The following is a 115343-nucleotide window of genomic DNA, read 5'->3' on the forward strand; positions in this document are numbered from 1 at the left end:
CTCGTGCAGCTGCTTCACCGGGCGATCGGCCCATGCCGTCGGGCTCATCGCGAGCGCGCATACCGGCGCGCAAAAACGCCCGACGCGCAGCACGAGGCGGGCGAGAAAACAAACAGGCGAGGTGGCGCGAATCGCGGGCATCGCACGATCATGCCCGTCGCCGCGGTGTCGCCCAAGCCGACCTGGGTCGAGCCCGGGCGACGACGCCCTCATGCGCCCTTGTACAAGGTGCCCTTGGCCTTGGCGGTGTGCGTGGCGATCGCGTCCATCAGCGCTGGCGAGAGGCAGTCGTAGGGCGGCAGGCCCAGGTCGTTGAGGCGACCGCGCACCGCGTCCATGCCGGCCGGGTTGTACCCGGACTCGATGATCGAGGAGACGAACGCGGCGAAGCCCGGCGCGGCCCAGCCGTCCTCTTTCGACAGCTCGGTATGCACGAAATCGAGGCCGTAGAACGGATGCTCCTTGTTCTCGATGCGACCGATCATGTGCGTGCCGCAGACCTTGCAGGCGTGGCGCTGGATGGTCGCGCTGGGGTCGACGATGGCCAGCTTGTCGCCGTTCTCCAGCACCTCCACCTTGTCGCGACCGACCACGGCGATCTGCGCGAACACCGCTCCCTTGGGTTTCCAGCATCGGGAGCAGCCGCAGACGTGGTTGTGCGCGGTCTGCGCGCCTACCTTCACCTTCACCGGCTTGTCGGCGCACAGGCAGGTGAGCGTGCCGCCGGCGAAGTTGTCCTTGCCCGGTTTGACGCCGTGATCGACGGCGGGATGGATCGAGACGCTAGCCATGGTGTGACCTCCAGTGAACGTGGGTGGCGGTGGATCGCTGCCGCGCGGTTAACGCGGCGCAAAGGCTCGGGTGGGGCGGCGGATCAGGGCGTGAGGGTGACTCCCGTGGTGCGGTCGAGCAGCTGGGCGGCGCCGGCCTGCCAGGTGGCGTCGGTGTCGCCGCGCAGGTCGATCGAGCCGCCGGCAGCGGGACGATCCGGGTGCGCCAGGTCGATCAGCGCCATGTTGATCATCACGATCAGCCGGCTCTCCTTCTGCACCCAGGTCACCAGCGCGACGTCGGCGCCCTGCCCGCGCGCCCAGTCGGCGAGGCAGGCCTTGCAGTCGGTGTAGCGGTACGGCGGCGTGGCGGCTTTTTCCACCACGCGATAGCGGCCGGAACGGGCGAGCGCCGCGTGCAGCTGCTGCCCGAGCGCGGCGGCGCGGGCGGCATCCTCGCGCTGGTCGTAGCGCTGGTCCGGCGGAGCCAGGTCGACCAGCTCCACCGGCGTCACCAAAAGCCGTGGCGTCGCTGCTGCTGCTGACCGCGCGCAGGGCGCGATCAGCAGCATCACGGCGAGGGCGGCGAGGCCACGCATCGGCTCAGTACTTGATCACCGAGCGGATCACCTTGCCTTCGTGCATCAGGTCGAAGGCGCGGTTGATGTCCTCCAGCGGCATCACCTCGGTGATCATCTCGTCGATCTTGATCTCGCCATGCAGGTAGCGCTCCACATACCCCGGCAGCTGGCTGCGGCCCTTCACGCCGCCGAACGCCGAGCCGCGCCACACGCGGCCGGTGACCAGCTGGAACGGCCGCGTGCTGATCTCCTGCCCCGCGCCGGCCACGCCGATGATGGTCGATTCGCCCCAGCCCTTGTGGCAGCACTCCAGCGCCGAGCGCATCACGTGCACGTTGCCGATGCACTCGAACGAGAAGTCCACGCCGCCGTTGGTCATGTCGATGATGACCTGCTGGATCGGCGTGTCCGGGTAGTCCTTCGGATTGACGAAGTCGGTGGCACCCAGCGCCTTGGCCATCTCCCACTTGGACGGGTTCAGGTCCACGCAGATGATCCGCGAGGCCTTGGCCATCACCGCGCCCTGCACCACCGACAGGCCGATGCCGCCCATGCCGAACACCGCCACGGTGGAGCCCGGCGTCACCTTGGCGGTGTTGAGCACCGCACCGATGCCGGTGGTGATGCCGCAGCCGAGCAGGCACACCTTGTCCAGCGGCGCGGCGGGGTTGATCTTGGCCAGCGAGATCTCTGGCAGCACGGTGTACTCGGAGAACGTGCTGGTGCCCATGTAGTGCAGGATGGTCTTGCCGTCCTTGGAGAAGCGCGAGGTGCCGTCCGGCATCAGGCCCTTGCCCTGGGTGGCGCGGATCTTCTGGCACAGGTTGGTCTTGCCCGACAGGCAGTACTCGCACTCGCCGCATTCGGGCGTGTACAGCGGGATGACGTGGTCACCGACCTTGAGCGAGGTGACGCCCTCGCCCACTTCCTCGACGATGCCGCCGCCCTCGTGGCCGAGGATCACCGGGAACGCGCCCTCGGGATCATCGCCGGACAGCGTGTAGGCGTCGGTGTGGCACACGCCGGTGGCGACGATGCGCACCAGCACCTCGCCTTTCTGCGGGCCCTGCACGTCGACCTGCTCGATGCTCAGCGGCTTGCCTGCTTCCCAGGCGACGGCGGCTCTGGATTTCATGGGTGCAACTCCTGGACTAAGTGAAGACGAAAAAGGGAGACCGAAAAGAGGTGGCGGCGGTCCGCGCCACCGCCCAGCGTAGCAACCCGGCTCATTCCTGCGCGCTGGGTGGGCGACCGGGCGCGATCAGGTCGAGCTGGCGCGCCTTGATGTAGTCGTAGATGGCGCGAATGTCCTTCTCCTCGAAGAAGCCCGCCCAGGAAGGCATGCCCTTGTCCTGGCGGCCGGCCATCGCAGTGCTGAGGAACTGCTGCCACGTCATGCCTCCGGCCAGCGACTTGCGCAGGTCCGGCGCGTACTCGCCGCCGATCGCGTCGCCGCCGTGGCAGCGGAAGCAGTACGAGTTGTACTGCTCGAAGCCGTGGAACACCGCGTCGGTAACCTGCTTCTGGTCCGGCCCGGTGAACACGTTCACGTCGGTCTGCACGCTCTTGCCGTCGGTCGTCTTGTAGGTGTGCATCTGCGCTGTCGGTGCGTTGCCCGTGGTGGCCGCCGAAGCCGGCGCGGCCTGCCCGTGCAGCGAGAGGATCCAGTGCACCATGTCGGTGAGGTCCGCATCGCTCAGCTCGGGATGCGCGGTCATCGGAACATCGCCCCAGTTGCCGGCGCCGCCCATCTTGATCTTCTTCACCAGCATCGCGACGGTGGCGTCGCCCTTGCCCGCGTAGCGGTCGGCCACGGCCTGGTAGGCCGGGCCGACCAGCTTGTGGTCGACCGCATGGCAGGCGAAGCAGTTGCTGGCGCGCGCCTTGGTTTCGCCGGTGGACATGCCTCCCTCGCCCGCGTTCGCCGCCAGCGGCGCCGCGATGCCGGCAGCGATCAGCGCGAGCATGGCCAGACGCGACAGGAAGAAGACGGGCGTGAACGAATGACGCATGCGCAGGAACTCCATCGGGCGGAATCGGGCGGTGGGAAGGATCAGAGGCCGGCCATGCCGTCCATCGCGGCATCGGTGCCGGCCGGCGTGGCCACGCCGTGGCGGTGCAGGATCGCGCGCAGGTCGGCGTCGTGCGCCTTGATCAGCGCATCGAGCTTCTGCTTGAGCGCGGTATCGCCCTGGCGCACGGCCATCGACATCGGGAAGGTGTACATCTCCGGCGAGCCGGTGGCGCGCGAGTTGGGCAACGTCACCGTGGTGAGGTCGGGGTAGTCCTTGAGGAACGCGCCGATCGCCGGTTGCCAGGTGATCATCACGTCGATCTTGCCGCTCTCCAGGTCGTCCAGCACGTTGCGCGGCGAGCTGCCGCTCTCGCCGCCCACGTCGTAGGCCTTGGCCGTGGTGACCATGCCGCGCAGCTGCAGGCCCGCCTCCACCGGCGTGTCGGACTCGAAGCCCACCTTGAGCTTGCGCAGGTCCGGCGAATTGAGGTCGGCCAGGTCGTAGCCCTTGTCCTTCTTGAACACGAACACGTACGAGGACACGTAGTACGGATCGGTGGTGAGCTCCTCCTGGTTGCCGTAGGGCATGTTCATCACCACGTCGCAGTGCCCGTTGTCGAGGTTGCGAGAGAGGTATTCGGCAAAGCCGCCGTGGCCGCGCGAGTCGGCCCAGGTGTAGTCGACGGTGGCGCCGAGCTGCCTGGCCACATACTGGGCCACGTCGTTCTCGAAGCCCTGGCCGTCGCGGTTGGAGTACGGCAGGTAATTGGGGTCGGCACACACTTTCAGCGTGCCGGCCGCATGCGCCGGCGGCGGTGCCGCCAGTGCGGCCAGCGCCAGCAGGCTGGCGGCCAGCGCGGCGGTGGATTTGGTGTCGATCATGGCGTTCTCCCTGCGCGAAGCGTGGACACGATGGCGCCACGCCTCCCGCGGGAGGCATGGCGCCGGGGCTGCTTGTCAGTCGAGGGCGAACACCATCAGGGTGCCGCCGAGGTTGGTGTAGTCGCCGAGCGTGGCGGTGGCGCCCACTGCGCCGAGGCCTTCGCTGGCCTTGGTGAGGTTGTTGGACAGGCCGATCGCCGCCCAGCCGCCCACGCCGCTCAGGATCGCCACGTACTGCTTGCCGTCATGCGTGTAGGTGATCGGGTTGCCGATGATTCCCGACGGCGTCTTGAACTGCCACAGCACCTTGCCGGTGTTGATGTCGACCGCGCGGAACCAACCGGTGAGCGTGCCGTAGAAGGCGATTCCGCCCTTGGTGGTGAGCACGCCGGACCAGTCCTGGAAGCGGTCGTTCACAGCCCACTTGGTCTGCCCGCTGATCGGGTCGAAGGCGATGAAGCGCCCGCCCACTTCGCCGTGGTCGGCCGGATACATGTTCACCAGCGCGCCGACGTAGGGGAAGCCGGCCTTGTACTTCACGTTGAACGCCTGGTAGTCCATGCAGACGTGGTTGGTGGAGACATAGAACAGGCCGGTGTTGGGGTCGTACGAGGCCGGCTGCTGGTCCTTCGAGCCCTGCGAGGACGGGCATATGTCCTTCACGTTGAGACCTTCCTTGGTCATCTTGTCGGCGACCACCATCGGGCGGCCGGTCTTCATGTCGATGCCGCTGGCCCAGTTCACCGCCGGGTCGAACTTGTGCGCGGCGATCAGCTTGCCGTTGGCGCGGTTCCACACGTAGGCAAAGCCGTTGCGGTCGAAGTGGGTCAGCGTGGGGATGGTTTTTCCATCCACCTTGGAGTCGCTGAGGATGCTTTCGTTGACGCCATCGTAGTCCCAGCCGTCGTGCGGGGTCATCTGGAACACCCACTTGGCTTCGCCGGTATCGGCATCGCGCGCGATCACCGACATCGAGTACTTGTTGTCGCCGGGGCGCTGGGTCGGGTTCCAGGTGCCGGGGTTGCCGGTGCCGTAGTAGAGGAGGTTGAGCTTGGGATCGTAGGTGTACCAGCCCCAGGTGGTGCCGCCGCCGAGTTTCCACTGGTCGCCCTGCCAGGATTTCAGGCTGGAGTCCTTGCCGACCGGCTTCTGGGTGGCGCCGTCGATGGTCTTGCGCGGATCGAACATGATCTGGTCGTCCGGCCCGGTGCTGAAAGCACGCCACGCCTGCTTGCCGGTGTCGATGTCGTAGGCGGTGATGTAGCCGTGCACGCCGTACTCGGCGCCGGACACGCCGGTGATCACCTTGTCCTTCACCACCAGCGGAGCCATGGTCATGGTCTGGCCGAGCATCGGGTCGGCGTTCTGCGCCTTCCATTTCACCGCGCCGGTCTTGGCGTCGAGGGCGTACATCACGCCGTCGAGCGCGTTGGCGAAGATCATCCCCTTGCCGTAGGCCGGACCGCGGTTGACCACGTCGCAGCACGCCACCGACGGCGCGAACTTGTTCTGGTCGGGGGTGAAGCTCCACACGATCTTGCCCGGGTCATCGAGCGACACGGCATAGACGTGGTTGGGGTAGGAGCTTTCGAAATACATCATGTTGCCGATCACCAGCGGCTGCCCCTCGTGGCCGCGCAGCGAGCCGGAGGACATGGTCCAGGCCACGTGCAGGTTCTTCACGTTGTCGGCGGTGATCTGGTCCAGCGAGCTGTAGCGCTGGGCGGTGTAGTCGCCCGATGGCATCACCCACTGGTTGTGGTCCTTGGCCATCTGCATCAGCTCGTCGTTGGCCATCGCGCCGGTCGCGGCCAGGCCCAGTCCCAGCCCGAGCACGATCGACCATGGGCGGGAACGTACGGATGTGTTTCGCATGGTGGATTCCCTTGTGTCTGCCGTGGAACGAAAGCGGGCCGCAACGAACGCCCGCCGTCGGAGTGCGTGCCGAGTCTTCTGCAGGCGCCGTGCCAGCGCGGCGGCCACCGCGAATACGCAACACATTCATCTACTTGGCATTTTTGTGGCGGCGCAGCAGAACCGGGGCGCGACACACCGGGTGTGCTCATTCCGCAACAGTGCCTGCTGCACTTTTGGCTCAGCGAAAGAACGCGCGGCCGCGGTCGTTCCGACCGCAGGTCCGGAGAGCTCGGCGTAGGTCGCCCGAGCGATCCGTCAGTGGCTCGTCCGTGTCGGTCCGGCGGATCGCTGGTCCGGCCCCTGTGCAGCGGGCGGTTCGCGGGGCGCCGCCTTCAGTCAGGCGGCGAAATCGGCCGGTTCGGGCAACTGGCGGCAGTAGCTGTCCGCCTCGGCGAGCAGCCATTCGCGGAACGTGGCGAAGCCGCGATGCTCGAGCGAGCGCGGCGGATACACCAGCCAATAGGCGTCCAGCACCGGCAGGTAGCGTTCGCCCAGCACCACCAGACGACCGGCATCGATCAGCGACTTGGACATCACCATGCGCCCCATGGCGACGCCCAACCCCTCCAGCGCCGCGTGACGCTGCGCCTCGAAGCTGTCGAAATGCGCAACGTAGCGATGCGGCAGCTCGCCGCCATAGCGGGCGAACCAGTCCCGCCAGCGATTGGCCGGATTCGGATCGCCGAGCAGCGGCCAGCGCGAGAGATCGTTCGCGTCGGCGCCGGCCATCCTCGCCACCAGCTCGGGCGCGGCCACGGGCGCGATCCACTCGCCGAACAGGCGCTCGCTGTGCAGTCCAGCCCATTCGCCGCGGCCGTAGCGCAGGGCGGCATCGACTGGTTCGCGCTCGAAGTCCACCAGGGCCGAGCCGGACTGCAGGCTGAGCTCCAGTTCCGGATGCGCCGCCACCAGCCGCGGCAGTCGCGGTACCAGCCAGCTCGACATGATGCCCGGGCTGGCGCTGAGCCGCAGGGTGTGATCGCGGGGCGTGCGCAAGCGCGAAAGCGCGCGCTCGATGGCGTCGAAATGCTCGCCCACCGCTTCGAGCAGGCGGCGGCCGTCCACCGTCAGCGCTACGCCGCGCGGCCCGCGGACGAGCAGGCGGCGTTCCAGCCGTTCCTCCAGCTGACGCATCTGGTGGCTGAGGGCACTCACCGTGAGATTCGCCTGCTCGGCGGCGCGCGACAGATTGCCCAGCCTGGCGACCAGCACGAACTGTTGCAGCAGACCCAGCGGCAGCTTGCCCATCTTGAATATCTCTCAAGCCTTTCTTGCCAATTTATCGCTTTTGCGGCGCATATGCCGCTCTTATCTTGAGCGCTCCCCAAGTCAACGCCCCCACGGGAGGCGCCATGAATTCGCTCTGGAAAGACCTGCTGATCCTGCACGGCCACCTCGTGCAGAAGGAGGAGTTGCTCTGGAAGGCCGGCACCGGCAGCGAGGCGGATCAGGACGAAAGCCGCGCAAAGAAAGCCAGATCCGCCGCGGTGAAGTGCTGCATGGCGGTCGCCTGGCCGCGGCTGGCTGCGCCGCGCTGACCGGTGCCCGCTGCGCGTCCGCTCGGTGATCGCTGCGGATGCATCACGCATCCTTGCGCGGACGCGTGCATGCTTGTCGCTTTCTGACCGTCCGGGGTGTTCCGCCGTGCACAAGCGTCCACTTGGCAAATCGTCGTTCTCCATCGCTCCGCTCGCCTTCGGCGGCAACGTGTTCGGCTGGAGCGTCGACGAGGCGCGCTCGTTCGAACTGCTCGACGCCTTCGTCGACGCCGGCTTCAACCTGATCGACACCGCCGACATGTACTCCTCGTGGGCGCCGGGCAACCGCGGCGGCGAGTCGGAGACGATCATCGGCAAGTGGCTCAAGCAGAGCGGCAAGCGCGAGCAGGTGGTGATCGCCACCAAGGTGGCGAAGTGGAACGAGCAGCCGGGGCTGTCGCCGGTGAACATCCAGCAGGCGGTGGAGGGTTCGCTCAAGCGCCTGCAGGTGGACTGCATCGACCTGTACCAGGCGCACGAGGACGACGCCAGCGTGCCGCTGGCCGAGACGCTGGGCGCGTTCGCGCGGCTGATCGAGCAGGGCAAGGTGCGCGCGATCGGCGCCTCCAACTATTCCGCCGACCGCTTCGCCGAGGCGCTGGCGACGTCACGCGAGCACGGCCTGCCGCGCTATGAAAGCGTGCAGCCGGAGTATCACCTGGCCAACCGCGCCGGCTACGAGGCGGAGTTGGAGCCGCTGGTGCGCCGCGAGCAGATCGGCGTGATCAGCTACTACTCGCTGGCCAGCGGCTTTCTCAGCGGCAAGTACCGCAGCGAGGCAGACCTGGCCAAGAGCGCGGCGCGCAGCGGTGCGGTGAAGAAGTACCTCAACCCTCGCGGCATGCAGATCCTCGCCGCGCTCGATGCGGTCGCCGCTGCCCACGGCGCCACGCCGGCGCAGGTCGCGCTGGCCTGGCTGATGGCCCGCCCCGGCATCACCGCACCGATCGCCAGCGCCACCAGCGTGGCGCAGCTGCACGAGTTGATGGGCGCCGCGCAGCTCACGCTGGCGTGGGAAGAGATCGCCGCGCTGGACCTCGCCAGCGCGTAACCGCCCGAGTCAGCGCGACGAGGTCGTGGCGGCGGCCGGCACGGCGGCCTCGGGCGCGTCGTCGGCCGGCACTTCGTCGGGCGCGGTGATGGTGTAGCCGCGCGCACGCAGCTGCCCCAGCGTGCTGTCCGGCCCGATCAGCGCCTCCAGCGGCAGCATGGCGAAGCTCTGCGGGTGTTCGGCCAGCGCCTTGTCGGCGGCGGCGAGCCAGGTGTCGCGCACGCGTGCGGGCAGATCGTTCAAGCCCAGCTGGCGGGCGAAGCCGGCTTCGGTGATGGCGTTGAGGCAGGCCTGCCGGGCGCCGTCCGGCGGCAGCGTGCGCAGCGCGTCGATGTCGCCGGTGGCCCAGGCGTTGGCGCGGGCGCGGATCAGCGGCAGCTCGATCTCCAGCCCGGTGACCGCGCGGTGGAAGCATTCCAGGTCGTTCGGGCCGCTGCGGGTGAACGCCTTGATCGCCCCGCGCAGATCGTCCATCTCCACGTGATAGGCCACCTTGGTCAGCTGCATGTTGTGCCGCTTGGCCAGCCCGCGCACGGTGTCGGTGACGCTGGTCTTGCTGTCCAGGTCGCTTTTCTTCAGCGCCTTGCGGTACAGCTCCAGCGCAGCGAACAGCGGGCGCCAGCGTTCGACGCCGCCGTCGCGGCCGATGTACTTCGCCTTCAAGGCCTGCCACTTCGCGTAGTCGTCGGCGTTGACCAGGTCGACCAGCCTGGCGCCGTCCGGATTCTTGCGCGCACTGAACAGCGAGGGCAGCAGGAAGAGCTTGCCGAAGAAGCCGACCTTGGTGTCGATCTTCGCCGTCGGCGCGCCGAGCACCACCTGCGACGCGGCGATGGCCCGCTCCACGTCGGCGGTCTGCCACTGCATCTTCTCCGGCAGTGGTGAGAGCGTGGCGAGGATCCACAGCACGTGGTCGCCGCGCCGCACCTGCCACAGGCCTGGCCCCGGCTGCACACCGCTCACCGTGACGGCTTCGAGCTGGGTCACGCTGCCGGCCGGCGCCGGCGCGACCGCCTGTGCCGCAGCGAGGAAGGGAGTGAGCAGCAATGCGGCGAGGGCCAGCAGGCGCAGGGGCATGAGACGTCCTTGAATCATCGCGGGGGCAGGTAGGACCATCGCACGACAGCGCGGGTTCCACGCGTGCCAATAGGCAGAACGACCGCGGTCGCCATGCGAAAAAAAGAGCGCCCGATGGGCGCTCCCTGGTTCGAGCCATCGCGCGCGGATCAGTGCAGCGTGGCCAGCGCCTGGTTGAAGGTGGCGCTGGGACGCATCGCCTGGCTCACCCGCGCCAGGTCCGGGTGGTAGTAGCCGCCGATGTCCACCGGCTTGCCCTGCGCGCCGTTGAGCTCGGCCATGATCGCCGCCTCCTGCTCCAGCAGCGCCTTGGCCAGCGGGGCGAAGGTGGCCTTGAGCGCGCCGTCCTCGTTCTGGTCAGCCAGCGCCTGCGCCCAGTATTGGGCGAGGTAGAAGTGGGTGCCGCGGTTGTCGAGCTGGCCGACCTTGCGCGCTGGCGAGCGGTTGTTGTCCAGGATGCGGCCGTTGGCCTCGTCCAGCGCCTTGGCGAGCACCTTGGCTCGGGCGTTGCCGGTCTTGTCGCCGATGAATTCCAGCGAGGCCTGCAGCGCAAGGAACTCGCCCAGTGAATCCCAGCGCAGGTAGCCCTCTTCCACGAACTGCTGCACGTGCTTGGGCGCCGAACCGCCGGCGCCGGTCTCGAACAGACCGCCGCCGGCCATCAGCGGCACGATGGAGAGCATCTTGGCGCTGGTGCCCAGCTCCATGATCGGGAACAGGTCGGTGAGGTAGTCGCGCAGCACGTTGCCGGTGACCGAGATGGTGTCCTGACCCTGGCGAATGCGCGAAAGCGACAGTGCCATCGCGTCCACCGGCGACAGGATGCGGATATCCAGCCCGACGGTGTCGTGGTCCTTCAGGTAGCGCTGGACCTTGGCGATCACCTGCGCGTCGTGCGCGCGCTTCGCGTCGAGCCAGAACACCGCCGGCGTGTTCGACAGCCGCGCGCGGCTGACCGCGAGCTTCACCCAGTCCTGGATCGGCGCGTCCTTGGTCTGGCACATGCGCCAGATGTCGCCAGCCTCCACCGCGTGCTCGAACACCACCCGGCCATCCTGGTCGGTGACGCGCACGGTGCCAGCAGCGGCGATCTGGAAGGTCTTGTCGTGCGAGCCGTATTCCTCGGCCTGCTGCGCCATCAGGCCCACGTTGGGCACCGAGCCCATGGTGGCCGGATCGAACGCGCCGTGGGCGCGGCAGTCGTCCAGCACCGCCTGGTAGATGCCGGCATAGCTGCGGTCGGGGATCAGCGCCACGGTGTCCTGCAGCTGCCCCTGCGCGTCCCACATCTTGCCGGAGTCGCGGATCATCGCCGGCATCGAGGCGTCGACGATCACGTCCGACGGCACGTGCAGGTTGGTGATGCCCTTGTCGGAGTTGACCATCGCCAGCGCGGGGCGCTTGGCGTACTCGGCGGCGAGGTCGGCCTTGATCGCCGCCTGCCGGTCTTCCGGCAGCGACCCCAGCCGCGCGTACAGGTCACCGATGCCGTTGTTGGGATTGAAGCCGATCGTCTGGAGCGCGGCGGCGTGCTTGGCCAGCACATCCTTGTAGAACTCCTCCACCACCACGCCGAACATGATCGGGTCGGACACCTTCATCATGGTGGCCTTCAGGTGCAGCGAGAACAGCACGCCCTCGTCCTTCACACGGGCGATCTCGGCCTGGACGAAGCGCGCCAGCGCGGCGCGACTCATCACGGCGGCGTCGACGATCTCGCCCGCCTTCACCGCGACCTTCTCCTTCAGCACGCTGACCGCGCCGTCGGTGCCGTGCAGCTCGATCTTCAGCACGCCCGCCTTGTCCAGCGTGGCGGACTTTTCGCTGTCGTAGAAATCGCCGCCGTCCATGTGCGCCACGCGGCTCTTCGAGGCGCCGCTCCACGCGCCCATCTTGTGCGGGTGCTTGCGCGCGTAGCTCTTCACCGACGGCGGCGCGCGACGGTCGGAGTTGCCCTCGCGCAGCACCGGGTTCACCGCACTGCCCTTCACCTTGTCGTAGCGGGCGCGGATGTTCCACAGCTCGACGTCGCTGCGCGGCTCGTCCGGATACTCCGGCAGCGCGTAACCCTGCGACTGCAGCTCCTTGATCGCGGCCTTCAGCTGCGGCACCGAGGCGCTGATGTTGGGCAGCTTGATGATGTTGGCCTCGGGCGTGGTGGCCAGCTCGCCCAGCTCGGCCAGGTCGTCGGCGATGCGCTGGTCGTCGCGCAGCGATTCGGGAAACTGGGCCAGCAGGCGCCCGGCCAGCGAGATGTCGCGCGTTTCCACCGCGATGCCCGCCGTTCCGGCGAAGGCCTGCACGATCGGCAGCAGCGACTGCGTGGCCAGGAACGGCGCTTCGTCGGTAAGCGTGTAGATGATCTTGGGGGTGTCGGACATGAGGAAACTCTTTCCTGGACAGGGGGCGGATATCGGTCAGCCGCAAACCATGGTGGCTTGCCCGGTGATACGCAAGACCGGGCGGAACGAACGACCATTTTGACGCCAGCGACGCGCATTGGACACCGGCCGCATCGACCCAGGCCCGCGACGCAGGCGCCGCCTGCTGCATCGCAGCGCCCGCCAACGCCCAGGCATGCCACCGCGCCGCCCCGGCATGCTGGTGGCACCGCGTCATCTCTCTGCAGCGTTTTGATGCGACCTATGTCGAGTAGCCGCCCCGCTCAGGCGGGCGGCATGATCAAAAGCGCTGTGCCACTCGCGGCGGAGTAGCGAAGGCACGCGTCCGTTTTTCCACTTTCACAGGGGGAGAGGCTTTATGGCCAGTGTGCCGGCGGCAAACAGCAACGCAGGATTCTTCGCGCGGGAGGGCACCATTGCAGGCCCGGCCTATAACCGATGGTGGGTGGTGCCGGCGGCACTGGCGATCCACTTGTGCATCGGCATGGCCTACGGCTTCTCGGTGTTCTGGTTGCCGATGACCAAGCTGGTCGCCACCGCCGATCCGGCGATGTGCACCAACCTGAGCTTCATGGCCGCGCTGACCACCACCAGCTGCAACTGGACGGTGCCGCAGGTCACCCACATCTTCGAGACCTTCATTGCCATGCTCGGCATCTCGGCTGCCCTTTGGGGCGGCTGGCTGGAGCATGCGGGCCCGCGCAAGGCCGGCTTCATCGCCGCGCTGTGCTGGGGCGGCGGCCTGGTGCTGGGCGGCATCGGCGTATCGATGCACCAGCTGTGGCTGGTCTACCTCGGCTGCGGCGTGCTCGGCGGCGTCGGCCAGGGCCTGGGCTACATCACGCCCGTGTCGACCCTGATCAAGTGGTTCCCCGATCGCCGCGGCATGGCCACCGGCTTCGCCATCATGGGCTACGGCGGCGGCGCGATGGTGGGTGCCCCGCTCGCGGTGGCGCTGATGAAGCACTTCTCCGCCACCAGCCCGCAGGGCGTGGCCACCACCTTGATGGTGATGGGCGTGATCTACCTGCTGGTGATGTCCGCCGGTGCGTTCGGTTTCCGCGTGGCGCCGGTGGGCTGGAAGCCGGTTGGCTGGACGCCGAAGGCTGCCGACAGCAGCGCCATGATCACCAAGCGCCACGTGCACCTGAACCGCGCGTGGAAGACCCCGCAGTTCTGGCTGGTGTGGGGCGTGCTGTTCCTCAACGTGACGGCCGGCATCGCGGTGATCTCGATGGCCAGCCCGATGCTGCAGGACGTGTTCGGCGGCAAGCTCGCCGGCCTCACCGAAGCGGCGGCAGACCTCACCCCGGCGCAGAAAGCCGCGGTGGTGGCGGCAGCGGCCGGCCTGGTCGGCCTGATCAGCCTGTTCAACAGCCTGGGCCGTCTGTTCTGGGCATCGCTGTCGGACAAGATCGGCCGCAAGAACACCTACTACGCGTTCTTCATCCTCGGCATCGTGCTGTATTGCCTGCTGCCGACCTGGGGCCACATGGGTGTCGCGGGTCTGTTCGTGATCACCGTGTGCGTGATCCTGAGCATGTACGGCGGCGGCTTCTCCACGGTGCCTGCCTACCTGGCCGACCTGTTCGGCACGCAGATGGTGGGTGCGATCCACGGTCGCCTGCTGACCGCCTGGTCGGCGGCCGGCATCTTCGGTCCGTTCGTCATCGCGGCGATCCGCGAAGGCCAGCTTGCCGCCGGCGTGGCCAAGAACCTGGTCTATGACCGCACGCTGTACATCATGGCCGCGCTGCTGTTCGTGGGCCTGATCTGCAACCTGCTGGTGAAGCCGGTCAAGGAATCGGCGTTCATGACCGACGAGGAGCTGGCCCGTGAGCGTTCGCTGCAGCACGACACGGGCGGCAGCGCCGGTGCTGAGACCGCTGCGCGCGGCAACTTCGGTGTCGCAGGCGTGATCTTCTGGCTGGCCGTGGGTGTACCGTTCCTGATCGGTTTGTACATCGCGCTGGCCAAGGCTGCTGCACTGTTCTGAACGTTTTGCTCCGAGAAGGTTTGAAGCAATGAATCACCCGGCACGGGCGGGCTCCGGCCCGCAGGAAAACTCCAAGTGGCTCTCCCCGGAGAGCCACGCCGCGGTGCTCGAGGTCACGGCCCGGCTGAAGGATCAGCCGGGCGCCCTGCTGCCGATCCTGCACGGTGTGCAGGAGGCGCTCGGTTACGTGCCTGAAGGCGCCATTCCGCTGATCGCGCGCGAGCTCAACCTGTCGCGTGCCGACGTGCACGGCGTGGTCAGCTTCTATCACTTCTTCCGCACCCGCCCGTCGGGCAAGCGGATCGTCTACCTGTGCCGCGCCGAGTCCTGCCAGGCGATGGGCGCGGCGGCGCTGGAGCAGCACGTCAAGCAGCGGCTGGGCGTGGATTTCCACGAAACCACCGATGACGGGCTGTTTACGCTCGAACCGGTCTACTGTCTGGGCAATTGCGCCTGTTCGCCGGCCATGTTGGTCGACGAGGAATTGCACGGACGCGTCACGCCGGAGCGCTTCGATGCCTGGCTGAAGACCGCCCGGGAGGCTTCATGAGTTTCACTGTCTACGTTCCCCGCGATGCCGGCGCCCTCTCGCTGGGCGCGGAGGCTACCGCCGCCGCGATCGCCGCCGAGGCCGCACGCCGCGGCGTGGATGTCACCGTGGTGCGCAACGGCTCGCGCGGCCTGTACTGGCTGGAGCCGATGGTCGAGGTGGCCACCGACGCCGGGCGCGTGGCCTACGGGCCGGTGCTGGCCGATGACATCGCCAGCCTGTTCGACGCCGATTTCCTGCACGGTGCCCAGCACGCGCTGGGCCACGGGCTCACCGAGAAGATTCCCTATCTGGCGAAGCAGGAGCGGTTGACCTTCGCCCGCGTCGGCATCGTCGATCCGCGCAGCCTGGATGACTACCGCGCGCACGGCGGCTACCGCGGCCTGGACAACGCGCTGAAGCTTGCGCCGGCCGAGATCGTGCAGACGGTCACCGACTCCGGCCTGCGCGGCCGCGGTGGCGCCGCCTTTCCCGCCGGCATCAAGTGGAAGACCTGTCACGACGCGCCTGCCGACCAGAAGTACATCGTCGCCAACGCCGACGAAGGCGACTCGGGCACCTACGCCGACCGCATGGTGATGGAAGGCGATCCCTTCGTGCTGATCGAAGGCATGACCATCGCCGGCCTCGCGGTGGGCGCCACGCAGGGCTACATCTACCTGCGCTGCGAATACCCGCACGCACGCGACGCGCTGAACGCGGCGATCGCCGCGGCCGCGGCCGAGGGCTACCTCGGCGACAACGTGCGCGGCAGCGGCAAGGCCTTCCACCTGGAAGTGCGCATGGCCGCCGGCGCCTACATCTGCGGCGAGGAAACCTCGCTGCTGGAATCGCTGGAAGGCAAGCGCGGCCAGGTGCGCTTCAAGCCGCCGCTGCCGGCGATCGAAGGTCTGTTCGGCAAGCCCACGGTGATCAACAACGTGGTGACGCTGGCCTCGGTGCCGATCATCCTGGACAAGGGCTCGGCGCATTACCGCGACTTCGGCATGGGCCGTTCGCGCGGCACGCTGCCGTTCCAGCTGGCCGGCAACCTCAGGCACACCGGGCTGGTCGAGAAGGCCTTCGGCGTAACCATGCAGGAACTGCTCGAGGATTTCGGCGGCGGCACTGCCACCGGCCGACCGATGAAGACCGTGCAACTCGGCGGCCCGCTCGGTGCCTACATCCCGCCGTCGCGCTTCGACACGCCGATGGATTACGAGGCGTTCGCGGCGATCGGCGGCATGATCGGCCACGGCGGCCTGGTCGCCTTCGACGACAGCGTCGACATGGCGGCGCAGGCGCGCTACGCGATGGAGTTCTGCGCCATCGAGTCGTGCGGCAAATGCACGCCGTGCCGCATCGGCTCGACCCGCGGCGTGGAGGTCATCGACCGCATGCTGGCCAGCAAGGATCGCGACAAAGACGAAGCGCTGCTGCGCGACCTGTGCCAGACCATGCTGCACGGCTCGCTGTGCGCACTGGGCGGCATGGCGCCGTTCCCGGTGCTCAGCGCACTGGATCACTACCCTGAAGATTTCGCGCGCACCGCCTGACGGCACACGCGCGCCGGAGGTTCCACCATGCTTTCCATCGTCGAAATCGATCGCGGCACGCCGGCGGTCACGTCCGCCAAGACCGTCTCGCTGGAGATCGACGGCCGCACCATCGCCGTGCCGGAAGGCACCTCGGTGATGCGCGCGGCCTCGCTGGCCGGCATCGCCATTCCCAAACTGTGCGCCACCGAGATGCTCGATGCCTTTGGCTCGTGCCGCCTGTGCCTGGTGGAAGTGGAGGGCCGCCGGGGCTATCCGGCGTCGTGCACCACGCCGGTGGCCGAAGGCATGAAGGTCGCCACGCAGACGCCGAAGCTGGCCGAGATCCGCCGCGGCGTGATGGAGCTGTACATCTCCGACCATCCGCTGGACTGCCTCACCTGCCCCGCCAACGGTCACTGCGAGCTGCAGGACATGGCCGGCGTGGTCGGCCTGCGCGAGGTGCGTTACGGCTACGACGGCGCCAACCACGTCCACGCCAAGCAGTCCGATGGCAGCGCGAACCCGCTGTTCGTGGCCAAGGACACCTCCACCCCGTACTTCACCTTCGACCCGTCCAAGTGCATCGTCTGCTCGCGCTGCGTGCGCGCCTGCGACGAGGTGCAGGGCACGTTCGCGCTGACCATCCAGGGCCGCGGCTTCGACTCCAAGGTGTCGCCCAGCCAGAACGAGGATTTCCTCGGCTCCGAGTGCGTTTCGTGCGGCGCCTGCGTGCAGGCCTGCCCCACCGCCACGCTGAGCGAAACCACGCTGATCGAGCGCGGCCAGGCCGAGCACAGCGTCACCACCACCTGCGCCTATTGCGGCGTGGGCTGCAGCTTCCGCGCCGAGATGAAGGGCGAGGAGATCGTGCGCATGGTGCCCAACGTGGACGGCCAGGCGAACCACGGCCACTCCTGCGTCAAGGGCCGCTTCGCGATCGGCTACGCCAGCCATCCGGACCGCATCACCACGCCGATGATCCGCAAGAAGATCTCCGACCCGTGGCAGGTGGTGAGCTGGGACGAGGCCTTTGCCTACACCGCCAGCGAGTTCAAGCGCATCCAGGAAAAGCACGGCAAGCACGCGGTGGGCGGCATCACCTCTTCGCGCTGCACCAACGAAGAAACCTACCTCGTGCAGAAGCTGGTGCGCGCCGGCTTCGGCAACAACAACGTCGACACCTGTGCCCGCGTCTGCCACTCGCCCACCGGCTACGGCCTCAAGGCCACGCTGGGCGAATCGGCCGGCACGCAGGATTTCGACTCGATCCGCTCCACCGACGTGGTGCTGGTGATCGGCGCCAACCCCACCGACGCGCATCCGGTGTTCGGTTCGCAGATGAAGCAGCGCCTGCGCCAGGGCGCCAAACTGATCGTGGTCGACCCGCGCCGCATCGACCTGGTGCGCTCGCCGCACATCCAGGCCGACTACCACCTCAAGCTCAAGCCCGGCACCAACGTGGCCGTGCTCAACACGCTGGCCCACGTGATCGTCACCGAGGGGCTGGTGAAGGACGACTTCGTCGCCGCGCGCTGCGAGCCGGAAGCGTTCGAGCGCTGGAAAACCTTCGTCGCGCAGGACAAGTACAGCCCCGAGGCGATGGAAGCGACCACCGGCGTGCCTGCCGAGATGGTGCGTGATGCCGCCCGGCTGTACGCCACCGGCGGCAACGGTGCGATCTACTACGGCCTGGGTGTCACCGAGCACGCGCAGGGTTCCACCGCAGTGATGGGCATTGCCAACCTCGCCATGGCCACCGGCAACATCGGCCGCGAGGGCGTGGGCGTGAACCCGCTGCGCGGCCAGAACAACGTGCAGGGTTCGTGCGACATGGGCTCGTTCCCACACGAGTTCCCGGGCTACCGCCACGTCAGCGACGTCGCCACCCGCGAGCTGTTCGAGAAAGCGTGGGGCGTGCCGCTGCTGGACGAGCCGGGCCTGCGCATCCCCAACATGTTCGAGTCCGCGCTGGACGGCACCTTCCTCGGCCTGTACGTCGAGGGCGAGGACATCGCCCAGTCCGACCCGGATACCCAGCACGTCACCGCCGCGCTCAGCGCGATGGAGTGCGTGGTGGTGCAGGACCTGTTCCTCAACGAGACGGCCAAGTACGCGCACGTGTTCCTGCCAGGCAGCTCGTTCCTGGAGAAGGACGGCACCTTCACCAACGCCGAGCGCCGCATCTCGCGCGTGCGCAAGGTGATGAAGCCGCAGTCCGGCCTGGCCGACTGGGAGATCACCCAGAAGCTGGCCCAGGCGATGGGCTATCCGATGAACTACGCGCACCCGTCCGAGATCATGGACGAGATCGCCGCGCTCACGCCCACCTTCCACGGCGTCAGCTTCGACAAGATCGACCAGCTCGGCTCGATCCAGTGGCCGTGCAACGATGAGCACCCGGAAGGCACCCCGGTGATGCACGTGGACGAGTTCGTGCGCGGCAAGGGCCGCTTCATGCTCACCGAGTACGTGCCCACCCGCGAGAAGGTCAACGCGGAGCATCCGCTGATCCTCACCACCGGTCGCATCCTCAGCCAGTACAACGTGGGCGCGCAGACCCGCCGCACCGAAAACTCCATGTGGCACGAGGAGGACCGGCTGGAGATCCATCCGCACGACGCGGAAGAACGCGGCATCAACGACGGCGACTGGGTGGGCATTTCCAGCCGCAGCGGCGAGACCGTGCTGCGCGCCAAGGTGGCCGAGCGCATGCAGCCGGGCGTGGTCTACACCACGTTCCACTTCCCCGGCTCCGGCGCCAACGTGATCACCACCGACAACTCCGACTGGGCCACCAACTGCCCCGAGTACAAGGTCACCGCGGTGCAGGTGCTCAAGGTGAGCCAGCCCTCGGCCTGGCAGAAGCGCTTCCAGAGCTTCGACCAGCAGCAGCAGGGCCTGCTCAAGGCCGCCGAGCCCGTCACGCGCTGAAGGCACCGAACCCCGCGGGCTCACGCTCGCGAGGCTCGCTTCGACACGCGCCCCGCTCAACCCGCATCACGAAACGGCCCGCCATGAACATCGAACACCTCTCCCAGATGGTCAACGACATCGCCAACTATTTCGCGGCCGAGCCCGACCACGCGGCCGGCGTGAACAGCGTCGCCGACCACCTGCGCAAGTTCTGGGACCCGGTGATGCGCAAGCAGATCATCGAGCACCTGCACGCGGGCGGCGAAGGGCTTGAACCGATGGCGAAAGAGGCCGTGCGCGAGCTGGAACGTCGCCAGACGGCAGCAGCCTGACTCGACGGAAGTCTTGGCAATGCCACTCGCTGTGACGGCGTTCCGATCCTGGCCGCATCCTTCCAAGTTTCGTATCGGAAAGCGCGCACGTCTGCCGTAACATCGCCAGCCACCACACCACGGATGGCATGGCATGAACAAGGCAAAGGCAATCGCCGCCGCGGCGCTGGGTATGGCGGCGGTCGCAGGCGGCAACTACGGCGCAGGCTGGCTCACGCTGAGCTTCCTCCGGCTCGATACCTCAGCGCTGCGCTGGAACACCTATCTCCAATACGTGCGCGCGCTGCACGACCCGCAGGTGCACGCATACGCCGGCCGCATCAGCGCGGCCGGCTACCTCGGTTTCGGCATCCCGCTGCTGCTGTGGCTGCTGATCGTCTATTTCCTCTACCGCAGGAAGGCCGCCGCGCTCCACGGCGATGCACGCTTCGCCCGCGCGAGTGACCTCAGCAAGCACGGCCTGTTCAAGCCGTCCGGCAACGGCATCCTGGTGGGCAAGTTCCGCGGCCGGCTGGTGCGGCTGAGCGGCCAGCAGTTCGCGATACTGGCCGCGCCCACCCGCTCGGGCAAGGGCGTGGGCGTGGTGATTCCCAACCTGCTCGAATACGCCGAGTCGATGGTGGTGCTGGACATCAAGCAGGAGAACTTCGACCTCACCAGCGGCTGGCGCGCCAGCCAGGGGCATGAGGTGTTCCTGTTCAATCCGTTCGCCGAGGATCGCCGCACGCATCGCTGGAATCCGCTGAGCTACGTATCGAGCGATCCGGCGTTCCGCGTGTCGGACCTGATGAGCATCGCCGCCATGCTGTACCCGGACGGCGCGGACGAGCAGAAGTTCTGGGTCAGCCAGGCACGCAATGCGTTCATGGCCTTCACGCTGTTCCTGTTCGAAGCCTGGGATGACGCGGCCAAGCGCGGCGTGCCGATCTCTTTGCGCACACGGCCCACGCTGGGCGAGGTGTACCGGCTTTCCTCCGGTGACGGCACCGAGCTCAAGGCGTTCTATCAGCTGCTGTCGCAGCAGCCGTTCCTGAGCACCAACGCCAGGTCCGCCTTCGCCAACCTGCTCTCGCAGGCGGCCGAGACGTTCGCCTCGATCCTGGGCACCTTCAAGGAGCCGCTCAACGCGTGGATCAATCCGGTGCTGGACGCGGCCACCAGCGCGGACGACTTCCTGCTCACCGACGTGCGCAAGAAGAAGATGACCATCTACATCGGCATCCAGCCGAACAAGCTGGCCGAGAGCCGGCTGATCGTGAACCTGTTCTTCAGCCAGTTGATCAACCTCAACACGCGCGAACTGCCCCAGAACAACCCGGCGCTGAAGTATCAGTGCCTGCTGCTGATGGACGAGTTCACCTCGATCGGACGAGTGGAGATCATCGCCTCGGCGGTGTCGTACATGGCCGGCTACAACGTGCGCCTGCTGCCGATCATCCAGAGCATGGCCCAGCTGGACGCCACGTACGGCAAGGACGTCTCGCGCACCATGATCACCAACCACGCGCTGCAGATCGTCTACGCGCCGCGCGAGCAGCAGGATGCCAACGACTACTCCGACATGCTTGGCTACACCACGGTGCGCAAGCAGAACATCACGCGCGGCAAGAGCCGCGGTGATGTCTCGCGCAGCCAGTCGGAGGAACGGCGTGCACTGATGCTGCCGCAGGAGCTCAAAGCAATGGGTGCGGACAAGGAGGTGTTCTTCTACGAGGGCATCCCACATCCGGTGATGTGCCACAAGATTCGCTACTACCAGGACAAGCACTTCACCTCGCGCCTGCTGCCGAAGCTGACCATTCCGCCCCTCTCCGTGTAGTCCGACGCCGACAATGTTTCAGCGATTGCTTCCATGTGACACGTCGTCGAAGTGATCGAGGGCCCAATCAGTGCGTGATCGCGATCGCAGAATCGGCTGATGAATTTCGGCGCGATTCTCATGCGGCATTTTGTTCACGCACGACGCGGGCGCCGATTGGATCCGCGGACATTCCGCGACTGAAAACTTCCGTGAAGTCAAAAGGCTCCAGTGCGGCAAACCCATATTCCACGCGGCTTGCGCACGGTTTTCCTCGCGTAATGCAGACCCGCTTCGGGTCGACTGAAACGCGTGTGGCGAAGGCGCCAACGGCACGTCCGGGACTACCATCGAGCGGCGCCGTTAGGAAAATTTCCTAATGGACATGGCCTCTGGCGGCCGAACAATCTTTGGGCAAGACTTCGCGTCCGGGTGATCACGGTCACCCACAGGGGGACGTTCTTCGACCAGCCACCGAGTGGCTACGCCAGCCATCGAGATGGCCACGTCGAAGGCGTCGGGCAACAGGCTCGATCGAGCCACGGCAAGGACTGCTGATGATCACGCATATCGTCAATCACCCACGAAACCCTAGCTCCCCCGGCGTTCTCCCGGGCCGCTCCGTTTCGCGCAACTGACATGTTCGCGCGCCATAAAGCGCGGCGGGTCATCGGCAAGTGATCTCGACACAGGCGACCAGGCACGGGTCACCAGCAAGGCACACAGGCAGGACGCACGTGAAAGCTTCAGCAGCAGAGCGCATCGGCTCGCCCCCCTCTCGCGAACCATCGTCAGCGTGCGCTGCGTCGACGCGGCGCGCTTCTTTTCTTCCATCCGGGGTTGACGTGAACTCAGTGCTATTCAAACGAATGCTCGTCGGACCGGTGCTGCTTGCATCACTGGCGATGACTGCCTGCGGCACGCCGCCGGCGAAGGATTTCCGCGGCAGCTGGAAGCCGGTCAACCGCTTCCAGGATGCGCCCGTAGAGATCCCACTGGATCAGCCCTACACCTTCTACGCCGCACCGATGGACGAGACGCTGAAATCCATGCTGGACCGTTGGGCGAAGGACACCGGGCGCACGCTCACCTACGAGCTCGGTTTCGACGTGACGCTGTACAAGCCGGTGGCCGACATCCACACCACGAACCTGGAAGATGCGGCCTCCCGGCTCAACGAGATCTATGGTGCGCAGGGCGTGTTGGTAATCGCCCATCCGCGCGAGATCGTCGTGCGGGCTCCGGCTGCCGCCGCGGCCCCCACTGCTGCGCAAACGACACCGCGCGCTGCGGGGGTGCAGCCATGAATCTCGGGAAATCGTCCACGCCCGCGATCGAGCGTGCTGTCGCCAAGTCGGTGAACTTCGAGCTCAGCATCGCCGACCTCGCCCGTCGCAGCGAGCGGCGCGCCTGGTGGGTGGCCTTCTCGGCAATCGGCATGTCGCTGATCCTCGCCGGCGGCTACTTCTACATGCTGCCGCTGAAGCAGAAGGTGCCTTATCTGGTGATGGCCGACGCCTATACGGGTACCGCCACCGTGGCGCACCTCACCGGCAATTTCGGCCCGCGCGGAATCACCACCAGCGAAGCGATCAATCGCAGCAATGTCGCCCACTTCGTGCTCGCGCGCGAGTCCTACGACCTGGCCATGCTCAACCTGCGCGACTGGAAGACGGTGCAGACCATGGCCGCGGCCGGGGTCAAGGCCGAGTACACCAGCCTGTATTCGGCGCAGAACGAAAACAGCCTCTACAAGCAATACGGCAAGGACCGCGCGATCCGCATTCGGCTGCTGAGCATCGTGCTGCTCGGCGGCGGTCCGGGCATCACGCCGAAGGGAGCGACCGTGCGCTTCCAGCGCAGCCTCTACAACAAGTCCACCGGCGCCACCCAGCCAATGGACAGCAAGATCGCCACCCTCGAATTCACCTACAAGCCGAACCTGGACATGGACGATCAGAGCCGTATCGAGAACCCGCTCGGGTTCTGGGTCACCAGCTATCGCGTGGACAACGACTATGCAGCCGCACCGCCGCAGGAGATCGTCGACACCACGGCCGTTGCTCCGGCCTTGCCGGAACCGGCCGCCGTGGGCACGCCTGGCCAGGAAGGCAGCCCAGCGACCGCAGCTCCGGCAACGGCCGGTACGGTGAGCGGAGCGGAGCGCCCATGAATCGATCGACGTCCTGGCGCCTGATCGCCCCGGCGCTGCTCGCTGCCGCCTGTATCCCGCCAATGGCGCGCGCACAGGCGCTGGAGCAGTACGACTACCAGCCCGATCGCATCTATCCGGTGCGTACGGGCCTGGGCATCACCACGCAGATCGAGCTTAGTCCGAACGAGAAGATCCTCGACTACAGCACCGGCTTCAGCGCGGGCTGGGAGCTCACCCGTCGCGGCAACGTGTTCTACCTCAAGCCGAAGAACGTCGACGTGGACACCAACATGATGGTGCGCACGGAAACGCACTCGTACATCTTCGAGCTGAAGGTGGTGGCTACCGACTGGAAGACGCTCGACCAGGCCCGCCGCGCCGGCGTGCAGTACAAGATCGGCTTCAAGTACCCCGCCGATGCCAGCTTTGCCCAGGCCAAGAAGGCGCAGGAAAAGGTCGCCATGCAGAGCGCCGCACTGGTGCCCGGGCGCAGTTACAACTTCGACTACGACTACGCCACCCGCAACGGCAAGAAGGCGCCGTGGCTGGTGCCGGTGAACGTCTACGACGACGGCCGCTTCACCTATATCCGCATGAGCGACCTCAAGGCGTTCCCCACCGGCGACTTCCCGGCGGTGTTCATGCGCGAGCGTGAGCACGGCGAGGATTCGCTGGTGAACACCACGGTGGAAGGCAACACCATCATCGTCCACGGCACCTATGCCTATCTGGTGATCCGGCACGGCGACTATGTCGTGGGTCTGCGAAGGAACGCGAAAAAGTGAGCGCTCAAACTCCCCAAACGCCCGGTGACGCGCACGGCGCAGGCAGTGCTCCTGCAGCGACCGAACATGCCGAAGCGCTGGCCGGCAATCCGTACGCCAGCCAGTACCAGCAGCGCGCCGAAGAACCCGACCTCGATGCCGGATCGCCGCAGCTACGGGCGAGCGAACTGCGCCGCATGAACCATCGTGCCCTGCTGTTGCTCGGCACCGTGGTGCTGCTGCTGTTGTTCGTCGCCTACTGGATGATCCAGAGCGCAACGGCATCACGCGACAAGCCCAAGCCGCGCGAAGAGAAGGTGACCGTCGCCGAAGCCCCGACCGCCGTGGCGCTGCCGCAACTGCCGCGCCCGACACCGCCCCCGGCACAACCCATCCCGCTGATGCCGGCACCCGTGCGTACGCCGCCGCTGCCGCGCGAGCAGGCACAGGGACCGCGCGAACCCAGCCTGGTGCAGCGTCGCATCCTCGCCGCGGAAGCGGGTGGTGCCGAGGCGCCGCCGTCGGTCCCGATGCCGGCCGCTGCGGGCAATGGCCTGCCGGGCAGCGCGGATTCGGACATTACCAGTGCGCAGCCGCTGACCAAGCCGGACACGCTGATGCAGCGCGGCACGTACATCCGCTGCGTGCTGGAGACCCGCATCATTTCCGACGTACCGGGCTACAGCACCTGCCTGGTGACCGAGCCGGTGTATTCGTTCAACGGCCACACGCTGCTGCTGCCCAAGGGCTCCAAGGTGCTCGGCAGCTACCAGAAGCAGCAGAACCAGCGCCGCGTCGAGGTGATCTGGGACCGCATCATCACACCCACCGGCATCGACGTGAACATGAAGAGCCCCGGCATCGACAACCTCGGTGGCGCCGGCCTGCCCGGCCACTACGACGCGCACTGGGGCGAGCGGATCGGCGCGGCGCTGCTGATCAGCATGCTCAGCGATGCCTTCAAGTACGAGGCGGCCAAGCACGGTCCGACCACCACCACCATCAGCAACGGCTACGTCACGCAGGAGCCGTTCGAGAGCAACACCGCGCGCACCGTGCAGGATCTGGCCAACCAGGCCGTGCGTGAAGCCGCCAACCGCCCGCCGACGGTGACCATCAACCAGGGCACGGTGATCTACGTCTACGTCGCCAAGGACGTGGACTTCAGCGGCGTGGTCGCGCGGTTCTGACGGGCAAGGCCATGGACGATATCGCAGCCGAGATCTCCAACGACTTCCTCGACTACCAGTACCAGGTGCTGGGGGTGCGGGAGTTCATGGCCTCGCCCGACGTTACCGAGATCTGCATCAACCGCCCCGGCGAGATCTACCTTGAGAGTCGCGGCGGCTGGCAGCGCGTCGAGGTGCCCTCGCTGACGTTCGAACGCGCACGGCAGTTCTGCACGGCGGTGATCAACGAGAGCAACACCGGCCAGCGCATCACCGACGTCGACCCGGTGGTGTCGCTCACCTTTCCCACCGGCCAGCGCGCCCAGTTCGTGATCCCGCCGGCCTGCGAAGCGGGCAGCGTGTCCATCACGATCCGCCTGCCGTCCAAGCAGCTCAAGACGCTGGAGCAGTACCAGCGCGACGGCTTCTTCGACGAGATCGTGGAAGTGAACCACGGCCTCGGCGAGCACGACAGCGAGCTGCTAGAGCTGCGCGCCGCACGCCAATACGCCGACTTCTTCCGCCAGGCGGTGCTCAACAAGAAGAACATCGTGGTGTCCGGCGCCACCGGCAGCGGCAAGACCACCTTCATGAAGTCGCTGGTCAACCACATCCCGGCCGACGAGCGACTGGTGACCATCGAGGATGCCCGCGAGCTCTTCATCGAACAGCCCAACGTGGTGCACCTGCTGTACTCCAAGGGCGGCCAGAGCGCGAGCAATGTGACGGCCAAGAGCTGCATGGAAGCCTGTCTGCGCATGAAGCCCGACCGCATCATCCTGGCCGAGCTGCGCGGTGACGAGTCGTTCTATTTCATCCGCAACTGCGCCTCCGGCCACCCCGGCTCGATCACCAGCTGCCACGCCGGCAGCACCGAGCAGACCTGGGACCAGCTGGCGCTGATGGTGAAAGCCTCCACCGAAGGCGCCGGCCTCGAGTTCGCCACGATCAAGCGCCTTCTGCGCATGACGATCGACATCGTCGTGCACATCAAGGCGCACGCCGGAAGGCGTTGCATCACGGGGATCGACTTCGATCCGGGACGCACGTTCCCCGAGCACTGAGAGTTCGCAACCACCCGTTCGCTGCAGCAAGGAATGATTCCGATGTTTACCGCCATGGACATGACGATGTGCCCCAACCTCGCCGTACCGGCCGAAGTGATGCACCACGTCGTGCAGGTGGAATCCGGGTCCAACCCGTTTGCAATCGGCGTGGTCGGGGGCCAGCTGGTGCGCCAGCCCACTTCGCTCGACGAGGCGCTGGCGACCGTGCAGATGCTCGATGCGAAGGGCTACGACTATTCGCTTGGAGTGGCCCAGGTGAATCGACGCAACCTTGGGCGCTACGGGCTGAATAGCTATGCGAAGGCCTTTGATGCCTGTGCCAACGTGGCCGCTGGCGCACAGATCCTCGCCGAGTGCTACGACCGCTCCGGCAACGACTGGGGCAAGGCCTTCAGCTGCTACTACTCGGGCAACTTCGTCACCGGCTATCGCGACGGCTACGTGCGGAAGGTCTACGCGTCGATGCAGGAGGATGCATCGGCCGGCACATCCCTCGCGGCGGCACCGATTCCTTTGAGGCCGGCAAACACCGTACGGCAAGACGCCGTCGCCCGGCTGCGGCACACCGCGGGGACGCCGGGCTACCGCATCGCGATCCGCAGCGTGGCGCTCGACGCGGCGGCGAATGCGGCGGTGTCAGCTGTTGCCAATACGGTCAACGTGCACGCTGCCATCGCGCCAGAGCCCGCAGCGGAAGCGTCGAATGTGGCATCGGGCACCCTGCCCCCGTCGAGTTCCGCGCCAGGAATATTCAGGCCGGTGGTACACGGCCCCAACGATCCGGTTGCAGCACCTGCGCAGGGCGCGTCTCCTGCTCTTGCGGCAGCGCCTGTGGCAACCGATCGGGCCGACCTGCGTCAGGAGCAGCGCGATGCCGCATTCGTCTTTTGATCCGGGCCGGCGTCCGCGCCGTTCTGTGCCCTCTCGTGGCTGTGCGAGCAGCCGCTGTCTTTGGCCATCTGGCCACCTCACCGTCCGGGCCTCGCTCCGGACACATCGCAACGAATCGACTGTATCCATCGCAGTCGCGAACCCAAGTGGCCATCGCCCGATAGCCGCCGCCATCTTCAACACCTGATAGGGAACTTCACCATGGCACCGACCTCGTCCAGCAACCACAGCATCCTCCACTCGCAGCGCACGCGGCTGTTCCTTTTCATGTGCCTCGCGGCCCTGCTCGTGTTCGTGTTGCCCGGCACGGCCTTCGCTCAGGACGCCACCGACACGATCGACACCACCTGCAAGTTCGCCAGCAACATCAACAAGATCCTCAACGCCGTGTCAATCGTGGTGGTGACGATCGCGGTGATTTTCTCCGGCTACCAGATCGCCTTTGCCCACAAGCGCATCAGCGACGTTGCCCCCGTGATGATCGGCGCGATCCTGATCGGCGCGGCCGGCCAGATTGCCAAGATGTTCCTGGCTGGCAGCACGTCGGCATCCGGTGCCACCGCGTGCACCGCGCAAGTGATCACGCACCTGCTGAATCACTATGCATAAAAACGCGCTGTTCAGAGGCTGCACCCGTCCGCCCATGTTCATGGGCGTCCCCTACGTGCCGTTCTTCATGGGCGCGGGTGGGTGCTTTCTCCTGGCCGTGTACACCAACTTCTTCTACCTGCTGCTGCTGCCGGTGGTGATCTTCGTGATGCGCCAGATGGCGCGGCGCGACGAGATGATCTTCCGGCTGCTGGGATTGCGCCTGCAGTTCCGCACTCGCGTGCGCAATCTCGGCGACAACGACGGCATGTGGGTGTTCACGCCCAACAGCTATCGCGATCCGTCCAAATCGAAACCGTGAGTCCATCAAGGCTCCCCGGCCGCCAGGCGGGGAGTCGCCTCGGATCCAAATCATGCCCAAGCCCGCCTTCCTGCCCGACGCCCCGATCAGCGAGTTCCTGCCGCTGTCCACGCATGTATCGCCTACCGTGCTCAAGACCACGGGCGGGGATTTCCTGCTGGTCTGGCGACTGGGTGGCCTGCCGTTCGTCGGCCGTGAAGAGTGGGAGATCGAGCACCGCCACAACACCTTCAACCGCATGCTACAGACGCTGCGTGCGCCGGACTTCGTCAACGTGGCGTTCTGGGTACACGACGTGCGCCGGCGGCGCCGGCTCAGCGATCACAGCAAATTCTCCCAGACCTTCAACCAGTCACTGTCGGACAGCTACTACGAGGCGCTGTCCAGCCAGAAGCTGATGCAGAACGAGCTCTACCTCACGCTGATCTATCGGCCGGTGGTGAGCGGCAAGCGCTTCGCCGAAAAGTCGGCCGACCTGGCACGGCTCGAAGCTGAACAGCTGGAGGCCGTCAACACCATCCTCGAACTGGCTGGCAACGTGGAGGCGGTGCTGAAGGACTACGCCCCCTACCGGCTTGGCATGTACGAGGCCGCCAACGGCGTGGTGTTCTCCGAGGCGCTGGAGTTCTATGGCTACCTGCTCAACCGCATCGACGAGCCGGTGCCCGTACTGCCGGCGCCGGTGCCCGAGTACCTACCGATCAGCAAGCAGCGCTTCTCCGCCAAGACCGGCGATTTCGTGCTGACCGCCCCGGATGGCAAGAACCATTTTGGCGCCATCCTCAACATCAAGGAATACACCGACGGCACCTATCCAGGCATCCTCAACGGACTGAAGTACCTGGACTTCGAATACGTCGTCACTCACTCCTTCAGCCCGATGGGGCGACAGGATGCGCTGAAGGCGCTGGACCGCACCAAGGGCATGATGATCTCCTCCGGCGACAAGGCCTTCAGCCAGATCGCCGAACTCGATCACGCGATGGACCAGCTCGCCTCGGGCAACTTCGTGCTGGGCGAATATCACTTCACCCTCGCCATCTATGCCGCCAGCCAGGAAGCTCTGTCACAGCAGATCGCCACGACGCGCGCCGAGCTTTCCAACGCCGGCTTCGTCTCGGTAAAGGAGGATCTCGCCGTCACCGCGGCGTTCTATGCGCAGTTTCCCGGCAACTGGAAGTACCGCACGCGACTGGCCAACGTCAGCTCGCTGAACTTCCTGGGCCTGTCGCCGCTGCACAACTTCGCCACGGGCAAGAAGAGCAACAACCCCTGGGGCGACTGCGTCACCACTCTGCAGACCACCAACGGCCAGCCCTACTACTTCAACTTCCACGCCACCCATCCGGCGGAGAACTCGCTGGGCGAGAAGGCCATCGCCAACACCATGGTCATCGGCAAGTCCGGCACGGGCAAAACCGCGCTGATCAACTTCCTGCTCAGCCAGGTGCAGAAGCTCAAGCCCTCGCCGACGATCTTCTTCTTCGACAAGGACCGTGGCGCCGAGATCTTCGTGCGCGCCTGCGGCGGCAACTACCTTGCACTGGAGAACGGCCAGCCGACCGGCTTCAATCCTTTCCAGTGCGAGCGCAATGAGGCGAACGTGCAGTTCCTCGCCGAGCTGATCAAGGTGCTGGCGGGCAAGAGCGTGTACAGCTCGCGCGAGGAAGAGGACATCTTCCGCGCCGTCGAGAACATCCTCGACACGCCCATGCACCTGCGCACCATGACCAACTTCCAGAAGAGCCTCCCCAACATGGGCGACGACGGGCTCTACATCCGCATGCGCAAATGGACGGCCGGCAGCTCGCTGGGGTGGGTGTTCGACAACCCGGTCGACACCATCGACCTGGAAAAGGCCAACATCATCGGCTTCGATTACACCGACATCATCGACAACCCCGAAGTGCGTGCGCCGGTGATCAACTACCTGCTGCACCGGCTAGAGGCGCTGATCGACGGACGGCCGCTGATCTACGTAATGGACGAGTTCTGGAAGATCCTCGACGGCAAGGGTGGCCTCAAGGAGTTTGCCAAGAACAAGCAGAAGACCATCCGCAAGCAGAACGGTCTGGGCATTTTCGCCACCCAGAGCCCGGAGGACGCGCTGGCCAGCGACATCGCCGCTGCGCTCATCGAGCAGACCGCCACCATGATCCTGCTGCCCAACCCCAACGCCAGCCGCGAGGACTACGTCGGCGGCCTCAAGCTCACCGACGCCGAATACCAAGTCGTCGTGAGCCTGGACGAGCGCTCGCGCTGCTTCCTGGTCAAGCAAGGCCACGCCAGCGCCGTTTGCCAGCTCAACCTGCGCGGGCTGGACGACCACCTCGCGGTCATCTCCGCCTCGACCGACAACATCGAGATCATGCATGAGGTGCTTCAAGCACGCGCCGAGGCCGAAGGCCGCAGCCCTGAAGATCTTCGGCCAGAACATTGGCTGGCCGCGTTCTACGAAAATCGCAAGGGCAGCGGAAAAGCCAAGACCACGCCCGCGCTACGCATTAGATCTTCCACCCAGCAGGCCGGCGCCTAACCCCGCACTTATTCGAGGGAGACACACCATGATCCAGGCATCCGACAAGTACGATCACGGCAAGCTCGCGCGCAAAACCGCATGGTCGCTGGTGACCGCGATCGCGGTGTGTCTTTTGAGTCCGAGCACGCGAGCTCAATGGGTCGTTATCGATCCCACGCAAATCACACAGGACGCCACGAACTTTGCAGAAACAATCGCCCAGTACGGCAAGGAAATCGCTCAGTACCAGGCCGTGCTGGAACACTATCGGCAGCAGCTCGTCAGCCTGACGCAAATGAATTTTAGCCTGCCTACGATGCAGAACTCATATCAGGAAATCTCCCAGAGCGACATGCAGAAACTGGCTGCCGACGCCTGCCCGAGCGCAACCGGGAACAGCCTGAGCGGCACAGTGACCGGCCTGCTCCAGATCTTCACGCCAGATGCAAACAAATCGATTCTCGAGAACCAGCAGAAGATCTGCTTCCAGATCCAGTTTCGCCAGATGGATAAGTACAACCTCACTGTGAAGATGCTCACTCGGATCCATGACTATTCGTCGAAGATGCAGTCCATCTCGGGGCAGCTCGGCCAAGTGGGCACCAGTCAGGGCGCCATGGACGGGGTCAAGGCAAACATCGCCGCCAACAATCTCGCCATGAACACCGAAATGCAGCTCTGGGACAAGCAGGTTCAGGCCGACGATCAAATGATCAGCTATCTCCAGAATCAGCAGGCCGTGCAGGCGAGGACGATGCTCAATGGAAGCAGCACTTTGCTTGGCAACGTCATCCAGGCAGCAACCTTCGCGACGGCTTTCCATTGATTCCCAGATATTGTTGGCCTGCGGACATCCAATCGCCGGCACCATGACAGGAAGTTAGCGATATGGGTTTTGTCTACTACGTTCTCATCTACAACTGGCTGAGCGACAAGATCAACTCGTTCGGCATGGACCTCATGCACAGCCTCATGTCGTGGGCCAGCGCGGTGGCGCTGGTCCTCGTGACTTTATGGATCATGATCCAGGGCTACCGGATGATCACCGGTCAGTCGCGAGAATCATTGATGGCCATGGTGACGAACATGACTCGCATCGTGGTGATCGTAACCGCTGCAACGACTATGGGCATTCTCGGAAGCGACCTCCATACACTGCTGACGACCGAGCTGAGCACAGACATCAACCAGCTCTTTACCGGTAACGATCAAACCGCTGCGCAGACGATTGACGAAAATCTTGCGTGGACTCAGCTTGCCCTGGCCTCCATCGATGCGGTGCAGATCGAACCGGGCAACGAGGATCTTGCCACCACGAAATCCCGTGCCCTGCTCATGGCCGGATTTGGCACGGCCAGCCCCCCAATGGCAGCCGGTGCGATGCTGCTGCTTTACCAGTTCACGCTCGCACTCTTCATCGGGCTTGGACCCTTGTTCATTCTTTGCCTGATCTTCGATCAGACCAAGGATCTCTTCCGACGATGGCTTCTTTACGGAATAGGCACTGTTTTCTCGATGGCAGCCTTGTCGTTCGTCAGCTCGATCGTGCTCCAACTCACGCTACGTGTATCGGCGGCGTTGTGGACGTCGAACGCAATCAACAATTTGACCGGTCAGGGCGCAGAAGGCCTGTCGAGCCAGGCCCTACAGCAAGGCGGCCTGGGGCTACTCCTGACCGTGCTCATCATTTCGGTCCCACCTCTGGCAGCCAACTTCTTCCAAGGAACCATGGGCGCGTTCTATTTCAATTCCGCATTCGGGCAGCCTGGTGCAGCACGACAGGGACCGAACGGACAGCTTCAATCTGGGCTGTCCCCCAGATCCGACTATCCGCCCTCTGAAACAGCAACGGGCCATACCAATCCAAGAATGCAAGCCGGAGGAGGGCCGCTGAGCGGGAATGCCTCTGCGGTGCGCACTTCACCCTCTTCTGGCCAGCCTCTACATGATGTGGTGAAAAGGCAACTCACATGAATCCAAATAATTCTATTAAGCGGCCATTCGCACTGCTCGCCTCTGGCGTCCTCCTTTTGCTGGTCATTCCGAACTCGGCGGCCGCTCAAGCTGCGTGTCCGCCCGGCATGATTCCTTATGGAACTGGCACCGATGTTTCTAGTTGCGGCCCTGACGGCAGTCAGAATCAGGGGACCAATGCAAGCACAAGTATTGCACCCGCTCCAATTTGGCAGTCACGCTGGGGAGCAATTGCGACTTACGCTCCAACAGGAGTTCTTGGCGTTTCCACCTATCTGCCTACCCGCGATCAGGCCATTCAATCTGCTATCGCAGATTGCAAGGCAAAAGGCGGTCCAACTTGCAAGCTTGAGGTGGCTTACGACAATGAATGCGCTGCAGTGGTGGTGGGCAGTACCGGCTATAACGTTGCTGCCGACCCAACTTTAGGAGGAGCAATTGACTCTGGCATGGAAACATGTCGCAGCTCCGGCGCCGAGGGGTGCCATACGTATTACTCAGCCTGCAGCCTGCCGGTAAGAGTCAGATAACGATGCGAAGCGGCTTCCCACTTTTTCTGCTCTTCGACTTGGCGTTGCTCACATCGGCAGCTGCCCAAGGCCAAAATGTCTGCCCCAAGGATCAGTACCAAGCACTGCCCCTTGGCATGAGCGGTCCCGGTCGATGTGTGCCGATACCACGCAACCTGCGTGGCGAGGCACTCCAACCACCGCCGGCTGCTACGCACTGGGGTGCCATCGTAGTGGATGAAACTAGCGGCAAATTTAGTTCTGCGGGTGACTTACCGACCAAACGTGTGGCAACTGAGACCGCACTGACCGAGTGCAACCGGGATGGCGGGGCGCGCTGCGTGGTGGTGGCGACATACGGCAATGGCTGCGGCGTAATAGTCATGGGTGACAAGACACGGCACCAAGGGTTTGCTGATGTCTCAGCCGATCATGCAAAGCAGACAGCAATGGCCACCTGCAAGAAGGATGGCAATCAAAGCTGCACGGTCGTCTATTCGGAGTGCAGCCTCGGGCAGTGAATTCGAATAACACATGGAGGGATTCGCGTGAAGAAGCTTACTGTGGTCAGGAATTTGGCCTTTGCCTGCATGCTCGCTTGCAGCGGTGGAGTGGTGGCGCAGGGCTACTACGAGCCTATACCGTACTATGGAGACGATCCCTTTTTGTTCTGTACATTCGGCGTTCCCGCCGACTGCTGGGTTCCTCTCAATCCAGCCACCGGTACATTCGTGGTCTGGGACGATGAGTGCTTCAATCCGGTATCAGCTGCGCAGTACGCGCGCGTTTGTCCACATGCTTTCGTCCCGTTAGGCAAAGCAGAAGACGAAGAGCGCGCTTACGATGAAGAAACAAGCCATTCGAGGCCCAGTTTGTCGTAAGCCTTCGAAAGGCTATTTACTTCTGCTCCTACATACCACCACCAATTCTCGCTCGTCCTCCTGCAGCCACCGGTAAGGTGGCTTACAAGAAGCCGGCGTATGCGTCCGTTGGACGCGGAGCCGGTGCACCCGATGACATCAATACTCCTTTACAAGGATGCCGGTAAGGAGGATTTACCTGGACGCTCTTCGACACCCCGTTACCGCGATGCACTGAATTTTTCCTACGTGAGCGAGCTCACAAAGCGGCGTGGATCTCAGTTCGCATTGTTGAATCCCTGCAGGCTACGCGCGTCCAGCGCTGGCACGTGTGAGCGAGAAGTACATACCGACCAAGCATGCTGACATTGCCAGCGCGAGTTTTGTGTGGACCTTACCGTAGCCAGTGTTGGAGCTTGTGGTCTCCGCGGTGATGCAACGGCAACGGCAACCTCACCCGACATGGAAGATGTTTGAAATTGCTTTGGAGTAATACCCATGAAGGTCCCCCTTCTCCCCTTCTCCCTGCTGCTTTCTCTCAGCTTGAACGCCTGCCATGCCGGTCCAGCGCCGACTCAGGCGTCTGCTTACAAACAGGCATCGATGGCGAGCGCTGCCGCGTCGACCGAACGATCTCGCGCGCGAGGCCGCCAGCCAGATCCGACTGCGCTGCTCAGCGACAAACTCCGCAGCGGCATGACTTACAACGAATTCCGGAAGGTCGTGCTAGACCAAGGCTGGCTGCCGAAGGGCGACGCTCAGTGCATGGCTAATGTAGTCGGCGGCAATTACGAAAAACTGTGTTCGGCACATCCGGAGCTGGCCTCGTGCAGGGCCTGCGCGGAAGTCCCCGAGCTCAGCGCCTGCAGCGGTGACGGACATTGCCAGGTGCACTTCGCGCAAGAGAGTTCTGGCGCTGTGCTGGAAGCGAACACCTACGGGCCGATCAGCGACTGGAACGCGCCGGGTGAGCGCTCGCGGCTGACCGTGACCGAATGGCAGGTTGATGCCAAGCCTGCGCATTGACCGTTATCGCGCCGCTGTGCAGCTTCGGGCGTATCCAGAGGACCGGTCAGCCCTTAGTGCAGCGAAGACGTGAAGCCACTGGCGTAATAGAGATGGCCGAGCAGTGAGGTGCGGCGCGACTTGATCCTCAAACGAACAGAAGGAAGGGACTCCATGAGTAACCAGCCACTTCGCGATCTGATCCACCGCGGTGAGTCGCAGAACCGCGGCTACGACGACTACAACAGCGGCACGTACACCGGCAGTGACGGCCGGCAGCACATCCGCGAATCGAGCCAGTCGATCGATTTTTCCAGCATGACGCTGGGCGAAGTGCAGGCGAGGCAGCATCGTGGCGAGTTTTTCGCCGTCGGCCTTTATCAGGTGATCCCTGACACGATGGACAGCGCGGTGGCGAGCCTCAATCTCGATCCGAGGCAGCGCTTCACGCCCGAGCTGCAGGACCGGATCTTTTACGAGTACCTCGTCACCGACAAACGCCCCGAAGTGCGCGACTACATCACCGGCAAACCAGGCGCGAGCCTGCACGCGGCCAAAGTGGCGATGTCGCTGGAATGGGCGAGCTTCGGCGATCCGAACAAGGGTGGCGCCAGCCATTACGGCGGTGCCAACGCGGCCAGCATTTCCGTGCGCGAATGCGGCGAGGCGCTGCAGCAGATGCGGGCCGATTACCAGGCGGACCTGGCGAAGGGGCTCTCGCCAGCTGCCGCCTTCAAGGATGTGACGATCGGCGACGCGCCGCTGCGGACGCAATCGCAGGGCCGCGGCGGTGTCGAAACCGGCGTGCTGATCGCAGGCGGCCGCGGTGCGCAGGTGACTGAGCTGCAGACCGAACTGCATCGTCTCGGGTACACCGACGGCGCCGGACACCCGCTCGGTGTGGACGGCGATTTCGGGCGCGACACGCAACATGCGGTGGAAGCGTTCCAGCGCGACCACCGCCTCACTGTGGACGGCAAGGTCGGCCCGCAGACGCAGGCGGCGATCGACCAGGCGCTGAAGACGCTGGGCGTACGAACCCTGCAGACCGAGCTGGATTCGCTCGGTTACACCGATGCCCAGGGCCATCGCCTGAAGGTGGATGGTGAGTTTGGCGCGAACACGCGCCATGCGGTGGAAGCGGTCCAGCGCGACCACCATCTCGCCGTCGATGGCCGCGTAGGACCGCAGACGCAGGGCGCGCTGGACCAAGCGGTGAATGCACGCGGTGGCGGTGAACGCGCGCAGGGTGTGCTGCCGATCAGCGATCCGAAGTCGCCGGACTACACGCTCTATCAGCAGGCGCTGGCCGGTGTGCAGAAGATCGATGCCGATATGGGACGCGCGTCCGACCAGCTCAGCAGTAACCTCGCCGCTTCGCTGGCCGCGGCTGCGAAGGCCCTGGGGCTGACGCGCATCGACGCGGTCGCGATCAGCGAGGATGGCGCGCGCACGTTCGCGGTGCAGAACGACAGCGGCGTCCGGCGCTACGCCGATGTGACCACTGCGCAGGCGGTGCGGACGTCGATAGAGCAGAGCAGCGCCCGTGCCGCCAATGCACACGCCGACCAGCCACCGATGGAGCGCGCGGCCTTGATGTCGCAGATAGCCGGCCACGCCACGCCATCGCCAGACCTCAACGCGCCGCGCGTCGCCTAGCCGGCCTCGCCCCCTCGCGCGGCCGGTGCCGCGTGAGGGGACGCGCCACGCGCCCTGACCTCCAGTTCGGACCGACACCCATGCGCACGTTTTTCATCACCCTGACGATCGCCCTGCTTGCCACCGGCTGCAGCCGTGCGGACTCCGCGTCGACCGACACGCGTGCGGGCACACCGTCGATCAAAGAAGCCCGAAGTCCCACGCTACCCGCGTCCTACAGCGCGCTGCGCAAACGCCTTCTGCTCGATGGCTGGCTGCCGCTGCAGAACGCCGGCTGCGCGGAGGATGCCGGGCGGCCGCTAGCCTGCAACCGCTGGCTGGAACTGCAGCGCTGCGACGCCGACGGCCGCTGCAGCATGGCCTGGGGCGACGCCGCCGGCCGGCTGGTGATGGAAGTGCAGGTGAGCGGCATGCCGACGAGGGACGGTGGCGAGGTACGCACGGCCGACCTGAAGCTGATCGGCTCGCAGCAGGCACCGGTGGCCGACGCGCCAAGCGACGCGCCGACCTGCCCGGGTACCGACTTCGCCACCTTCCTGCCGGCGTTCGCCGCCCAAAGCGCGGTGCGCCAGGCATTCACGGCCCCTCTGGTGCGCGCGAAGGTGCTGATCTCCGACGGCGACGGCGATCGCACGGAAACGGTCTACGTGCGCGGCAACCGACCGGACGTGTTCGACGTGGTCTACCGTGGCGGCGCATTCCATCACGTGGGCGTGGACGGCATCGATCCGGCGCCGCTGCCGCTGGACATCCGCCAGCCGTCGGCCAATCTGCGCGAAGTGAGCTACCTCTACGGCTCGTCGGAAGGGCGCGGCTTCCGCTTCAGACTGCGCGACGGCTGCTGGTACCTCACGGGCAATCCCCAGCCGACCGGGCCCTGATCGCTCGGGGCATGTAACCCATCATCGACTACTACATGGAGGTAGACGATATGTCCCGCTACACCATCACCGAAAACGTCGGCTCCAGCGTTCTGCCGGTCCACTCCTACGAGGATCTGCACAAGCATCATCCCAGCGCCGGCCGCCAGCCGAACCGCGAATACGGCACGATCCACGGCGAGTTCGAGGAGATCCGTCACGCCGACGGACGCACCTTCGTCAAGAAGGATTTCATCCTCTCGCAGGATGGTCGCGGGCCGGTGGAGATCCCCGCACCGGTGTCCGGCTACGCCCACTTCCTGCACGACGACTACAACACCGTGCAGATCTACGACAAGCCCTACGGCACGCCCGGCGCGAAGCGCGAGGGCCAGGTGCTTCACATGGTCCGCGGCAGCTCGCCGTTCGGCGAGGGCGCGCACGTGAGCTACGGCCAGCCGCTGGGCGAGATGGGACAGACCGGCAGCCCTGGCTCGATCCACGCGCACGTCGAGCTGGAAGTGGGCCAGTTCCAGCGCTACATCCGCGACATCAACGACGGCACGATCCGCCCGGGCGTCACCCCACGCGGCGTCGGGGCGGACCAACCGGCGTCGATCGGCGGTGAGGTGCTGGCCAACGGCAGCCGCGGCCCTGCGGTCACCGCGTTGCAGCAGCACCTGTCGACGTTGGGCTACACCGACGCGCAGGGTCACGCGCTGAAGGTGGACGGCGCGTTCGGTCCGGCCACGCAGCATGCGGTGGAAGCATTCCAGCGCGACCATCGGCTCACCGTCGACGGCAAGGCGGGCCCGCAGACCGATGCCGCGATCGAGCAGGCGCTGGCGAAGCAGAGCGTCACCCGTTTGCAGACCGAGCTCAATGCGCTGGGCTACAGGGATGCCCGCGGCCAGGCGCTGCAGGTCGACGGCGACTTCGGCGCCAACACGCGCTTTGCCGTGGAAGCGTTCCAGCGCGACCACCGGCTGACGGTGGACGGCAAGGTGGGGCCGCAGACGCAGGGAGCGCTGGAGCAGGCGCTGAAATCCCAGCCGGCGCAGGCGGCGCAGGCGGCGCAGGCGGCGACAGCGACCGTGGTGCTGCTCAGCGATCCGAAAAATCCGGACCATGCGCTGTACGAGCAGGCCCTCGCGCAGGTGAAGCACATCGACGAGCAGATGGGTCGCCCGTCCGACGAGCACACCCAGCACCTCGCCGCCGCGGCAGTGCCCGTGGCCAAGGCACACGGCCTGACCCGCATCGACGCGATTGCGCTCAGCGACGACGGTTCGCGCACCTTCGTGGCGCAGAACGACTCGCCGGTGAAGCGGATCGTGGAGCTGCCCACCGCGCAGGCCGTGGCCACGCCGATCGAGCAGAGCAGCGCGGCCGCCCAGCGCATGAAGGCACCCCCGGCGCAGCCACCGATCCAGCCGCACGGAAACGAGCTGCCGGCGCCGACGCAGGGTCAAGCGCGCGGGGCGACCCTCGTGGCGTGAGTCGGGTGAGCGTGCGCTCCGGCGCGCGCTCCGGTCCTGGATGGCCACGGTGCGGGAGGCGGCGCGACGCCGCTTCTCCACGATGAACCAGGGCGGAGCGAGCACGGCCGCATCGCGGCCGTAAGGCAATCAGGCGTTCGCCAGCTTCTGTCGCCGGCGCGCCGCACGACGCTCGCGGCGCGCCTGGCGTCGCACCCGCACGCGCTCGGACAGGCACGAGAAGATCACGTACAGCGCCGGCGTGCTGAGCAGGGTCAGTGTCTGCGAAATGAGCAGGCCGCCGATCAGCGCGATGCCGAGCGGGCGGCGCAGCTCGGAGCCTTCGCCCAGGCCGATGGCGATCGGCAGCGCGGCGAGGATCGCCACCATCGAGGTCATCATGATCGGGCGGAAGCGCACGATGCAGGCCTCGCGTGCGGCCTCCAGCGGGCTCTTGCCGTGCTCGCGCTGCGCCACCAGCGCGAAGTCGATCATCATGATCGCGTTCTTCTTGACGATGCCGATCAGCAGCACCAGCGCGATCATCGCCACCACCGACAGCTCGGTGCCGGTCACCACCAGCGCGGCCAGCGCACCGACGCCCGCCGCCGGCAGCGTGGAGAGGATGGTGATGGGGTGGATCAGGCTCTCGTAGAGCATGCCCAGCACGATGTAGACGGTGACGATGGCGGCGAGGATCAGCCACAGCATGTCGCCCTGCGACTGCTGGAAGCGGCGGAAATCGTCGCCCAGCGAGAGGCGGATGTCGCCCGGCACGCGGATGTCCTGCACGGTTTTCTGGATTGCCGGCAGCGCCTCGCCCATGCTCGCGCCCGGCGCGAGGTTGAAGCTGAGGTCCATCGTGGTCTGCTGGCCGGAATGGTGGATCTGCGAGGGCGCCAGCCCGGCTTCCTGATGCGCCACCGCGCTGATCGGCACCATCTTGCCGCTGTTCGAGCGCACGTAGATGCGATTGAGCGCCTCGGGCGTGGCGGTCTGGTCGGGCAGCGCGTTGACCACCACCTTGTACTGGTTGATGTCCGAGTAGATGGTGGACACCTGGCGCTGGCCGAAGGCGTCGTACAGCGCGCCGTCGATGGTGCCGACCGACACACCCAGGCGCGCGGCCTTGTCGCGGTCGATCACGATGTTCTGGCGCAGGCCGCCCTCTTCCACGTCGGAGCCGACGTCGCGGAACATCGGGTTTTTCGCCAGCGCCTTCACCAGCCGCGGCAGCCACAGCTGCAGCTCGTCCAGGTCGTCGCCCTGCAGCGACACCTGGTATTGCGCGCCCTGGTTGCCGCCCCCGCCGCCGCTGGGCAGATCCTGGATCGGACGCAGCCGCAGGTTGAGGTCCGGATAGGTCGCCGCCTTGGCGCTGAGCCGGTCGAGCACGGCGAAGGTGTCGTCCTTGCGGCCGGCGGCGCGGGTCTTCAGCTCGATGTCGAACGAGCCACTGGCGCCCAGCCGGCTGGTGCCCAGCCGCGAACCCACGCGGGCCACGTCCGGATCGGCCAGCAGCATGTCCACCAGCCGGTGCTGGCGCTTGACCATGTCGTTGAACGACACCGTGGCGCCGGAGTTGGCGAAGCCGTGGATGAGGCCGGTGTCCTGCGGCGGAAACAGGCCGCCCTTCACCTGCCCGGCCAGCACGAAGGTCAGCGCGATCAACGCCAGTGGCGTGAGCGACAGCGCCAGCGCGTGGCGCAGCGAGAAATCCAGCGCCCGCGTGTAGAGGCGCAGCATGCCGCCGTGCATGCGGTCGATCGCGGCATTGAGGCGGGCGAAGCGCGCCGGCCGGTTCGCCGGTGCGGCGTGGCCGAGCAGGAAGCGTCCGCACAATGCCGGCGTGAGCGTGAGCGAGACCACCGCCGACACGGCGATCGCCGCGATCAGCGTCATGGTGAACTCCTTGAAGAACATGCCCACGATGCCGCTGGCGAACAGCAGTGGAATGAACACCGCGATCAGCGAGGCGGTGATCGAGACGATGGTGAAGCCGATCTCGCGCCCACCCTTGAGCGCGGCCTCCATCCGCGGCATGCCCTCGTCGATGTGGCGGATGATGTTCTCGATGACCACGATCGCGTCGTCCACCACGAAGCCGATCGCGATCACCAGCGCCAGCAGGGTGAGGTTGTTGAGCGTGTAGCCGAGCAGGTACATCGCCGTCGCCGCACCGGCCAGCGACAGCGGCACGGCGGCCGCGGCGATCATCGTGGGCGCCAGCCGGCGCAGGAACAGCGCCATGGTGAGCACCACCATCGCCAGGCTGATCAGCAGCGTCATCTGCACCTCGCGCAGCGAGGCGCGGATGGTCGGCGTGCCGTCGAAATACGGGGTGAGCGTGGTGGCCGGCTGCAGGAAATTTCGCAGCTCGGGAATCGCGGCGCGCACGCGGTCGACCGTTGCGATGACGTTGGCGTCGGCCTTCTTGTAGACGTACAGCAGCACCGCCGGCTTGCCGTCGAAGGTGGCCGCCTGGTACGCGTCCTGCTGGCCGGCGTAGACGTGGGCGACGTCGGACAGGCGCACCGGCGTGCCGTCCTTCACCGAGACGATCAGCCGGGCGAAGTCGTCGGCGGTCTTCAGCTGGTCGGTGGCGGTGACGAACATGTTGGTGATGCCGTTGCTCAACGTGCCCAGCGGCGAGCTGACGTTGGCCGCGGTGAGCGCGTTGCGCAGCTGGTCGGGCGACAGGCCCATCGCGTTGAGCTTGCGCAGGTTCACGTCGACGCGGATCGCCGGCGTGGCCGCGCCGGCGATGTCCACCGAGGAGACGCCGTCGAGCTGGCGCAGGCGCGGCATCAGCAGGGTGTCGGCGACGTTGTACAGATCCGCGGCGGACTGCGTCTGCGAGGTGAGCGCGAACACGATCACCGCATCGTCGTTGGGGTTGGCCTTTTCCAGGCTGGGCGCGTTGGTGAGGCCGCTGGGCAGGTCCGGTGCGGCCGCGCTGATGGCCGACTGCACGTCGCGGGCGGCGGCGTCCAGGTTGCGGTCGCTGTTGAAGATCATGAAGACGAACGCGCGCCCTTCGGAGCTGTTCGAGCGCAACGTGTCGATGCCGGGCACCTGGCCCAGGTGGCGCTCCAGCGGCGCGGCCACGGTGGCGGCCATGGTGCTGGCGTCGGCACCGGGCTGGCTGGCCTGCACGAAGATCACCGGAAACTGGATCGCCGGCAGCGCCGAGACGCCAAGCAGGCCGTAGCAGAGCGTACCGACCGCGAACAGCCCGATGGCCAGCAGCGAGATGCCGATGGGGCGGCGCACGAAGAGAGCGGAGAGGTTCATGCGGAAAGCGGGGCCTGGTCGCGGGGGAGGACGCGGCGCGCGTGGCGTTCGCGAATCATCGCACTCCCAACGCATGAGGGCGAGAACGGTTGAACCGCGGCGCGCATCCGAACCCTGCGTCGATGGACGTCCAAACGACGACGGCCCGCCATGAGGCGGGCCGTCGGGATGAATCGCTGCCGGCGTCGGCCGGCGAGCCGCGGCATTACGCCGCGTGAGCCGCCAGCGCGCGCTGCTCGCGGCGGTAGCGCAGCCAGTCGGAGAACCGCTCCATGTAGAGGTAGATCACCGGCGTGGTGTACAGCGTTACCAGCTGCGACAGCAGCAGGCCGCCGACGATCGACACGCCCAGCGGCCGGCGCAGCTCCGCGCCGATACCGTTGCCCAGCGCCAGCGGCAGGGCACCGAGCATGGCCGCGGCGGTGGTCATCATGATCGGGCGGAAGCGCAGCAGGCAGGCGCGGCGGATCGCCTCGCGCGGGCTCATGCCCTCGCGCTGCGCCTCGATCGCGAAGTCGATCATCATGATCGCGTTCTTCTTCACGATGCCGATCAGCAGCACGATGCCGACGATGCCGTCCACCGACAGGCTCATGCCGCACAGGATCAGCGCCAGCAGCGCGCCCACGCCGGCCGGCGGCAGGGTGGAGATGATCGTGATCGGGTGGATGTAGCTCTCGTACAGCACGCCCAGCACGATGTAGATCACAATCACCGAGGCGAGCAGCAGCAGCACCTCGTCGCCCAGCGAGGAGGAGAACTCCGCCGCCTTGCCGACGAACTCGCCGCGCACCTGCGGCGGCAGATTCTGCTGCTTGACCACCTCGTTGATCGCGTCCACGCCCTGCGACAGCGAGTAGCCCGGCGCCAGGTTGAACGAGATCGTCACCGCCGGCAGCTGCTGCTGGTGGCTGACCACCAGCGGCGCACTGGTGTACTCGGCGGTGGCCAGCGAAGAGATCGGAATGGTGCCGCCGCCGCCGACCTGGAAGCCGACGTTGCCGGTGTTGCCGATGCCCGACGGCGTGGCCGAGTTGCTCGAGGTGAGCTGGCCGAAGCTGGTGGCGTTGGAGCCGGTGAGCGCGCCGTTGCCGTTGCCGCGCACGGTGAGCTTGTTCATCAGGTCGTCGCTGTTGCGGAACTGCGGCGCGACCTCCAGCACCACGCGGTACTGGTTGAGCTGCGTGAAGATGGTGGAGATCTGGCGCTGGCCGAACGCGTCGTACAGCGTGTCGTCGATGCTCTGCACCGGCACGCCGAGGCGACTGGCCTTGTCGCGGTCGATGGTGAGCTTGAGCGCGTTGCCCGCGTCGGCCAGATTGTTGTCGACATCGGCCAGCTCCGGGCGCTGGCGCAGCGCCTGGGTCATCTTTTCGGCGTAGCCGGCCAGCTCGGTGGAGCTCACGTCGGACAGCGCGTACTGGTATTCGGTGGCCGACACGCGGCTGTCCAGCGTCACGTCCTGCACCGGCTTGAGGTACAGCGCCACGCCGGGAATGTTCGCCACCGCGGCCTGCAGGCTGGGCAGCACCTTGTCTAGGCCGTCGCGGTCGCCGCGATCCTTCAGCACGATCGACAGCTGGCCCTGGTTGAGCGTGGGGTTGATCGAGCCGGCGCCGATGAACGCCGCCACGCCGGTTACCGCCGGGTTCTTGCGCAGCGCGTCGGCCACCGCCTTGGTGCGCGCCTCCATCTGCGGGAAGGCGACGTTCTCGTCGGCCTGCACCACGCCGGTGATCAGGCCGGTGTCCTGCTCGGGCAGCAGGCCCTTGGGGATGGCGATGTACAGGAACACGGTGAGCACCACCGCCGCACCGGCCACCAGCATGGTCAGCCGGCGATGGTCGAGCACCCAGTCCAGCGTGCTGGCATACAGGTCCACCGTGCGCGTCCACAGGTCGCGCTTGCCACTGGCGGCCTGGCGCTCGTGGGTGTCGTCGCCCGGCGGCAGCTGGTCGGGCTTGAGCAGGTAGGCGCACATCATCGGCGTCAGCGTCAGCGACACCAGCATCGAGATGGTCACCGCGATGGTCAGCACCCAGGCGAACTCGTGGAACAGCCGTCCAGTGACGCCGGGCATCAGCAGCAGCGGCAGGAACACCGCCACCAGCGACACGGTCAGCGACAGCACGGTGAAGCCGATTTCCTTGGCGCCGATCTCGGCCGCCTCCTTGCCGCTCTTGCCCTGCTCGATGTAGCGCACGATGTTCTCGATCATCACGATCGCATCGTCCACCACGAAGCCGGTGGCCACGGTGAGCGCCATCAGCGAGAGGTTGTCCAGCGACATGCCGGCGAACGACATCACGCCGAACGTGCCCATCAGCGACAGCGGCACCGCCACCGACGGGATGATCGTCGCCCACAGTCGACGCAGGAACACGAAGATCACCGCCACCACCAGGAAGATGGTGAGGATCAGCGTGAACTGCACGTCGTGCACCGAGGCGCGGATGGTGATGGTGCGGTCGGCGAACACGTCCAGGTGCACGTCGGCCGGCAGCACGGCCTTGAGCGAGGGCAGCGTGGCGCGGATCTGCTCGACCGTCTTGACGATGTTCGCGCCCGGCTGGCGGCGGATGTCCAGCAGCACCGCCGGCTTGCCGTTGGCCCACGCGGCGAGCTGGTCGTTCTCCACGCCGTCGACCACGCTGGCCACGTCGGACAGGCGAACCGGCGCGCCGTTCTTGTAGCTGATGATGGTGTTCTTGTACTGCGCGGCGTCGACCAGCTGGTCGTTGGTGCCGATCGAGTAGCTCTGTGTCTTGCCGTTGAGCGTGCCCTTGGGCGCGTTGACGTTGGCCTGGCTGAGCGCGCTGCGCACGTCCTCCAGCGTGAGGCCGAGATTGGACAGCTGCGCCGGGTTCACCTGCACGCGCACGGCCGGCCGCACGTTGCCGGCGATCGACACCAGGCCCACGCCCTGCACCTGCGAGAGCTTCTGGGCGATGATCGAATCGGCCAGGTCGTTGACGTCACGCAGCGCGCGGCTGTCCGAGGTGAGCATCAGCGTGAGGATCGGCGCGTCGGCCGGGTTCACGCGGTTGTACACCGGCGGGTACGGCAGGTTGTTCGGCAGCGTGCCCTTGGAGGTGCTGATCGCCGACTGCACGTCCTGCGCGGCGATGTCGATGTCGCGGTCCATGTTGAACTGCAGCACGATCGTCGACAGCCCGGCGGACGAATCCGAGCTCATCATCGCCAGCCCGGAGATCTGCCCGAACTGGCGTTCCAGCGGCGTGGTGACCAGCGCCGCCATGGTCGCCGCGCTGGCGCCCGGATACTGCGTGGTGACCACCAGGCTGGGCGCATCGATCTCCGGCAGCGCCGACACCGGCAGCTGGCGATAGCCGAGCACGCCCAGCAGCAGCACCGCCACCATCAGCAGCGAAGTGGCGATCGGGCGTCGGATGAAAAGCGATGAGAATCCCATGGTGTCCTGGTCTGCCTTCAGTGGCGGGGCACGTGCCCGATCGTCAGTGGTGCGCCCGGGCGCGTGATGCCCGCACACCGCATCCGGCCGGGCCGGATGCGATGCGTCGGCGGATCAGCCGCGGCGACCGCCGCGACCGCCCGCCTTTTTGTCTTTCGCAACCTTCTTGAGCTCTTCCTCGGTCGGCGCGGCCGGCACTTCGCCCGGCTTGAGCGCCTTGACCTTGCTGCCCGGCTTGAGCCGGAACTGGCCCTCGGTCACCACCTGGTCACCGGTCTTCAGGCCCTGCGTCACCATCACGTGGCTGTCGCCCACTTCCTGGCCGGTGGTCACCGGCTGCATCTTCACCGTGCTGTCGGACGGCTGCAGCTGGTAGACGTAATCGCCGTCCGGGCCGCGCTGCACCGCCTGCGAGGGAATCACCAGGCCGCCCTGCACCGTGTTCACCTTCATTCGCACGTTGACGAACTGGCCGGGGAACAGCGCGTTCTCCTCGTTGGGAAACTCCGCCTTGAGGTTGAACGTGCCGGTGCTGGTGTCGATCTGGTTGTTGATCACCTTCAGCACGCCCTTGCCGGCGATCACCTTGCTGCCGGCGCTGTCGAGCGCGGCCACTTCCAGCGGCTCGCCGCGCTGCTGCGAGGAGCGCACCAGCTCCACGTTCTGCTCCGGCAGCGGAAAGATCACGTTGATCGGATGCACTTCGGTCAGCGTCACGATGCTCGACGAGGTGGTGACGATGTTGCCCGGGTCGACGCCGCGGATGCCGGCCATGCCGCTGATCGGCGCGATCACCTTGGTGTAACCGAGCTGCACCTTGGCGTCATTGATCGCCGCCTCGTCCGCCGCCACGGTCGCCTCGTACTGGCTGACCGTGTTCTGCAGCGTGTCCATGTCCTGCTTGGAGATGTAGCCCTGCTTGGCGAGATCGAGGCTGCGCGCCAGGTTGCTGCGCGCGGTGGCCAGTTGCGCCGCGTCCTGGCGCTTGCGCGCGGCGGCCTGGTCATAGGAAGCCTGCAGCGAGCGCGGGTCGATCTCGGCCAGTACCTGGCCCTTGGTCACTTCCTGGCCCTCGGTGAAGTTGAGCTTCATCAGCAGGCCGCCGATCTGCGGACTCACCGTGACCGTGTTGAGCGCCTGCACGGTGCCCAGCGCGGTGAGGTACACCGGCACGTTCTGCACGCTCACCGGCTCTACCGTGACCGGCACCGGATCGGCTTCCTTCGCTCCGGGACCATCCTTGCCGGCGGCAGCACCGGCCTGCGCGCGTGGTCCGGCGGCGGGCTTGTGCAGCAGGCGGACTCCGACCGCCGCCACCACGAGCACGGCAACAACGATCAGCGCGATCTTCCAAAAACGCGACATGTAAAACTCCCGGTTTGAACGGCAGGGCCCGAGCCCCGGCACGCGACGTGCGCGCACTGTCTGAGTGGCAGGAAAAGAATAGGTTCAGATCAACGACCCCGGACACTGCCGGTTGACATGGGTCCGCCATGACCGATGGCAGGGGGCGAGGCCTCGCAAACCCATGCATGACGGGGGACTGGGTGCGATTCGATCCCGCGCACGATACCCCGGGCTGCGACCGGCCGCCACGTCGACGCGCTGAAACTTGCGCCGGGCTTCGTCTATAATCCCGCGGCTGCCGCGACGCCGCCCCCTGCGGGATGGCGTCGTTCCGCGCCTGGGGCCAATGGTGGCCCCACATTTTGACTGGAGTACGTTCGTGAGCGGTTCCCTGACCAAATCCGATCAGAGCTTCATGCGTCAGTTCTCGATGCTGATCGCGGGCCTGAGTGTGCTGACCGTATTGCTGATCAGCCTCGGCTGGGCGATCTACAACCACGAGCCGAAGGAAACCAACCCGAACGCGCCGCAGCAGGTAGAAGCGCGCATCGCGCCGGTCGGCGCCGTGTACGCCGGCGACACCGGACGCGCGGCGATGGCCGCCGCCGAGGCAGCCGCGGCCAAGGCCGCCGCCTCGCAGGTGGCCTACGGCGGCACCACCGACGGCAAGACGATCTACGAGAATCTCTGCCACAGCTGCCACACCGCCGGCGTGGCCGGTGCGCCCAAGCTGGGCGACAAGGCTGCCTGGGCTCCGCGCCTGGCGCAGGGTCTGGATACGCTGGTGAAGCACGCGATCGAGGGCTACAAGGGTCCGGACGGCAACATGATGCCGGCCAAGGGCGGCAACCCCTCGCTGACCGACGCACAGGTCAAGGCCGCCGTCACCTGGATCACCGACCAGGCCAAGTAAGCCCGGCTTCGATCAGTTCAGAGCAAAACGCCGCCGCGAGGCGGCGTTTTTCGTTCGCCCCTTCGCCCTCGCGCGGAGAAGGTCGGGGTGAGGGGTGACGGAACCACCGATCCCCGCCCGGTCTGCGGACGATCCGGCGAGGTGGTCAGCGGACACCGCCTGCCTCAATCCGGGCGCGCCTTCGCGTGATCGATCCCGGCCTGGTAGATCCAGCTGCGCGCAAACGCCTGCAGCTCGGGAAAGAACACCTCGAAATGCCCGTCCAGCGCGCTCGCCTGCGCCTGCAGCACCGGCAAAGCGTCGGCCAGCGGATTGGCCCGCTGCAGCCGCTGGCCGATGCCGGCAAGCGCACGGCCCAGCACCTGCGTCCGCGCGTAGGCGGCCGGCAGGTCGTGTGCCTGCATGTAGGCCAGGAAGCGCTGCAGCGCCGGCGGCAGCTGCGGCTCGCGGTCGTGCAGCAGCGCGCGCAGGTCGGTGGAGAAACGCGCCAGCGGCACCGCCGACCAGCGCGGGAAGTCGCGCGCCAGGCAGTGGTCGAACCACATGTCCAGCAGGATGCCGGCGTAGCGGCGGTACGGCGGCGCCAGCTGCGCCTTCGCCGCCAGCACCTCGGGATGCGCGTCGGTGTACACGTCGATGGCGCGATGCAGGCGAATGCCCATGACCACCTCGCGCGGCCACGCGTCATCGGGCGCACCACGCACGAAATCGCCGAGCATGCCGCCCAGGCGCAGCGCGTCGTCGTCACCGGCCAGCAGGGCATGCGCGAGATGGTTCATGGGCCGAGAAATGCGGGCATACCGGGCGATCGACAAGCCGGCCGGTTATCATCCGCGGGATGAACATGCTCTCGCTTCCCGCCGATCCGGCGAGCTTTCCCGACGAGGCGGCCGGCTTCATGCTGCGCGGCCCGGCCGGCATGCTGGAGACCATCACCGACCTCGCCGAGCGCCCCGGCGCGCGGCGCGGGGTGGCGATCGTCTGCCATCCCAACCCCGTGCAGGGCGGCACCATGCACAACAAGGTGGTGACGATGGTCGAGCGCGCGCTGCGCGAATCGGGGCTGGACACGGTGCGCTTCAATTTCCGCGGCACCGGTGAATCGGAAGGCCACTACGACGAGGGCAACGGCGAAGGCGACGATCTCGCCGCGGTGGCCGACTGGGTGCGTCGCGTGCGCCCCGGCGAAGCGCTGTGGCTGGCCGGGTTCTCCTTCGGCAGCTACGTGACCATCCGCAACGCGGTGCGGCTGGGCGCCGAGGCGCTGATCAGCATCGCCCCGCCCGCCGGACGCTGGCCATTCGAGGGCTTCGAGCTGCCAACCTGCCCGTGGCTGGTGGTGATGGGCGAGGAGGACGAGGTGGTCGAGCCGCAGGCGGTGTTCGACTGGATCGACAGCCTCGAGGTCAAGCCCGAGCTGGTGCGCATGCCCGAGACCGGGCACTTCTTCCACCGCCGCCTGATGGACCTGCGCGGTGCCGTGAAGGCCGCCGCGCGCCGCTGGCTGCCGCCCGAGCGCGCCTGACCCGTCCCGTCCCCGCCATGACCGATACCGCATCCGGCGCGCCCAGCGCGCGCTACCACGAGGGCGTGGCCGCCCACCGCTGGGAGAGCGATCCGGCCCAGCTCGCCGTGCTGCCCGAGTTCGACCGCATGCACGCGGCGCTGAGCGCCGTGCCGGAAAGCCCCGGCCTGTTCGGACGGCTCAAGAGCCTGCTCGGCGGCGACCCGGTGGATGCCGTGCCGGGGCTGTACCTGTGGGGCAGCGTGGGCCGCGGCAAGACCTTCCTGATGGATCTGTTTGTCGCCGGCCTGCCGGCAGGTACCGCGCTGCGGCGGCATTTCCATCGCTTCATGGGCGAAGTGCACGCCGAGCTGCGCACGCTGGGCGAGCGCGCCGATCCGCTGGTGGAGGTGGCTGCCCGCATCGCCGTGCGTTGCCGCGTGCTGTGCCTGGACGAGTTCCTGGTCAGCGACATCGGCGACGCGATGATCCTGGCCAACCTGCTCGACGCGCTGTTCGCGCGCGGCGTGAGCCTGGTCACCACCTCCAACACGGCGCCGGCCAACCTCTATCGCGACGGCCTGCAGCGCGCCCGCTTCCTGCCGGCGATCGCACTGCTGCAGAAGCACTGCCACGTGGTGGAGATGGCGTCCTCGCGCGACTGGCGCCTGCGCGCGCTGAGCCAGGCGCCGGTCTACCTCACACCGCCCGGCGCGGAAGCCGAGCGCGCGCTGACGCGCATCTTCGCCAGCCAGGCGCAGGACGAGCCGGTCGACGGCGGCGCGATCACCCTCAACGGCCGCGACGTGCCGCTGCGCCGCCGCGCCGAGGGCGTGCTGTGGTTCACCTTCGACGCGCTGTGCGAAGGTCCGCGCGCGGTGGCCGACTACATCGCGCTGGCGAAATCCTCGGCCACCATCCTGGTCTCCAACGTGCCGCAGTTCACCGTGTACAGCGAGGACGCAGCCCGGCGCTTCGTGCAGTTGGTGGACGAGTTCTACGACCGCCGCGTGAAGCTGGTGCTGTCCGCCGCCGCGCCGATCACCGAGCTGTACGACGGCGAGCGCCTGCGTGCCGAGTTCGGCCGCACCGAATCGCGGCTGATCGAGATGCAGAGCGAGGACTACCTCGCCGCGCCGCACCGGCCCGAGTAGCACCTACGAAAACGGCCGCCCGGAGGCGGCCGTCGATAAGCGTCTGGCGAACGCTACGGATCAGAAGCGGTAGCCCGCGCTCACGCCGTAGATCCACGGGTTCACCTTCACCTCGCCGATCCCCGCGCCGTTGAGCTGCACCTCGCTCTTCCAGTCGAAGTAGCGGGCATCCGCGCGGATGAACACGGCGGTGCCCGGCGGGGCCCGGGCAGCGCTTCAGATACGGAGCAGCCCGCCGAAAAGACTGAATCTGCATTAAATTCATGTGCATGCCGGGCATACGACCGGCCCGGCGGCAGCGCCGCGCAGGGATGCACAGAAACAGGGGAAGGCAATGGCAAGCGAGTCGGACACCGCTCCGGACGACACGCCCGGCGAGGTGCTCAACCCGATCGACATGGCGGACGGCTTCGCCGTGCCGGGCTTCGACGCGGTGGCGCGACTGGCCGCCCATTCACTGCGCGTGCCGGTGGTGTCGCTGGTGCTGGCCACCGGCAGCGCGTACTGGTTCAGCGACGACGCGCGCAGCCCGCACTCGCCGCAGGCGCTGCATCCGCTGTACCTGGAGGCGGCCCGCCACGGCGAAACCCAGGTGGTGCCCGATACCAACGCCGACGAACGCTTCGGCGGCGTGCCGCTGCTCACCGACCTGCGCACGGCATCGATGCGTTTTTTCGCCAGCGAGCCGGTGTACACGCTCAGTGGGCAGCATGTCGGTGCGCTCTGCGTGATGGACTACGCCCCGCGCGATGGGCTTTCCGAGAAAGAGCACGACGACCTGCGCGATGCCGCCGAGCTGGCCGGCACCGGACTGGTGCTGGGCAGCTATCTCGGCCGCACCGATCCGGTCACCCAGCTACCCCATCGCAATGCCTTCTTCGAGGACCTGCGCGCACGCCAGCGCAGCGGCGCCCATCGCGCGTGGCTGATCGCCATCGACGTGGCCCCGGTCAGCCGCTTCAACGCCTTCATACGCGCGATGGGCCACGCCTACGCCGATGAACTGATGCGCGACGTCGCCGCCCGCATCCAGGTGTGGATGCCCGAGCACACCCACCTGTACCAGGTCGGCATCCATCGCTTCGCCGCCGTGTTGCCGGACTCGCCGCACGCGGTCGACGGCGCACAGATGGACGAGCTGGTGCACCGTCTGCGCCAGCCGTTCGATTGCCTGGGCATTCCGCTCACCATCCAGCCGGGCGTGGGCCTGCTCAACCTGGAGGTCGGCGAACTCGACGGCGGCGATCCGCTGCGGCTGGTGATGAGCGCCACGCATGCGGCCCAGGACAGCGTGCGCGGCTGGTCGGTGTACGAGCCCGCGCATGACGAACAGCACCGGCAGGAGTTCTTCCTCGTCACCGAGCTGGCCGCTGCGCTCAACGACCGCACCGAGCTCGAACTGCACTACCAGCCGCGGGTGGAACTGGCCAGCGGCCGCTGCGTGGCGGTGGAGGCGCTGGCGCGCTGGCGCCATCCCACGCTGGGCGCAATCCCGCCCGGCCGCTTCATTCCGCTGGCCGAGCAGGCGGGGCTGATGCGCACGCTCACCGAGTGGGTGCTCGACCACGCCATCGCCCAGCTCGGCGCGTGGCAGCGGGCGGGGCTGGCGCTGAAGCTGTCGCTCAACGTGTCCAGCAGCGACCTCGGCAGCGAACTGGTGGAGCGTCTGCGCAGCGCAGCGCGACGCCACGACGTGGCGCTGGACGCGCTGGAGCTGGAGTTCACCGAGAGCACGCTGCTGGAGCATTCGGACACCACGCGCGAGCATCTGGCGGCGATTCGCGCGCTGGGCATCGGCATCGCCATCGACGACTTCGGCACCGGCTACAGCAACCTTGCATCGCTGCGGCAGATGCCCGCCACCAGCCTGAAGATCGACCAGTCGTTCGTGCGCGCCATGGAGGCCAGCCGCCACGACGGCGCGATCGTGCGCGCGATGACCGAGCTGGCGCGCGAGCTGGGTTTTCGCGTGGTGGTGGAAGGCGTGGAGACCGCCCAGATCTACGCCGCCGTGTGCGGCATGGCCTGCGACGAGGTACAGGGCTTCCACATCGCGCGACCGATGCCGGCCGGCGAGTTGCCGGGTTGGCTGGCGCTGCGCGATGCCGCAGTGGGCTGATCCGCCTGCGTGAACCGCCGCCCAACCGGACGTAGGCAGACGCCGCGGCGCGCACCCGCGTGACGGCCGGCACAACCTGCCGACCGCCGGCACGGCACAGTGCGGCGTCCCTCCTCCCCAGGCACGCCATGCACGGCCCCTTGCCCGCCCGCGATCCGGTGTTTTCCCGTCCACTGCAGCCCCGCGTCCATCCGGCCGGCGCCGGCGGACGACTGCGCCAGTTCCGCCACGATGCGTTCGATCGCGACATGTCGCCACTGCTGGTGGTCGATCACGTGCAGTCGGCCGGACCGGACGTCGAGCCGTTGCCGCATGCGGGCCTGTCGGTGGCTACGATGGTGTTCGAGCACGCGCAGGGCGAGATCGAAACCACCGACAGCGCCGGCGCCAGCCACTGCGTGCGGCCCGGTGATCTGCACTGGACGCTGGCCGGGCGCGGGGTGGTGCGTCAGGCACGCGCGCGCGGCGACTCGCTCTCGCTGGACGTGCTGCAGATCCTGGTCAACTCGCCCAGCGACCTGAAGCAGCAGCCGCCAGCGAGTTTTCACCTGGCGGCGGCCGACGTGCCGCTGATCACCCTGCCCGGCAGCCGGCTGCGCCTGCTCGCCGGAAGCTTCGGCGCGCTGCGCTCGCCGCTGGGGCTGCCGCAGTCGCTGCTGATCCTGGATGGTCGCATCGACGCCGGCGCCACCTTTCCGTTGACCCTGCCGGCCGGCTGGAACGCCTGGTGCTACGCGGTTTCCGGCGAGCTGGCGCTGGCCGCCGACGGCGCCAGCACGCGCGCCCTGCCCGCCACCACCGCGGTCACGGCGGGCGCCCACGGCGCCGACGTGTTGCTGCGCATCCGCGGCGTAGGCACGCGCTCGCACGTGGTGGTGGTGGCCGGTGCCGCGATCCACGAGCCGCTGGTGCAGCACGGTCCGTTCGTGATGAACACGCATCAGGACGTGATGCGCGTGGTGCGCGACTACGAAGCCGGACGGCTCGGCCGCCTCTGATTCAACCGCGCGCGGCCAGCTCGGCCGCCATCGCCTCGCGCATCAGGTACTTCTGCACCTTGCCGGTGACCGTCATCGGGAACGCGTCGACGAAGCGCACGTAGTGCGGCACCTTGTAGTACGCCAGATGATGGCGGCAGTAGTCCTGGATCTGCGCCTCGCTCGCTTGCATGCCCTCGCGCAGGCGCACCCACGCGCACACCTGCTCGCCGAACTTCGCGTCGGGCACGCCGAACACCTGCACATCCTGGACGGCTGGATGGCCATACAGGAACTCCTCGATCTCGCGCGGATAGATGTTCTCGCCGCCGCGGATGACCATGTCCTTGAGCCTGCCGACGATGCGGCAGTAGCCGTCGTCGTCGAGCGTGGCGAGATCGCCGGTGTGCATCCAGCCCTCGGCGTCGATCGCCTCGCGGGTGTGCGCTTCATCGTTCCAGTAGCCGCGCATCACCGAGTAGCCGCGCGTGCACAGCTCGCCCGGCGCGCCGCGCGGCACGGTGACGCCGTGCTCGTCGACCAGCTTCACCTCCAGGTGCGGCTGCACGCGACCCACGCTGTCCACGCGGCGCTCCAGCGGATCGTCCGGCACGGTCTGGAAGCTCACCGGGCTGGTCTCGGTCATGCCGTAGGCGATCGTCACCTCGGCCATGTGCATCTGGCCGACCACCTTGCGCATCACCTCCACCGGGCACGGCGAGCCGGCCATGATGCCGGTGCGCAGGGTCGACAGATTGAACTCGGCGAAGCGCGGATGCTCTAGCTCGGCGATGAACATGGTGGGCACGCCGTGCAGGCCGGTGCAGCGTTCCTCCGCCACGGTTTCCAGCGTGGCCAGCGCGTCGAAGCCCTCGCCGGGAATCACCATGCAGGCGCCGTGGGTGACGCAGGCGAGGTTGCCCAGCACCATGCCGAAGCAGTGGTAGAACGGCACCGGAATGCACAGCCGGTCATGCTCGGTGAGCCGCATCGCCTCGCCGATGAACCAGCCGTTGTTGACGATGTTGCGGTGGGTCAGCGTGGCGCCCTTGGGCGCTCCGGTGGTACCGGAGGTGAACTGGATGTTCACCGCGTCGTCGGCGCGCAGCGTCGGCTGCAGCGCGCAGGCGGTCGAGCGCGGCCGCGTCGGCGGACAGATCCGCCCAGCGCCGGGTGCCCGGCTGCGGCTCGTCGTCCAGCACGATCACCTCGCGCAGCGCCGGCAGCTGCGTGGCGTGCAGCTCACCCGGCGCGCACGCGGCCAGCTCTGGCGCCAGCGCGGCAAGGATGTCCAAGTAGTGCGAGGTCTTGAAGCGCCGCGGCAGCACCAGCGCGCGGCAGCCCACGTGGTTGAGCGCAAAGGCGAGCTCGTGCGAGCGGTAGGCCGGGTTGATGTTCACCAGGATCAGCCCCGCCATCGGCGCGGCGAACTGCAGCACCACCCACTCGGCGCGGTTCGGCGCCCAGATGCCGACGCGCTCGCCCGGCGCCAGGCCCAGCGCCAGCAGCGCGGCGGCAACGCGCTGCACCTCGGCGCGCAGCGTGCGGTAGCTCATCCGCACGTGCTGGCTGCGCACTACCAGGGCGTCGCGCTCCGGCCAGCGCGCCGCGATGCGCGCCAGCAGGCCGCCGACGGTGTCGTCGAGCAGCGGCAGGTCGGTGCGGCCGGCGACGTGGCTGGGGAGTGCATGCATGCGCGACATCCTCGGGAACGGGTGCAACCCGTCACGTGTACCACTGCGCGCTGGCGACGTCAGCTGCTAACGTCCGCGCTTTGCCGGCACTGGATCACCCATGACTGCCCTGCTCGCCCTGGCCCTGCTGTTGAACCCCGCCACCACGGGCGGCGACGACTTCCACGACCGCGTCACCCAGGGCCGGCTGGCCGAAGCCGCGGCGACCGGCCCGGCCTACCAGAAGGCGCTGTGGGCGAAGATCGGCAACCCGATGACCGACGCGCTGAAGGCCTGCATCGCCCGCAACGCGCCGGCGGACAAGTCGCCGTTCACCCTGGTCGCCGACGTCGGCGCGGACGGCCGCCCCGCGCACATCGACGTGCAGCCCGCCACGCCGCTGGCGACCTGCCTGGCCTCCAGCTTCGTGACGTGGACGCTGCCCGCGCCGCCAAGACAGCCGGCGCCGTATCCGATCGAGATCGACGTCAGCATCACGCGCTGACGCCGGCCGCGTTCACTCGCCCGGCGGCTGGCGCGCCTCCAGCCGGCGGTACAGCGTGCTGCGGCTGATCCCCAGCTTGCGCGCCGCGGCGGCCATGTTGCCGCGGCATGCGGCCAGCACCTGGTCGATCGCCTGCGCTTCGAGATCGTGCAGGTTGCCGGCCACCGGTTCGGCCGCGGCCGCCGCCGGCAGTGCGCCCGTCAATGGAGCGACCGCGCCGCGCCAGCCGTCGGGCAGGTCGTGCTCGGTGAGCGTGGCGCCGACCGTGCCCAGCGCCATCAGGCTGCGCAGCACGCCGACCAGCTCGCGCACGTTGCCCGGCCAGCGACAGGCCGCCAGTTGCTGCACCAGCCCGGGCGCCAGCCACATCGGCACCTGCTCGGCGCCCAGCGCCGCCCACAGGCGGCGCACGGTGTCGGCCACGTCCGGATGCGCGCGCAGCGGCGGCAAGTGCAGCACCGACTGCGCCACGCGGAAATACAGGTCGGCGCGGAATTCGCCGCGCTCCACCCCCTGCTGCAGCTGGCGATGGGTGGCGGCGATCACGCGCACATCGATGGCGTGCGCGCGACCGCCGCCCAGCGGCGTCACCTCGCGCTCCTGCAGCACGCGCAGCAGCCGGCTCTGCAGGGCCAGCGGCATGTCGCCCAGCTCGTCCAGGAACAGCACGCCGCCGTGCGCCTCGCGCAGCAGACCCGGCGAGCCCTCGCGCCGTGCGCCGGTGAACGCGCCCGGCTGGTGGCCGAACAGTTCCGATTCGATCAGCGCCTCCGGCAACGAGGCGCAGTTCACCGCCACGAACGGCGCCTGGGCGCGGGCGCTGCGCCGGTGCAGTTCGCGCGCCACCACTTCCTTGCCCGTGCCGGTTTCGCCCTGCAGCAGCACGGTGATGTCGGCGTCGAGCAGGCGCACCTGGCGATCGATCGCCGCATCCAGCACCGGATCGAACACCGCCGCCGGCGCGCGCAGCGGGCGGATCGCCTGCTTCGCCGGCGCCGGCTCGCGCGGCGCGCGCACGGTGCTGGGCACGTGGATGCGCGAGCGCTGCGCATCGCGCCGCGCGTGCACCATGTCGCCGGTCTGGCAGCGCATGCTGCCCACGCTGCCGGGCACCGGCAGGGCGGAGGCGAACAGCTCGTCGTAGCGGCGCTTGCCCAGCTCGCTCCAGTCCAGCCCGAGCAGGCGCAGCGCATGACGGTTGGCGGCGGCGAGGCGATGCCCCTCGAACACCAGCATGCCCTCGCGCGCGGTGCCGATCAGCGCCGGGTCGGGCTGGATGCGCACGATGTCGGCGCCGTCGAAAGCGGTTTCGAACAGGCGATGCTCGATCTGCTCCACCGCCAGCTGCACCATGCCCAGCGCATGCAGATGGTGCACCGAGGCGTGACCGGAGAGGTCGAGCACGCCGACCACCCGGCCCTGCGGATCGAAGATCGGCGAGGCCGAGCAGCTGAGCACGCGATGCGGCGCGTGGTAGTGCTCGGCGCCGCGCACTTCCACCGAGCGACGCTCGACCAGCGCGGTGCCGATCGCGTTGGTGCCGGTGGCCTGCTCGCTCCACGGCACGCCGGGGCGCAGCGACACGCGCGCGGCCTTGTCGAGAAAATCCGGATCGCCCAGCGCATCGAGGATGAAGCCGTCCGGCGCGGTCAGCACCACGATGCTGCCGGCCTGGTTGGCGCTGGCGTAGAGCGCCTCCAGCTCCGGCCGGCACAGCCGGCGCAACGCCTCGTGGCGCTCCTGCATCTCGCCCAATGCGCCGCGTTCCACCGGTGCCACGCTGGGCCGCGCGCTGGCCACCAGCCCCTGCTCCAGGCAGCGTCGCCACGAGGCGAGGATGGTGTCGGACACCAGGCCGCGAGGCGCGGCGCCATCACCGAAAAAGCTGCGGCGGGCGGCGTCGATCGAATCGGATATCGCGTTGTGTCGCATGGAACACTCCGGGGTGTCGCAGATTGCGACACCTGTTGCGTTGCGTGTTCCGATACAAAGCACACGCTTTTGCGAAGCGCAACGCGACCTTCGCGAGCGACGCTGCTGCGATGCAGCGGCAGGATTTTTTTCCCCAGCGCACCGGCGCTGCGCGCGGTTGGCACGGTGCAGCAAAGAGCGATGTCGACAGCTTGCTGGCATGGCTCCTGCTCCATCCCCCTCACCTTCCACCAGACGCGGAGCCACGCCATGACCAAACTCGAACAGCAGCATCTCGCCGTGCAGGTTCCCTTCAAGCAGCGCTACGACAACTTCATCGGCGGCCGGTGGGTGGCGCCCAAGGCCGGCCGCTACTTCGAGAACATCACCCCAATCACCGGCAAGCCGTTCTGCGAGATCGCCCGCTCCGACAAGGACGACATCGAGGCCGCGCTCGACGCCGCGCACGCCGCGAAGGACGCCTGGGGCAAGACCTCCGCCGCCGAGCGCGCGCGCATCCTCAACCTGATCGCCGACCGCATGGAGCAGAACATCGAGCTGCTCGCCCACGCCGAGACCTGGGACAACGGCAAGCCGATCCGCGAGACGATGGCCGCCGACCTGCCGCTGGCGATCGATCATTTCCGCTACTTCGCCGGCTGCATCCGCGCGCAGGAAGGCAGCCTCAGCCAGCTCGACGACGACACCGTGGCGTACCACTTCCACGAGCCGCTGGGCGTGGTCGGGCAGATCATCCCGTGGAACTTCCCGCTGCTGATGGCCACCTGGAAGCTCGCGCCTGCGCTGGGCGCCGGCAACTGCGTGGTGATCAAGCCGGCCGAGCAGACCCCGGCCAGCATCCTGGTGTGGGCCGAGATCATCGGCGACCTGCTGCCGCCGGGCGTGCTCAACATCGTCAACGGCTTCGGCCTAGAGGCGGGCAAGCCGCTGGCGTCGAGCAACCGCATCGCCAAGATCGCCTTCACCGGCGAGACCACCACCGGTCGCCTGATCAGCCAGTACGCCAGCCAGAACCTGATCCCGGTGACGCTGGAGCTGGGCGGCAAGTCGCCGAACATCTTCTTCGAGGACGTCTGCGCGGCCGACGACGACTTCTTCGACAAGGCGCTCGAAGGCTTCACCATGTTCGCGCTCAACCAGGGCGAGGTGTGCACCTGCCCCAGCCGCGCGCTGATCCAGGAGTCGATCTACGAGCGCTTCATGGAGCGGGCGATCAAGCGGGTGGAGGCAATCAAGCTGGGCAACCCGCTCGACCCGTCCACCATGATCGGCGCGCAGGCCTCCAGCGAGCAGCTGGAGAAGATTCTTTCCTACCTCGACATCGGCAAGCAGGAAGGTGCGCAGCTGCTCACCGGCGGCGCGCGCGCGATGCACGGTGGCGACCTGAAGGACGGCTATTACGTGCAGCCGACCGTGTTCAAGGGCCACAACAAGATGCGCATCTTCCAGGAGGAGATCTTCGGCCCGGTGCTGTCGGTGACCACCTTCAAGGACGAGGCCGAGGCGCTGGAAATCGCCAACGACACGCTGTACGGCCTGGGCGCCGGCGTGTGGAGCCGCGACGCCAACCGCTGCTACCGCTTCGGCCGCGGCATCCAGGCCGGGCGCGTGTGGACCAACTGCTATCACGCCTACCCGGCGCACGCGGCCTTCGGTGGCTACAAGCAGTCGGGCATCGGCCGCGAGAACCACAAGATGATGCTCAACCACTACCAGCAGACCAAGAACATGCTGGTGAGCTACTCGCCGAAGAAGCTCGGCTTCTTCTGACGGCGCAGCACGGGCGCGGATGCGGGCCATGCCGCCATCCGCGTACCGCCGCCATACCGGCACGACGGACGCAGAGGGGCGTCCGTCATCCCCAGCCAAGCGGGACACCGGGGCCCTGCCCCGCCGGCGACTCGCCCCGGGCGAGCGCGCTGGAGCCGTGCGGCCTGCAGATACCGGTGACGCGGAAACGGCAGCACGGCCACCCGGCCACGACAGCGGCGCTCGAACGAAGCCACCGCGCACATCACATCCACGGGGAGAGGGGCATGAACCAACGCACACGCGACACCGGCGCCCGACAGCGCCGCGCACATCAACGCGGGGCACTGCCGGCAGGGCTGCTGCTGATCGGACTGGCAGCGAGTCCGCTGACCGTCGGCGCCACCGAGTTCAAGGGCGACAACTGGACGGTGGACGTCAGCGGCTACGTCAACGCGTACTACACCACCGTCAGCTGCTCGGGCGACAACGTGGGCGGCACCGCGCTGGCCGGCCGCGCGCTGGGTTGCGGCGGCCAGCCGAACCGCACCACGGTGGGCAACGGCCTGCTGCCGAACGCGCTGGTGACCAAGTTCACCACCCGGCAGGAAGGCATCGACGTCAGCGCGCAGATCGGCATCATGGCGCACACCGCCACCGGCGACGCGCTGTCGGCCAACAGCGGCGTGGACGTGCGCCAGGCGTACTTCACGCTGGGCACGCCGGACTTCGGCACAGTCAAACTCGGCCGCGACTACGGCGTGTTCGGCGCCAATGCGATCCTCAGCGACATGACCCTGGTGGGCGCCGGCGCCCCGGTGCAGGCCACCCAGCGCGGGCGCGTCACGCTCGGCCACATCGGCGCCGGCTACACCTATCTGGGCAGCTACGGGCAGATCGTCTACACCTCGCCGAGCGCCAGCGGCTTCACTTTCACCGGCGGCGTGTTCAGCCCGGTCGACAACACCGGCGCGTACGACTCGCGCTCGGCGCCGCAGGTGCAGCTGCAGCTCGGCTACGCCGCGGGCGCATTCAAGGCCTGGGTCGGCGGCAAGACGCAGCGCTTCTACGCGAAGGACGGCACCGGCGCGATGCCGGCCCAGTTCACCATGAGTGCGGCCGAGGTCGGCGCGTCGTACACCCTCGGTGGCTTCAGCCTGCTCGGCAACGTGCAGACCGGTCGCGGCATCGGCATCCTCACCGACGGCGACCAGGGCGACCTGAAGGGCATCAACTACCTGGTGCAGGGCACCTACGCGCTCACCGACAAGCTCAAGCTCGGGCTCAGCGACGGCCTCAGCCGCAACCGCGACGACCGCACCAGCGCCGCCGACTTCAAGTCCAACAGCAACGTCACCGCCGGCGCGTACTACGCGCTGACCAGGAGCGTGACGCTGAGCTTCGAACTCGGCCAGACCCGCTCGAAGGACTTTGCCGGCCACACCGCCCGCCTCAACGGCGGCTCCGTCGGCGGCATCGTCTTCTTCTGATCAGGCCCCGCCTGATCGACCCGAACCGCTCGACTCGACCAACACGAGGATCATCCACATGAAGCGATCTGCATCCCTGCGCCAGACCACCCTGTTCGTCGCCATGCTCGCGCTCAGCGGAGGCGTCGTCGCCGCCGACTACGCGCCGGTGACCGACGCGCGCCTGGGCGCCGCGGCCACCGACAACGGCTGGCTGATGTACCGCCGCGACTACACCAGCTCCGGCTATGCGCCGTTCGAGGGCATCAACACCGCCAACGTGACCGGCCTGAAGCAGGTCTGGGACTACAAGACCGGCTTCGACCAGGGCCACGAGGCGCCGCCGATCGTCAACGGCGACACCATGTTCATCACCACGCCGAAGAACGAGCTGATCGCCTTCCAGGCCAGCACCGGCAAGCAGCTCTGGAAGTACCAGCACGACCTGTCCAAGGTCGGCCTGAAGACGGTCTGCTGCGACGTGGTCAACCGCGGCGTGGCGCTGTACGGCAACGACGTCTACATGGCCACGCTGGACAACTACGTGGTGGCGCTGGACGGCCCCACCGGCAAGGTGGTGTGGAAGCAGCAGCTGGCGCCATCGGACAAGGGCACCGCGATGACGCTGGCACCGCTGGTGGTCAAGGGCAAGGTGATCGTGGGCCTGTCCGGCGGCGAGTACGGCGCGCGCGGCTTCATCACCGCGCTCGACGCCAAGACCGGCAAGACGCTGTGGAAGCAATACACGATTCCCGCGCCGAACGAGCCGGGCGGCAAGACCTGGCCCAAGGGCGCGTACAAGACCGGTGGCGGCGGCGCCTGGCTCACCGGCACCTACGACACCGACACCGACACGCTGTTCTGGGGCGTCGGCAACCCCGGCCCGTGGCTGGCCACTCTGCGCCCGGGCGACAACCTGTACACCGATTCGGTGATCGCGATGAACCCGGCCACCGGCAAGATCAAGTGGCACTACCAGTACACGCCCAACGACACCTGGGACTACGACGGCACCAACGAGACCGTGCTCACCGACATCACCTACGAGGGCACCGCCCACAAGGCGCTGGTGTCGGCCAGCCGCAACGGCTGGTTTTACGCGATCGATCGCGTCGACGGCAAGCTGATCTACGCCAAGAAGTTCGCCACCGCCACCTCGGTGAGCGGCTTCAAGGACGGCAAGCCGGTCACCGACCCGGCGTTGCGCCCCACCGTCGACAAGGAAGTGTTCACCTGCCCCAGCTTCCTCGGCGGCAAGAACTGGTGGCCGATCTCGGTCGATCCGCAAACCCACATGGCCTACGTGCCGACCATGCACACCTGCATGACCATCAAGGGCGCCACCGTGGCGTACAAGGCAGGCCTGCCGTTCCTGGGCGAGACCTTCAAGGTGGTCGCCGATCCGGCGCACAAGGAAGGCTGGGGCTCGGTGCAGGCGATCGACGTCAACACCGGTGAGCAGGCCTGGACGCATCCGTCCAAGCTGCCGTGGAACAGCGGCATGCTCAGCACGGCCGGCGGCCTGCTGTTCTCCGGCAGCGCCGACGGCCACCTGTACGCCTTCGACGCCAAGACCGGCAAGGTGCTGTGGACCAGTCCGCAGATGACCTCCGGCTCGATCGGCGTGCCCAGCACCTGGGTGGTCGACGGCAAGCAGTACGTGGGCATCTACGCCGGCTGGGGCGGCGCCACGCCGATCTGGGGCGGCGACATGGCCAAGGACGAGGCGGTTGCCAACATCCCGGTGGGCGGACACCTGTACGTGTTCTCGCTGTAAACGGAGCCCTGCATGAAGAACCATCCCGAGCAACCCAGCCACCGTCGGTGGCTGGCAGCGATCGCCGCCGTGCTGCTGATGCACGGCGGCCTCGCCGTCGCGGCGGACCTGTCGGTCTGCATCGACTCCAGCAGTCCCACCGCCAGCATGGACACCGCGCTGGCGCACGCCGTGGCGCGGCAGGAAGGCGCCACGCTGCGCGTGCACGCGTTCGACGGCAGCGGCGACGACGACGGCTTCGCGCTGAAGCAATTCAACACGCTGGCGGCCAGGAGCTGCTCGCTGGTGCTGGGCTTTCCGATCGACGCCGACGCGCACGGGCTGCCGCCCGGCCTGCTGGCCAGCGCGCCGTACGGACACACCGGCTTCGTGCTGGTGACGCCCCGCCGCAGCAAGGCCAGCACGCTGGCGCAGCTGCCGGCGGGCAGCGACGTGGCGGTGACCTACCAGACCACGCCCAACCTGTACTTCGTCGACCACGCCAACGTCAGCGCCGACGTGCACCTGAGCGACGCCGAGTCGCTCAAGGCGCTGGAGACCCACGCGGTGGGTGCGGCGATGCTGTGGCGGCCCACGGTGGTGCGCTTCCTGGCCGAGCGCAAGGAGGCAGGGCGCTTCAGCGTGCACGAGCTCAACGAACCGCACGCACGCTTCAACCTGGTGGCGCTGTACGACGCCGACCACGCGGCGCAGGCCGCGTCGTTCCAGCAGGCGGTGGCGGCGCTGGAAGCCTCCGGCGAGCTGGCGCGCGTGCTGTCGCCCTACGCGCAGACCGGTGCCGCCGCGCCGACCCGGCACGGCAACTCGGCCATGCTCGGGCGCAGCGCGGGCGGGCGCAGCGGCCGCACCTGCGGTGCCGAGCGCAAGAGCGCGGGCAAAGGCGCAAGCAAGGGCAAGGCGCCGCCCGCGCTGTTCACCACCGTGCAGGCCGACAACGGCAAGGCGAAGTTCAAGGAGCACTGCGCGATGTGCCACGGGCCGAACCTGGAGGGCCGCGCCGGCCCGGCGCTGAAGGGGGCGAACTTCGCTTCCGACTCGTCGGACTTCCACGTCCGCGACATCTTCAACATCCTCACGCACAACATGCCGGCCACGGAGCCGGGCAGCCTGGCGCATGCGGACTACGTGGAGATCATGGCGTTCCTGCTGCAGCAGAACGGCTACCCGTCCGGCAGCAAGGCGCTCACCTACGAGGAGGCGGAAAAATCCAAGGTTCCGCTGATCTACCGCGGCCAATAGACTGGCCGCGCCGCGCGCATCCGGGCCACCGCATGCACGCGGCGGTGGCGTCATTGCGTCAACTCCACAGGAGATCGATTTGAAGCACGCGCCGAAGGTCTCGCCTCACCTCCTGCCGACCTCGATCCATCGCACGGCCGCGCGACGGCTGCTCACGACCGCCATCGCCGGCATCTGCGCGGTGATGCTGGCTCCGGCGATGGCGCAGCAGGCGCCCGCCGCAGACGACACCCGGCTGCTGCCCGCCGTGCAAGTCAACGCCAGCCGGCTGGACATTCCGCCGTTCGACGTGCCCGCGTCGCTCAGCGTGGTGCAGGTGGCGACCGCCGCATCCGGCCAGCCCGGCGTCAATTTCTCCGAGGTGCTGGTGGGCGTGCCGGGCATTCTCGCCCGCGACCGGCAGAACTACGCGCAGGACGAGCAGATCTCCATCCGCGGCTTCGGCTCGCGCTCCACCTTCGGCGTGCGCTCCATCCGCGTGTACATGGACGGCATCCCGTCCACCCTGCCCGACGGCCAGGGCCAGGTGGCGCAGTTCAACCTCGATTCGGCCGACCGCGTGGAAGTGCTGCGCGGGCCGTTCTCGGTGCTCTACGGCAACGCCGCCGGCGGCGTGGTGCAGCTGTACAGCGCCGACGGCACCGCGGTGCCGCAGACCACGCTGGGCGTGTACGGCGGCAGCTACGACAGCTTCCGTTTCCTGGCCAATACGCGCGGCATCGCCGGGCCGGTGAACTACAACGTTGCCGCCTCGGAATTCCTCTCCGGCGGCTACCGTGCGCACAGCCGCGTGCGGCGCGAGTCGGACAACGCCAAGTTCGGCATCGACCTCGGCCACGAGCGCAAGCTCACCGTGCTGCTCAACCGCATCAACCAGCCCGACACGCAGGACCCGCTCGGCCTGACCCGCGCCCAGCTCAACCAGGACCGACGCCAGGCCACCGCGGTGGCGGCGCAATACAACACGCGCAAGAGCGCCGAGCAGAACCAGCTCGGGCTGATCTACGAGCAGGCACTGAGCCAGGCCGATCAGCTGCGCGCCATGGCGTACTACGGCCAGCGCAGCATCATCCAGTACCTGTCCATTCCCCCCTTCGTGCAGAAGAACCCGCTGCAGTCCGGTGGCGTGATCTCGCCCGCCACCAACTACGGCGGCGCCGACCTGCGCTGGACCCATCGCGGCGAACTGGCCGGCGGCGACTACGAAACCGTGCTCGGCGCCAGCGGCGACTACCAGATCCAGCGCCGCACCGGCTACGAGAACTTCATCGGCTCCACCCTGGGCGTGCAGGGCGCGCTGCGCCGCAACGAGCACGACAACGTCAACAACGTGGCCGAGTACGCGCAGTTCTACTGGCACTTCGCGCCGCAGTGGTCGCTGCTGCTGGGGCTGCGCAACGATGAAGTGCGCTTCGCCGAGCACGACTTCTACATCACCGCGAACAACCCCGACGACAGCGGCCACGTGAGCTACCGGGCCACCACGCCGGTGGCCGGGCTGCAGTTCCGCCCGGCGGAGAACGTGCGCGTGTATGCCAGCTTCGGCAAGGGCTTCGAGACGCCCAGCTACAACGAGCTGGGCTATCGCAGCGACGGCCAGACCGGGCTGGCGTTCGACCTCAAGCCCTCGCGCAGCCGCAACTATGAGGTGGGCGCGAAGTGGCAGGCGACCCGGGGCCTGGAGTTCGACACCGCGCTGTTCCGCGCCGACACCAGCAACGAGCTGGCGGTGGCGACCAACGTCAACGGCCGCTCGACCTACCGCAACGTGGGCGACACGCGCCGCGAGGGCGTCGAGCTGTCCGCGACCGGCGAGCTGGCAACGAACTGGCGCCTCAGCGCCGGCTACACCCACCTGCGCGCGCGCTTCCGCAACGGTTTCCTCGCCTGTACCGGTTCGCCCTGCACCGTGCCCAGCACGCCGATCGCCGCCGGCTCGCGCCTGCCCGGCGTGCCGGAGGACTACGGCTCGCTGCGGCTGGAGCACGGCGACGGCACGGGCTGGCGCGAGGGCATCACGATCACCGGCGTGGGCGCGGTCACCGTCAACGACACCGATACCGACCGCGCCGCCGGCTATGGCCTGGTCGACGTGGACGCGGGCTATACCTTCGCGCTGGGCGACACCACGCGGCTGGACCTCAGCGCGCGGGTGAACAATCTCGCCAACCGCCGCTACATCGGCTCGGTGATCGTCAACGACGGCAACGGCCGCTACTTCGAACCCGGCCCCGACCGCAGCTACATGCTGGGCGCGCGGCTGACGTTCTGACGCCGCATCGCACGGGAGAGCCGCATGTCCGACCACGCCGCCGAGATCGCCAAGGTACTCGCCACACCCGCCGCCGAGGCGCTGATCGAGCGGCTGCGCGAACGGCACGGGCCGGTGCTGTTCCACCAGTCCGGTGGCTGCTGCGACGGCTCCTCGCCGATGTGTTATCCGCAGGACGACTTCATCGTCGGCGACCGCGACGTGCAGCTGGGCAGCATCGCCGGCGCGCCGTTCTACATGAGTCCGTCGCAGTACGAATACTGGAAGCACACCCAGCTGATCATCGACGTGATCGAGGGGCGCGGCGGCATGTTCTCGCTGGAAAACGGCGAGGGCGTGCGCTTCCTCACCCGCTCGCGCCTGTTCACCGACGCGGAAGTCGAGGCGCTGCAGGCGGCCGGGCGCTTCTGAGCGGCGCGGCGCCCTAGAATCGCGGCATCCCGATCACGCATGGATGCCGGCATGTCGTTGCCCCTGCCCCGCTGCACCCGCCTGCCGCTGCGCTTCGACGTGGCCGCGCTGCAGGCGGCCGTGCGTGCCCTGCCCGCAGACGCCTGGGAGCCGCACTTCAACCGCGGCTACTACGTGGGCGACTGGAGCGGCGTGGCCCTGCGGGCACCGCGCGGCGCGCATCTCGCGCTGGCCCCGGGCGAGGGCGACGGCTGCGACACGCCGCTTTGCGACACGTTCTGGCGGGCGCAACTGGCGCAGCTGCAGACCCCGCTGCGCAGCGCGCGCCTGCTGCGGCTGGGACCGGGCGGCTGCATCCGAGAACACTGCGACCACGATCTGGGCCATCCCGACAGCGACCGGCGCCTGCACGTGCCGATCGTCACCGACGAGGGCGTCGACTTCCTGCTCGACGGCGCGCGCGTGCCGATGCGGCCGGGCGAATGCTGGTTCCTGGATCTGGCGCGGCCGCATCGGGTGGAGAACCACGGCGGCACCGTGCGCGTGCACCTGGTGGTGGATGCGCGGCCCTCGCCCTGGCTGGATGCCCAGCTGGCCGCCGGCGCCAGCGACACGCCGCCCTGCGCGCCCAGCCGGGGCAGCGCGGCCTTCGCCGCGTTCCGCGATCGCGTGCACGCCGATCCCGCGCTCGAACGCGCGCTGATGGCGCACGGCGATGCCGCGGGCTTCGTCGCCGCGGTGCTCGCCCAGGCCGCCGCGCTCGGCCTGCACTTCAGCGCCGAGGAGGTCGATGCCGCGATGGCGCAGGGCCGGCGCGCGTGGAAGGCGCAGCGCCTCGCATGAAGCACCCCGCCATCGACCAGCGCGGCTGGCTGCCGATCCGTCTGTGGCGCGCCGCGGACGGCTGGCGCCTGGACTGGTGCCACTTCGGCGCGCAACCGCTGCGTGAACCGTTCTTCAGCGACGACGTCGACCTCGCGTTGCGCCAGCCCTTCAACCAGGCAATGCGGCGGGAGACCTCGCTGCAGGGGCTGCTCGACGGGCACGCGCCGCAGCCCGCGCTGGCGCCACGCGCCTTCGTGTTCCACATCTCGCGCTGCGGCTCGACCCTGCTGGCGCAGATGCTGGCGCGGCTGGACAGCCACATCGTGCTGTCCGAACCGCCGCCGCTGGACGCGCTGCTGCGCGCGCCCTACGACGATCCCGCCATCGCCGCCGTGCAGCCGGACGCCCTGCGCGCCCTGCTCGCGGCCTACGGCCGGCCGCGTGGCGGCAGCGAGCGGCACATCGTGATCAAGCTCGATGCCTGGAACATCTTCGAGCTGCCACGACTGCGCGCCGCGTTTCCCGACACCCCGTGCCTGTTCCTGTATCGCCATCCGCTGGAGGTTGCCGTGTCCCAGCTGCAGATGCCCGGGCGGCACACGGTGCCCGGCCTGCTCGGCAGCAGTCCGCTGGCGCTGCCCGCGGACGAGGCGGCGGGCATGCATCGTTCCGTCTACGTCGCCCGCATCGTGGGCCGGCTACTTGAGGCGGGGCTGGAAAGCTGCCGCAGGCACGGCGCGCTGCCGGTGAGCTACGAGGAACTGCCCGGCGCCGTCGGCGGCCGGCTGGCCGCATGGCTCGGCCTGGATGCCGATGCGGCCGCGGCGGCGATGGCCGGCGCGCGCGACCACGCCAAGCGCCCCGGCGAAGCGTTCCAACCCGACCGCGAGCGCAAGCGTCAGCAGGCCGACGAGGCGCTGCGCGAAGCCGTGTCCACCTGGGCGCTGCCGCACTACGAAGCGCTCGAAAACCTGCGGCTCGCCGGCCACGACGGGCCCCTGCCAGCGGATTGAGCGTGCCTGCGCGTCGGCGCGCTATTTTGCAGTTATCCACAAGATATTGGGTTGACCGCGCCTCCACAGGCCACTATGTTGCGCTCGTTGGTGCACGACCAGACGCGACTGTCGGTCGGGCTTAAAAGGGAATCCGGTGCAAATCCGGAACTGCCCCGCAGCGGTAAGTGGAAACGAAACTCCTCACATGCACTGGGCCGCCGCGCCTGGGAAGCGAGGGGGATTAGGTAGGCGCAAGCCTGGGTCCGCGAGTCCGAAGACCTGCCAGCACGTCGGGCCCCACGGGCCGGTGGTCGCGTTCAGTGAGACGCGATGCGCCGATGCTCTCGCGACCCGACGCAGGTGGCCGCTTCCGCGGGGAGGCGCGTCGCATCGCAGGCCGTCATGCGCCTGCGTGTCGACGCGTCGTTCCCATGGAAGCCAAGCCTCAGGCCCTGCGCGCGGGAGCAGGCGTTTGAGTTTCGGAACCGTCGCGTCGGCCCAGGAGCCTCGGCGGTGGAAATCAAGGGAGCGAGGCAAAGCGATTTTGAGTCAGATTTTTTGATCGTTTGAGGAAGATAGCTGTAGCTATCTGACGAAAAGGAGCGAAAAAGCTGGCCAAAAGCGCGAAGCCGCAGCCCCTTGAGTTTCTACCGTCGAGGCTCCTAACCCCTCCCGGGCCGGCGCGGCGGATCCACTTCTGGAGCATCGACCATGGAAACCCTCGATACCGCGACCCGCGAGCACGCCGTGCCCGCGCCTTCCGTCGTCGCACGCGACGGCGCATCGGACTTCGCCCTCACCCCGCCGCACAACCCCGGCACCATGCGCGTGACCAAGCGCAACGGCGGCCAGGAGATCGTCGACGTCAACAAGATCGTCAAGGCGGTCACCCGCACGGCCGACGGCCTGCATGCGGTCGACCCGCTGCGCGTGGCGCTGAAGACCATCGGCGGCCTGTACGACGGCGCCACCACGGCCGAGCTGGACCAGCTCTCGATCCGCACCGCCGCCGCGCTCACCGCCGAGGAGCCCGAGTACGGCCAGCTCGCCGCGCGCCTGCTCAGCGCGTTCATCGACAAGGAAGTGTCGGGCCAGGAGATCCAGAGCTTCTCGCAGTCGATCGCGCTGGGCGCCGAGGTCGGCATCCTCAACGAACGCCTGCGCGAGTTCGTGGCGCTCAACGCGCGCAAGCTCAACGACGCGATCGATCCGCTGGCCTCGCGCCGCTTCGAATACTTCGGCCTGCGCACGGTGTACGACCGCTACCTGCTGCGCCATCCCACGAAGCGCCATGTGATCGAGACGCCGCAGTACTTCTTCATGCGCATCGCCTGCGCGCTGGGCGGCAACGACATCGCGGAGACCCTGGAGCTGTACCGGCTGCTGTCGTCGCTGGAATACATCGCCAGTTCGCCCACGCTGTTCAACGCCGGCACCACGCATGAGCAGCTGTCCTCGTGCTTCCTGCTCGACTCGCCGGTCGATTCGCTGGAGTCGATCTACGACAAGTACGCCGACGTGGCCAAGCTCAGCAAGTTCGCCGGAGGCATCGGCATCGCCTGGTCGCGGGTGCGCTCGCGCGGCTCGCTGATCCGCGGCACCAACGGCCACTCCAACGGCCTGGTGCCCTGGCTGAAGACGCTGGACGCCTCGGTGGCCGCGGTGAACCAGGGCGGCAAGCGCAAGGGCGCCGCCTGCGTGTACCTGGAGCCGTGGCACGCCGATATCGAGGAGTTCCTCGAACTGCGCGACAACACCGGCGACGAGGCGCGCCGCACGCACAACCTCAACCTCGCCAACTGGATCCCCGACGAATTCATGCGCCGCGTGGAGCGCGACGGCGACTGGTCGCTGTTCGACCCCAAGGTGGTGCCGCACTTCGTCGACAGCTGGGGCGAGACGTTCGAGGAGGCGTACAGAAAGGCCGAAGCCGACGGCCTCGCCGTGAAGACGGTGAAGGCGCGCGAGCTCTACGCGCGCATGCTGCGCACGCTGGCGCAGACCGGCAACGGCTGGATCACCTTCAAGGATCGCTGCAACGCCACCAGCAACCAGACGGCCAAACCGGACAATGTCATCCACCTGTCCAACCTGTGCACGGAGATTCTCGAGGTCACCAACGCCAGAGAGACGGCAGTGTGCAACCTCGGCTCGATCAACCTGGCGCGGCACGTGGTCCACAGCGCCGATGGGAGTGCCGCGTTCGACTTCGACAAGCTCGCCGGCACCGTGCGCACCGCGGTGCGCCAGCTCGACCGCGTGATCGACCTCAATTTCTACCCCATCGACACCGCCGCCGTGGCCAACCGCAAGTGGCGCCCGGTGGGGCTCGGCGTGATGGGCCTGCAGGACGTGTTCTTCAAGCTGCGTCTGGCCTTCGACTCACCCGAGGCGCTGGCGCTGTCCAGCCGCATCGCCGAGGAGATCTACTTCCACGCGTTGAGCCAGTCCAACGAGCTGGCGGTGGACTTAGGCATGCACCCGGGCTTTGCCGAGAGTCGCGCGGCGAATGGCGAGCTGCAGTTCGACTACTGGCCCAACGCCACGCCGCACGAGCCCACGCGCTGGGAGACTCTGCGCAGCACGATCCAGCAGCACGGCCTGCGCAACTCGCTGCTGATCGCCATCGCCCCCACCGCCACCATCGCCTCGATCGCCGGCTGCTACGAATGCATCGAGCCGCAGGTGAGCAACCTGTTCAAGCGCGAGACGTTGTCCGGCGATTTCCTGCAGGTGAATCGCTACCTCGCCGACGAGCTGAAGTCGCTCGGGCTGTGGACGAGCGAGGTGCGCGACCAGATCAAGCTGGCCGAAGGCTCGATCCAGGGCATCGCGGCAATCCCCGAACGCCTGCGGCAGATCTACCGCACCGTGTGGGAGCTGCCGCAGAAGGCACTGATCGACCTGGCCGCCGCCCGCGCCGCCTTCATCGACCAGAGCCAGTCGCTGAACCTGTTCATGGAAAACCCGAACATCGGCCAGCTCAGCTCGATGTACATGTACGCATGGAAGGCGGGCATCAAGACGACGTATTACCTGCGTTCGCGGCCGGCGACGAAGATCGCCAAGGCGACGGTGGCGGCGTCGAAGGCAGCTGCGCCGGTGGAACAGGACCAGGCCAATGCGGCGGTGTTCTGTTCGCTGGAGAATCCCGAGTACTGCGAGGCTTGCCAGTAACCGAGTTCCTGCCATGAAGCCCTACCGGAACCTCAGCGGAAAGTCGGGCGTCGCCGCCTACGAGAGCGGCGACGGCTTCATCCGGGTGCGCTTCGTGCACAACGGCACCTACGAATACACCCACGAACGGCCCGGCCATCGGCACGTGACGAACATGCAGCAGCTCGCCGAGGCGGGCCGCGGCCTGGCCACCTACATCAGCCGCTTCGTGCGCGAACGTTACGCGCGCAAGCTCGATTGAGCGCCGCCGGCGCCCTCAAGGAATTTTCAATGTCGCACCTGCTCGACCCCGGCTTCGAACTCACCCTGCGCCCGATGCGCTACCCGGCGTTCTACGAGATGTACAAGAACGCGATCAAGAACACCTGGACGGTGGAGGAGGTGGATTTCTCGCTCGACACCAGCGACCTGACCTCGAAGATGTCCGACGCCGATCGCCACCTGATCCAGCGGCTGGTGGCGTTCTTCGCCACCGGCGACACCATCGTGTCGAACAACCTGGTGCTGAACCTGTACCAGCACATCAACGCGCCCGAGGCGCGCATGTACCTGTCGCGCCAGTTGTACGAGGAGGCGCTGCACGTGCAGTTCTACCTCACCCTGCTCGACACCTACATCCCTGATCCGGCCGAACGCAACAAGGCGTTCTCGGCGATCGAGAACATCCCCTCGATCCGTGCCAAGGGCGAGTTCTGCTTCCAGTGGATCGACTCGATCCAGAGCCTGCAGCGGCTGGAGACACGCGAGCACCGCCGGCAGTTCCTGCTCAACCTGATCTGCTTTGCCGCCTGCATCGAGGGGCTGTTCTTCTATGCCGCGTTCGCCTACGTCTACTTCCTGCGTTCGCGCGGCCTGCTGCACGGGCTGGCTTCGGGCACCAACTGGGTGTTCCGCGACGAGTCCGGGCACATGGCGTTTGCCTTCGAGGTGGTGCGCACGGTGCGCGCGGAGGAGCCCGAGCTGTTCGACGACGCCATGCGCGCGCAGGTGGAACAGATGCTGGAAGAGGCGATCGCCTGCGAGACGCAGTTCGCCGAGGACGTGCTCTCCGGCGGCGTCGCCGGGCTGTCGGTGAAGGACATGCGCCAGTACCTGGAGTACGTCGCCGACCAGCGGCTGGTGCAGCTCGACCTGCCGAAGAAGTACGGGGCCAGCAACCCGTTCGACTTCATGGACCTGCAGGACGTGCAGGAGGTGACCAACTTCTTCGAACGCCGCGTCTCCGCCTACCAGGTGGGGGTGCAGGGCGAGGTGGCGTTCGACATGGCTTTCTGAACGAATCGCAGGATCTTTCGACAACCAGGTGATACCCGGTTGTCATCAAAGCTCGTTAAAATAGCGTGAGATGCAAACGCCGAGTCCCCGCCGGGGCTCGGCGTTTGTGCGTTCCGGCGCGGCCTACGGACGGGCGGCCGGCGCGTTCCCCGTGCTTTTCCACTACCCGAGGTCCGTTGATGAAATCCACCCTTCGTACGCGGCTGCTGCCCGTAGCCATCGCTGCCCTGCTCGTCGCCGGTACGGCGTCGGCGCAGAACGTCACCACCTCCGGCGTCGCCGGCCGGGTGCTCGACGCCGCCGGCAAGCCGGTTGCCAATGCCACGGTCACCATCGTCCATCAGCCGTCCGGCACCACCAAGACGGTGACCACCGATACCGACGGCCGCTACGCCGCGCAGGGCCTGCGCGTGGGCGGTCCGTTCGAGATCACCGCGAGCAAGGACGGCGTGGCCGCCGCCGAGCAGGACAACGTGTACCTGCAGCTGGGCCAGCCCTCGTCGATCAACCTGAGCATGGGTGCCAGCGCCGCGCAGGCGAGCAACCTCTCGGCGGTGACGGTGAGCGCCTCGACCCTGGCGCAGACCTTCTCCTCGGAGAACAAGGGCCTGTCGACCAACATCTCGCAGGACCAGCTCAAGGCCACGCCGCAGGGCAACCGCTCGGTGGACGACGTCGCCCGCCTCGACCCGCGCATCACCGTGCTCGACCAGGGCGTGGGTTCGATCTCGGCCAACGGCATGAACAACCGCTACAACAACATCGCGGTGGACGGCGTGACCCAGGGCGACCCGTTCGGCCTGAACGCCAACGGCCTGCCGTACCAGAAGGCGGCGATCTCGCCCGAGACGATCGCCGAGTACAACATCTCCACCGCCACCTATGACGTCACCTCCGACACCGTCGGCGCCGACGTCAACGCGGTGACCAAGTCCGGCACCAACGAATTCCACGGCTCGGCGTACTACTCGTACCGCAACGCCAACCACCTGGTCGGCGACGCCGGCTGGCTGCCGTCGGACAACAAGGGCTACAAGTACAACGGCTACGACAAGGACTCGACCTACGGCGTGACCGTGGGCGGCCCGATCATCAAGGACAAGCTGTTCTTCTTCGTCGCCGCCGAGCACGAGAAGACCACCGGCATCGGCGCCGACTCGGCCAACGGTCTGGACCAGTCGCTGGGCAACGGCGCCTCGACCAGCGGCAAGGTGTCGCCGGGCGACCTGCAGAAGGTGATCGATACCGCCACCGCGCTGGGCCTGATGCCCGGCAACTTCGGCGGCGCCACCGGCCTGACCTACGACGACAAGCGCTACCTCGGCAAGATCGACTGGAACATCACCGACAACCACCGCGCCAGCTTCACCTACCAGAACACCAAGGAGCTGCTGCCTGCGGTGGGCGGCAACGGTCCGAGCAGCGTGGGCCTGTCGAGCTACACCTACACCAAGGAAATCAAGACCAACAACTACGTCGCCCACGTGTTCGACGACTGGACCGAGAACTTCTCCACCGAAGCGAAGGTGGGCTACCAGAAGTACACCCAGGACACCACCGCGCCGTTCCAGCAGCCGTCGGTGACGGTGAACCTGTCGCCGGACGGCAAGGGCCCGTCGGTGAACCTCGGCGAGGAGCGCTACCGCCACTACAACCACATCGATACCAAGAAGCTCAGCGTCTTCCTGGCCGGCACCTACTACCTGGGTGACCACACCATCAAGGGCGGTATCGACTACCAGCGCAACAAGATCAACAACCTGTTCGGCCAGGCCGAGTTCGGCGTGTACACGTTCTGGGGCCTGACCAACTTCGCCGCCGGCAACTACAACAAGTACGAGCTGTACCACCCGGCGCCGGGCTACCAGCTCAACGACATCGCCGGCAAGTGGACCTACAGCCAGTACAGCCCGTTCCTCGAGGACACCTGGCAGGTCAACGACCAGCTCTCGCTGCAGTACGGCGTGCGCGTGGACATCCCGCACTCCAGCGGCAAGCCGGCCTACAACGCCGGCTTCGAGCAGGCGTTCGGCTACCGCAACGACTACACCGTGGGTTCGAGCAACCGCGTGGTGGAGCCTCGCGTGAGCTTCAACTACTCGTTCGACTCCGAGTACAAGACCCAGCTGCGCGGCGGTGCGGGCCTGTTCCAGACCTCCCCGCCGACGGTGTGGATGACCAACCCGTTCCAGAACAACGGCGTCACCCTGCTCTCGTACACCTCGTTCGATCCGGCCACCGCGCCGTTCAGCCCGGATCCGCTGAACCAGCCGATCCCGGCCGGCGGCGGTGCCGGCTCGATTGACACCATCGACAAGAACTTCAAGCTGCCGACGGTGTGGAAGATGAGCCTGGCGCTCGACCGTGAGCTGCCGTGGTGGGGCCTGGTCGGCTCGGCCGAGTACCAGCACATCCAGGTGCGCGACGGCATCCTGTACCAGGCGGTGAACTTCGGTGCGCCGACCGGCGTGCTGCCGGACGGCCGCGAGCAGTTCTGGGCGACCCCGGGCGAAGCGCCGAATTCTAAGGACGCACAGGCCAACCGCAACAAGGCCTTCAGCTCGGCCTCGACGCTGCTGACCAACACCCACAAGGGCAAGTCCGACAGCTTCACGCTGGCGATCAGCAAGCCTTTCACCGAGGGTCTGTCGGGCACTGCCAGCATCACGCTGAACCACGCCACCGACGTCGATCCGGGCACCGACACCATCGCCTACAACGGCTACTCGCGCGTCGCACGCCTCAACCCGAACAGCGACGTGTCGGCCACCTCGAACTACAACACTGCCAAGAGCATCAAGCTGGCGCTGAACTGGCAGCACAAGTTCTTCGGTGACTACGCCACCCAGGTGTCGATGTTCTACAACGGCCGCACCGGCAACCCGTACACCTGGGTGTTCGGCAACGACGCCAACGGTGACGGCGTCAGCGGCTGGGATCCGGCCTACATCCCGACGGCGAACGACGCCAAGGTGAGCTACGGCAACGCCACGGCGCAGCAGATCCAGCAGTTCCAGGATTTCCTCGCCAGCGACAAGTACCTCAAGGACCACCGCGGCCAGATCGCGTCGCGCAACGGCGCGCACACGCCGTGGGTGACCACGCTGGACATGAGCTTCTCGCAGGAGATCCCGGGCCTGTTCAAGGGCAACAAGGGTGAGGTCCGTCTGGACGTCTACAACTTCCTCAACCTGATGAACAAGAACTGGGGCCAGCAGCGCAACACCGGCATCTACCCGACCCGCAAGCTGGTCAACTACGGTGGCGTGAACGCGCAGGGCCAGTACGTCTACAACCTGCCCACCGACCAGAACGGCAACTACCAGCCGCAGCAGCTGCAGGTGTACGACGGCGGCTTCTATGACCCGAGCCGCGTGGTGTCGCGCTGGTCGGCCATGCTGACCGTGCGTTACACGTTCTGATCCACCGCTTCACCGCAACAAGAGAACGGGCGCCCTGGTGGCGCCCGTTTTTTTGTGCGGCATCGGGAACGGGGAACCGGCATGACCGACGACCTATTGACTACACCTGTAGTCACGGCGTAGCTTGACTACAACTGTAGTCAATAAGGCTCCGCGCATGGCCCCCTCCACCATCGGCGACCAGGAACTGGCGCTGCTGCATTACCTGGACGAGCACCCGGCCGCGTCGGTCGGCGAGGTCGCCGTCGGCTTCGGCGAGCCGCGCGCGCTGGCCCGCTCCACCGTGCTTACCATGATGGAGCGCCTGCGCAGCAAGGGTTACCTGCGCCGCCGCCAGGTGAAGGGGATCTACCGCTACAGCGCCGCCACCGGCCCGGCCGAGGCGATGCGCAGCGCCGTGGGCAGCTTCATCGAGAAGACCCTCAGCGGCTCGGTGTCGCCCTTCGTGGCCTACCTGTCCGAGCGCGCCGAGGTGAGCGACGCGGAGCTGGCCGAGCTCGAATCGCTGGTCGCGCAGCTGCAGTCGCAGCGCAAGGAGCGCTGAGATGCACGCGCTCGACAATTTCGCCGCGCTGCTGCTCGAACGCCTGCTCTGGACCTCGCTGCAGGCCACCGTGCTGATCGGCGCCGTGACCGCCACGATCCACTGGCTGCCGCGACTGTCCGCCGCCACCCGCTGCCTGCTGTGGTGGCTGGTCGGCCTACAGCTGCTGCTGGGCCTGGCCTGGCCCGCGCCGATCGCGCTGCCGCTGGCGCCACCGGTGCCGGCGACCGCATCGATGGTCGTGAACGCGCCGATGCCGACACGCGACGACGCGCAGACATTCGCGCGACCGGTCGCGTCCACCCCGACCGCCGCCGCGACGTCCTCGCTCGCCACGCAGATCGCGCAGACGGCCGCGCGCCACGCACGCAGCGGACTGCTCGCTGCCTGGCTGGCCGGGCTGGTGCTTGCGCTGGTGCCGCTGATCGCGCCTTGGCGGCGCGCGCACGCGCAGCGCCGACATTCCACGCCGGCTTCCGATCCCGCCCTGCTGGCGCTGTGCGCGCGGCGCACGCGCGAGCTGGGACTGACCCGTGCGCCGGCACTGCGCGTCTGCGCAGCGATCGACTCGCCGCAGGTGATCGGGCTGTGGCGACCGACGGTGCTGCTGCCGGCCGAGCACGCGCTCAGTGCGGGCGAGCTGGCGATGGCGCTGGATCACGAGCTCGCCCACCTGCGCCGCGGCGACCTGTGGATGGCCTGGGCGCCGGCGCTGGCGCAGCGGCTGTTCTTCTTCCACCCGCTGGTGCGCTGGGCGATGCGCGAGTACGCCCTGCACCGCGAGGCCGCCTGCGATGCGCAGGTGCTGCAACACGCCCACGCCGCGCCGCACGACTACGGCCGCCTGCTGCTGCGCTTGGGCGTAGGCCATCCCCTCCACGCCGGCCTCGCTGGCGCATCCCCCACGTTCGAGAACCTCAAGAGGCGACTGACCATGCTCCAGCACATCGAACCCTCGTCCCGCGTGCGCGGCTGGCTGCTGGTGCTAGCGGTGGCCGCCATCGGGCTGGTGCCCTACCGGGTCACCCGTGCCAGCGCGCCGATCGACGCGACAAACGCCACGACGCCGGTCGCGGCGGCGGTGCCGGCGGCCAGAGCCACTCCGGCAGTGGCAGTCGCTCCGGCTGCATCCGCGACGCCGCAGTCGCGCACCGTGCCACCCGCGCCGCCTGCTCCGCCGCCCCCGCCGCCCGCCATCGATGCGCTGCCGCCCCCTCCCCCGCCTCCGCCGCCCGCGCCGCCCAAGGCCCTCGAAGGCCTGTCCGCCAGCCACGTCGAGATCAATACGGACGAAAGCGCCGCCAACGGCTTTGCCCTGTTCGACGGCGACTCGATCACCATGAACGGCAACTCGCGCGACATCGCGATGGCGCGCGGTCTGCGCAAGCACGACGAAGCGCTGCTGTGGTTCCGCCGCGGCAAGCAGGCTTACGTGATCCGCGATGCCGCGCTGCTGGCGCGGGCCAGGGCGCTGTATGCACCGGTCACCGCGCTGGGACGCGAACAGGGCAAGCTCGGCGGCCGGCAAGGCGAGCTCGGCGGTCGCCAGGGTGGACTGGGCGCACAGCAGGGTGAGCTGGGACGCCAGCAGGCCGAACTGGCGAGCGAACAGGCCGAGCTTGCCGCAAGCGCCGACCGCCAGCCGCGCATGGCCGCGTTGCAATCGCGTTTGCAGGCGCTGCAGGCGAAGCAGGAAGCGTTGGGACGCCAGCAGGCCGAACTGGGCCAGCAGCAGGCGGCGCTCGGCGAGCAGCAGGCCGCGCTGGGCAAGCGTCAGGCGGAGGCGTCCGCGCAGGCCAGTCAGGGCATGAGCAAGCTGCTCGATGAGGCGATCGCCAAAGGCCTGGCGCAGCCCGTCGCGGCGCGCTGATCGCGCATCGATCGGACGATCCACGCCTCACACGGCGATGCGTCGCCCGCATCCGCAAGGCAAGAAAAACGAAGGGCCGGTCATGCGACCGGCCCTTCGTGCTTTTCCATCACGCCGAATGTCGACGTGGACCGCTTACATCTTCGGCGGCGTCACCTGGTACTGCGCCGGCGGCGTGTCGCCGGCGAGGTTGCGCACGAAGTAGTCCCAGCGCCGACGCATCACGTACGGCGCGTCCTTGGCGTAGCCGTGGTGCGCGTTGGGGACCAGCAGCAGGTCGAAATCCTTGTTGGCGTCCATCAGCGCACGCACCATCAGCATGGTGTTGGACAGCGGCACGTTGTCGTCCATGGAACCGTGCACCAGCATCAGGTGGCCCTTGAGCTTGGCCGCATGGTTCTCGTTGGCCTGGTCGTCGTAGTTGCTCTTGCCGTCCTTGTCGACGGTGAGCTCGCCCTGGTACTTCTCGGCCCAGTCGTCCTCGTAGTTGCGGTTGTCGTGGTTGCCGCTCTCGGACCAGGCGACCTTGAAGAAGTCCGGGTAGCGCAGCATGGCGTCGGTGGACGCGTTGCCGCCGCCGGAGTGGCCCCAGATGCCGACGCGGGTGAGGTCCATCCACGGATAACGCTTGCCCAGTTCCTTCAGTCCGACGACCTGGTCCGGCAGGGTGTTGTCGCCCATGTCGCCATACCAGGTGTCGTGGAACGCCTTGGAGCGCCACGGCGTACCCATGCCGTCGATCGCCACCACGATGAAGCCCAGCTCGGCCAGCGCCTGGTGGTCCACCCGCGCGGCGTTGAAGCTGCGCGAGCCGACCGAGCCGACCTGCGGACCGGGATAGATGTAGTCCACCACCGGGTACTTCTTCGACGCGTCGAAGTTCGTCGGCTTGAACATCAGGCCGTACAAATCGGTCTTGCCGTCGCGCCCCTTCACCGTCACCGGCACCGGAGGCACCCAGCCGGTGGCCTGCAGGCGGCTGATGTCGGCCTTGGCCACGGTGGCCAGCGTGTGGCCGTCGTTGCTGGCACGCAGCACGGTGACCGGCGGCACGCTGGGGGTGGAATACGCATCGACGAAGCTGGCGCCATCGGGCGACAGGCTGATGTCGTGGTTGGCCGGCTCGGGCGTGAGCAGGGTCGGCTTGCCGCCGTCCAGGCTCACTTTGTAGAACTGGCTGAAGTACGGGTCCATGCCCTTCTGCCGACCCACCGCCTCGAACCACACGGTGCGGGTCTTGGGATCGACCTTGAGCATCTCGGTGACTACGCCTTCACCGGTGGTGATGGCGCGCTTGAGCTTGCCCGTGTTGAGGTCATACAGATAGAGCTGACCCCAGTTGCTGCGTTCGGAGTACCACACCGCCTCGTGCGTGGCCGGCAGGTAGGCCCAGTTGGCGCGGCCGATGCCGCTCTCGTAGTAGGTCTTGGCGCTTTCCTCGAACACCGTGCGCACCTTGCCGGTGGCCGCATCGGCAATGCGGAACCACTCGTGCTTGTGGAAGCGCGAGGTGGAGACGAAGGCCAGCGTCTTGCCGTCCGGCGCCCACTTCACGTCGTCCCAGCCGCCGTCGGAGCCGCAGCTGACGTCGTCGCACAGGGTGGATCGGTGCTGGTCGGCCGGCATGTCCAGTCGCAGCACTTTCCTGGTCGGCACGTCGATGATGACGCGCTCGATCATGGTCACGTCCTTGTCGCCGGCCAACGGGTACTTCCACGCTTCGAGCTTGGGATGGCCCACGTCGGTGGAGACCATGTACATGTCGCCCGTCTTGCGCTGGTCCTGCTGGAAGGTCGCGATCTTGGTCGAATCCGGCGACCACTCCACGATGGCGTTATCGGTGTGCTTCCAGCCGGCGTTGTCGGTGGCGTAACCGAAGTTTTCCACGCCGTCGGTGGTGAGCTGGGTCTCCTTGCCGGTGGCGACGTCGCGCACCCACAGGTTCCAGTCGCGGATGAAGGCCTCGCTCTTCTTGTCCGGCGACAGCGCGCCCGGCTCCTTGCCTGCCGCCGGCTTGGTGCAGGTGGCATCGGCGCTGCACACGTAGGTCTTGCCGTGCACGCTGAACTGGTAGCGGCCATCGGCGGTAAGCGTGATGTCCTGCAGGCCGAGCTTGTTGGCTTCCAGCGGCTTGCCGGCGGCCAGCTGGCCGAGCGCCGCGGCGATCTTCGCCTGATCGAACAGCGGCTCGGCACGGCCGGTGGCGGTGTCCATGCGCAGGTAGCGGTCGCCGCTGGCATCGTGGTCGAGGTAGACGAAATGCGTGCCGTCGAGCCAGTCCACCTTGGTGACGGCATGATCGACCAGCGGGATCGCCTTGTAATTGACGAAGCGTTCGGCGCGGGCGTAGTCGGCGTCGGTGAGCGTGCGGCCGGTGGCACAGGCGCCGGTCGACAGACCGGCCAGCACCAGCGCGGCGAGCAGCCGCGGTGTACCGAGGGGAGATGACATGGGGAACTCCGCTGACGTGAAGACGGACGCCCGCAGGCGCCGGAATATACGGGACAGCATTCCCTGACTCGCGGCGTGCCCGCCAGGCGGACGCCCGCAGCGCCCCTGACGCTGCCCAGCCCCGGATCGTAGTCCGGCCCATGCGGGGGGACCCCTGCCAGAAGTCCTGTCGACAAGCGCGCCTTGACGCTGTCCGCGGGAGCATCGCACCCTGCCCGTCCCGCCACCGCCCCGAAGGAATCGCGCCATGTCCGAGCCCGTCAGCGTCATCGGCAGCCCGATCTCCCCCTACGTGCGCAAGGTGCTGGCCGTGCTGGAGCTCAAGGGCGTGGCGTACCGGCTCGATCCGATCGCGCCGTTCGTCGGCAACGAGGCGTTCACCCGGCTCAGCCCGCTGCGGCGCATCCCGGTGCTGATCGACGGTGAGCTGGTGCTCAACGACTCCAGCGTGATCTGCCAGTACCTGGAAGAGCGCCACCCCGCGCCGGCGCTGTATCCGGCCGACTTCGCCGATCGCGCCCGCGCACGCTGGCTGGAGGAATACGCCGATACGCACCTGGGCGACGTGCTGATCTGGCGGCTGTTCTTCCAGCTTGGCGCCAAGCGCTTCCTGTTTCGCGAGGAAGCCGACGAGGCCGTGGTGCGCAAGGCGCGCGAGGAGGAGATTCCCGCCGCGCTGGATTACCTGGAGGCGCAGCTGCCGCCTTCGGGATTCGCGTTCGGCGAGCTGTCGATCGCCGACATCACGCTCGCCAGCTTCTTCCGCACCGCGGCGTTCGTGAAGTACGCCATCGATGCCGCGCGCTGGCCGCGGATGGCGGCACTGGTCGCCGCGGTGATGGCGCTGCCGGCGATGCAGAAACTTTCCGCCATCGAAGACCGCATCGTGCGCCTGCCGCTGGCCGAGCAGCGCCCCGCGCTGGCGGCGATGGGCGTGGCGCTCACCGCGGCGACGCTGGGCGACGCCCATCCGCAGCGCGGCTTTCGCTGAACACCCGTCGCGGCTGAAGCCGCTCCCACAAAAAGCGGAATCCCACCTATCCCAGTGGGAGGGGCTTCAGCCCCGACTCGCTTCAGCTGCGGATGCAGCTCGATTGCCGCAAACGCCACGAGCCCCGTTAGCGCCTTGCCTCACTCCAACCCGTGCGCGGCAAACAACTCGGCCAGCCAGTCCACGAACGCCCGCAGCCGCGCGGGCATCTGGTGCTGCTGCGGATAGAGCACGGTCATCGGCAGCGCGGGCGGCGGGGTGTCGGGCAGCAGCTCGACCATGCGGCCATCGGCCAGCGCGTCGGCCACGTGGTAGCGCGGAAACTGGGCGATGCCCAGCCCCACTTCGCAGCAGCCCAGATAGGCGTCCACGCCGCTGACGGTGACGCGCGAGGGCAGCACCACTTCGCGCCGCCGCCGGCTCACCATGAATTCCAGCGGCTCGACGCGCCGCGTGGTGGGCGAGGCCCAGTTCACCGCCACGTGGCCGTGCGAAAGCTCGGCCAGCGTGCGCGGCGCGCCGTGAGCGCGCACGTAATCGGCGCTGGCGATGGTCACCTGCGCGAGCCGGCCGACCTGGCGCCCGATCATCCCCGAGTCGCCCAGCTGGCCGGCACGCAGCACGCAGTCCACGCCCTCGCGCAGCAGGTCGACGAAGCGGTCGCCGGTGCCGATGTCCAGCTCGATCTCGGGATAGCGCGCGCAGAACGCCGGCAGATGCGGCAGCACGCGCATGCGGGCGAACGCGCCGGGCAGGTCCACGCGCAGCCGGCCCTTGGGCACGGTGGCGGCCTCGCGGAAGTCGGTCTCCACTTCATCCAGGTCCGCCAGCAGCCGACGGCAGTGGCCGTAGTAGACCTCGCCGTCGCGGGTGGTGCGCACGCGACGGGTGGTCCGCTGCAGCAGCTGGGCGCCCAGGCGTGCTTCCAGCCGCTTGATCGCATGGGTGACGGTGGCGCGCGGCAGGTTGAGGTCGTCCGCGGCGGCGGTGAAGCTGCCCAGCTCGACGATGCGCGCATACAGGCGCATGGCTTCGATGCGATCCATGATTGTTTATTTCCATGGAATGGTGTTGGCCATTATTGATCATTTATCCATCACCGGCAGCGGCGCAGAATGGAAAGCTTGACGGTGCCCCGCGCGCCGTCTCCACCACCAACACCATCCACACAAGGAGCACACTCATGCAGATGCGCACGCTGGGCCGCCACGGCCCGCAGGTTTCCGCCCTCGGCCTCGGCTGCATGGGCATGAGCGACTTCTACAGCGGTCGCGACGACGCCGAGTCGATTGCCACCATCCAGCACGCACTGGATCGTGGCGTCACGCTGCTGGACACCGCCGACATGTACGGCCCGCACACCAACGAGGTGCTGGTGGGCCAGGCGATCAAGGGGCGTCGCGACGAGGTGGTGCTCGCCACCAAGTTCGGCATCGTGCGCGATCCCAACGACCCCACCGTGCGCGGCATCAGCGGCCGCCCGGAATACGTGCGCGCCGCCTGCGACGCCAGCCTGAAGCGCCTCGGCGTGGAGACGATCGACCTGTACTACCAGCACCGCGTCGATCCGGCCGTGCCGATCGAGGAGACCGTGGGCGCGATGGCCGAACTGGTGCGCGCCGGCAAGGTGCGTTATCTCGGCCTGTCCGAGGCCTCCGGCGCCACGCTGGAGCGCGCCTGCAAGGTGCACCCGATCGCCGCTCTGCAGAGTGAGTTCTCGCTGTGGACGCGCGATCCGGAAACCAACGGCATGCTCGAGGCCTGCCGCCGCCTCGGCGTGGCGCTGGTGGCTTATTCGCCGCTGGGCCGCGGCTTCCTCACCGGCGCGATCACCAGACCGGAGGATTTCGACGCCGACGACTACCGCCGCCACAGCCCGCGTTTCCAGGGCGAGAACTTCGCCCGCAACCTGGCGCTGGTCGAGCGGGTGCAGGTGCTGGCCAACCGCAAGGGCTGCACGCCCGCGCAGCTGGCGCTGGCCTGGGTGCTGGCGCAGGGCCAGGACATCGTGCCGATCCCCGGCACCAAGCGCCGTGCGCGGCTGGACGAGAACCTCGACGCGCTGCAGGTGAGCCTGAGCGCCGCCGAGCTGGCCGAGATCAACGACGTGTTCCCGCCCGACGCGGCCGCCGGCACGCGCTACCCCGAGGCGATGATGGCCGCGGTCAACTCCTGATCGCGCCGCTGCCGCGCCCCGCCCGCCACGCATAGCGGGCGGGGCGCGACGCCGCAGGCGCGACCCGCGTCGCGGCCCGGTCACGCCCGCCCGCTACACTTTGCCGATGAACACGCCCGACGACTCCCTGCTCGGCCAGACCACCGTCTACGCCGATCGCTACGATCCCTCGCTGCTGTTTCCGATTCCGCGCGCGACCAAGCGCGCGGAGATCGGCGTGTCCACGCCGCTGCCGTTCCACGGCGTGGACGTGTGGAACGCCTACGAGTTCTCGTGGCTGGACGCGCGCGGCAAGCCGATGGTGGCGCTGGTGGAAATCCGCGTGCCGGCAACCTCGCCGAACATCGTCGAGTCCAAGTCGTTCAAGCTCTACCTCAACGGCTTCGCGCAGGAGCGCATGGCCGACACGCCCACGCTGATCACCGTGCTGGAACGCGATCTCTCCGCCGCGGCCGGCGCCGCGGTGAAGGTGGAGCTGAGCGTGCCGTCGGCGGTGATCCATGCGGTGCGCGACCTGGGCGGCGCCTCCATCGACGACCAGCCGCTGGACATCGACGACTACGGCCCGCCCAAGGCCGACTACCTGCGCACGCACGATGCCGACGTCATCGACGAAACGCTGGTGTCCGACCTGCTGCGCTCCAACTGCCCGGTCACCGGACAGCCGGACTGGGGCAGCGTGCAGATTCGCTACCGCGGCCGTCCGATCGATCGCGAAGGGCTGCTGCGCTACCTCGTCTCGTTCCGCACGCACAACGAATTCCACGAGCAGTGCGTGGAGCGCATCTACGTCGACCTGATGGCGCGCTGCGCGCCCGAGCAACTGAGCGTGTACGCACGCTACACGCGGCGCGGCGGGCTGGACATCAATCCGTACCGCAGCAGCGCGCCGGCGACACCGGTGAACCTGCGTGGCGCGCGACAGTAATCGGACGCCGTTCACCTCGCCGTGACGTGAACGGCGCGCCGTGGTGGTAATCAGGGCTTCAGCCGGTCAGGGATAGCCTCTCCGTCCCTGCGGCGCGTTCCGCGTCGCCAGGGCCACGGACGGCGTCATCCCCTCCCTGCTGAAGACGGAAGATTCCCCATGAAAACGTCCGCTCGCCCCCTTCTCCTGTGCAGCCTCGCCGCCAGCGGCCTGCTGATGCTCAGCGCCTGCGGCAAGCACGACGCCAGCACCGACGCGCCGGCCCCGGCCAGCACCGCCACTACCACGCCAACGACGCCAGCGATGACCCCGGCACCGGCGGCCACCGCGCCCGCACCCGCCGGCACCGCCGTCATGCCAGCTATGCCCGCCAGCACCGCGCCCGCACCGGCCAGCACCACCGCCAGCGCCGCACCGGCTGCCAGCGATGCGTTCGCCGTGAACAAGGTGGTGGTCGGTGACGCCGTCACCGCCGCGCACACCGTGAACCAGGCCAAGGACACCATCGCCGCCACGCAGAAGGCGATCTACGCCAGCGTCGAAACCAGCGGCCGCACCGATGGCGCCACGCTCAGCGCGCGTTGGAGCTACGACGAAGGCAAGGGCCAGCTGGTCAGCGCGATCAGCCAGTCGATCGCCACCAGCGGCCCGGCCGTCACCACGTTCAAGATCCAGAATCCGAACGCCTGGCCCGAGGGCAAGTACACCGTGGAGATCGCGCTCGACGGCAAGCCGGTGTCGACCCGCTCGTTCGAGGTGAAGTCGTCCAGCTGATCCACGGAACGATCGCTGCACTCCGAGAGGCGCCCCGGTGGCGCCTCTTTTTTCGCAACGACAGGCGCATGCTCGAAGCACCGACCACCCGGATGATCAGCCCTCTCCCCTGAGCATCGCTCGGGGGAGGGAGAGGGAGTCATGGCGCGACCAATTTCTCCATCACCTTGCCTGCGGCCGCGAAGTCGAAGCGCAAGCGCCACGCCCGCGCTTGCGTCCTTGCCCTGTTGAAGCCTCACACATCCCCTCACCGCGTTCACGCCGCGCGAAGACGCAGTGACTGCCCGCTGCACCAGCGTGAACGCCCGCTGCGACGGCCTTCGCCGACGCACGCCCCCTTCACGGCGCGCCCGCTGGAATCGATGACGGACGAGGCGACAACGCTTCGTCCTATCCCCAGCAACGAGGTAAACGCCATGAACGAGGACACCATCAAGGGCCAGTGGAAGCAGCTCGGCGGCAGCATCAAGCACAAGTGGGGCAAGCTCACCGACAACGATCTCACCGTCGCCGAGGGCAACGCCGAGTACCTCACCGGCAAGGTGCAGGAGCGTTACGGCATCGCCCGTGACGAGGCGGAAAAGCAGGTCCGCGAATTCCAGAAGACGCTGCGCCACTGATCGATCGGAACCGCGCGCCGCCACGGTGGCGCGCATCGATCATCTACCCAGGAGACAACCCCATGCTTCACTACGCCATCGTGTTTCTCGTCATCGCCCTGATCGCCGCCGTGTTCGGCTTCACCGGCATCGCCGCCGGCGCCGCCAGCATCGCCAAGATCCTGTTCGTGGTGTTCCTGGTGCTGTTCGTGCTGTCGCTGATCTTCGGCGGCCTGCGCCGCGGTCCACGCGTGTAGCGCCTCTATCGGCTCGGGTCTTGTCACCGGGCGCCGGGGCGGCATCGAGGGATGCCGCCCTTTTTCTTTGCGCGACACACGACGTCGCGCAGGCGCAATCAACCGGCCGCGTCGTGCGGCTCAGGTGAAAACGAGCCGATCAGTTCGCGCGTGAGCGGATTGGGGAAGCGTCGGCTCAGCGTCACGGCGAAAAACGTCTCGCTGAGTTCGGGCAGTTGCGCCAGCTCGACCAGGCTGGCGTTGGCCAGCTCGTCGCGCACCACGATGGGCGGCACCACGGCCAGCCCGATGCCCTCGCGGGCGAGCAGACGCATCATCGCCATGTCCTCCACCTCGGCGGCAATGCGCACCCGCACGCCGAGTCGGTCGACCAGGGAGTCGAAGCCGATGCGGATGCTGCTTTCCAGCGTGGGCAGCACCAGCGGCTCGCGCGCCAGCAGTTCCTTCAGCGCGAGTCCGCGGCCGGCGTGCGCCGGCGTGCCGATCAAGCTCACCGGCTGCTCGGCGATCGGATGCGAAATCCACGGCGTGGCCGCGTCGCGATGCGGCGGCATGTTGATCAGCACCACGTCGAGCCGGTGCGATTCCAGCGCGTGCAGCAGCTCGGTGGTGGTGCCCGAGCGCAGCACGAGTTCCACGTCATCTCGCCCCAGCAGCGGCCGCAGGAAGGCCATCTGGAAGTTGCGCGACAGCGTGGCCAGTGCGCCCACGCGCAGGATCTGCCGACGCGCGCCGGGGCGGTTGCCCAGCATGCTCAGCAGCTCGCCGCCCGCACTGAAGATGGCGTCGGCATGCTCCAGCGCGATGCGGCCAGCCTCGGTCAGCACCAGCTGCTTGCCGGTGCGCTCGAACAGCGGATGACCGAGCTGTTCCTCCAGCTTGCGGATCTGGATCGACAGCGCCGACTGCGAAACGTGCAGCTTTTCGGCGGTGCGGGTGAGGTTTCCCTCATGGGCGACCGCCCAGAAGTAGCGCAGGTGGTTGTAGTTGAGCGCGGCCATGAACGTTCTCTTTCATAGATTCATGTGCTTCATATTATGAATTTTATGGAATGAACGTGCTCCGTTAAGGTTCCGCCGCCCCGAAGCCGTGGAACCGCCATGCCTGCCCTGCTTGTCCTGCTCGCACCCGCCACCTTCGTCGTTGCCGCACTGCTGGCGATGCGCGACGCCGCCGGCCACGGCCGCGCGTCATGGCCAGCCATCCGCGCGGCCAGCGCGCTGTCGCTGCTGTTGGCGCTCGGCGCATTCGCACTCGCGCTGACGCGCGGTCCGCTGTCCGCCGCGCTGGTCGGGCGGCACGGGATCGACCTCTCGGTGCGACTGGATGCGCTGAGCGCCAGCCTGTTCCTGCTGGTGTCGTTCATCGGCGTCATCGTGCTGCGCTACAGCCGCAACTACCTCGACGGGGACCCGCGACGCGGCATGTTCCTGGGCGAGCTCTGCCTGACCCTGGCTGCAGTGATGACCCTGGTGCTGTCCGGCAACCTCGCGCTGCTGGCCGCCGCGTGGATCGCCACCAGCCTCGCGCTGCACCGGCTGCTGCTGTTCTATCCCGAGCGTGCGGCGGCGGTGCGGGCGGCCCGGCGCAAGTTCATCGTCGCTCGTACCGGCGACGTCTGCCTGCTTGGCGCGTTCGCCCTGCTGGGCTGGACCTGCCGCAGCGCGGACCTCGTCACCGTGCTGGCCCAGGTGCACGCCCTGCCGCACGCCGGGCCGGCGGTATCCGCCGCGGCGGTGCTGCTGGTGCTGGCCGCTGCGCTGAAGTCCGCGCAGTTTCCCGCCCACGGCTGGCTGCCGGACATCATCGACACGCCCACGCCGGTGTCGGCGCTGCTGCACGCCGGCATCATCAACGGCGGCGGCTTCCTGGCGATCCGCTTCGCCGAGGTGCTGGTGGCGGTGCCGGCGGCGATGCACCTGCTGGCCGCGATCGGCGCGATCACCGCGGTCTACGGCTCGCTGGTGATGCTGACGCAGACCAGCATCAAGGCCGCGCTGGCCTGGTCGACCATCGCCCAGATGGGCCTGATGCTGCTCGAATGCGGCCTGGGCGCCTTCCCGCTGGCGCTGCTGCACCTGCTGGCGCACTCGTTCTACAAGGCACACGGCTTTCTCGCCTCCGGCACCGCGGTGGACGCGGTGGCCCGTCGTCGCGCCGCCGCGCCGGCCGCGGGCGGTCCCGCGCGTGCGCTCGGCCCGGTGCTGGCGATCGTGCTGTACCTCGCACTGCGCCCGCTGCTGGACCGCATCGACGCGGAACCGGCCGCGATCCGCGCGCTCGGCCTGCTGGTGGCGATCGGCGTCGGCATGCTGCTGGCGCGCGCCACGCCGGCGAAGCAGCCCGCCGCCAATCTCGCGCGGGGGCTGATGCTGGCCACCGTCGCCATGCTCGCCTATGCCGCGCTGCACGCGGTCACCGGCGCCGCGCTGGCGGGCACCGTGCCCGGCGCACCGGTAGCGAACTGGGTCACCTGGGCGATTCTCGTACCCACGCTGATCGCCTTTGCTGCCATCGCGCTGATGCAGCTGTGGCCCGAGCGCCTGCAGGCGCGCCCTCGCTGGCGCGCGGCCTACGTGCACCTGAGCCATGGGCTGTACGTGGACGCGCTGCTGTGGCGACCGTTCGACCACTCCCCCACGCCCCGAAACGCGCCGAGCGCGGAGGCCACCCGATGAACGCGATCCTTCGTCCCGCCGACCACGATGCGACTCCCGACACCGCGGCACCGAGCCGGCAAACGATCCAGGCCGCCGTCGCCCAGGCCTGTCGCCAGGTGGCCCCGCTGTGGCCACTCGCCCACTTCGTGGCGGTGAACCCGTTCCTCGGCCTCACCCATCTGCCGTTCGCGGAAGCGGCACAGCAGGTGGCCGCCAGCGAGGGGGCGCGCATCACGCCGACGCGCCGCTTTTACGCCGAGGCGATCGCCCGCGGCGAAGTCACCCACGCCGATCTCGCCGACGCGCTTCGACACACCACGCCCGGCCCGCTGCGCCCGGCCAGCGTGGCCGAGTTCAAGCAATGCCTGATCGAGCCGCACGATCCCCGCGGCAACGCGCTGCCCACCGTGCTGGCGCTGAGCGCCACCCTCCGCGGTCACGACGACGAAGCCCTCGCCGACGCGCAGCTCGCGCAGTGGGCGGCAGCCCACTACGACCAGGGCCAGGCAATGTGGGCGTCGCCGTGGCGCGCGCTCGGTGCCTATGCCGCGTGGCGCGAACAGGCACTGCTCGATCGCCGCCCGGAACTTGCCGGCTGGCGCGGCTTCCGCGCCGCGGTGCGCGCACTGCCCGCACAGGCCGAGGCCCTGATCGCGGAGGCGGTCGACGCGCTCGCGCTGCCGGCCGACGCGCTGCCGCGCTACTTCGCCCGCCTGCTGGCCACGCTCGGCGGCTGGGCCGGCCACGCGCGCTATCGCGACTGGCAGGACGAACTGCAGGGTGGCCCGGGCGGCGAGCTGGCCGAACTGCTGGCCGTGCGGCTGGCGTGGGAGCTGATCGCGCTGCGCCGTGGCGGCGCCGATGGTCGCCTCGCGCTGGCCTGGACCGGCGCGCGCGAACGGCTGGTGGAACACGGCCGCGATCCGCGCCGGTTGCGCGCCTTCGTGATCGACGAGATCGCCCAGCGCGCCTACGAAACCGCCTGGCAGCGCGCGTTCGCCGCCCAGCTCGCCGCGAGCGCGACGCCGGCCGCCGACGCCGCGACGCGTGCGCCGGTGCAGGCCGCGTTCTGCATCGACGTGCGCTCGGAAGTGTTCCGCCGCGCGCTGGAAGCCGTCCTGCCCGGCGCGCAGACGCTGGGCTTCGCCGGCTTCTTCGGCATGCCGATCCAGTTCGTGCCGTTTGGCCACGACACCGGCCGCGCGCAGTGCCCGGCGCTGCTGGCCCCGCCGCTGACCATGCACGAGCATCCCAAGCACGCTGGCGCAGACGAGTGCGCGTCGCGGCTCGATCGACTGCGCGCGCGCAACCTGCGCGGTGCCGGCTGGCAGGCGTTCAAGCGCGCGGCGGTGGCCTCGTTCGCCTTCGTCGAGAGCGTCGGCCTGGTGTACGCCGCGCGCCTGCTGCTGGACGGCTTCGGGCTGGTGAAACACGCGCCGCACGGCCGCACCCGCGACAACATGGAGACTGCGCTGCCACCGCCGGACGTGCGGCTGGAGCTGGCCACCAACTTGCTGCGCGGCATGTCGCTCACCGATCGCTTCGCGCGGCTGGTGCTGCTCGCCGGCCACGGCGCCAGCAGCACCAACAACCCCTACGCCAGCGGCCTGGACTGCGGCGCCTGCGGCGGCCACAGCGGCGACGCCAATGCGCGACTGGCCGCACGCGTGCTCAACGACGTGGCAGTGCGCGGAGGCCTCGCCGCGCGCGGCATCGCGATTCCCGCCGACACCGTGTTCGTGGCCGGCCTGCACGACACCACCACCGACGCACTCACCCTGTACGACCGCGACGCCGTGCCGGCCAGCCACGCCGACGACCTCGCCCGACTCGAGCAGGCGCTGGCCGAAGCCGGCGCCATCACCCGCGCCGAGCGCGCCGCGCGACTGGGCCTGGACGCCTCGCCCGAGGGCCTGCGCGCCCTGCTCGCGCGCAGCCAGGACTGGAGCCAGACGCGGCCGGAATGGGGCCTGGCCGGCTGCGCCGCGTTCATCGCAGCACCGCGCGAGGCCACCCGCACGCTCGACCTCGGCGGCCGCGCATTCCTGCACAACTACGCGTGGGAGCAGGACCCCGAGGGCCGCGTGCTGGAGCAGATCATGAGCGCGCCGATGGTGGTCGCCAGCTGGATCAACCTGCAGTACTACGCCTCCAGCGTGGACAACGACGCCTTCGGCAGCGGCAACAAGACCCTGCACAACGTGGTTGCCGGCGTCGGCGTGATGGAAGGTGCCGGCGGCCACCTGCGCAGCGGCCTGCCCTGGCAGTCGGTCTCCGACGGCACATCGCTGGTGCACGAGCCGCGCCGGCTCACCGCGGTGCTGGCCGCGCCCACCGAAGCAATCGACCGCGTGCTCGCCAGGCAGGCCGGCGTGCGCGAGCTGGTCGAGCACGGCTGGCTGCATCTGTTCGCGCTGCCCCCCGGCGGCAACGGCAGCCTGCAGCGCCGCTGCAGCGACGGCCGCTGGGAACGCTTTGCATGAACGCCGCGGGCGGCCGCCGGCTGGGCGGCCACCTCGACGCGCTGGAAAACGAAGCGATCCACATCCTGCGCGAGGGCGTGGCGCAGGCGCAGCGGCCGGTGCTGCTGTTTTCCGGCGGCAAGGATTCCACCGTGCTGGCCCACCTCGCGGTGCGCGCGTTCCATCCCGCCCCGCCGCCGCTGCCGCTGCTGCACGTCGATTCCACCTGGGAATTCCGCGAGCTGCTGGCATTCCGCGACGCGTTCGCGCGGGCGCATCGCTTCGAGCTGCACGTCTACGCCAACGAGGCCGGACGCGCCGCCGGCATCAACCCGTTCGACCACGGCGAGGCGTACACCAACACCATGCGCACCGACGCGCTGAAGCAGGCGCTGGAGCGCGGCCGGCACGACGTGGTGTTCAGCGGCGCGCGCCGCGACGAGGAGCGCACCCGCGCCAAGGAGCGGGTGTTCTCGGTGCGCAACGCCACCCACGCCTGGAACCCGCGGCAGCAGCGGCCGGAGCTGTGGAACCTCTACAACACGCGGCTGGCGCCAGGGCAGTCGCTGCGCGCCTACCCGCTGTCCAACTGGACCGAGCTGGACATCTGGTGCTACGCGCTGCGCCGCGAGCTGGCGCTGGCGCCGCTGTACTTCGCCGCCGCGCGTCCGGTGGTCGAGCGCGACGGCGGCCTGCTGGTGGTGGACGACCCGGCGCGGATGCGCCTCGCGCCGGGCGAGACCGTCACCCGGCAATCGGTGCGATTCCGCACCCTGGGCTGCTGGCCGGTGACCGGGGCGATCGCCTCGGACGCGCGCGACCTGCGCGCGGTGATCGCCGAAACCGCGCGCGCCAGCGGCTCGGAGCGGCAGGGCCGGCTGGCCGACCGCGAGGGCGCCGGCAGCCTCGAACAGCAGAAGCTCGAAGGCTACTTCTGATGGCCGACACGGAGCCCTCGCTGCGCGGCGAGACCGCCGTGCTGGCCACCATGCACGGCAAGGAGCGAGCCATCGCGACGCTGCTGGAGCGTTTTCTCGGCGTGCGCGTGGTGGTGCCGGACGATTTCGACACCGACCGCTTCGGCACCTTCAGCCGCGACGTGGCGCGCGTGGGCACCGCGCTGGACACGGCGCGAGCAAAGATCCATGCCGGCTTCGAGCGTGTGCCCGAGGCGCGGCTCGGGTTGGCCAGCGAGGGCAGTTTCGGGCCGCATCCGGTCGTGCCGTTCCTGGCCTGGGGCAGCGAACAGGTGGTGCTGATCGATCGCGCGAGCGGGCTGGAGCTGGTCGGCCGCCACGCGGCGCCGGCGTCGCATTTCGTGCATGCGCAGGTGGCCGACGTGGATGCCGCTTTGGCCTTCGCCGCGCGGGTGGGCTTTCCGCGCCAGGGCGTGATCGTGATGGGCGTGGAGCACGGTCAGCCCTCGCCCGCCGTGGCGCTGGCCAAGAACGCGTCTGACCGCGACACGCTCATCGCCGCGGTGCGCCGCGCGCTGGATGCCTGCGGGGCGGCCTCGCTGGAAACCGACATGCGCGCCCACCGCAACCCGCGGCGCATGCGCTGCATCCGCCGCGCCACGGTGGACCTGCTGCGCGCCTGGCGCAGCCGCTGCCCGGCCTGCGCGCGACCAGGCTTCGTGATCACCGCCCGCCTGCCCGGCCGACCCTGCGGCTGGTGCAGCGCGCCGACCCGGCAGATGCTGGCCGACGAGCGGCGCTGCGCCGGCTGCGGCCACCTCGAACGGCGGCCGCGCGACGACGGTCCGGCCGAACCGGCGCACTGCGACGCCTGCAACCCCTGACGCACCCACCGGACTTTTTCCGCCGGACGCGGGACACTATGCGTCTTTGATTTCCCATCCAACGAGGAACGGCCCATGAGCACGGACCGACTGGACATCGTCCGCCCCGACGACTGGCACCTGCACCTGCGCGACGGCGAGGCGCTGGCCTCGGTGGTCGGGCACACCGCGCGACGCTTCGCCCGCGCCATCGTGATGCCCAACCTGAAGCCGCCGGTGACCACCGTGGCGCAGGCGCTGGCCTACCGCGAGCGCATCCTCGCCGCGGTGCCCGCTGGCATGTCGTTCGAGCCGCTGATGACGCTGTACCTCACGCGGCAGACCACGCCGGAGGAAATCTTCGCGGCCAAGGCCAGCGGCCAGGTGTTCGGCGTGAAGTTCTATCCGCAGGGCGCCACCACCAATTCCGCCGCCGGCGTGTCCGATCTCTCCACCGTCTACCCGGTGCTGGAGGCGATGGAACAGGCCGACCTGCCGCTGCTGGTGCACGGCGAGGTGACCGACCCGGCGGTGGATGTGTTCGATCGCGAGAAGACCTTCATCGACCAGCACATGGTGCCGCTGCGCGCGCGCTTCCCCAAGCTGCGCGTGGTGTTCGAGCACATCACCACCGCCGACGCCGTGCAGTTCGTGCAGGCGCAAGGCAGCCACGTGGCCGCCACGATCACCGTCCACCACCTGCTGCTCAACCGTAACGCGCTGTTCGACGGCGGCGTGCGCCCGCACCACTACTGCGCGCCCGTGCTCAAGCGAGAGCAGCATCGCCAGGCGCTGCTGGGGGCAGCCACCAGCAGCGACCCGCGCTTCTTCCTCGGCACCGACAGCGCGCCGCACCCGCGCGAGGCCAAGCTGGCCGACTGCGGCTGCGCCGGCATCTTCACCGCGCACGCCGCGATCGAGCTGTATGCGGAGGCGTTCGAAGAAGCCGGCCGGCTCGACCGGCTGGAGGGCTTCGCCAGCTTCCACGGCCCCGACTTCTACCGCCTGCCGCGCAACACCGAGCGTCTCGTGCTGGAACGCCGCGCCTGGACCGTGCCCGACACCGTGCCACTGGGCGATACCGTCTGCGTGCCGATGCGTGCCGGCGGCAGCGTGGCGTGGTCGATCGTTTCCTGATCGGCAACATCCACGGGCGCTCGGCCGGAGGAATCAAACGCGGGGAGCATTCGATGCATCCGACTCCGATCGTGCGCCATGTTCGCGGCCTGGCGTCGCTTTCATCCGGCCTGCGGCAACAGCGTCGACACAGTGCGCCTTGCCGCGCCGCGGCTCGGCAAGGCGCAAGCCCTCACCCGTCTCGATGCGACGACGCGCCCTCCACCAGCTCCATGCCGAACCGACGTTCCACGGACTGGATGCGCCAGCCCGCCGCGAGGCGAACGTAGCCGACGATGTCCTCCATGAAGACAAGGTTCGCCGGACCGCGATGGCGTCGGCTGGCGATATACAGAAGCCACCGCGCCGTGGCCGCGTCGCCGTCGATGCGGATCGCTGGATTGGTGTAGCTGTGCATCGCGAAGTCGGTGGCGCGCGTCGCGTGATCGGCCGCCGTGACGATCGCGTCCAGCCCCTCGACGCGCACGCCCATGGCCTGGCTGTGCCACACCGCGTCCGGCGCGAAGACCTCGGGCAGCGCGGCAAGATCGAAGGTTTCCCCCGCCCAGCCCTGATTGGCGGCGATGGCGTAGCGCGCGGTGAGTTCGGCGATGGCCGCCCGGTCTTCCAGCTGGCGCAGCCGCGCTTCGATCTGATCCCACCGATCGCCGGTCATCGGCCGACTCCCTGCGCCGAATCGCGACGCGTCGCGCAGGCCACCCGAGCGAAGGCGTCCGGCAGCGCGGCGACATCGGCCACATCGCTGGCCCGCCAGGCCACGATGCCGTCGGGACGGACCAGGGAAGCCCCGGCCGGTCCCACACCGAAATGCTTCGGGAAGGATTCGGCATCGGGGAACGTTACGTCTTCGCCGACCATCACCAGCTCGATTGGCAGCGCATCCGCTACCGAGCGCCATGCCGGATCAGCCGTCAGCAGCACATAGCCGCGCCCGAACAGATCGAGCGTCGACATGGCCTGGCCGCGGCGTTGGATTGCGACGTGCGGCGCGCGCGTACCGGGCTGGCCGGCCCACTGCACAGGTGACGCCGCGGCGGGAAGCTCGTCCGTGGCGCTGATCACCGCGGACGAGCGCACCAACTGTCCGAACTCCATCGCATCGTTGTCGAACAGCGGCTCCGGGATGAAGCGGTCGCCGGTCCAGCTGGCGTAGTCGGGCCGCGAGAACGTTTGCTGATGGCGCAGCCAGCCGATCGGCCGCCGCTCCTCGTCATAGGTGGCGAGCAGCGCCGGTGAGGAAGTCCCGGTCAGCACGCGCTCGAGCTTCCAGGCGAGATTCCACGCATCGTCGATGCCCGTGTTGGCGCCGAATCCGCCGCGCGTGGGCGGCAACTGGTGCGCCGCGTCGCCGGCGAGGAACACGCGCCCGCTGGCGTAGCTGTCCGCGATGCGGCCGGCCATCTCCCAGCGGCCCGTGGTGATGATCTCGAACGGCAGGTCTCGCCCCAGCGCGCGCGTGACCGCGTCTTCGAGTTCCTGCGCGCTGCGCTCGCGGTCGTCCTCGAACATCAGCACCCAGCGGCCGTCGCCGTAGGTGGTAAGGAACGCACGGAAATCCGGCTGCTCGATCGCGAACTGGCGGATGCCCTGGTCGAGCCAGGCATCGGCCGCGGGGCAGCGGAACAGCACGCTGCGCAGCGTGCGCAGATAACCCACGCCGCTGCAGGCAATGCCCAGCGTGGCGCGAGTCGCACTGCCCGCACCGTCGGCCGCGATCATGTAATCGGCCACGATTTCGTACTCGGGCTGGCCGTCGCGCGGGCGCAGCCGCGCCACCACGCCCGATTCGTCCTGGCGGAAGGACACCATCTCCACGCCCAGCCGCATGTCCGCGCCGAGCTCGAGCGCGGCCTCGCGCAGGATCGGCTCCAGCTTGTCCTGCGCGATGGCCGCGCCCGTGCAGGGCGACACCTCGGCGCTGCGTTGCGTGGGCTTGCCCGGCGTCCAGTCGGTCTCCTCGATCCACTCGCCGCAGAGGCTGGTTACCTTGGCGCGGCGAAGCCGCGCATTGGCCGGCTCGGCCGGGATGCGATCGGCGATGCCGACGGCGCGGAAGTGCTCGAGGGTGGTTTCGGTAAAGCCCATCGCGCGCGGATGCGCCGAGCTGCCGTGATGCTTGTCGACCAGGACAAGGTCGATGCCCCGCCAGGCAAGAAAAAGCGAGGCGGACAAGCCGACGAGGCTGCCCCCGATAACGAGAACGGATGTGCGTTGCATGGTGGTGAGTCCTTCAATGACGATGCCGCAGGCACGGCGAAGGACGTGGCACAGATTCTTGTTGCGGCTGGAGCGTCGACTACTTTTCCAGCGCGACCCAACGAGAGAACGGCACACGTCCGCCTTCGTCGCGGTCCGCGGCCCACCAGGGCTGGATCATGTCCCGTCGCATTGCGCGGCGGGATGACCGGGGCTCACCAAACCGGTCCACCATTTTCGACCGGCGGAAATTAGCAAAGGAAAAGTGCAGGGGCAAGTCGAGCGGATCGTTATCAGTCCAGCGACGTGCACCGAGGCGACGCCGGCTATATCGGAGCTCTTGCTCGGTCGGATTGCCGCATCGGCTTTGACGCCACGCTCGATTTGACGGGGCGTGAGGTGCCTGACTGTCATTCGGGCTCACGCTCGGCGATCGGGCACGGCGCCAAAGTTTCCGCTGGCCGTCACGCCCGCGCGCGCTCATGACGTATCCCACGAGTGGCGGTACGGAGCGCGAGCGAACGTCAAAAACGAGAGGCCCCCGGAGATCCGGCGGTGCTCTGAGGCAACGCCTGATACTCAGGCCTTCCCGGGGTTAGCCGATGCCTGAGTCTGTGTGCGTTAAAGCATAAATTCGCCGCCTCACTAAACCATAAATTAGCCGCAGGGGCTGGGGCATCGCACCGCCACTGCCTCAAGCACCCAGCCGACGTCCACTCGCTTTGAGCAGCGGGACGGTTTAGAGTCCGGCGTCGCTTAACTGCCTGGCGTAGGCGAGGGTGCCAGCCCTCCCAATCAGGTTGCTGATGTCTGTTTGATGTCCGACTCACGCCGTAACTTCAAGCGACCCGCTGTTCGCGCGGGCTCGTCTCACTTCAACAAAGGGGGAGTGCTTGGAGATCGTTTTGCACACCGATGAGCGGCGCAGCACGCTTGGCCGTCACTATCGAGCAGCATTTGCGGACGCAGTCGAACTTTACGTCGTGTCGGCCTACCTGACGGAGTGGGATGTCGCGATCAAATTGGCGCCTAGCTGCAAACGATTTCGCTTCATCATCGGAAAGGACTTTGGCATCACCCGCAAAGAGGCCTGCCGAAAGGTCTTGAAATGGCTCCCAGCTGGGAGGAAGTCGGATTTCATGGTCGCCGACGAGATTATAGGCTTTCACCCCAAGGCGATCATTTGGCGGACTTCCGCGGGGCAGACCTTAATGCTGATCGGTTCGTCCAATCTGAGCCGGGCTGCGTTCGACAGTAACGTGGAGGCCAACGTGGTACTTGAGGTGTCGGAGAACCAGTTCGAGGAGGCGAAAGTCTGGATCGAGTGGATCGAGGCGCGTTCGGTGCCCGTCTCTGAGGACTGGCTCGACCAGTATGTTGAGGCTGCGCGTAAACCAGGTCACGGCAATGGCAAGCGGGGGCCCGCGCGCCATCACGGGGCCGCCGTCACGGCCTTCAAGTTGCCACTACCGGCACAGGCCGCCAAGCTATTGCGCGATCGCAGAAATAATCTGGCGGCGTACGCGCGACGACGCACCGGACTAATGCGGCTGTTTCAGCGCGCGGCCGACAAAAAGATCACTAGCAAGCAATTTTTCGGGGAGCTTCCTGAGCATTGGAGCTGGAAGCTTGGGAACCGTTTGCAAGGCAGAGGCTGGGAGCGGCTCGGCAAGCGGGCCAACTTTCAGGAACTGGCTAGATCGTTCGTTGCCATCGTGAATACCCCCAAGCGTGATCGTGATGACGTCGTGAGGGTCGAACTCGATCGACTCGATACCCGAGGCAACCAGGCACGCAAGGCATTCCTGTCGGAAATGCTGTGCCTCCAATTCCCCGAGGAGTACCCTGTACTCAATAAGCCGGTGCGCGTATTTTTGGCAAAGAATCTGTTCACTGCGCCACGTGGGTCCAGCGAAGGTGGCATGTACATCGACTTGGCCAGGAAGCTTCGCCTCGCGTTGCGGGCTAATCCGGCCTATCCGGCCAAGAATTTGGCCGAACTTGATACGCTGATCTGGGCATCCTCGGAATACAACCCCTCGAAGTGACGCGGCAGGGCTGTTTAGCACGGCCGCTGCTTCATTGGTAGGGAAAAAAACAATTCACGCAGAATGCTGAGCACCCTGTCAGGGCGGGTGAAGCCCGAGCAGTCTGCTGCCGTCAGGCTCGCCCAAATACCTTTAAAAGGGTCGACTTCCGACCCGAAGGCGCCCCTCCAGGGGCGTGTGCCGCTGTCCGGCTTTGCGCTCGCGTAAGCTCCCCCGTCAAGCAGACACTTCAAAAGTAGAACCGCTGGCGGCTTGTTGACGGTACTCGGCAGGCGTCAGGTCGCCGAGTGATTCGTGGGGGCGTTGCTCGTTGTAGTCGAGCATCCACCAGTAGGCTGCTTCACGCACATCCTCCAGGCGGGCGAACAAGTGCTGGTCGAGGACCTCCTCACGGAAGGTCCGGTTGAAGCGTTCGATGTAGGCGTTCTGGTTGGGCTTGCCGGGCTGGATGTACTGGATGGCCACGCCGCTGGCCTTGGCCCACTGAGTAAATGCCTCGCCCAGGAACTCCGGCCCGTTGTCCGAGCGCAGCACTTGCGGCAACCCGTGGTCGCGTTTGATCTGGTCGAAGATGCGCACCAATCGCGTCGAAGTGATCGAGGTGTCGACCTCAATGTGCAGCGCTTCGCGGTTGAAGTCGTCGACCACGTTGAACGTGCGAAACCGGCGGCCGCAGGCGAGTGCGTCGCTCATGAAATCAATCGACCACACCGTATCGGGCAGCCGTGGTACGTACAGCGCCACGCGTTCACGCTTGGGCAAGCGGCGCCGGGCGGCCCGCCGGAGGTTGAGCTTCATGGCCTTGTACACCCGGTAGATCCGTTTGGGGTTCCAGTCCGGCCGCGCCTTGCGCAGCTGGGCACAGCACTTCCAGAAGCCGCGGCTCGGCCGATCCTCGACCAGGTGAGCCAACGCAGCGATGAGCTCGGCATCGCGTACCGTCCAATCCAGCGGCGGGCGGTAGTACGCGGCACGCGACAGTCCGACGCACTCGCAGGACCGGCGTAGCGGCCGCGCGTGCACCTCGACCAGGTACCGCACCGCCTCGCGCTTGCTCGCCGGCCCTACAGTTTTTTTGCGATTAGGTCCTTCATCGCGGCGTTGTCTAGCGCCAGCTCGGCGTACATCCGCTTCAGCCGGGCATTCTCGGCCTCAAGTTCCTTCACGCGCTTGAGGTCGGAGGCCTCCATGCCGCCGTACTTGCTCTTCCACTGGTAATAGGTCGGCACGCTGATGCCGGCCTGGCGACAGATGTCCTTGATGGGCACCCCGGCGTCGGCTTGCTTGAGGATCGAGACGATCTGCGTCTCGGTGAACTTCGACTTCTTCATGGAACCTCCTGGCTAGGGAACGATGCCAGAAAGTTCTACTTTCGNGGTACCGCACTGCCTCGCGCTTGCTCGCCGGTCCTACAGTTTTTTTGCGATCAGGTCCTTCATCGCGGCGTTGTCCAGCGCCAGCTCGGCATACATCCGCTTCAGCCGGGCATTCTCGGCCTCAAGCTCCTTGACGCGCTTGAGGTCGGAGGCCTCCATACCGCCGTACTTGCTCTTCCACTGGTAGTAGGTCGGCACGCTGATGCCGGCCTGGCGACAGATGTCCTTGATGGGCACCCCGGCGTCGGCTTGCTTGAGGATCGAGACGATCTGCGTCTCGGTGAACTTCGACTTCTTCATGGAACCTCCTGGCTCGGGAACGATGCCAGAAAGTTCTACTTTCGAGATGTCTGCTTAGCGGGGGAGCTTACGGGGTCAGAGGGAGTGATCGACGTCGTGATCGATCGGCGGAATCACAGTGAGCACTTCCTTCACCGTGGTCAGCCCTTGCGTCACCTGATCGGCCGCGGAGATGCGCAGCGGCCGCATGCCTTCTTTCAGTGCCGCCGCCGAGAGTCCCGCCAGATCGAGCTGGCTGGAGATCCGCGCCCGCAGCGGACGAGTAAGTTGCAACATCTCGTAGATACCGGTGCGTCCCATGAATCCGGTGTTGCGGCACTCCAGGCAGCCGACCGGACGATAGACCGTCGCCGGCAACGGCATCGACCAGCCGTGGGTCAGCGCCTCCCATTCGTCCGGATCCTGCGCCTCCCGCGCCTTGCAGTGCGCGCAAAGCGTGCGCACGAGTCGCTGCGCCACCACGCCGGTCAGCGTGGATTGGATGAGATAGTGCGGCACGCCCAGATCGAGCAGGCGGGTGATCGCGCTGGGCGCGTCGTTGGTGTGCAGGGTCGACAGCACCAGGTGGCCGGTCAGCGAGGCCTGCACCGCCATCTGCGCCGTTTCCAGGTCGCGGATCTCGCCGACCATGATGATGTCCGGGTCCTGCCGCAGCAGGGTGCGCACGCCGGCGGCGAAATCGAGGTCGATCGACGCCTGTACCTGCATCTGGTTGAACTCGCCGCTGACCATCTCGATCGGGTCCTCGACCGTGCAGACGTTGAGCTCGGGCGTGGCCAGATGCTTCAGCGTCGAATACAGCGTGGTGGTCTTGCCCGAGCCGGTGGGGCCGGTAACCAGCACGATGCCGTGCGGCCGCTCCACCATGGCGCGCCAGATGCGGTCCTCCATCGGCGAGAAGCCCAATTGCTCGAAGCTCTTGGACACGATATCCGGATCGAAGATGCGCATCACCACCTTCTCGCCGAAAGCGGTGGGCATGGTGGAGATGCGCAGTTCCACCTCGCGCAGTGAACTGGAGCGCGTCTTGATGCGCCCGTCCTGCGGGCGGCGCTTCTCCGACACGTCCATGCGCGCCAGGATCTTGATGCGCGAGGTCACCGCAGTCATCACCGGCGGCGGCAGCTCGAAAACCTTGTGCATCACGCCATCGATGCGAAAGCGCATGTGACCGGCCTCGCGGCGCGGTTCGAGATGGATGTCCGAGGCGCGCTGTTCGAACGCGTACTGCAGCAGCCAGTCCACGATGTGCACGACGTGGCGATCATCGGCGCCGACCTCGCCCGCCTTGCCCAGCTCCACCAGCTGTTCGAAGTTGAGGATCGCCGAGCTGTCGTAGCCGGCCGCCTTCGCATCCTGTGCCAGCTGGATCGAGCGCTGGACACCGTAGAACTCCTGCAGGTAGCGGTTGATGTCCAGCGGGCTCGACACCACGCGCTGCACGTCCCGCCTGAGCATCTGCGCGAGGTCGCCGGCCCAGCCGTTGTCGAACGGCTCGCAGGTGGCAAAGGTGATCTCGCCGGGGCTTGCCGCCACCGGCAGGATGCGGTGGCGCTGCGCGTAGGCCAGGCTGACCGTCTGGGTCACCGAGGCCACGTTGATCTTCATCGGATCGATCTTGAGGTATGGCAGCCCGGCCTGTGCAGCCAGCCATTCGGTCAGCGTTTCCAGCCCCAGCGGGCGGCCCGGTTCGCGCTGGTTCGGCAGCTTGGCGTTGGCGATCACTACCAGCGGATGCAGCTCAACCGTGCTGCGTCCGGCGCGGCTGCCCATGCGCACCTGGCGGGCGTCCTCCGCCAGCAGGTAACCATTCACCACCAGTGCCGCCAGCGTCTCGTCCAGTTCCAGCCGGCCGCGACGGCCGAGCAGTGGTGCGCTGTGCGGGGATGCTGCCATGGGCGGGGTGCTCCGGACGTTCGGCACGGCGTGAAAAGCGAGCTGCCATGCGGTCGCGGCTATACTAACGCGCTTTATCCCAGGTCACGGAAAGCCATGTCCGCGCGTACCTTCCAGGACGTCATCCAGACGCTCAACCGCTATTGGGCGGCGCAGGGCTGCGTGCTGCTGCAGCCGCTCGACACCGAGGTCGGCGCCGGCACGTTCCACCCCGCCACCTTCCTGCGTTCGCTCGGGCCGGAGCCGTGGTCGGCCGCCTACGTGCAGCCCTCGCGTCGTCCCACCGACGGTCGCTACGGCGAGAACCCCAACCGCCTGCAGCACTACTACCAGTACCAGGTGGTGATGAAGCCGAACCCGGAGAACATCCTGGAGTTGTACATCGGCTCGCTGAAGGAGCTGGGGCTCGATCCGCTGGTGCACGACCTGCGTTTCGTTGAGGACAACTGGGAATCGCCCACGCTCGGTGCCTGGGGCCTGGGCTGGGAGGTGTGGCTCAACGGCATGGAGGTGACCCAGTTCACCTACTTCCAGCAGGCTGGCGGCCTGGAATGTCGCCCGGTGACCGGCGAGATCACCTACGGCCTCGAGCGCCTGGCGATGTACCTGCAGAATGTAGATAACGTTTATGACTTGATCTGGACTGACGGTCCACGTGGAGTCGTCACCTACGGCGACGTGTTCCATCAGAACGAGGTCGAGCAGAGCACTTACAACTTCGAGCACGCCAACGTGCCCGAGCTCTTGCGCTGGTTCGACGTGTGCGAGGCCACCGCCAACCAATTGATCGCCGCCAACCTGCCGTTGCCGGCCTATGAGCAGGTGATGAAGGCCAGCCACACCTTCAACCTGCTCGATGCGCGTCGCGCGATCAGCGTCACCGAACGCCAGCGCTACATCCTGCGCGTGCGCACGCTGGCCCGCGCCGTGGCGGAAACCTATGTGGGCCAGCGTGAGAAGCTCGGTTTTCCGGGCCTGAAGAAGCACCAGGAGCAGGCTGCATGAGCGCCGCCAAGTCGTTGTTGATCGAGCTGGGCACGGAAGAGCTGCCGCCCAAGGCGCTGGACGAACTGGCCGCCGCGTTCGCGCGCGGCATCTGCGACGGGCTGGCCCGGCGCGGCATCGACGCCGGCCTCGATGCCGCGCGGACTTTCGCCACGCCGCGTCGTTTGGCCGTCCATATTCCGGCCGTCGCCAAAGCCCAGCCCGAGCAGACCATCGAGCGCCGCGGCCCGGCGGTGAGCGCCGGCGTGGACGCGGACGGCCAACCGGCCAAGGCGCTGGTCGGCTTCGCACAGTCCTGCGGGGTCAGCGTGGATGCGCTGGAAAAGCTGGAAACCGACAAGGGTGCGTGGTTCGTCTACCGCTCGGTGAAGCCGGGGCAGCCGGTGGCCGCGCTGTTGCCGGAGATCGTCGCCGAGGCACTCAAGGCGCTGCCGATCCCCAAGCCGATGCGCTGGGCCGACCACGACTACAGCTTCGTGCGCCCGGTGCACTGGCTGGTGATGCTGCACGGTTCGGAGATCGTCGACGGCGAGGTGATGGGTCTGACCAGCGGCCGCAAGTCGCGCGGGCATCGCTTCATGCGCCCGCAGCCGATCCACGTGGTGGACGCCGACAGCTGGGAAGACGCGCTGCTCGCCGCCAAGGTGATCGTGGACCCGGCCGCGCGTCGCGACCGCATTCGCGACGAAGTCGCCCGTGTCGCCGCTGAGATCGGCGGCACGCCGCGCCTGGACGACGCGCTGCTGGACGAGATCGCCAACCTCACCGAGTGGCCGGTCGCCATCGCCTGCACGTTCGAGCGCGAGTTCCTGGCGGTACCGCCGGAGGCGCTGGTCACCACGATGGAAGCGAACCAGAAGTTCGTGCCGGTGTTCGATGCCGAGGGCCGGCTCACCGAGCATTTCATCGGCATCGCCAATATCGAGTCCAAGGAGCCGTCCGAGATCCGCAAGGGTTACGAGCGCGTGATCCGCCCGCGCTTCGCCGACGCCAAGTTCTTCTGGGACGAGGATCTGAAGACGCCGCTGGCGGGCTATCAGGAGGCGCTGAAGAACGTCACCTACCAGCAGTCGCTGGGCAGCCTGTGGGACAAGACCGTGCGCGTGGCCGAGCTGTCGCGCGTGATTGCCAGCCGTGTGGGCGTGGACGCCGGCGCGGCCACCCGCGCCGCCAGCCTGGCCAAGTGCGATCTGCTGACCCGCATGGTCGGCGAGTTCCCCGAACTGCAGGGCGTGATGGGTCGCTACTACGCCAGCCGCCAGGGCGAACCCGCGGCCGTCGCCGACGCATTGGACAGCTTCTACCAGCCGCGTTTCGCCGGCGACGCGATCGCCGCCGACGCGGTGGGCCAGGTGGTCGCGGTCGCCGAGCGGCTGGACACGCTGGCTGGCATCTTTGCCGTGGGTCTCAAGCCCAGCGGCAGCAAGGATCCGTTCGCGCTGCGTCGCGCCGCGCTGGGTCTGGCGCGCACGCTGGTGGAGGCGGGTCTCGAACTCGATCTGCAGGCGGCATTTGCCGAGGCGCTGGAGCTGCTGCCCGAGGCGGCGCTGCAGGCGGGCATCAAGCCGGGCAAGGATGGCCAGGCCGGCGCATTCGATGCGGGCGCGCGGCGCACGGCGCTGCAGCGCGAGCTGCACGATTTCGTGCTCGATCGCCTGCGCGGCTACTACGCCGAGCGCGGGTTCGACGGCCAGTCGTTCGAGGCGGTGCTGGCGGTGGCGCCCGCCAGCCTTGCGGACTTCGACCGCCGCCTCCGTGCCGTGGCTGACTTTTCGCGCCGTCCGGAGGCCAGCAGCCTCGCCGCGGCGAACAAGCGCGTCGCCAACCTGCTGCGCAAGCAGGCCGAGGAGTCCGGAGCAGTCGCGCTGGCCGATGGCATCGATGCCGCGCGTTTCGAATTGCCCGCCGAACATGCCTTGGCCGACGCCTTGGCGGCCGCGGATCAGGACAACGCCCGAGCCTGGACCGAGCGCGACTACGGCCGCGTGCTGGAGCGCCTGGCGCAGCTGCAGGCGCCGGTGGATGCGTTTTTCGACTCGGTGCTGGTGAATGCGCCAGACGCGGCCGTGCGCGCCAATCGTCTCGCGCTGCTGGCCAGGCTGAAGGACCAGTTCAGCGCGGTCGCGGATATCGCCCTGCTGTAAACGAACGCGGGGCCGGCACAGGGGGCGTCACCCCTTGCGCCGGCCCCGCGGATCGACGGCTCAGGCGATCGCGTCGCGGCGCAGGCGCATTGCCAGTCGCTGCTGGAACGCAAGCAGGGCTCCAGCGTCGATCTGCGTGCCGCCCGGCCCCATGATTTCGTAAAGCTCGCCGAGCAGCCGTTCGTGCTCCGCGGTCCCGAGCTCACTACCGGACAGCGACAGGTTGGCGCGAAGAATGGCGCGGGCCGCATCCAGCCGCCGGGTGTCGGCCACCCGCACCACCGATGTCTCATCCAGGGCCGCGATGGTGGTCGTGGCGGTGCCGCCACGGCTGCGGTTTTCCCGGGCCTCGCTGGTGGTCTGATCTTCGCCCGGGCCGCTGCGCGGCTCCGGCTGGATGGCGCCTTCACCGGCCACCAGCCATACCAGCGAAATCCCCAGCGTGCGGGCCAGCGTAACGCAGCGGGCGCGCGACGGATCGCTGTTGCCGTCGCGCCAGCTGCGCACCACGCCCTCCGAAAAGCCGCACATGCGGGCGATCTCGGTAGCACTGCCCACGCGCTGGATCAGCAGCCGGATGCGGTCGGCGAAGCTGTTGCCGGGGCCGGTCGCGTCGCTGGTGACGGGGTGACTGATCGATGCGGCCTGCGCGAGTGCGGCGTGAGGCATTGCAGGGTGCTGACGAGAATTCATGGGCGTGCCTGGGGGGAAAAGTACCGCCGTGCGCGATCCGGGCGCCAGCCGCGGCAACGGTGAGAGGGAACACTGCCTGACGTTATAAAATAGCTCGGTCAAAGTGTCGCGAATCTTTCGTCTGCCGGCCCATGTTTCTGTCGACGCATGCTGTCTGCGTTAGAGGGGGCCGCATGGGCGGGGTCATCGAGTCGCTTGACTTTTCCCCTTCATGCTTTATCGGCTAAGCTTGACCACTTCCCCCGCGGTGCTTTGCGTGGCGCGTCGCGTCAGGCGAGGTTCGTGCCCGTTAAAGATCGTTTGATGAGGTTCCACGATGCGCAAGGTAATTTGGTCGCTGGTTTCGGTGGCTGCGCTGGCGATGGCCGGCTGCAACAGCTCTTCTTCACCCCAGCAGGCGCCGGGCAAGGCCGATGACGGCGCTGCCGCCACCGCCGCGCCGCAGGCGGGCAACAAGGTGACTGGCCAGATCACCCTGCGCGAACCGGCCCAGCTGTCGCCGCAGGCGAAGCTGGAGATCAGCCTGGTGGACGTCTCCGCCGCCTCGGCCGGCACCACCGCGGATGCGACGGCCACCCCGTCCGCAGCGCCGGCGCCGCTGGCAACCAAGACGATCTCGCCGGTGGGTGCGTTCCCGGTCAGCTTCGAGCTGGAATTCAATCCGGCCGACGTGAACCCGAACAATCTCTACGTGGTGAAGGCCAATCTGGTCGATGGCGACCGCACCTACGAGATGCCGCTGCAGGCGCCGGTGCTGACCAAGGGCGCCAGCAACCAGGTCAGCATCCAGCTGGTGGCCCAGCAGACCCCCGCCGAGAAGGATCTGGCCGCGTTCGAGGATCTGAAGAAGCAGATCGGCGGCATGAAGATCAAATCCGGCACCAAGCTGGAGAAGGATGCCTCGCGCGGCTGGCAGGTCTTCCGCAAGGACGGGCAGGTGCAGTTCATCCGCGAGCAGGTCGATTACGGCGACAAGGGCTTCACCGAGACCGACTACGCCTACAAGACCGGCAAGGCCTGGGTCGCCGTGCAGCAGAAGAAGTCCAGCAAGGACGCCAAGCCGAATGCCACCGAGCGCGTGAGCTGGGACGTGGACGGCAAGCCGGTGCTCAAGCAGGTGGTGAGCGGCGGCAAGACCAGCGACCTGTCGGATGACGAGGCGGCCAGCCTGAAGGGCCAGGCCGAGGCGATCCTGAAGCTCGCCGGCAAGTAAGCGATTCGCGCCGGCTCCTGTACCAGGGGCCGGAACGCCGAAAGCGGGATACAAAAAAGGCCGTCCGCGTCGCGGACGGCCTTTTTCATGCGCGGGGCGGATGGATCAGAACGCGACCTTGAAACCCAGGTTCACGCTGTTGTCCTTCTGCGTGCTGTCGCTGAAGCGGCTGTTGACCGCGATCCAGCTGGTCACGCTGGGCGTGAGCTGCGCCGACAGGCCGATGTTGGCGCTGCCCCAAGTCTTGTCCGGCGTGTAGCCCGACAGCGCGAAGCTGCCGCCCATGCTGCTGAGGCCGGCGCGCACGCTGCGCGGATCGGCCTTGCCGTCGTGGTTCCACGCCAGCTCGACGAACGGCGCCATCTGCAGGTCGTTGACCTTCCACGAACCCATCAGGCGCCAGCCCAGCGAGCTGATCAGCGCATCGCGCTGCTGGCGGCCGAAGTACATCGCGGTGGAGTCGTTGCCACCCTCGGTGTAACCGTTGACCTTGATCGACTGCCATTCCACGTGGGCGAATGGGCCGGTCTTGAGCGACTGCCCCATGTTGAACCACCAGCCACCCTCGACGCCGCCGCCCAGGTGCGAGCCGTCGGCCTTGCCGCTCTCGATGCGCAGCGACGGGCCGAGCTGGATGCGGCGCTCGATGTCCTTGAAGTTGGACTGGCCGAAGCTGGCGAAGCCGCCCACGTAGCCGCCGCCGTTGCTGTACACGCCGAACAGCTGGCCGGAGATGTCCTGCAGCTTGTAGCCGCCGCCATTGCCCTTGAAGTCGGCCTTGCTCTGGCCGATGCCCAGCGACACGCCCACCGTGGTGTGCTCGCTGGTGCGCACGTCGGCGCCGAGCGTCAGGTTGACGTTGTCGCTGCTGGTCTTGGGCGTGCTGCTGGTGCCGTCGAAGCGCTGCTGGCCGTAGTCGATGGCGGCGAACATGCGCGTCTCGCTGCCCTGGCTGTCGGCGAGCATCTCGTTGCGGATCGCCCGGTACTGCGCCGCGGACGACGCCAGCGGCGCCTCGCCCAGCAGCGAGATCTGTCCAGGCGCGGCCAGCTCAGCCAACACCACCTGCGAGAGCAGGCGATGTGCTGCGGTGGTGGGGTGCACGCCGTCGGCAAACAGGTAGCTCTCGTCGGTGCCGGCCGCGTAGGTGTACGGCAGGCCCGAGCCCGCGGGGCCGCACTGCACCGAGCTGGCCGCCAGGCCGCAGGCGGCGTCGGTGACGTTGCTGAAGCCGAACGCGGCGGGGTTGGCGACGACCTCGTTGATCAGCCCGTAGGTGTTCACCGGCACCACGTTGAGACCCTGGCTGCTCAGCTGCGACAGGCCGCTGCTCAGCGTGCTGTTGTAGAGCACGGCCAACTGCGTGGCGCCCGCAGAAGCCGCGGCGCCCTGGGCGGCGGCTGATGGCGTCTTGCCGAGGTCCGGCAGGTTGTACACCACCACGTAGTTGGCGCCGGCGGCCTTGAGCTGGCCGAGCATGCCCACTTCGGTGATCGCTGCATTGGCGGTACCGGTGGCCAGCACGGTCGAATCGGTCGAGGTGCCCGTCAGGTAAAAGATGTCGTTCGCGCCGCCCCACACCTGGTAGAGGGCGTTCGGATCGGCCTGCCCGCCGGTGGCGGTGAGATACATGCCCAGCTGCTGCGGCAGGGTGGGGACGGCCGCCACGTTGTTGACCAGGCCTGCGCCGCCCCACGCGAAGTCGGTGCCACCGGCCAGCGAGGCGGTGATCGGATGGCCGATGCCATCTGCAACCAGCTCGGCGGCGGTCTTGCCCGGGTTGGTGGTGAAGCGCAGCGGCGGCTGGATCTGCGGTGCAGTGGCGAGCGAGATGTTGCCGGCGTCGCTCAGGCTGTCGCCGAACACGACGACCTGGCTGAAATCGGTGGCGCTGGCAGCCTGGCTGGCCAGCAGGCCGGCGACGATGGCGCCGGCGAGAAGACGGGTACGGGGCATGTTGTTGGAGCTCCTGGGCCTGGGTGGCTTGTTATGACCGAGTTACGGTAATCCACTCCATACCGGAGCGCATGCTGCGTTGCATCGCAAGCGGGCAGACCACTCCGGTGAAGCGGTTTCAGCGCTGTTTGGCGCGCAGTAGCGCGTCGGCGAAGGCACTGTTGGCGGGCGGTGCGGCGGGCTTGGGCGCGCCGCCGCCGGGCCGCGGTCCGCGGTTGTCGCGGCGTGGTTCGGTGGCGCCGGCGGCTGGTCGGGCGCGACTCTGGCCCGGCTCGTCATCCAGCCGCATCGACAGGCCGATGCGCTGGCGCGGCAGGTCGACCTCCATCACCTTGACCTTGACGATGTCGCCGGCCTTCACCGCATCGCGCGGATCCTTGACGAAGGTGTGCGACAGCGCCGACACGTGCACCAGCCCGTCCTGGTGCACGCCGATGTCGACGAAGGCACCGAACGCGGCGACGTTGGTGACGCGGCCCTCGAGGATCATGCCGGGGCGCAGGTCCTTCACGTCCTCCACGCCCTCGGCGAAGCTCGGCGCCACGAAGCTCGGGCGCGGATCGCGGCCGGGCTTTTCGAGCTCCTTGAGGATGTCGCGCACGGTCGGCACGCCGAACTGCTCGTCGGTGAACTGCTCGGCCTTGAGGCCGCGAAGGAAGCCGGTGTCGCCGATGATGTTGCGCACCTCGCGGCCGCACTGGGCGATGATCCGCTCGACTACCGGATAGGCCTCCGGGTGCACCGCGCTGGCGTCCAGCGGGTTGTCGCCGTTGGGTACGCGCAGGAAGCCGGCGCACTGCTCGAACGCCTTGTCGCCCAGCCGCGGCACCTTCAGCAGCGCCTTGCGGTTGGGAAACGGGCCGTTCGCGTCGCGGTGCTTGACCACGTTCTCGGCGACCGACGGACTGAGGCCGGCCACGCGCGAGAGCAGGGCGGCCGAGGCGGTGTTCACGTCCACGCCGACGGCATTCACGCAGTCCTCCACACGAGCATCCAGCGCGCGCGCCAGCTTCACCTGGTTGACGTCGTGCTGGTACTGGCCCACGCCGATCGCCTTGGGTTCGATCTTCACCAGCTCGGCCAGCGGGTCCTGCAGGCGGCGGGCGATCGACACGGCGCCGCGCAGGCTCACGTCCAGGTCGGGGAATTCCTTCGCGGCAGTCTCGGAGGCCGAGTACACCGAGGCGCCGGCCTCGCTGACGACTACCTTCGACAGCTTGTGCTCGGGATGGCTCTTGGCCAGGCCCTTGATCAGCTCGCCGGCCAGCTTGTCGGTCTCGCGCGAGGCGGTGCCGTTGCCGATCGCGATCAGGTCCACGCCGTGCTTCTGGCACAGGCGGGCGAGGGCGGCCAGCGACTCGTTCCACTGCCGGCGCGGTTCGTGCGGGTAGATGGTGTCGGTCGCCAGCAGCTTGCCGGTGGCGTCGACCACGGCCACCTTGACGCCGGTGCGGATACCCGGGTCCAGGCCCATGACGGTCTTGGCGCCGGCCGGAGCAGCCAGCATCAAGTCCTTGAGGTTGTCGCCGAACACGCGGATCGCCTCGTCCTCGGCGCCTTCGCGCACGCGGCCGAACAGATCCAGCGTGAGGTGCAGATGCAGCTTCACCCGCCAGGTCAGGCGCACCGTCTCGCGCAGCCACGCGTCGGCGGCGCGGCCGCGATCGTGGATGTTGGCGTGCGCGGCCACGCGGCCCTCGCCCTCGGCATGGCCCTGCTCGGGGTCCAGCGCAGGCGACAGCTCCAGCTCGATCACGCCTTCGTTGCGCGCGCGCATCAGCGCCAGCAGGCGGTGCGAGGGGATCTTGCCGATCAGCTCGACGTGGTCGAAGTAGTCGCGGAACTTGGCGCCCTCGTTCTCCTTGCCAGCGACCACCTTGGCGCGGATCTGCCCCTTGTCCCACAGCCAGTTGCGCAGCTCGCCGACCAGGGCGGCATCCTCGGCGATGGACTCCATCAGGATCGCGCGGGCACCGTCGAGCGCGGCGCGCACGTCCGCCACGCCCTTGTCGGCGTCGATGAAATCGGCGGCGAAGCTTTCCGGATCGCGCGTGGGATCTTCACGCAGCGCCAGCGCCAGCGGCTCCAGGCCGGCTTCGCGGGCGATCTGTGCCTTGGTGCGGCGCTTGGGCTTGTAGGGCAGGTAGAGGTCTTCCAGCCGCGCCTTGGTGTCGGCGGCGAGCAGGTCGCCTTTCAGTGCGTCGGTGAGCTTGCCCTGTTCCTCGATGCTGGCCAGCACGGCGGCGCGGCGGTCTTCCAGTTCGCGCAGGTAGCGCAGGCGCTCTTCCAGCAGGCGCAGCTGGGTGTCATCCAATCCGCCGGTGACTTCCTTGCGGTAGCGCGCGATGAACGGCACGGTGGCGCCGCCGTCGAGCAGGTCCACGGCGGCGCGCACCTGTTCGGCCTTCGCGGCGATGTCCTGGGCAATGCGTTGTTCGATGCTGAGCATGGTCGAGCGTGATTTCCTGGGCTGGGGCGCAGCGCGCCGTCGAAAGCAGAACTGACCGCCGATCATAGCAAGCGGCCAGGAGCGGTCCGATGCATGCGGCAGCAAAGAAAACGCCGCGGCAGGCCGCGGCGTCGGAAGTACGTAAGGAGGCTGGTCAGGCGTCGAAGCGGCCCGGCGCGCTGCCTTCCTTCCTCGCGTCGTGTTGCTGGAATTCAGACGCGCGGCCGTTCAGCACCAGCGTGCTGGCCACCATGTCGTGCAGCGCCTGCTTGCGGCTGGTCCAGCCGGCCATCAGAAAGCCGAAGCCCAGCGTAAACACGCTGAGGAACTTCGCCGGATAACGGCCGAGCGCGCGCGGGAGGCTGATGCGCGCGCCGTGCAGGTCGGTAACCCGGATGCCGAGGGCGAGCTTGCCCAGCGTGCCCTGCCAGGCCGAGCTCTCGCAGAATGCAAAGTACATCCAGGCCACCAGGGCCACGACCAGGTTGGCGGTGCTGACCTCGGAAAGGAAATGACGGTAGGCGTCGAGCACGGCCGTGACGTTGGTGCCGGCTGCCTGCACCGCATCGGTCAGCCGGGCCTGGGCAGCGTCTGCTCCCATGGCGCCGGCGATCAGCTTGTTCGGGATGTACAACACCAGTGCATCGAGGATGTAAGCGAGCAGGCGCTTCCAGAATCCCGCGTAGTTCTCCAGCGCCACCGTGGTGGTCGGCGGCAGCGGCGCGGCGGCGATCGGCGGCGGTGTGGCCGCGGCGGGGCGCTGCACTTCCTCGGGAAAAAGCACGGACAGCGGCTGCCAGTCGGCCAGGCCGTCGTGCCAGCCCAGGTCGTCGCCGCTGGCCTCGCCGCTGCGCAGCCATTGGCGGACGTCCGCTTCCTTGTACGGGCCGTGTCGTTCGCCGTTGCGGCCGATCCAGATATCCATGCCGGGTGATCCTCGCGCGTCGATGGCAAAGCGGCATGATGCCATGACGCCCACGGCGCCATGGCATCAGGCGGCGCGGCGCTTGAGATGCACCAGCAGCAGCGAGATCGCCGCCGGCGTGACGCCGCTGATGCGCGCGGCCTGGCCCAGCGTGGCCGGCTGCACGCGCTTGAGCTTGAGCAGCACTTCGGCGGACAGGCCGCGCACTTTGTCGTAGTCGAAGCTCGCCGGGATCGCGGTGTGCTCGTGGCGGCGCGCGCGCTCGATCTCCTCGCGCTGGCGTTCGAGGTAGCCGGCGTACTTGGTCTGCACTTCCACCTGGGCGGCCACGTCCTCGTGCGCCACGGCCGGACCCAGCTCGGGCACCGCGGCCAGCCGGGCGTAATCCAGCTCCGGCCGGCGCAGCAGGTCCAGCGCGTTGGTTTCGCGGCTCACCGCGATGCCGAGGTGGCGCTCGATCGCCGCGCCCAGCGCGTTGTTCGGCGCAGCCCACAGCGCGCCCAGACGCTGCGTCTCGCGTTCGACCGCGTCGCGCTTGCTGCGCAGTGCGTCGTAGCGCTCGGTGGGCACCACGCCCAGCGCGTGGCCGGTCTCGGTGAGGCGCAGGTCGGCGTTGTCCTCGCGCAGGTGCAGACGGTATTCGGCGCGCGAGGTGAACATGCGGTACGGCTCGATGGTGCCGTTGCTGGTGAGGTCGTCGATCAGCACGCCGATGTAGGCCTCGTCGCGGCGCGGGTACCACGGCGCTTTGCCCTGGGTCGCGAGCGCGGCATTGAGCCCGGCGATCAGGCCCTGCGCGCCGGCTTCCTCGTAGCCGGTGGTGCCGTTGATCTGGCCGGCGAAATACAGGCCACCGATCGCCTTGGTCTCCAGCCAGGGATGGAGACCGCGCGGATCGAAGTAGTCGTACTCGATGGCGTAGCCGGGGCGGGTGATGTGGGCGTGCTCGAAGCCCTTGATCGAGCGCACCAGCGCCAGCTGCACGTCGAACGGCAGCGAGGTGGAGATGCCGTTGGGGTAGATCTCGAAGGTGTCCAGCCCTTCCGGCTCGATGAACACCTGGTGCGAGCCCTTCTCCGCAAAGCGCACCACCTTGTCCTCGATCGACGGGCAGTAGCGCGGCCCCACGCCTTCGATCTGGCCGCTGTACAGCGGCGAGCGGTCGAGCGCGCCGCGGATCAGCTCGTGTGTCTGCCCGGAGGTGTGAGTGATCCAGCAGCTGACCTGGCGAGGATGTTCATCGCGGCTGCCGAGGTAGGAAAACACCGGGGCCGGATCGTCGCCGGGCTGCTCCTCCAGCTCGCTGAAGTCGATGCTGCGCAGGTCGATGCGCGGCGGCGTGCCGGTCTTCAGGCGGTCGGCCGCCACGGGCAGCTCGCGCAGCTTTTGCGCCAGCGTGCTGGCCGGCGGATCACCCGCGCGGCCACCGGCGTACTGCGCCGGACCGATGTGGATCTTGCCGGCGAGGAAGGTGCCGGCGGTCAGCACCACGGCCGGCGCGTGGAAGCTCAGCCCCATCTGGGTGATCACGCCGGTGACCCGGCCGCCCTCGATGATCAGGTCGTCCACGGCCTGCTGGAACAGGTCGAGGTTGGGCTGGGTCTCGACGATCCGGCGGATCGCAGCTTTATAGAGGGAACGATCGGCCTGGCAACGGGTGGCACGCACGGCCGGGCCCTTGGAGGCATTGAGCGTGCGCCACTGGATGCCGGCGCGGTCGGCCGCGCGAGCCATGGCGCCACCCAGCGCGTCGATCTCCTTCACCAAATGGCCCTTGCCGATGCCGCCGATGGCCGGGTTGCAGCTCATCTGGCCGATCGTCTCGATGTTGTGGCTGAGCAGCAGCGTGCGTGCGCCGCTGCGCGCGGCAGCGAGCGCGGCCTCGGTGCCGGCA

General features: G+C 67.7%; 89 protein-coding genes, 2 pseudogenes and 1 riboswitch (2 of these 92 cut by a window edge). Of the genes and pseudogenes, 61 read left to right on the forward strand and 30 right to left on the reverse strand.

The window, feature by feature from the left end; translation table 11 throughout:
• The 8 genes from ISP17_RS18135 to ISP17_RS18170 all read right to left on the reverse strand — a co-directional run.
• Nucleotides 1–48: the beginning of a TonB-dependent receptor gene (locus ISP17_RS18135; RefSeq protein WP_404635703.1), read on the reverse strand. The gene continues 2295 nt to the left of window position 1, outside the view; only the first 48 of its 2343 coding nucleotides appear in the window; the start codon lies at nt 46–48; its stop codon lies off the left edge, out of view.
• Nucleotides 49–209: 161 nt separating this feature from the next.
• Complete coding sequence (gfa, locus tag ISP17_RS18140) at nt 210–791, reverse strand: S-(hydroxymethyl)glutathione synthase (protein ID WP_404635705.1); 582 nt, start codon at nt 789–791, stop codon at nt 210–212.
• Between the two features lie 83 nt (nt 792–874).
• Nucleotides 875–1369 (reverse strand): DUF2380 domain-containing protein, encoded by a 495-nt coding sequence (locus tag ISP17_RS18145; RefSeq protein WP_404635707.1) that lies wholly within the window; start codon nt 1367–1369, stop codon nt 875–877.
• A 4-nt stretch (nt 1370–1373) separates the two neighbouring features.
• Nucleotides 1374–2486, reverse strand: a complete 1113-nt coding sequence (locus ISP17_RS18150) for an S-(hydroxymethyl)glutathione dehydrogenase/class III alcohol dehydrogenase (protein WP_404635709.1) — start codon at nt 2484–2486, stop codon at nt 1374–1376.
• A 91-nt stretch (nt 2487–2577) separates the two neighbouring features.
• The gene (locus tag ISP17_RS18155) at nt 2578–3363 is read right to left on the reverse strand and encodes a c-type cytochrome (protein ID WP_404635711.1); all 786 of its coding nucleotides are present in this window, start codon (nt 3361–3363) and stop codon (nt 2578–2580) included.
• Between the two features lie 41 nt (nt 3364–3404).
• Nucleotides 3405–4247 (reverse strand): transporter substrate-binding domain-containing protein, encoded by an 843-nt coding sequence (locus ISP17_RS18160; RefSeq protein WP_404635713.1) that lies wholly within the window; start codon nt 4245–4247, stop codon nt 3405–3407.
• A gap of 75 nt (nt 4248–4322) precedes the next feature.
• Nucleotides 4323–6122: a methanol/ethanol family PQQ-dependent dehydrogenase gene (locus tag ISP17_RS18165; protein WP_404635715.1), complete on the reverse strand. Its 1800-nt coding sequence runs from the start codon at nt 6120–6122 to the stop codon at nt 4323–4325.
• 378 nt (nt 6123–6500) lie between these two features.
• Nucleotides 6501–7412: a LysR substrate-binding domain-containing protein gene (locus ISP17_RS18170; RefSeq protein ID WP_404635717.1), complete on the reverse strand. Its 912-nt coding sequence runs from the start codon at nt 7410–7412 to the stop codon at nt 6501–6503.
• Nucleotides 7413–7516: 104 nt separating this feature from the next.
• On the opposite strand from ISP17_RS18170, the gene ISP17_RS18175 reads away from it, so the two are divergent.
• Nucleotides 7517–7702, forward strand: a complete 186-nt coding sequence (locus ISP17_RS18175; RefSeq protein WP_404635719.1) for a hypothetical protein — start codon at nt 7517–7519, stop codon at nt 7700–7702.
• 106 nt (nt 7703–7808) lie between these two features.
• Nucleotides 7809–8753: an aldo/keto reductase gene (locus tag ISP17_RS18180; protein WP_404635721.1), complete on the forward strand. Its 945-nt coding sequence runs from the start codon at nt 7809–7811 to the stop codon at nt 8751–8753.
• Between the two features lie 9 nt (nt 8754–8762).
• Here ISP17_RS18180 and ISP17_RS18185 read toward each other — a convergent pair whose 3' ends face one another.
• Nucleotides 8763–9830 (reverse strand): TraB/GumN family protein, encoded by a 1068-nt coding sequence (locus ISP17_RS18185; RefSeq protein WP_404635723.1) that lies wholly within the window; start codon nt 9828–9830, stop codon nt 8763–8765.
• 149 nt (nt 9831–9979) lie between these two features.
• Nucleotides 9980–12211 (reverse strand): NADP-dependent isocitrate dehydrogenase, encoded by a 2232-nt coding sequence (locus tag ISP17_RS18190; protein WP_404635724.1) that lies wholly within the window; start codon nt 12209–12211, stop codon nt 9980–9982.
• A 379-nt stretch (nt 12212–12590) separates the two neighbouring features.
• Between ISP17_RS18190 and ISP17_RS18195 the strand changes: the two genes are divergently transcribed.
• From ISP17_RS18195 to ISP17_RS18310, 24 genes are all read left to right on the forward strand, one after another.
• Complete coding sequence (locus ISP17_RS18195) at nt 12591–14228, forward strand: OFA family MFS transporter (protein WP_404635725.1); 1638 nt, start codon at nt 12591–12593, stop codon at nt 14226–14228.
• Nucleotides 14229–14256: 28 nt separating this feature from the next.
• On the forward strand, nt 14257–14778 hold the full coding sequence (locus ISP17_RS18200) for a formate dehydrogenase subunit gamma (RefSeq protein WP_404635727.1): 522 nt from the start codon (nt 14257–14259) through the stop codon (nt 14776–14778).
• The gene (locus ISP17_RS18205; protein ID WP_404635729.1) at nt 14775–16313 is read left to right on the forward strand and encodes a formate dehydrogenase beta subunit; all 1539 of its coding nucleotides are present in this window, start codon (nt 14775–14777) and stop codon (nt 16311–16313) included. The genes ISP17_RS18200 and ISP17_RS18205 overlap by 4 nt, the downstream gene beginning before the upstream one ends.
• Nucleotides 16314–16340: 27 nt before the next feature.
• On the forward strand, nt 16341–19226 hold the full coding sequence (gene fdhF, locus ISP17_RS18210; protein WP_404635731.1) for a formate dehydrogenase subunit alpha: 2886 nt from the start codon (nt 16341–16343) through the stop codon (nt 19224–19226).
• Between the two features lie 83 nt (nt 19227–19309).
• On the forward strand, nt 19310–19540 hold the full coding sequence (locus ISP17_RS18215) for a formate dehydrogenase subunit delta (RefSeq protein WP_404635733.1): 231 nt from the start codon (nt 19310–19312) through the stop codon (nt 19538–19540).
• A 133-nt stretch (nt 19541–19673) separates the two neighbouring features.
• Nucleotides 19674–21359 carry a type IV secretory system conjugative DNA transfer family protein gene (locus ISP17_RS18220; RefSeq protein ID WP_404635735.1) on the forward strand — a complete coding sequence of 562 codons (1686 nt, stop codon included), beginning with the start codon at nt 19674–19676 and terminating at the stop codon, nt 21357–21359.
• An 848-nt stretch (nt 21360–22207) separates the two neighbouring features.
• Nucleotides 22208–22645: a hypothetical protein gene (locus ISP17_RS18225; protein ID WP_404635737.1), complete on the forward strand. Its 438-nt coding sequence runs from the start codon at nt 22208–22210 to the stop codon at nt 22643–22645.
• A complete protein-coding gene (locus ISP17_RS18230) occupies nt 22642–23511 on the forward strand; it encodes a virB8 family protein (RefSeq protein WP_404635739.1) in 870 nt (289 codons plus the stop codon). Before ISP17_RS18225 ends, ISP17_RS18230 begins: the two co-directional genes overlap by 4 nt.
• A gap of 62 nt (nt 23512–23573) precedes the next feature.
• Entirely contained in the window at nt 23574–24278 is a 705-nt protein-coding gene (locus ISP17_RS18235; RefSeq protein ID WP_404636058.1) for a TrbG/VirB9 family P-type conjugative transfer protein, read from the forward strand.
• Nucleotides 24275–25447, forward strand: coding sequence for a type IV secretion system protein VirB10 (gene virB10 / locus ISP17_RS18240; RefSeq protein WP_404635741.1), 1173 nt, complete (start codon nt 24275–24277; stop codon nt 25445–25447). The genes ISP17_RS18235 and virB10 overlap by 4 nt, the downstream gene beginning before the upstream one ends.
• 11 nt (nt 25448–25458) lie before the next feature.
• On the forward strand, nt 25459–26490 hold the full coding sequence (virB11, locus tag ISP17_RS18245) for a P-type DNA transfer ATPase VirB11 (RefSeq protein WP_404635743.1): 1032 nt from the start codon (nt 25459–25461) through the stop codon (nt 26488–26490).
• Nucleotides 26491–26532: 42 nt separating this feature from the next.
• A complete protein-coding gene (locus ISP17_RS18250; RefSeq protein WP_404635745.1) occupies nt 26533–27384 on the forward strand; it encodes a lytic transglycosylase domain-containing protein in 852 nt (283 codons plus the stop codon).
• A 201-nt stretch (nt 27385–27585) separates the two neighbouring features.
• Nucleotides 27586–27993: a TrbC/VirB2 family protein gene (locus ISP17_RS18255; RefSeq protein WP_404635747.1), complete on the forward strand. Its 408-nt coding sequence runs from the start codon at nt 27586–27588 to the stop codon at nt 27991–27993.
• Entirely contained in the window at nt 27986–28294 is a 309-nt protein-coding gene (locus tag ISP17_RS18260) for a type IV secretion system protein VirB3 (RefSeq protein ID WP_404635749.1), read from the forward strand. The genes ISP17_RS18255 and ISP17_RS18260 overlap by 8 nt, the downstream gene beginning before the upstream one ends.
• Before the next feature lie 52 nt (nt 28295–28346).
• Nucleotides 28347–30830 carry a VirB4 family type IV secretion/conjugal transfer ATPase gene (locus ISP17_RS18265; RefSeq protein ID WP_404635751.1) on the forward strand — a complete coding sequence of 828 codons (2484 nt, stop codon included), beginning with the start codon at nt 28347–28349 and terminating at the stop codon, nt 30828–30830.
• Between the two features lie 28 nt (nt 30831–30858).
• Nucleotides 30859–31638, forward strand: a complete 780-nt coding sequence (locus ISP17_RS18270; protein ID WP_404635753.1) for a DUF4141 domain-containing protein — start codon at nt 30859–30861, stop codon at nt 31636–31638.
• Between the two features lie 62 nt (nt 31639–31700).
• Nucleotides 31701–32786 (forward strand): type IV secretion system protein, encoded by a 1086-nt coding sequence (locus ISP17_RS18275; protein ID WP_404635755.1) that lies wholly within the window; start codon nt 31701–31703, stop codon nt 32784–32786.
• Nucleotides 32783–33316, forward strand: a complete 534-nt coding sequence (locus ISP17_RS18280) for a DUF4189 domain-containing protein (RefSeq protein WP_404635757.1) — start codon at nt 32783–32785, stop codon at nt 33314–33316. Before ISP17_RS18275 ends, ISP17_RS18280 begins: the two co-directional genes overlap by 4 nt.
• A 116-nt stretch (nt 33317–33432) precedes the next feature.
• A complete protein-coding gene (locus tag ISP17_RS18285) occupies nt 33433–33816 on the forward strand; it encodes a DUF4189 domain-containing protein (protein ID WP_404636060.1) in 384 nt (127 codons plus the stop codon).
• A gap of 27 nt (nt 33817–33843) precedes the next feature.
• Nucleotides 33844–34176: a hypothetical protein gene (locus ISP17_RS18290; RefSeq protein ID WP_404635759.1), complete on the forward strand. Its 333-nt coding sequence runs from the start codon at nt 33844–33846 to the stop codon at nt 34174–34176.
• Between the two features lie 477 nt (nt 34177–34653).
• The gene (locus ISP17_RS18295; protein WP_404635761.1) at nt 34654–35181 is read left to right on the forward strand and encodes a hypothetical protein; all 528 of its coding nucleotides are present in this window, start codon (nt 34654–34656) and stop codon (nt 35179–35181) included.
• A 153-nt stretch (nt 35182–35334) separates the two neighbouring features.
• The gene (locus ISP17_RS18300; protein WP_404635763.1) at nt 35335–36819 is read left to right on the forward strand and encodes a peptidoglycan-binding protein; all 1485 of its coding nucleotides are present in this window, start codon (nt 35335–35337) and stop codon (nt 36817–36819) included.
• Nucleotides 36820–36899: 80 nt separating this feature from the next.
• Nucleotides 36900–37700, forward strand: coding sequence for a hypothetical protein (locus ISP17_RS18305; RefSeq protein WP_404635765.1), 801 nt, complete (start codon nt 36900–36902; stop codon nt 37698–37700).
• Between the two features lie 50 nt (nt 37701–37750).
• Entirely contained in the window at nt 37751–39178 is a 1428-nt protein-coding gene (locus tag ISP17_RS18310) for a peptidoglycan-binding protein (RefSeq protein ID WP_404635767.1), read from the forward strand.
• Nucleotides 39179–39307: 129 nt separating this feature from the next.
• Here ISP17_RS18310 and ISP17_RS18315 read toward each other — a convergent pair whose 3' ends face one another.
• From ISP17_RS18315 to ISP17_RS18325, 3 genes are all read right to left on the reverse strand, one after another.
• Nucleotides 39308–42451 carry an efflux RND transporter permease subunit gene (locus tag ISP17_RS18315; RefSeq protein ID WP_404635769.1) on the reverse strand — a complete coding sequence of 1048 codons (3144 nt, stop codon included), beginning with the start codon at nt 42449–42451 and terminating at the stop codon, nt 39308–39310.
• Between the two features lie 205 nt (nt 42452–42656).
• Nucleotides 42657–45884, reverse strand: coding sequence for an efflux RND transporter permease subunit (locus ISP17_RS18320; protein ID WP_404635771.1), 3228 nt, complete (start codon nt 45882–45884; stop codon nt 42657–42659).
• Between the two features lie 114 nt (nt 45885–45998).
• Complete coding sequence (locus ISP17_RS18325) at nt 45999–47249, reverse strand: efflux RND transporter periplasmic adaptor subunit (RefSeq protein WP_404635774.1); 1251 nt, start codon at nt 47247–47249, stop codon at nt 45999–46001.
• Between the two features lie 373 nt (nt 47250–47622).
• On the opposite strand from ISP17_RS18325, the gene ISP17_RS18330 reads away from it, so the two are divergent.
• On the forward strand, nt 47623–48144 hold the full coding sequence (locus ISP17_RS18330; RefSeq protein ID WP_404636062.1) for a c-type cytochrome: 522 nt from the start codon (nt 47623–47625) through the stop codon (nt 48142–48144).
• A gap of 164 nt (nt 48145–48308) precedes the next feature.
• On the opposite strand, the gene ISP17_RS18335 is transcribed toward ISP17_RS18330, so the two are convergent.
• Nucleotides 48309–48923 (reverse strand): acyl carrier protein phosphodiesterase, encoded by a 615-nt coding sequence (locus ISP17_RS18335; protein ID WP_404635776.1) that lies wholly within the window; start codon nt 48921–48923, stop codon nt 48309–48311.
• Nucleotides 48924–48982: 59 nt separating this feature from the next.
• Between ISP17_RS18335 and ISP17_RS18340 the strand changes: the two genes are divergently transcribed.
• Complete coding sequence (locus ISP17_RS18340) at nt 48983–49669, forward strand: alpha/beta hydrolase (protein ID WP_404635778.1); 687 nt, start codon at nt 48983–48985, stop codon at nt 49667–49669.
• Between the two features lie 17 nt (nt 49670–49686).
• Nucleotides 49687–50802, forward strand: coding sequence for a cell division protein ZapE (gene zapE / locus ISP17_RS18345; protein WP_404635780.1), 1116 nt, complete (start codon nt 49687–49689; stop codon nt 50800–50802).
• Between the two features lie 60 nt (nt 50803–50862).
• On the opposite strand, the gene ISP17_RS18350 is transcribed toward zapE, so the two are convergent.
• Complete coding sequence (locus tag ISP17_RS18350; protein WP_404635782.1) at nt 50863–50988, reverse strand: hypothetical protein; 126 nt, start codon at nt 50986–50988, stop codon at nt 50863–50865.
• Nucleotides 50989–51136: 148 nt separating this feature from the next.
• On the opposite strand from ISP17_RS18350, the gene ISP17_RS18355 reads away from it, so the two are divergent.
• Complete coding sequence (locus ISP17_RS18355) at nt 51137–52921, forward strand: putative bifunctional diguanylate cyclase/phosphodiesterase (RefSeq protein WP_404635784.1); 1785 nt, start codon at nt 51137–51139, stop codon at nt 52919–52921.
• Nucleotides 52922–53049: 128 nt separating this feature from the next.
• Nucleotides 53050–53919 carry a pirin family protein gene (locus tag ISP17_RS18360; RefSeq protein ID WP_404635786.1) on the forward strand — a complete coding sequence of 290 codons (870 nt, stop codon included), beginning with the start codon at nt 53050–53052 and terminating at the stop codon, nt 53917–53919.
• 1 nt (nt 53920) lies between these two features.
• Here ISP17_RS18360 and ISP17_RS18365 read toward each other — a convergent pair.
• A pseudogene (locus ISP17_RS18365) lies at nt 53921–55592 on the reverse strand (AMP-binding protein).
• Between the two features lie 100 nt (nt 55593–55692).
• Between ISP17_RS18365 and ISP17_RS18370 the strand changes: the two are divergent.
• Nucleotides 55693–56076 (forward strand): peptidase C13, encoded by a 384-nt coding sequence (locus ISP17_RS18370; RefSeq protein WP_404635788.1) that lies wholly within the window; start codon nt 55693–55695, stop codon nt 56074–56076.
• Between the two features lie 12 nt (nt 56077–56088).
• On the opposite strand, the gene ISP17_RS18375 is transcribed toward ISP17_RS18370, so the two are convergent.
• On the reverse strand, nt 56089–58008 hold the full coding sequence (locus tag ISP17_RS18375) for a sigma-54-dependent Fis family transcriptional regulator (protein WP_404635790.1): 1920 nt from the start codon (nt 58006–58008) through the stop codon (nt 56089–56091).
• 249 nt (nt 58009–58257) lie between these two features.
• Between ISP17_RS18375 and adh the strand changes: the two genes are divergently transcribed.
• The 14 genes from adh (at nt 58258) to ISP17_RS18445 (ending at nt 79033) form a co-directional block, all read left to right on the forward strand.
• Complete coding sequence (gene adh, locus ISP17_RS18380; RefSeq protein ID WP_404635792.1) at nt 58258–59778, forward strand: aldehyde dehydrogenase; 1521 nt, start codon at nt 58258–58260, stop codon at nt 59776–59778.
• 266 nt (nt 59779–60044) lie between these two features.
• Nucleotides 60045–61247: a porin gene (locus tag ISP17_RS18385; protein ID WP_404635794.1), complete on the forward strand. Its 1203-nt coding sequence runs from the start codon at nt 60045–60047 to the stop codon at nt 61245–61247.
• A 58-nt stretch (nt 61248–61305) separates the two neighbouring features.
• Nucleotides 61306–63003, forward strand: coding sequence for a methanol/ethanol family PQQ-dependent dehydrogenase (locus tag ISP17_RS18390; protein WP_404635796.1), 1698 nt, complete (start codon nt 61306–61308; stop codon nt 63001–63003).
• A gap of 12 nt (nt 63004–63015) precedes the next feature.
• Nucleotides 63016–64242: a c-type cytochrome gene (locus ISP17_RS18395; protein WP_404635798.1), complete on the forward strand. Its 1227-nt coding sequence runs from the start codon at nt 63016–63018 to the stop codon at nt 64240–64242.
• Between the two features lie 184 nt (nt 64243–64426).
• A complete protein-coding gene (locus tag ISP17_RS18400; RefSeq protein ID WP_404636064.1) occupies nt 64427–66514 on the forward strand; it encodes a TonB-dependent receptor family protein in 2088 nt (695 codons plus the stop codon).
• Nucleotides 66515–66538: 24 nt separating this feature from the next.
• Entirely contained in the window at nt 66539–66925 is a 387-nt protein-coding gene (locus tag ISP17_RS18405) for a DUF779 domain-containing protein (protein WP_404635800.1), read from the forward strand.
• Nucleotides 66926–66976: 51 nt separating this feature from the next.
• Complete coding sequence (locus tag ISP17_RS18410) at nt 66977–67768, forward strand: aspartyl/asparaginyl beta-hydroxylase domain-containing protein (RefSeq protein WP_404635802.1); 792 nt, start codon at nt 66977–66979, stop codon at nt 67766–67768.
• On the forward strand, nt 67765–68763 hold the full coding sequence (locus tag ISP17_RS18415) for a hypothetical protein (RefSeq protein WP_404635804.1): 999 nt from the start codon (nt 67765–67767) through the stop codon (nt 68761–68763). The genes ISP17_RS18410 and ISP17_RS18415 overlap by 4 nt, the downstream gene beginning before the upstream one ends.
• Nucleotides 68764–68834: 71 nt before the next feature.
• A riboswitch (cobalamin riboswitch) is annotated at nt 68835–69046 on the forward strand.
• A gap of 410 nt (nt 69047–69456) precedes the next feature.
• Nucleotides 69457–71922, forward strand: coding sequence for a ribonucleoside-diphosphate reductase subunit alpha (locus ISP17_RS18420; RefSeq protein WP_404635806.1), 2466 nt, complete (start codon nt 69457–69459; stop codon nt 71920–71922).
• A 13-nt stretch (nt 71923–71935) separates the two neighbouring features.
• Nucleotides 71936–72163, forward strand: a complete 228-nt coding sequence (locus ISP17_RS18425) for a hypothetical protein (protein ID WP_404635808.1) — start codon at nt 71936–71938, stop codon at nt 72161–72163.
• A gap of 29 nt (nt 72164–72192) precedes the next feature.
• Nucleotides 72193–73197, forward strand: a complete 1005-nt coding sequence (locus tag ISP17_RS18430) for a ribonucleotide-diphosphate reductase subunit beta (RefSeq protein ID WP_404635810.1) — start codon at nt 72193–72195, stop codon at nt 73195–73197.
• A gap of 179 nt (nt 73198–73376) precedes the next feature.
• Entirely contained in the window at nt 73377–76619 is a 3243-nt protein-coding gene (locus ISP17_RS18435) for a TonB-dependent receptor (RefSeq protein WP_404635812.1), read from the forward strand.
• Nucleotides 76620–76776: 157 nt separating this feature from the next.
• Nucleotides 76777–77163, forward strand: a complete 387-nt coding sequence (locus ISP17_RS18440; RefSeq protein ID WP_404635814.1) for a BlaI/MecI/CopY family transcriptional regulator — start codon at nt 76777–76779, stop codon at nt 77161–77163.
• A 1-nt stretch (nt 77164) separates the two neighbouring features.
• Nucleotides 77165–79033, forward strand: coding sequence for a M56 family metallopeptidase (locus ISP17_RS18445; RefSeq protein ID WP_404635816.1), 1869 nt, complete (start codon nt 77165–77167; stop codon nt 79031–79033).
• Between the two features lie 135 nt (nt 79034–79168).
• On the opposite strand, the gene ISP17_RS18450 is transcribed toward ISP17_RS18445, so the two are convergent.
• Nucleotides 79169–81484 (reverse strand): S9 family peptidase, encoded by a 2316-nt coding sequence (locus tag ISP17_RS18450; RefSeq protein WP_404635818.1) that lies wholly within the window; start codon nt 81482–81484, stop codon nt 79169–79171.
• A gap of 247 nt (nt 81485–81731) precedes the next feature.
• Between ISP17_RS18450 and ISP17_RS18455 the strand changes: the two genes are divergently transcribed.
• Nucleotides 81732–82475: a glutathione S-transferase family protein gene (locus ISP17_RS18455; RefSeq protein WP_404635820.1), complete on the forward strand. Its 744-nt coding sequence runs from the start codon at nt 81732–81734 to the stop codon at nt 82473–82475.
• 140 nt (nt 82476–82615) lie between these two features.
• Here ISP17_RS18455 and ISP17_RS18460 read toward each other — a convergent pair whose 3' ends face one another.
• Nucleotides 82616–83521: a LysR family transcriptional regulator gene (locus tag ISP17_RS18460; RefSeq protein WP_404635822.1), complete on the reverse strand. Its 906-nt coding sequence runs from the start codon at nt 83519–83521 to the stop codon at nt 82616–82618.
• Between the two features lie 137 nt (nt 83522–83658).
• Here ISP17_RS18460 and ISP17_RS18465 point away from each other — a divergent pair, with 137 nt between their 5' ends.
• The 5 genes from ISP17_RS18465 (at nt 83659) to ISP17_RS18485 (ending at nt 87209) form a co-directional block, all read left to right on the forward strand.
• Nucleotides 83659–84651 (forward strand): aldo/keto reductase, encoded by a 993-nt coding sequence (locus tag ISP17_RS18465; RefSeq protein ID WP_404635824.1) that lies wholly within the window; start codon nt 83659–83661, stop codon nt 84649–84651.
• Nucleotides 84652–84757: 106 nt separating this feature from the next.
• Nucleotides 84758–85579, forward strand: coding sequence for an NADPH-dependent 7-cyano-7-deazaguanine reductase QueF (queF, locus tag ISP17_RS18470; protein WP_404635826.1), 822 nt, complete (start codon nt 84758–84760; stop codon nt 85577–85579).
• Nucleotides 85580–85738: 159 nt separating this feature from the next.
• The gene (locus tag ISP17_RS18475; RefSeq protein WP_404635828.1) at nt 85739–86353 is read left to right on the forward strand and encodes a hypothetical protein; all 615 of its coding nucleotides are present in this window, start codon (nt 85739–85741) and stop codon (nt 86351–86353) included.
• Between the two features lie 416 nt (nt 86354–86769).
• On the forward strand, nt 86770–86973 hold the full coding sequence (locus ISP17_RS18480; RefSeq protein ID WP_404635830.1) for a CsbD family protein: 204 nt from the start codon (nt 86770–86772) through the stop codon (nt 86971–86973).
• Nucleotides 86974–87035: 62 nt separating this feature from the next.
• Nucleotides 87036–87209 (forward strand): DUF1328 domain-containing protein, encoded by a 174-nt coding sequence (locus tag ISP17_RS18485; RefSeq protein ID WP_404635832.1) that lies wholly within the window; start codon nt 87036–87038, stop codon nt 87207–87209.
• 98 nt (nt 87210–87307) lie between these two features.
• On the opposite strand, the gene ISP17_RS18490 is transcribed toward ISP17_RS18485, so the two are convergent.
• A complete protein-coding gene (locus ISP17_RS18490) occupies nt 87308–88210 on the reverse strand; it encodes a LysR family transcriptional regulator (RefSeq protein ID WP_404635834.1) in 903 nt (300 codons plus the stop codon).
• 99 nt (nt 88211–88309) lie between these two features.
• Between ISP17_RS18490 and ISP17_RS18495 the strand changes: the two genes are divergently transcribed.
• The 5 genes from ISP17_RS18495 to pyrC all read left to right on the forward strand — a co-directional run bounded on the left by ISP17_RS18495 (nt 88310) and on the right by pyrC (nt 95248).
• Nucleotides 88310–89887, forward strand: a complete 1578-nt coding sequence (locus ISP17_RS18495) for an NADH-quinone oxidoreductase subunit L (protein WP_404635836.1) — start codon at nt 88310–88312, stop codon at nt 89885–89887.
• The gene (locus tag ISP17_RS18500; protein ID WP_404635838.1) at nt 89884–92352 is read left to right on the forward strand and encodes a YbcC family protein; all 2469 of its coding nucleotides are present in this window, start codon (nt 89884–89886) and stop codon (nt 92350–92352) included. Before ISP17_RS18495 ends, ISP17_RS18500 begins: the two co-directional genes overlap by 4 nt.
• The gene (gene cysD / locus ISP17_RS18505) at nt 92349–93269 is read left to right on the forward strand and encodes a sulfate adenylyltransferase subunit CysD (RefSeq protein WP_404635840.1); all 921 of its coding nucleotides are present in this window, start codon (nt 92349–92351) and stop codon (nt 93267–93269) included. Before ISP17_RS18500 ends, cysD begins: the two co-directional genes overlap by 4 nt.
• Nucleotides 93269–94132, forward strand: a complete 864-nt coding sequence (locus ISP17_RS18510; RefSeq protein ID WP_404635842.1) for a DUF6671 family protein — start codon at nt 93269–93271, stop codon at nt 94130–94132. The genes cysD and ISP17_RS18510 overlap by 1 nt, the downstream gene beginning before the upstream one ends.
• A gap of 75 nt (nt 94133–94207) precedes the next feature.
• Nucleotides 94208–95248: a dihydroorotase gene (gene pyrC, locus ISP17_RS18515; RefSeq protein ID WP_404635844.1), complete on the forward strand. Its 1041-nt coding sequence runs from the start codon at nt 94208–94210 to the stop codon at nt 95246–95248.
• A 172-nt stretch (nt 95249–95420) separates the two neighbouring features.
• On the opposite strand, the gene ISP17_RS18520 is transcribed toward pyrC, so the two are convergent.
• Both ISP17_RS18520 and ISP17_RS18525 read right to left on the reverse strand, forming a co-directional pair.
• Nucleotides 95421–95903, reverse strand: a complete 483-nt coding sequence (locus ISP17_RS18520) for a nuclear transport factor 2 family protein (protein ID WP_404635846.1) — start codon at nt 95901–95903, stop codon at nt 95421–95423.
• A complete protein-coding gene (locus ISP17_RS18525) occupies nt 95900–97465 on the reverse strand; it encodes an FAD-dependent monooxygenase (RefSeq protein ID WP_404635848.1) in 1566 nt (521 codons plus the stop codon). The genes ISP17_RS18520 and ISP17_RS18525 overlap by 4 nt, the downstream gene beginning before the upstream one ends.
• An 872-nt stretch (nt 97466–98337) precedes the next feature.
• On the opposite strand from ISP17_RS18525, the gene ISP17_RS18530 reads away from it, so the two are divergent.
• Nucleotides 98338–99492, forward strand: coding sequence for a phospholipase D-like domain-containing protein (locus ISP17_RS18530; RefSeq protein WP_404635850.1), 1155 nt, complete (start codon nt 98338–98340; stop codon nt 99490–99492).
• A 216-nt stretch (nt 99493–99708) separates the two neighbouring features.
• Here the strand turns inward: ISP17_RS18530 and ISP17_RS18535 are convergent.
• The 3 genes and pseudogenes from ISP17_RS18535 to ISP17_RS18545 form a co-directional block, all read right to left on the reverse strand.
• Nucleotides 99709–100823 (reverse strand): IS3 family transposase gene (locus tag ISP17_RS18535; protein WP_404635852.1). Its coding sequence is split into 2 segments (ribosomal slippage): nt 99709–100571 and nt 100571–100823, totalling 1116 coding nucleotides; the frame shifts between segments, so codons are not numbered across the junction.
• A gap of 46 nt (nt 100824–100869) precedes the next feature.
• Nucleotides 100870–101168: pseudogene (locus ISP17_RS18540) on the reverse strand (transposase); the annotation flags it as partial.
• Nucleotides 101169–101243: 75 nt separating this feature from the next.
• Nucleotides 101244–103064: a GspE/PulE family protein gene (locus tag ISP17_RS18545; RefSeq protein ID WP_404635854.1), complete on the reverse strand. Its 1821-nt coding sequence runs from the start codon at nt 103062–103064 to the stop codon at nt 101244–101246.
• 96 nt (nt 103065–103160) lie between these two features.
• Between ISP17_RS18545 and glyQ the strand changes: the two genes are divergently transcribed.
• Both glyQ and glyS read left to right on the forward strand, forming a co-directional pair.
• Nucleotides 103161–104069: a glycine--tRNA ligase subunit alpha gene (gene glyQ, locus ISP17_RS18550; protein ID WP_404635856.1), complete on the forward strand. Its 909-nt coding sequence runs from the start codon at nt 103161–103163 to the stop codon at nt 104067–104069.
• A complete protein-coding gene (gene glyS / locus ISP17_RS18555) occupies nt 104066–106213 on the forward strand; it encodes a glycine--tRNA ligase subunit beta (RefSeq protein WP_404635858.1) in 2148 nt (715 codons plus the stop codon). The genes glyQ and glyS overlap by 4 nt, the downstream gene beginning before the upstream one ends.
• Before the next feature lie 60 nt (nt 106214–106273).
• Here glyS and ISP17_RS18560 read toward each other — a convergent pair whose 3' ends face one another.
• The gene (locus tag ISP17_RS18560; protein WP_404635860.1) at nt 106274–107008 is read right to left on the reverse strand and encodes a helix-turn-helix domain-containing protein; all 735 of its coding nucleotides are present in this window, start codon (nt 107006–107008) and stop codon (nt 106274–106276) included.
• 214 nt (nt 107009–107222) lie between these two features.
• On the opposite strand from ISP17_RS18560, the gene ISP17_RS18565 reads away from it, so the two are divergent.
• The gene (locus ISP17_RS18565; RefSeq protein WP_404635862.1) at nt 107223–108119 is read left to right on the forward strand and encodes a YbaY family lipoprotein; all 897 of its coding nucleotides are present in this window, start codon (nt 107223–107225) and stop codon (nt 108117–108119) included.
• Nucleotides 108120–108224: 105 nt separating this feature from the next.
• Here ISP17_RS18565 and ISP17_RS18570 read toward each other — a convergent pair whose 3' ends face one another.
• The 4 genes from ISP17_RS18570 to mnmG form a co-directional block, all read right to left on the reverse strand.
• The gene (locus ISP17_RS18570; protein ID WP_404635864.1) at nt 108225–110075 is read right to left on the reverse strand and encodes an autotransporter outer membrane beta-barrel domain-containing protein; all 1851 of its coding nucleotides are present in this window, start codon (nt 110073–110075) and stop codon (nt 108225–108227) included.
• Nucleotides 110076–110193: 118 nt separating this feature from the next.
• The gene (locus tag ISP17_RS18575) at nt 110194–112524 is read right to left on the reverse strand and encodes a Tex family protein (RefSeq protein WP_404635866.1); all 2331 of its coding nucleotides are present in this window, start codon (nt 112522–112524) and stop codon (nt 110194–110196) included.
• A 154-nt stretch (nt 112525–112678) separates the two neighbouring features.
• Nucleotides 112679–113449 carry an RDD family protein gene (locus ISP17_RS18580; RefSeq protein WP_404635868.1) on the reverse strand — a complete coding sequence of 257 codons (771 nt, stop codon included), beginning with the start codon at nt 113447–113449 and terminating at the stop codon, nt 112679–112681.
• 66 nt (nt 113450–113515) lie between these two features.
• On the reverse strand, nt 113516–115343 hold the 3' portion of the coding sequence (gene mnmG / locus ISP17_RS18585) for a tRNA uridine-5-carboxymethylaminomethyl(34) synthesis enzyme MnmG (protein ID WP_404635870.1). Its footprint extends 47 nt past the window's final position; the window shows 1828 of its 1875 coding nt (coding positions 48–1875); its start codon lies off the right edge, out of view — the gene reads right to left on this strand; it ends in the stop codon at nt 113516–113518.

The sequence above is a fragment of the Dyella ginsengisoli genome (assembly GCF_044904665.1).
GTDB classification, from domain to species: domain Bacteria; phylum Pseudomonadota; class Gammaproteobacteria; order Xanthomonadales; family Rhodanobacteraceae; genus Dyella_A; species Dyella_A ginsengisoli.

Coding starts and splice junctions, on each gene's coding strand:
- gfa (WP_404635705.1), bottom strand. CDS start 791: ATGGCTAGCGTCTCGATCCATCCCGCCGTCGATCACGGCGTCAAACCG.
- ISP17_RS18145 (WP_404635707.1), bottom strand. CDS start 1,369: ATGCGTGGCCTCGCCGCCCTCGCCGTGATGCTGCTGATCGCGCCCTGC.
- ISP17_RS18150 (WP_404635709.1), bottom strand. CDS start 2,486: ATGAAATCCAGAGCCGCCGTCGCCTGGGAAGCAGGCAAGCCGCTGAGC.
- ISP17_RS18155 (WP_404635711.1), bottom strand. CDS start 3,363: ATGCGTCATTCGTTCACGCCCGTCTTCTTCCTGTCGCGTCTGGCCATG.
- ISP17_RS18160 (WP_404635713.1), bottom strand. CDS start 4,247: ATGATCGACACCAAATCCACCGCCGCGCTGGCCGCCAGCCTGCTGGCG.
- ISP17_RS18165 (WP_404635715.1), bottom strand. CDS start 6,122: ATGCGAAACACATCCGTACGTTCCCGCCCATGGTCGATCGTGCTCGGG.
- ISP17_RS18170 (WP_404635717.1), bottom strand. CDS start 7,412: ATGGGCAAGCTGCCGCTGGGTCTGCTGCAACAGTTCGTGCTGGTCGCC.
- ISP17_RS18175 (WP_404635719.1), top strand. CDS start 7,517: ATGAATTCGCTCTGGAAAGACCTGCTGATCCTGCACGGCCACCTCGTG.
- ISP17_RS18185 (WP_404635723.1), bottom strand. CDS start 9,830: ATGCCCCTGCGCCTGCTGGCCCTCGCCGCATTGCTGCTCACTCCCTTC.
- ISP17_RS18190 (WP_404635724.1), bottom strand. CDS start 12,211: ATGTCCGACACCCCCAAGATCATCTACACGCTTACCGACGAAGCGCCG.
- ISP17_RS18195 (WP_404635725.1), top strand. CDS start 12,591: ATGGCCAGTGTGCCGGCGGCAAACAGCAACGCAGGATTCTTCGCGCGG.
- ISP17_RS18200 (WP_404635727.1), top strand. CDS start 14,257: ATGAATCACCCGGCACGGGCGGGCTCCGGCCCGCAGGAAAACTCCAAG.
- ISP17_RS18205 (WP_404635729.1), top strand. CDS start 14,775: ATGAGTTTCACTGTCTACGTTCCCCGCGATGCCGGCGCCCTCTCGCTG.
- fdhF (WP_404635731.1), top strand. CDS start 16,341: ATGCTTTCCATCGTCGAAATCGATCGCGGCACGCCGGCGGTCACGTCC.
- ISP17_RS18215 (WP_404635733.1), top strand. CDS start 19,310: ATGAACATCGAACACCTCTCCCAGATGGTCAACGACATCGCCAACTAT.
- ISP17_RS18220 (WP_404635735.1), top strand. CDS start 19,674: ATGAACAAGGCAAAGGCAATCGCCGCCGCGGCGCTGGGTATGGCGGCG.
- ISP17_RS18225 (WP_404635737.1), top strand. CDS start 22,208: ATGCTCGTCGGACCGGTGCTGCTTGCATCACTGGCGATGACTGCCTGC.
- ISP17_RS18230 (WP_404635739.1), top strand. CDS start 22,642: ATGAATCTCGGGAAATCGTCCACGCCCGCGATCGAGCGTGCTGTCGCC.
- ISP17_RS18235 (WP_404636058.1), top strand. CDS start 23,574: ATGGCGCGCGCACAGGCGCTGGAGCAGTACGACTACCAGCCCGATCGC.
- virB11 (WP_404635743.1), top strand. CDS start 25,459: ATGGACGATATCGCAGCCGAGATCTCCAACGACTTCCTCGACTACCAG.
- ISP17_RS18250 (WP_404635745.1), top strand. CDS start 26,533: ATGTTTACCGCCATGGACATGACGATGTGCCCCAACCTCGCCGTACCG.
- ISP17_RS18255 (WP_404635747.1), top strand. CDS start 27,586: ATGGCACCGACCTCGTCCAGCAACCACAGCATCCTCCACTCGCAGCGC.
- ISP17_RS18260 (WP_404635749.1), top strand. CDS start 27,986: ATGCATAAAAACGCGCTGTTCAGAGGCTGCACCCGTCCGCCCATGTTC.
- ISP17_RS18265 (WP_404635751.1), top strand. CDS start 28,347: ATGCCCAAGCCCGCCTTCCTGCCCGACGCCCCGATCAGCGAGTTCCTG.
- ISP17_RS18270 (WP_404635753.1), top strand. CDS start 30,859: ATGATCCAGGCATCCGACAAGTACGATCACGGCAAGCTCGCGCGCAAA.
- ISP17_RS18275 (WP_404635755.1), top strand. CDS start 31,701: ATGGGTTTTGTCTACTACGTTCTCATCTACAACTGGCTGAGCGACAAG.
- ISP17_RS18280 (WP_404635757.1), top strand. CDS start 32,783: ATGAATCCAAATAATTCTATTAAGCGGCCATTCGCACTGCTCGCCTCT.
- ISP17_RS18285 (WP_404636060.1), top strand. CDS start 33,433: ATGAGCGGTCCCGGTCGATGTGTGCCGATACCACGCAACCTGCGTGGC.
- ISP17_RS18295 (WP_404635761.1), top strand. CDS start 34,654: ATGAAGGTCCCCCTTCTCCCCTTCTCCCTGCTGCTTTCTCTCAGCTTG.
- ISP17_RS18300 (WP_404635763.1), top strand. CDS start 35,335: ATGAGTAACCAGCCACTTCGCGATCTGATCCACCGCGGTGAGTCGCAG.
- ISP17_RS18305 (WP_404635765.1), top strand. CDS start 36,900: ATGCGCACGTTTTTCATCACCCTGACGATCGCCCTGCTTGCCACCGGC.
- ISP17_RS18310 (WP_404635767.1), top strand. CDS start 37,751: ATGTCCCGCTACACCATCACCGAAAACGTCGGCTCCAGCGTTCTGCCG.
- ISP17_RS18315 (WP_404635769.1), bottom strand. CDS start 42,451: ATGAACCTCTCCGCTCTCTTCGTGCGCCGCCCCATCGGCATCTCGCTG.
- ISP17_RS18320 (WP_404635771.1), bottom strand. CDS start 45,884: ATGGGATTCTCATCGCTTTTCATCCGACGCCCGATCGCCACTTCGCTG.
- ISP17_RS18325 (WP_404635774.1), bottom strand. CDS start 47,249: ATGTCGCGTTTTTGGAAGATCGCGCTGATCGTTGTTGCCGTGCTCGTG.
- ISP17_RS18335 (WP_404635776.1), bottom strand. CDS start 48,923: ATGAACCATCTCGCGCATGCCCTGCTGGCCGGTGACGACGACGCGCTG.
- ISP17_RS18340 (WP_404635778.1), top strand. CDS start 48,983: ATGAACATGCTCTCGCTTCCCGCCGATCCGGCGAGCTTTCCCGACGAG.
- zapE (WP_404635780.1), top strand. CDS start 49,687: ATGACCGATACCGCATCCGGCGCGCCCAGCGCGCGCTACCACGAGGGC.
- ISP17_RS18355 (WP_404635784.1), top strand. CDS start 51,137: ATGGCAAGCGAGTCGGACACCGCTCCGGACGACACGCCCGGCGAGGTG.
- ISP17_RS18360 (WP_404635786.1), top strand. CDS start 53,050: ATGCACGGCCCCTTGCCCGCCCGCGATCCGGTGTTTTCCCGTCCACTG.
- ISP17_RS18370 (WP_404635788.1), top strand. CDS start 55,693: ATGACTGCCCTGCTCGCCCTGGCCCTGCTGTTGAACCCCGCCACCACG.
- ISP17_RS18375 (WP_404635790.1), bottom strand. CDS start 58,008: ATGCGACACAACGCGATATCCGATTCGATCGACGCCGCCCGCCGCAGC.
- adh (WP_404635792.1), top strand. CDS start 58,258: ATGACCAAACTCGAACAGCAGCATCTCGCCGTGCAGGTTCCCTTCAAG.
- ISP17_RS18385 (WP_404635794.1), top strand. CDS start 60,045: ATGAACCAACGCACACGCGACACCGGCGCCCGACAGCGCCGCGCACAT.
- ISP17_RS18390 (WP_404635796.1), top strand. CDS start 61,306: ATGAAGCGATCTGCATCCCTGCGCCAGACCACCCTGTTCGTCGCCATG.
- ISP17_RS18395 (WP_404635798.1), top strand. CDS start 63,016: ATGAAGAACCATCCCGAGCAACCCAGCCACCGTCGGTGGCTGGCAGCG.
- ISP17_RS18400 (WP_404636064.1), top strand. CDS start 64,427: ATGCTGGCTCCGGCGATGGCGCAGCAGGCGCCCGCCGCAGACGACACC.
- ISP17_RS18405 (WP_404635800.1), top strand. CDS start 66,539: ATGTCCGACCACGCCGCCGAGATCGCCAAGGTACTCGCCACACCCGCC.
- ISP17_RS18410 (WP_404635802.1), top strand. CDS start 66,977: ATGTCGTTGCCCCTGCCCCGCTGCACCCGCCTGCCGCTGCGCTTCGAC.
- ISP17_RS18415 (WP_404635804.1), top strand. CDS start 67,765: ATGAAGCACCCCGCCATCGACCAGCGCGGCTGGCTGCCGATCCGTCTG.
- ISP17_RS18420 (WP_404635806.1), top strand. CDS start 69,457: ATGGAAACCCTCGATACCGCGACCCGCGAGCACGCCGTGCCCGCGCCT.
- ISP17_RS18425 (WP_404635808.1), top strand. CDS start 71,936: ATGAAGCCCTACCGGAACCTCAGCGGAAAGTCGGGCGTCGCCGCCTAC.
- ISP17_RS18430 (WP_404635810.1), top strand. CDS start 72,193: ATGTCGCACCTGCTCGACCCCGGCTTCGAACTCACCCTGCGCCCGATG.
- ISP17_RS18435 (WP_404635812.1), top strand. CDS start 73,377: ATGAAATCCACCCTTCGTACGCGGCTGCTGCCCGTAGCCATCGCTGCC.
- ISP17_RS18440 (WP_404635814.1), top strand. CDS start 76,777: ATGGCCCCCTCCACCATCGGCGACCAGGAACTGGCGCTGCTGCATTAC.
- ISP17_RS18445 (WP_404635816.1), top strand. CDS start 77,165: ATGCACGCGCTCGACAATTTCGCCGCGCTGCTGCTCGAACGCCTGCTC.
- ISP17_RS18450 (WP_404635818.1), bottom strand. CDS start 81,484: ATGTCATCTCCCCTCGGTACACCGCGGCTGCTCGCCGCGCTGGTGCTG.
- ISP17_RS18455 (WP_404635820.1), top strand. CDS start 81,732: ATGTCCGAGCCCGTCAGCGTCATCGGCAGCCCGATCTCCCCCTACGTG.
- ISP17_RS18460 (WP_404635822.1), bottom strand. CDS start 83,521: ATGGATCGCATCGAAGCCATGCGCCTGTATGCGCGCATCGTCGAGCTG.
- ISP17_RS18465 (WP_404635824.1), top strand. CDS start 83,659: ATGCAGATGCGCACGCTGGGCCGCCACGGCCCGCAGGTTTCCGCCCTC.
- queF (WP_404635826.1), top strand. CDS start 84,758: ATGAACACGCCCGACGACTCCCTGCTCGGCCAGACCACCGTCTACGCC.
- ISP17_RS18475 (WP_404635828.1), top strand. CDS start 85,739: ATGAAAACGTCCGCTCGCCCCCTTCTCCTGTGCAGCCTCGCCGCCAGC.
- ISP17_RS18480 (WP_404635830.1), top strand. CDS start 86,770: ATGAACGAGGACACCATCAAGGGCCAGTGGAAGCAGCTCGGCGGCAGC.
- ISP17_RS18485 (WP_404635832.1), top strand. CDS start 87,036: ATGCTTCACTACGCCATCGTGTTTCTCGTCATCGCCCTGATCGCCGCC.
- ISP17_RS18490 (WP_404635834.1), bottom strand. CDS start 88,210: ATGGCCGCGCTCAACTACAACCACCTGCGCTACTTCTGGGCGGTCGCC.
- ISP17_RS18495 (WP_404635836.1), top strand. CDS start 88,310: ATGCCTGCCCTGCTTGTCCTGCTCGCACCCGCCACCTTCGTCGTTGCC.
- ISP17_RS18500 (WP_404635838.1), top strand. CDS start 89,884: ATGAACGCGATCCTTCGTCCCGCCGACCACGATGCGACTCCCGACACC.
- cysD (WP_404635840.1), top strand. CDS start 92,349: ATGAACGCCGCGGGCGGCCGCCGGCTGGGCGGCCACCTCGACGCGCTG.
- ISP17_RS18510 (WP_404635842.1), top strand. CDS start 93,269: ATGGCCGACACGGAGCCCTCGCTGCGCGGCGAGACCGCCGTGCTGGCC.
- pyrC (WP_404635844.1), top strand. CDS start 94,208: ATGAGCACGGACCGACTGGACATCGTCCGCCCCGACGACTGGCACCTG.
- ISP17_RS18520 (WP_404635846.1), bottom strand. CDS start 95,903: ATGACCGGCGATCGGTGGGATCAGATCGAAGCGCGGCTGCGCCAGCTG.
- ISP17_RS18525 (WP_404635848.1), bottom strand. CDS start 97,465: ATGCAACGCACATCCGTTCTCGTTATCGGGGGCAGCCTCGTCGGCTTG.
- ISP17_RS18545 (WP_404635854.1), bottom strand. CDS start 103,064: ATGGCAGCATCCCCGCACAGCGCACCACTGCTCGGCCGTCGCGGCCGG.
- glyQ (WP_404635856.1), top strand. CDS start 103,161: ATGTCCGCGCGTACCTTCCAGGACGTCATCCAGACGCTCAACCGCTAT.
- glyS (WP_404635858.1), top strand. CDS start 104,066: ATGAGCGCCGCCAAGTCGTTGTTGATCGAGCTGGGCACGGAAGAGCTG.
- ISP17_RS18565 (WP_404635862.1), top strand. CDS start 107,223: ATGCGCAAGGTAATTTGGTCGCTGGTTTCGGTGGCTGCGCTGGCGATG.
- ISP17_RS18570 (WP_404635864.1), bottom strand. CDS start 110,075: ATGCCCCGTACCCGTCTTCTCGCCGGCGCCATCGTCGCCGGCCTGCTG.
- ISP17_RS18575 (WP_404635866.1), bottom strand. CDS start 112,524: ATGCTCAGCATCGAACAACGCATTGCCCAGGACATCGCCGCGAAGGCC.
- ISP17_RS18580 (WP_404635868.1), bottom strand. CDS start 113,449: ATGGATATCTGGATCGGCCGCAACGGCGAACGACACGGCCCGTACAAG.